This window comes from Sanguibacteroides sp. AM78-02pH3A (assembly GCF_027666085.1).
GTDB classification, from domain to species: Bacteria; Bacteroidota; Bacteroidia; order Bacteroidales; family Marinifilaceae; genus Gabonibacter; species Gabonibacter massiliensis.
Map to the genome: position 1 here is coordinate 1 of NZ_JAQEHX010000008.1, position 84105 is coordinate 84105.

General features: G+C 42.0%; 73 protein-coding genes, 2 tRNA genes and 1 pseudogene. 30 read left to right on the forward strand and 46 right to left on the reverse strand.

Annotation, left to right across the window (positions count from 1 at the left end; genetic code table 11):
* Nucleotides 1-46 precede the first annotated feature (46 nt).
* From PGR74_RS11260 to sufB, 8 genes are all read right to left on the reverse strand, one after another.
* A complete protein-coding gene (locus tag PGR74_RS11260) occupies nucleotides 47-250 on the reverse strand; it encodes a hypothetical protein (RefSeq protein ID WP_146216431.1) in 204 nt (67 codons plus the stop codon).
* A gap of 262 nt (nucleotides 251-512) precedes the next feature.
* Complete coding sequence (queG, locus tag PGR74_RS11265; RefSeq protein WP_041502235.1) at nucleotides 513-1439, reverse strand: tRNA epoxyqueuosine(34) reductase QueG; 927 nt, start codon at nucleotides 1437-1439, stop codon at nucleotides 513-515.
* Nucleotides 1440-1501: 62 nt separating this feature from the next.
* A complete protein-coding gene (locus PGR74_RS11270) occupies nucleotides 1502-1816 on the reverse strand; it encodes a metal-sulfur cluster assembly factor (RefSeq protein ID WP_041502236.1) in 315 nt (104 codons plus the stop codon).
* 12 nt (nucleotides 1817-1828) lie between these two features.
* Entirely contained in the window at nucleotides 1829-2245 is a 417-nt protein-coding gene (locus PGR74_RS11275; RefSeq protein WP_041502237.1) for a SufE family protein, read from the reverse strand.
* Between the two features lie 63 nt (nucleotides 2246-2308).
* Nucleotides 2309-3529: an aminotransferase class V-fold PLP-dependent enzyme gene (locus PGR74_RS11280; protein ID WP_041502238.1), complete on the reverse strand. Its 1221-nt coding sequence runs from the start codon at nucleotides 3527-3529 to the stop codon at nucleotides 2309-2311.
* 7 nt (nucleotides 3530-3536) lie between these two features.
* Nucleotides 3537-4898, reverse strand: a complete 1362-nt coding sequence (gene sufD / locus PGR74_RS11285) for a Fe-S cluster assembly protein SufD (RefSeq protein WP_041502239.1) — start codon at nucleotides 4896-4898, stop codon at nucleotides 3537-3539.
* Nucleotides 4899-4954: 56 nt separating this feature from the next.
* Nucleotides 4955-5722, reverse strand: a complete 768-nt coding sequence (sufC, locus tag PGR74_RS11290) for a Fe-S cluster assembly ATPase SufC (protein WP_041502240.1) — start codon at nucleotides 5720-5722, stop codon at nucleotides 4955-4957.
* 92 nt (nucleotides 5723-5814) lie between these two features.
* Nucleotides 5815-7260: a Fe-S cluster assembly protein SufB gene (gene sufB / locus PGR74_RS11295; RefSeq protein WP_041502241.1), complete on the reverse strand. Its 1446-nt coding sequence runs from the start codon at nucleotides 7258-7260 to the stop codon at nucleotides 5815-5817.
* Nucleotides 7261-7475: 215 nt separating this feature from the next.
* Between sufB and thiL the strand changes: the two genes are divergently transcribed.
* Together thiL and PGR74_RS11305 are read left to right on the forward strand one after the other, a co-directional pair.
* Nucleotides 7476-8525: a thiamine-phosphate kinase gene (thiL, locus tag PGR74_RS11300; RefSeq protein WP_041502242.1), complete on the forward strand. Its 1050-nt coding sequence runs from the start codon at nucleotides 7476-7478 to the stop codon at nucleotides 8523-8525.
* Nucleotides 8526-8535: 10 nt separating this feature from the next.
* Nucleotides 8536-9144 carry a hypothetical protein gene (locus PGR74_RS11305; protein WP_041504834.1) on the forward strand — a complete coding sequence of 203 codons (609 nt, stop codon included), beginning with the start codon at nucleotides 8536-8538 and terminating at the stop codon, nucleotides 9142-9144.
* 36 nt (nucleotides 9145-9180) lie between these two features.
* On the opposite strand, the gene PGR74_RS11310 is transcribed toward PGR74_RS11305, so the two are convergent.
* On the reverse strand, nucleotides 9181-9477 hold the full coding sequence (locus PGR74_RS11310) for an RNA recognition motif domain-containing protein (RefSeq protein ID WP_110688678.1): 297 nt from the start codon (nucleotides 9475-9477) through the stop codon (nucleotides 9181-9183).
* A 236-nt stretch (nucleotides 9478-9713) separates the two neighbouring features.
* Between PGR74_RS11310 and PGR74_RS11315 the strand changes: the two genes are divergently transcribed.
* The 5 genes from PGR74_RS11315 (at nucleotide 9714) to PGR74_RS11335 (ending at nucleotide 13715) form a co-directional block, all read left to right on the forward strand.
* Nucleotides 9714-9786, forward strand: a tRNA-Phe gene (locus PGR74_RS11315).
* A gap of 1030 nt (nucleotides 9787-10816) precedes the next feature.
* Complete coding sequence (locus tag PGR74_RS11320; RefSeq protein WP_160289613.1) at nucleotides 10817-11200, forward strand: helix-turn-helix transcriptional regulator; 384 nt, start codon at nucleotides 10817-10819, stop codon at nucleotides 11198-11200.
* Complete coding sequence (locus PGR74_RS11325; protein ID WP_270517185.1) at nucleotides 11200-12231, forward strand: AAA family ATPase; 1032 nt, start codon at nucleotides 11200-11202, stop codon at nucleotides 12229-12231. The genes PGR74_RS11320 and PGR74_RS11325 overlap by 1 nt, the downstream gene beginning before the upstream one ends.
* Nucleotides 12232-12645: 414 nt before the next feature.
* Nucleotides 12646-13041 (forward strand): plasmid mobilization protein, encoded by a 396-nt coding sequence (locus PGR74_RS11330; protein WP_041504831.1) that lies wholly within the window; start codon nucleotides 12646-12648, stop codon nucleotides 13039-13041.
* Entirely contained in the window at nucleotides 13038-13715 is a 678-nt protein-coding gene (locus PGR74_RS11335; RefSeq protein WP_110688681.1) for a relaxase/mobilization nuclease domain-containing protein, read from the forward strand. The genes PGR74_RS11330 and PGR74_RS11335 overlap by 4 nt, the downstream gene beginning before the upstream one ends.
* A gap of 268 nt (nucleotides 13716-13983) precedes the next feature.
* Here the strand turns inward: PGR74_RS11335 and PGR74_RS11340 are convergent, their stop codons facing one another.
* The 6 genes from PGR74_RS11340 to PGR74_RS11365 all read right to left on the reverse strand — a co-directional run bounded on the left by PGR74_RS11340 (nucleotide 13984) and on the right by PGR74_RS11365 (nucleotide 19001).
* Entirely contained in the window at nucleotides 13984-14163 is a 180-nt protein-coding gene (locus tag PGR74_RS11340; protein ID WP_146216432.1) for a hypothetical protein, read from the reverse strand.
* Between the two features lie 469 nt (nucleotides 14164-14632).
* Nucleotides 14633-15274: a hypothetical protein gene (locus PGR74_RS11345; protein WP_041504829.1), complete on the reverse strand. Its 642-nt coding sequence runs from the start codon at nucleotides 15272-15274 to the stop codon at nucleotides 14633-14635.
* Between the two features lie 489 nt (nucleotides 15275-15763).
* Nucleotides 15764-16117 carry an STM3941 family protein gene (locus tag PGR74_RS11350; RefSeq protein WP_146216433.1) on the reverse strand — a complete coding sequence of 118 codons (354 nt, stop codon included), beginning with the start codon at nucleotides 16115-16117 and terminating at the stop codon, nucleotides 15764-15766.
* A gap of 230 nt (nucleotides 16118-16347) precedes the next feature.
* The gene (locus PGR74_RS11355) at nucleotides 16348-17382 is read right to left on the reverse strand and encodes a DUF2971 domain-containing protein (protein ID WP_160289612.1); all 1035 of its coding nucleotides are present in this window, start codon (nucleotides 17380-17382) and stop codon (nucleotides 16348-16350) included.
* A gap of 10 nt (nucleotides 17383-17392) precedes the next feature.
* On the reverse strand, nucleotides 17393-18403 hold the full coding sequence (locus PGR74_RS11360; RefSeq protein WP_041504825.1) for a nucleotidyl transferase AbiEii/AbiGii toxin family protein: 1011 nt from the start codon (nucleotides 18401-18403) through the stop codon (nucleotides 17393-17395).
* Entirely contained in the window at nucleotides 18396-19001 is a 606-nt protein-coding gene (locus PGR74_RS11365; RefSeq protein WP_041504824.1) for a DUF6088 family protein, read from the reverse strand. Before PGR74_RS11365 ends, PGR74_RS11360 begins: the two co-directional genes overlap by 8 nt.
* A 205-nt stretch (nucleotides 19002-19206) precedes the next feature.
* Here PGR74_RS11365 and PGR74_RS11370 point away from each other — a divergent pair, with 205 nt between their 5' ends.
* Nucleotides 19207-19395: a helix-turn-helix domain-containing protein gene (locus tag PGR74_RS11370; RefSeq protein WP_082027454.1), complete on the forward strand. Its 189-nt coding sequence runs from the start codon at nucleotides 19207-19209 to the stop codon at nucleotides 19393-19395.
* Here PGR74_RS11370 and PGR74_RS11375 read toward each other — a convergent pair.
* Together PGR74_RS11375 and PGR74_RS11380 are read right to left on the reverse strand one after the other, a co-directional pair.
* The gene (locus tag PGR74_RS11375; RefSeq protein ID WP_041504823.1) at nucleotides 19365-21581 is read right to left on the reverse strand and encodes a tetratricopeptide repeat protein; all 2217 of its coding nucleotides are present in this window, start codon (nucleotides 21579-21581) and stop codon (nucleotides 19365-19367) included. The genes PGR74_RS11370 and PGR74_RS11375 overlap by 31 nt on opposite strands.
* A 205-nt stretch (nucleotides 21582-21786) precedes the next feature.
* Complete coding sequence (locus PGR74_RS11380; RefSeq protein ID WP_041502253.1) at nucleotides 21787-22335, reverse strand: DJ-1 family glyoxalase III; 549 nt, start codon at nucleotides 22333-22335, stop codon at nucleotides 21787-21789.
* 290 nt (nucleotides 22336-22625) lie between these two features.
* On the opposite strand from PGR74_RS11380, the gene PGR74_RS11385 reads away from it, so the two are divergent.
* From PGR74_RS11385 to PGR74_RS11405, 5 genes are all read left to right on the forward strand, one after another.
* Entirely contained in the window at nucleotides 22626-23501 is an 876-nt protein-coding gene (locus tag PGR74_RS11385) for a Cbp1 family collagen-binding glycoprotein adhesin (protein WP_041502254.1), read from the forward strand.
* Between the two features lie 229 nt (nucleotides 23502-23730).
* The gene (gene map / locus PGR74_RS11390) at nucleotides 23731-24555 is read left to right on the forward strand and encodes a type I methionyl aminopeptidase (RefSeq protein ID WP_041502481.1); all 825 of its coding nucleotides are present in this window, start codon (nucleotides 23731-23733) and stop codon (nucleotides 24553-24555) included.
* 244 nt (nucleotides 24556-24799) lie between these two features.
* Nucleotides 24800-25672 carry a helix-turn-helix domain-containing protein gene (locus PGR74_RS11395; RefSeq protein ID WP_041502255.1) on the forward strand — a complete coding sequence of 291 codons (873 nt, stop codon included), beginning with the start codon at nucleotides 24800-24802 and terminating at the stop codon, nucleotides 25670-25672.
* Nucleotides 25673-25918: 246 nt separating this feature from the next.
* On the forward strand, nucleotides 25919-27838 hold the full coding sequence (locus PGR74_RS11400) for an AAA domain-containing protein (protein ID WP_041502256.1): 1920 nt from the start codon (nucleotides 25919-25921) through the stop codon (nucleotides 27836-27838).
* A 372-nt stretch (nucleotides 27839-28210) separates the two neighbouring features.
* Nucleotides 28211-28720 carry a bacterioferritin gene (locus tag PGR74_RS11405; RefSeq protein ID WP_041502257.1) on the forward strand — a complete coding sequence of 170 codons (510 nt, stop codon included), beginning with the start codon at nucleotides 28211-28213 and terminating at the stop codon, nucleotides 28718-28720.
* A gap of 55 nt (nucleotides 28721-28775) precedes the next feature.
* Here PGR74_RS11405 and PGR74_RS11410 read toward each other — a convergent pair whose 3' ends face one another.
* Together PGR74_RS11410 and PGR74_RS11415 are read right to left on the reverse strand one after the other, a co-directional pair.
* On the reverse strand, nucleotides 28776-30074 hold the full coding sequence (locus PGR74_RS11410) for an NAD(P)/FAD-dependent oxidoreductase (protein WP_059025502.1): 1299 nt from the start codon (nucleotides 30072-30074) through the stop codon (nucleotides 28776-28778).
* A 287-nt stretch (nucleotides 30075-30361) separates the two neighbouring features.
* A complete protein-coding gene (locus PGR74_RS11415; RefSeq protein ID WP_110688684.1) occupies nucleotides 30362-31747 on the reverse strand; it encodes an OmpP1/FadL family transporter in 1386 nt (461 codons plus the stop codon).
* Nucleotides 31748-31932: 185 nt separating this feature from the next.
* On the opposite strand from PGR74_RS11415, the gene PGR74_RS11420 reads away from it, so the two are divergent.
* Entirely contained in the window at nucleotides 31933-32139 is a 207-nt protein-coding gene (locus PGR74_RS11420) for an RNA-binding S4 domain-containing protein (protein ID WP_041502260.1), read from the forward strand.
* Nucleotides 32140-32571: 432 nt separating this feature from the next.
* Here PGR74_RS11420 and PGR74_RS11425 read toward each other — a convergent pair whose 3' ends face one another.
* From PGR74_RS11425 to PGR74_RS11450, 6 genes are all read right to left on the reverse strand, one after another.
* Nucleotides 32572-33006: an OsmC family protein gene (locus tag PGR74_RS11425; RefSeq protein WP_041502261.1), complete on the reverse strand. Its 435-nt coding sequence runs from the start codon at nucleotides 33004-33006 to the stop codon at nucleotides 32572-32574.
* A gap of 448 nt (nucleotides 33007-33454) precedes the next feature.
* Nucleotides 33455-33530, reverse strand: a tRNA-Lys gene (locus PGR74_RS11430).
* Between the two features lie 117 nt (nucleotides 33531-33647).
* Nucleotides 33648-34253: an IMPACT family protein gene (locus PGR74_RS11435; protein WP_041502262.1), complete on the reverse strand. Its 606-nt coding sequence runs from the start codon at nucleotides 34251-34253 to the stop codon at nucleotides 33648-33650.
* Between the two features lie 28 nt (nucleotides 34254-34281).
* Nucleotides 34282-35709, reverse strand: coding sequence for a chromosomal replication initiator protein DnaA (gene dnaA / locus PGR74_RS11440; protein WP_041502263.1), 1428 nt, complete (start codon nucleotides 35707-35709; stop codon nucleotides 34282-34284).
* A 368-nt stretch (nucleotides 35710-36077) separates the two neighbouring features.
* Nucleotides 36078-37265, reverse strand: coding sequence for an MlaD family protein (locus tag PGR74_RS11445; RefSeq protein ID WP_110688754.1), 1188 nt, complete (start codon nucleotides 37263-37265; stop codon nucleotides 36078-36080).
* Between the two features lie 10 nt (nucleotides 37266-37275).
* Nucleotides 37276-38364 carry an N-acetylmuramoyl-L-alanine amidase gene (locus PGR74_RS11450; RefSeq protein WP_041502264.1) on the reverse strand — a complete coding sequence of 363 codons (1089 nt, stop codon included), beginning with the start codon at nucleotides 38362-38364 and terminating at the stop codon, nucleotides 37276-37278.
* Between the two features lie 166 nt (nucleotides 38365-38530).
* Here PGR74_RS11450 and PGR74_RS11455 point away from each other — a divergent pair, with 166 nt between their 5' ends.
* Complete coding sequence (locus PGR74_RS11455; protein WP_041502265.1) at nucleotides 38531-41095, forward strand: putative LPS assembly protein LptD; 2565 nt, start codon at nucleotides 38531-38533, stop codon at nucleotides 41093-41095.
* Between the two features lie 33 nt (nucleotides 41096-41128).
* Here the strand turns inward: PGR74_RS11455 and rlmB are convergent, their stop codons facing one another.
* Nucleotides 41129-41872 (reverse strand): 23S rRNA (guanosine(2251)-2'-O)-methyltransferase RlmB, encoded by a 744-nt coding sequence (rlmB, locus tag PGR74_RS11460; RefSeq protein WP_041502266.1) that lies wholly within the window; start codon nucleotides 41870-41872, stop codon nucleotides 41129-41131.
* Nucleotides 41873-41882: 10 nt separating this feature from the next.
* On the reverse strand, nucleotides 41883-43841 hold the full coding sequence (locus tag PGR74_RS11465) for an ABC-F family ATP-binding cassette domain-containing protein (RefSeq protein WP_041502267.1): 1959 nt from the start codon (nucleotides 43839-43841) through the stop codon (nucleotides 41883-41885).
* Nucleotides 43842-44135: 294 nt separating this feature from the next.
* Between PGR74_RS11465 and pruA the strand changes: the two genes are divergently transcribed.
* A complete protein-coding gene (gene pruA / locus PGR74_RS11470) occupies nucleotides 44136-45767 on the forward strand; it encodes an L-glutamate gamma-semialdehyde dehydrogenase (RefSeq protein WP_270517200.1) in 1632 nt (543 codons plus the stop codon).
* A 150-nt stretch (nucleotides 45768-45917) separates the two neighbouring features.
* On the opposite strand, the gene PGR74_RS11475 is transcribed toward pruA, so the two are convergent.
* On the reverse strand, nucleotides 45918-46526 hold the full coding sequence (locus tag PGR74_RS11475) for a recombinase family protein (RefSeq protein WP_041504819.1): 609 nt from the start codon (nucleotides 46524-46526) through the stop codon (nucleotides 45918-45920).
* Nucleotides 46527-46867: 341 nt separating this feature from the next.
* Between PGR74_RS11475 and PGR74_RS11480 the strand changes: the two genes are divergently transcribed.
* Nucleotides 46868-47161 carry an HU family DNA-binding protein gene (locus tag PGR74_RS11480; protein WP_041502270.1) on the forward strand — a complete coding sequence of 98 codons (294 nt, stop codon included), beginning with the start codon at nucleotides 46868-46870 and terminating at the stop codon, nucleotides 47159-47161.
* A gap of 103 nt (nucleotides 47162-47264) precedes the next feature.
* On the opposite strand, the gene pyrI is transcribed toward PGR74_RS11480, so the two are convergent.
* The 5 genes from pyrI to PGR74_RS11505 all read right to left on the reverse strand — a co-directional run bounded on the left by pyrI (nucleotide 47265) and on the right by PGR74_RS11505 (nucleotide 51423).
* A complete protein-coding gene (gene pyrI / locus PGR74_RS11485) occupies nucleotides 47265-47723 on the reverse strand; it encodes an aspartate carbamoyltransferase regulatory subunit (RefSeq protein ID WP_041502483.1) in 459 nt (152 codons plus the stop codon).
* A gap of 14 nt (nucleotides 47724-47737) precedes the next feature.
* The gene (pyrB, locus tag PGR74_RS11490; RefSeq protein ID WP_041502271.1) at nucleotides 47738-48649 is read right to left on the reverse strand and encodes an aspartate carbamoyltransferase; all 912 of its coding nucleotides are present in this window, start codon (nucleotides 48647-48649) and stop codon (nucleotides 47738-47740) included.
* A gap of 228 nt (nucleotides 48650-48877) precedes the next feature.
* Nucleotides 48878-50074, reverse strand: coding sequence for a bifunctional phosphopantothenoylcysteine decarboxylase/phosphopantothenate--cysteine ligase CoaBC (gene coaBC / locus PGR74_RS11495; RefSeq protein ID WP_041504848.1), 1197 nt, complete (start codon nucleotides 50072-50074; stop codon nucleotides 48878-48880).
* Nucleotides 50075-50173: 99 nt separating this feature from the next.
* Nucleotides 50174-50530, reverse strand: coding sequence for a DNA-directed RNA polymerase subunit omega (locus tag PGR74_RS11500; protein ID WP_041502272.1), 357 nt, complete (start codon nucleotides 50528-50530; stop codon nucleotides 50174-50176).
* Between the two features lie 17 nt (nucleotides 50531-50547).
* Entirely contained in the window at nucleotides 50548-51423 is an 876-nt protein-coding gene (locus tag PGR74_RS11505) for an outer membrane protein assembly factor BamD (RefSeq protein WP_052634406.1), read from the reverse strand.
* Nucleotides 51424-51618: 195 nt separating this feature from the next.
* On the opposite strand from PGR74_RS11505, the gene PGR74_RS11510 reads away from it, so the two are divergent.
* The gene (locus tag PGR74_RS11510; protein WP_041502273.1) at nucleotides 51619-52869 is read left to right on the forward strand and encodes an aminotransferase class I/II-fold pyridoxal phosphate-dependent enzyme; all 1251 of its coding nucleotides are present in this window, start codon (nucleotides 51619-51621) and stop codon (nucleotides 52867-52869) included.
* A gap of 35 nt (nucleotides 52870-52904) precedes the next feature.
* Here PGR74_RS11510 and PGR74_RS11515 read toward each other — a convergent pair whose 3' ends face one another.
* The 3 genes from PGR74_RS11515 to PGR74_RS11525 all read right to left on the reverse strand — a co-directional run bounded on the left by PGR74_RS11515 (nucleotide 52905) and on the right by PGR74_RS11525 (nucleotide 58713).
* Entirely contained in the window at nucleotides 52905-54299 is a 1395-nt protein-coding gene (locus PGR74_RS11515; RefSeq protein ID WP_041502274.1) for a DUF5723 family protein, read from the reverse strand.
* Between the two features lie 18 nt (nucleotides 54300-54317).
* Nucleotides 54318-55898, reverse strand: coding sequence for a hypothetical protein (locus tag PGR74_RS11520; protein WP_041504817.1), 1581 nt, complete (start codon nucleotides 55896-55898; stop codon nucleotides 54318-54320).
* A gap of 85 nt (nucleotides 55899-55983) precedes the next feature.
* Nucleotides 55984-58713 carry a WD40 repeat domain-containing protein gene (locus tag PGR74_RS11525; RefSeq protein ID WP_270517202.1) on the reverse strand — a complete coding sequence of 910 codons (2730 nt, stop codon included), beginning with the start codon at nucleotides 58711-58713 and terminating at the stop codon, nucleotides 55984-55986.
* Nucleotides 58714-58804: 91 nt separating this feature from the next.
* Between PGR74_RS11525 and hydE the strand changes: the two genes are divergently transcribed.
* Nucleotides 58805-59857: a [FeFe] hydrogenase H-cluster radical SAM maturase HydE gene (gene hydE / locus PGR74_RS11530; RefSeq protein ID WP_041502486.1), complete on the forward strand. Its 1053-nt coding sequence runs from the start codon at nucleotides 58805-58807 to the stop codon at nucleotides 59855-59857.
* 8 nt (nucleotides 59858-59865) lie between these two features.
* Here the strand turns inward: hydE and PGR74_RS11535 are convergent, their stop codons facing one another.
* The 4 genes from PGR74_RS11535 to recF all read right to left on the reverse strand — a co-directional run bounded on the left by PGR74_RS11535 (nucleotide 59866) and on the right by recF (nucleotide 63853).
* Nucleotides 59866-60525 (reverse strand): LysE family translocator, encoded by a 660-nt coding sequence (locus PGR74_RS11535; RefSeq protein ID WP_041502277.1) that lies wholly within the window; start codon nucleotides 60523-60525, stop codon nucleotides 59866-59868.
* Nucleotides 60526-60538: 13 nt separating this feature from the next.
* The gene (locus PGR74_RS11540) at nucleotides 60539-62335 is read right to left on the reverse strand and encodes a lysophospholipid acyltransferase family protein (RefSeq protein ID WP_041504815.1); all 1797 of its coding nucleotides are present in this window, start codon (nucleotides 62333-62335) and stop codon (nucleotides 60539-60541) included.
* Nucleotides 62336-62357: 22 nt separating this feature from the next.
* On the reverse strand, nucleotides 62358-62648 hold the full coding sequence (locus PGR74_RS11545) for a DUF721 domain-containing protein (RefSeq protein WP_236684935.1): 291 nt from the start codon (nucleotides 62646-62648) through the stop codon (nucleotides 62358-62360).
* A gap of 98 nt (nucleotides 62649-62746) precedes the next feature.
* Nucleotides 62747-63853 (reverse strand): DNA replication/repair protein RecF, encoded by a 1107-nt coding sequence (gene recF, locus PGR74_RS11550; RefSeq protein ID WP_041504814.1) that lies wholly within the window; start codon nucleotides 63851-63853, stop codon nucleotides 62747-62749.
* Nucleotides 63854-64044: 191 nt separating this feature from the next.
* On the opposite strand from recF, the gene PGR74_RS11555 reads away from it, so the two are divergent.
* Nucleotides 64045-64731 (forward strand): tetratricopeptide repeat protein, encoded by a 687-nt coding sequence (locus tag PGR74_RS11555; RefSeq protein ID WP_041502281.1) that lies wholly within the window; start codon nucleotides 64045-64047, stop codon nucleotides 64729-64731.
* Between the two features lie 69 nt (nucleotides 64732-64800).
* On the opposite strand, the gene pyk is transcribed toward PGR74_RS11555, so the two are convergent.
* Complete coding sequence (pyk, locus tag PGR74_RS11560; protein ID WP_041504813.1) at nucleotides 64801-66201, reverse strand: pyruvate kinase; 1401 nt, start codon at nucleotides 66199-66201, stop codon at nucleotides 64801-64803.
* Nucleotides 66202-66314: 113 nt separating this feature from the next.
* Nucleotides 66315-66728, reverse strand: a complete 414-nt coding sequence (aroQ, locus tag PGR74_RS11565) for a type II 3-dehydroquinate dehydratase (protein WP_041502283.1) — start codon at nucleotides 66726-66728, stop codon at nucleotides 66315-66317.
* Between the two features lie 262 nt (nucleotides 66729-66990).
* Here aroQ and xerD point away from each other — a divergent pair, with 262 nt between their 5' ends.
* Nucleotides 66991-67905 carry a site-specific tyrosine recombinase XerD gene (gene xerD, locus PGR74_RS11570; RefSeq protein WP_041504847.1) on the forward strand — a complete coding sequence of 305 codons (915 nt, stop codon included), beginning with the start codon at nucleotides 66991-66993 and terminating at the stop codon, nucleotides 67903-67905.
* 61 nt (nucleotides 67906-67966) lie between these two features.
* On the forward strand, nucleotides 67967-68530 hold the full coding sequence (locus PGR74_RS11575) for a hypothetical protein (protein ID WP_041502284.1): 564 nt from the start codon (nucleotides 67967-67969) through the stop codon (nucleotides 68528-68530).
* Here PGR74_RS11575 and miaA read toward each other — a convergent pair whose 3' ends face one another.
* On the reverse strand, nucleotides 68531-69448 hold the full coding sequence (gene miaA, locus PGR74_RS11580; RefSeq protein WP_041502285.1) for a tRNA (adenosine(37)-N6)-dimethylallyltransferase MiaA: 918 nt from the start codon (nucleotides 69446-69448) through the stop codon (nucleotides 68531-68533).
* A gap of 167 nt (nucleotides 69449-69615) precedes the next feature.
* On the opposite strand from miaA, the gene PGR74_RS11585 reads away from it, so the two are divergent.
* Together PGR74_RS11585 and PGR74_RS11590 are read left to right on the forward strand one after the other, a co-directional pair.
* On the forward strand, nucleotides 69616-70137 hold the full coding sequence (locus tag PGR74_RS11585; protein WP_041502286.1) for a GNAT family N-acetyltransferase: 522 nt from the start codon (nucleotides 69616-69618) through the stop codon (nucleotides 70135-70137).
* A 107-nt stretch (nucleotides 70138-70244) separates the two neighbouring features.
* Nucleotides 70245-72218 (forward strand): hypothetical protein, encoded by a 1974-nt coding sequence (locus PGR74_RS11590; RefSeq protein ID WP_235375030.1) that lies wholly within the window; start codon nucleotides 70245-70247, stop codon nucleotides 72216-72218.
* Between the two features lie 32 nt (nucleotides 72219-72250).
* Here PGR74_RS11590 and PGR74_RS11595 read toward each other — a convergent pair whose 3' ends face one another.
* The 3 genes and pseudogenes from PGR74_RS11595 to ligA form a co-directional block, all read right to left on the reverse strand.
* Complete coding sequence (locus PGR74_RS11595) at nucleotides 72251-74752, reverse strand: ATP-dependent Clp protease ATP-binding subunit (RefSeq protein WP_041502288.1); 2502 nt, start codon at nucleotides 74750-74752, stop codon at nucleotides 72251-72253.
* A 78-nt stretch (nucleotides 74753-74830) separates the two neighbouring features.
* Nucleotides 74831-75643: a helix-hairpin-helix domain-containing protein gene (locus PGR74_RS14150; RefSeq protein ID WP_438829967.1), complete on the reverse strand. Its 813-nt coding sequence runs from the start codon at nucleotides 75641-75643 to the stop codon at nucleotides 74831-74833.
* Nucleotides 75629-77353, reverse strand: a pseudogene (ligA, locus tag PGR74_RS11600) (NAD-dependent DNA ligase LigA); the annotation flags it as partial. The pseudogene ligA and the gene PGR74_RS14150, both read right to left, overlap by 15 nt.
* Before the next feature lie 206 nt (nucleotides 77354-77559).
* Between ligA and PGR74_RS11605 the strand changes: the two are divergent.
* The 6 genes from PGR74_RS11605 to PGR74_RS11630 all read left to right on the forward strand — a co-directional run bounded on the left by PGR74_RS11605 (nucleotide 77560) and on the right by PGR74_RS11630 (nucleotide 83848).
* Nucleotides 77560-80559: a hypothetical protein gene (locus tag PGR74_RS11605; protein ID WP_041504812.1), complete on the forward strand. Its 3000-nt coding sequence runs from the start codon at nucleotides 77560-77562 to the stop codon at nucleotides 80557-80559.
* Nucleotides 80560-80639: 80 nt separating this feature from the next.
* Complete coding sequence (locus tag PGR74_RS11610; RefSeq protein WP_041502290.1) at nucleotides 80640-80984, forward strand: DRTGG domain-containing protein; 345 nt, start codon at nucleotides 80640-80642, stop codon at nucleotides 80982-80984.
* Between the two features lie 9 nt (nucleotides 80985-80993).
* A complete protein-coding gene (locus tag PGR74_RS11615) occupies nucleotides 80994-81410 on the forward strand; it encodes an ATP-binding protein (protein WP_041502291.1) in 417 nt (138 codons plus the stop codon).
* Nucleotides 81411-81431: 21 nt separating this feature from the next.
* On the forward strand, nucleotides 81432-82775 hold the full coding sequence (locus PGR74_RS11620; RefSeq protein WP_041504811.1) for a [Fe-Fe] hydrogenase large subunit C-terminal domain-containing protein: 1344 nt from the start codon (nucleotides 81432-81434) through the stop codon (nucleotides 82773-82775).
* An 18-nt stretch (nucleotides 82776-82793) separates the two neighbouring features.
* Nucleotides 82794-83129 carry a DRTGG domain-containing protein gene (locus PGR74_RS11625; protein WP_041502293.1) on the forward strand — a complete coding sequence of 112 codons (336 nt, stop codon included), beginning with the start codon at nucleotides 82794-82796 and terminating at the stop codon, nucleotides 83127-83129.
* Between the two features lie 5 nt (nucleotides 83130-83134).
* Nucleotides 83135-83848 carry a PHP domain-containing protein gene (locus PGR74_RS11630; RefSeq protein WP_041502294.1) on the forward strand — a complete coding sequence of 238 codons (714 nt, stop codon included), beginning with the start codon at nucleotides 83135-83137 and terminating at the stop codon, nucleotides 83846-83848.
* The last annotated feature ends 257 nt before the right edge of the window (nucleotides 83849-84105 follow it).

The following is an 84105-nucleotide window of genomic DNA, read 5'->3' on the forward strand; positions in this document are numbered from 1 at the left end:
GCTCGCTTTTTGTCACTTCAATATCTTTAAGAACTCGTCTGTCTATCTATCGGCTCCCGCCTTTTTTAGTGGCGAAAGCGGATGCAAAGATAACACCTTTTACCCATTCCCTCCAAATCTTTTTCCACTTTTTTTCAAACTTTTTTCCGGCTTTCCCGTTATATCTCTCTTCACCCGGTGTCAATCCATTTTCCTCTGAAAACGGCGACAAAGATATAATTTCATCCTCTTTTTTTCCAAATTTTTTCACCCCAATTTTTAATAAAAATTCACCTCCCAACGCATCGACCTGCTTTTCAATCGTTTGGAAATAAAAAATGGCCTTCCCCCACCTGACACGGGATATGGCAATGGTATCGCCCTGTTCTCCCTCCCCGGAAACATCTGAAATTTCAGACTGTAAATTAGAAGTATTCTATGATTTAGTGATTTATTGATTACGTGATTAAGAGATTGGGGAAAATTTACAATTCGGACTCTATACTTACGATTTAAAGGGACAAGCTCAAAACTCAGTCGTAAAATGACGTATCCACAAGGTTATCCCGCAACTTATTTAATCCCGCACGAGCTAAAGGCGAATCTTTAAATCGCGTTTCGAATGTTTTCTCATCCAATTGAAGCCATTGCTCCTTTGTCCATTCCATGATCTCTTTTCCGGGTTGAAACTCAGAAACCTCATTAAATATCCCTTTCCGGTTCCAAGGACAAACCTCCTGGCAAATGTCACACCCGAACACCCGCATCCCCATTCTTTGCCGAACGACATCCGGAATATTCCCTTTATTCTCTATGGTATTATAAGAAATACATCGTCGCGCATCCAAGGAATAGGCCGTTAATGCTCCCGTAGGACAAGCCTCCACGCAACGATTGCAATTCCCACAAAAACGACTTTCGAAAGAGGAAGAATAGGTATCAAACTCCAGATTCGAAATAATTACGCCGATAAAACAAAAAGAGCCCCACTTCCGGTGAATAAGCAAGGTATTCTTACCGATCCAACCTAACCCGGCCCTCCTGGCCCATTCATGTTCGAATACCGGAGCGGAATCGACAAACACGCGTCCATTCACGGACCTATTCGCCTCTTCTTTTAATAAAGCAAACAACCGATGCAATCGTTCCTTCAAAACAAAATGATAGTCTTTACCATAGGCATAACGGGCAAAGACCGGAGTCCCTTCAGCCTGTCGACGGCACGGATAATAATTGGTCAGCGTGACAATTACCGAACGGGCTCCTTCAACCAACAACCGCGGATCACCTCTCTTTTCAATATTATTTGCCATGTAGGACATCCCGCCATGCTTTCCTTCTCCAAGCCATTCAAGTAAACGTTCCTTTTCCCGCGGCAAGGCCCCTGCCAGAGCTACACCGCAAGCATCGAAACCGGTCTCTTTCGCGTATTTCTCCAATGTCGAAGAAGATAAAACCATATTACTACTTATTAAAACAAAGAGAGTGTTTAACCACCCTCTTTCCATATCTTTCGAATAAATCAGATTCCGAATCCCAACTCCAATTTAGCCACCTCACTCATTTTCTCCGGTCCCCAAGGCGGGTCGAATACCAAATTAACGGTAACCTCTTCTATACCGTCTATCGTCATAACGACATCATGTACCTCCTGAACGATTTGATCGGCAATAGGGCATCCCGGGGCCGTTAAAGTCATAGTTACGATCACTTCATCTTTTTTCGGAAATTCAATACCGTATACTAACCCTAACTCCCAAATATTTACCGGGACTTCCGGATCATATACGGTCATCAACTTCTCTATCACCAAATCTTCCATTAAACTTTTTCCCATAATCCCCCGATTTTACGCCTTCGAATAAGCTAAAGCATAATACTTAATCTGTTTGATCATAGACAACAATCCATTCGAACGGGTCGGTGAAAGATGCTGTGTCAAACCGATTTGATCGATAAAACTCAAGTCCGCATCCACAATATCCTTCGGACGCTGCCCGGAAAAAACCCGCACCAACAAACCTGCAATCCCCTTGGTTATGATCGCATCGCTATCGGCCACAAAGTAAAGCTTGTCCTCCTTCATTTCCGCGTGAAACCATACCCTCGATTGGCATCCCTTAATCAGGTTATCATCTGTTTTACAAGCCTCATTCATAGACTCCATTCCCGTGCCGATCTCAATCAGATAAGCATACTTATCCATCCAATCATCGTACATGGAAAACTCTTCTACGATCTGATGCTCTATCTCTTCTATTGTCATTTGATCCTCTTATTTACCTATTCTCTGTTTACATTACAAATGTATTAAAAAACGGAAAATATACTACATCCGGAAAAGTTTTTCCACCTTTTTCACTCCCTCGCACAGCCTATCGATCTCTTCCCTCGTATTATACATTCCGATAGAAGCCCTTACCATCCCGGTAACATCATAATGCTGCATCACCGGCTCGGCACATAGCTGTCCCGTCCGCACAGCAATTCCCATCTTATCTAACAAGGTTCCCATATCAAAATGATGAATCCCCTCGATTCCAAAAGAAATGACAGAAGATTTTTCAGGTGCTTCCCCGTATAATCTGATATTCGGAATTTCCCGCATACGCTCCATGGCATATCGCAATAATTCATGTTCATAAGGGGCAATCTGGGCCAAACCCACGGAATCCACATATTTAATAGCCTCTCCCAATCCTATTATTCCTATAAAATCAGGAGTTCCCGCCTCAAATTTAAAAGGAAGATCATTGTAGGTCGTTTTTTCAAAACGCACCTCCTTGATCATCTCTCCTCCCCCTTGCCAAGGTGGTAGTACTTCCAACAGATTCTTTTTCCCGTACAAAACACCGACTCCGGTCGGCCCGTATATCTTATGACCGGAAAATACAAAGAAATCGCAATCCAAGTCCTGCACATCAACCGGAATATGTTGTACGGCCTGTGCTCCGTCGATCAGCACGTAAGCACCGAAACCGCGAGCCGCTTCTATTATCCGCCGTACCGGATTTACCGTACCCAATACGTTTGAAACATAGGCTACCGCTACCAACTTCACCCGTTCACTCAACAGGGCCGAAAAAGCCTGCATATCCAGCTCTCCGTTATCCTTGAAAGGAACGACCTTCAACACGGCCTTTTTCCGGTCACACAACATCTGCCAAGGTACGATATTGGCATGATGCTCCATTTCCGTAACCAGTATCTCGTCACCTTCATGAATAAAAGCTTCTCCGAAAGAGTGAGCCACCAGATTAATACTCTCCGTTGTTCCCCGGGTAAAAATCACCTCTTCCACAAAAGCCGCATGGATAAACTCCCGAACGATCTCCCGCGCTTCCTCATTCGCATCCGTACATTTATTACTTAAAAAATGTACTCCCCGATGCACGTTCGAATTATAACGGAGATAGTACTCGGTCATCTTTTCCACGACACTACGAGGTCGCTGCGAAGTCGCACCGTTGTCTAAGTAGACCAGAGGTTTACCGTAAACTTTCTCTTCGAGTATCGGAAAGTCTTCTCTTATTTTACAGACATCCAACATAATCCCCCTATTTTTTACAATGCATCACGCAATTGTGACATTTTGTTAACTCTCCTCTTAATCTCTTTTCAACCAATTCATCTATCTTTTCTCTCAAAGGCTCCAGCTTCACTCGTCTTACAATCTCGTGAGCAAAACCGAACATCATCATCATGCGTGCCTCAGCCGCACCGATTCCCCGCGAGCGTAAATAAAACATAGCCTCTTCATCAATCTGCCCCACCGTAGCACCATGACTGCATTTCACATCGTCGGCATCAATTACCAACTGAGGTTTCGTATTTACTTGTGCCGTATCCGTCAACAACAGATTGTTATTAGCCTGGTAAGCTTCTGTTTGCTGCGCGTCGGGACGAACCGTAATTCTTCCCGCGAAATTAGCCACGGCAGCATCATCCAATACTCCTTTAAAATGCTCATTACTCGTACAACGAGGAGCCATATGATCAATCGACGTGAAATTATCCACATGCTGCTTTTTATCCGAAAGATACATCCCGTACAGATTACATTCACATCCCTCTTCGGTTAAAGCTGCAAACAAATTATTCCGGATAAAACCTCCGTATAAAGAAATAACATTTGCATCATAGCGGGAATTACGTTTTTGCGAAACAAAAACGCTATTGATCTGAGATGCTTCTATATGCTGATTCTGAACATGATAATACTCGAAAGCGGCGTTTTCCCCCACAACGACCTCGGTCGTATTATTGGAAAGAAAAGAATCATCCGACAAAGTATGATCGCAAACCAAAACCGTTGCCTTAGCCTCCTTACCGATGATCACCAAATTACGCTGGAACGACATCAGATCCGCATTAGCCCGCATCAGATTAACCACCTGCAAAGGCTTATCCATTATTACCCGATCCGGAACATAAACAAAGATTCCGTCCTGCGCGAAAGCCGTGTTCAACGAAATCAAACTATCGTTTTCGCCCGGTTTCGCGTATTGATTATAATGGGTTTCAAACAACTCTTTATACTTCCGACTCGCTTCCGCCAGACTGCAAACAACAACTCCTTCCGGTAGCTCCAGCTTACCGTTACCATCGAAGAACCAACCATTTATAGTCAAGACCAGATTCGTATTCAAGTCTGGAACATTACATTGAAAAATCTCTCCGAGATCCACTCCCTGCTTTATATTTTTCAACACGACTTTATAATCCCGGTCAAAAACAGGAAGCAAGTTCGAATAAAGGTAATCTTCTGTCTTATACGGAATCCCTCCGATGGTTTCGAAACGACGAAAAGCCTCTTCCCGGTACCGATTTATAATCTCTCCGCACCCTTCCCTCAACAAATTCCGTCCCTCCTGAAAAAGAGCCTTAAAATCATTATTTATTTTCTCTATTTTTTCCATTCCCAGTAATTTGCATTTATTTTAGTCCCCATTCCGGAAGACGTCGTGTCCCACGTCTATTTAGACTCTTCAATCTCTTTCTTTATCCAATCGTAACCGTGTTTTTCCAATTCCGCAACCAATTCCTTTCCGGCCGTTTTTACAATACGGCCGTCATACAACACGTGTACTACATCCGGTATGATATAATCCAATAAACGTTGATAATGTGTAATCACAATAGTCGAATTATCCGGTCGTTTCAATTTATTCACTCCGTTGGCTACAATTCTCAAGGCATCGATATCCAACCCGGAATCCGTCTCATCCAAAATCGCCAATTTGGGTTCTAAAACCGCCATTTGAAAAATCTCGTTTTTTTTCTTTTCGCCTCCCGAAAAACCTTCATTCAAAGAACGATTCAATAACTTACTATCAATTCCCACCAACGCCATCTTCTCTCGAATCATCTTTAAAAAATCCCCGGCAGGGTAAGGCGGAAGCCCTTCGTACTTGCGATGCTCGTTCACAGCTGTCTTCAAGAAATTCACCGTACTCACTCCAGGGATTTCCACCGGGTATTGAAAACTTAAAAATATACCTTCACGAGCCCGGTCCTCCGCCGGCAACTCCAACAAATTTTTCCCGTTGAACCAAACCTCTCCCTTGGTAACCTCGAAACACTCCCGTCCGGTCAACACGGCCGACAAGGTACTCTTTCCCGCCCCGTTAGGTCCCATGATAGCATGCACCTCTCCCTTCTTAACGTCCAAGTTGATTCCCTTCAATATCTCTTTTCCGTCTATAACGGCATGTAAATCTCTTATCTTTAATAATTCTTCCATAATCTTAGCTTTTTATCGATCCCGTAATTCCCGTTTTTAAATCTCTCAATCACTTAATCTCTCAATCACTTAATCTCTCAATTATTATATTCTTATCCGACGCTACCGGCTAAACTGATCTGCAACAACTTTTGTGCTTCCACCGCAAATTCCATGGGCATCTTGTTGATAACATCCCCCGCGTACCCCTTAATAATCAACCCGATCGCATCCTCGGTAGATATGCCGCGCTGATTACAGTAAAATATCTGATCTTCACCTATCTTGGATGTCGTCGCTTCATGTTCCACTTGCGCTGTCGGATTAGCGACCTCCAGGTACGGGAATGTATGTGCCCCGCACTTATCGCCCAACAACAAGGAATCGCATTGAGAAAAATTCCGGGCATTCTGACAACTCTTTACCACCTTCACCTTTCCCCGGTATGAATTAGAACTATACCCCGCGGATATACCTTTCGACACGATACGACTACGGGTATTATTTCCGATATGAATCATTTTAGTTCCGGTGTCTGCCTGTTGGTAATTATTGGTTACGGCCACGGAATAGAATTCACTCACGGAACCGTCCCCTTTCAGTATGGTACTCGGATATTTCCAGGTAATAGCCGATCCGGTTTCCACCTGCGCCCAAATCAACTTGGAATTATCACCCTTACAAATCCCCCGTTTCGTCACGAAATTATAAATTCCCCCTTTGCCGTTCTTGTCACCCGGATACCAGTTCTGCACCGTACTGTACTTTACCTCGGCATTCTTCTCCACAACAATCTCGACGATAGCGGCATGCAACTGATTCTCATCTCGTTGTGGCGCCGTACATCCCTCCAAATAACTCACGTAACTCTCTTCCTCCGCCACAATCAACGTACGTTCGAACTGTCCGGTTTTTGCCGCGTTGATCCGGAAGTAGGTAGATAACTCCATCGGACAACGTACCCCCTTGGGAATATAAACAAACGAACCGTCGCTAAAAACCGCCGAATTCAAAGCCGCAAAAAAATTGTCATTGTAAGGCACAACCGACCCCAAATAACGTTTGATCAGATCCGGATGATCTTTCACCGCTTCAGAAAACGAACTAAAGATCACCCCCCGTTCGGCCAACGCTTCCTTAAACGTCGTTTTGACGGAAACACTGTCCATAACGGCATCCACCGCTACTCCCGAAAGCGTTTTTTGTTCGTCCAACGGAATACCCAACTTGTCAAAAGTGGCTTTCAACTCCGGATCCACATCATCCCATGATTTCTTCTCCTCTTTCTTAGGAGCCGCGTAATAAACAATATCCTGATAATTTATAGAAGGTATATCCAATTTTGCCCAGGTCGGCATCTTCATTGTCAACCAATGGCGATAAGCTTTCAATCGGAATTCAAGTAACCAGTCCGGCTCCCCCTTCTTTTCCGATATCAACCGAATGACCTCCTCATTCAACCCTTTCCCGATCATTTCGGTTTCCACATCAGAAACAAAACCATATTTATATTCACCCTCGGTTACCTCATTCAATATCTCGTCTTGTTCTTTAGCCATAACTTTACATAATATGAAAAAATAAAAATGGAGAATTGAAAATCATCCACTTCACCAATCCGTGCAAAAGTACAAAAAAATCTCACCCGCCCAACCGGATCGGAGTAGATAATATCTATTACGTGATAAATGTATATTATGGTTCAAAATCGACTCTTTTGTTTATTGCGTCATTCATCATTTTAAACTACTTTTGTTGAAACAAAATTTATAACATGAGCGAGAAAAAGCCACTGACTCAGCTCTCCACTTTAGGGGAATTCGGGTTGATCCGACACTTGACAAAAGATATAAAATTAAACAATCCGTCTACTATAAAGGGAGTAGGAGACGATGCCGCTGTCTTAGATTACAAAGACAAAAAAGTTTTAGTGAGTACCGATATGCTGATCGAAGGTGTACACTTCGACCTCACCTATACCCCGCTCAAGCATCTGGGGTACAAATCAGTAGCAACGAACGCCAGCGACATATTCGCCATGAACGGTACTCCCCGACAAATCACGGTCTCACTGGCCCTTTCCAATCGTTTTTCTTTGGAAGCGGTCGAAGAGTTATACGCCGGTATATATTTAGCCTGTGAACATTACGGGATAGATTTGGTAGGTGGAGATACGACCTCCTCCAAGACAGGCATGTGCATCAGCATCACCGTCATCGGAGAGGCTGAAGAGAACGATATCGTTTACCGGAACACGGCCAAAGAAAACGATCTGATTTGCGTCAGCGGTGATTTAGGAGCAGCTTACATGGGACTCCAGTTATTGGAACGGGAAAAAACCGTATACAACGGGAATCCGGAAGCACAGCCCGATTTTACCGGTTACGAATACATACTGGAAAGACAGCTGAAGCCGGAAGCCAGAGGAGATATCATTCGCCTGCTAAAAGAAAAGAATATCAGACCTACCGCCATGATGGATATTTCCGACGGGCTCTCGTCGGAGATATTACATATCTGTCATGACTCAGGTGTCGGCTGCCGGATATACGAAGAGAAAATTCCCATCGACTACCAAACTTATAAAATGGCGGAAGAGTTAAATATGAATGCCACGGTCTGCGCCCTTTCCGGAGGAGAAGACTACGAACTCCTATTTACCGTACCGCTGAAATACCTGGACACATTAACCACGCTCGAAGACATCAGTATTATCGGGCACACTTGTAAAACCGAAGAGGGATATACCCTTGTCACCCGGGACAGGAACGAATTCGAGTTAAAGGCGCAAGGATGGACCAATTTCAATACAACAGAAAAATAATTGAATCGACATGTCCGAATTAAAAGATATTTTAAGCGAAATAGAGCAACACAGTAGAAACGGAAACCGGAAAGAGTTATCCGCTTTATTGAAAAGAAGCATTCCGGACAGACTGAATTACTACCATGAAAGCCAGAAGATCGCCCGTCAGGAAGCATTTGCGGACATGCTGTACAAAACGCTTCTGCTCGAACTGGACGAGGAAGAAGACGAGAGCATTGAGATGGCCGAATTGGCCTATTTAGGGATGAGCGAAGGCATCAGCGGTTTGCCGGAGTGTACTTACGAAAGCGTCAAAAAACGTATTATCCTTTTACACTATTTCGCCGACTATTTTACCGATAGCCTGATCGAACTTTTTTTAAAAAAATACAGAAAAGATAATCTTTTGATGGCCAGGAATCTGGCATTAGAGTCCATCGCCCGCATGCAACTCTCCGATCTGTTCTACATAGAACAACATTTCGGGGAGCGAATTGACAGAGATGAACAGTTAAACGATGTTTTCAATGCCATTGAAATCGCACCGAATCTTTCCGAAGAAGAATTAAAGGAAGCTGATCTGATGCACAAGGTCCTGTATGCCTATTTGAAAGTAAAATATAAAAAACAGAGTTAAAAAAAGCGCCGTTCGGGTTGAACAGCGCTTCATTCATCAATCTAATCTTCTTTCCCTGTGATATCTCTGGCCTCTTGAATCGCCTCCCTCTTCTTTGGGTCTGGCTTTTTTTACAACAATTTTTCTTCCTTTAAATTCTGTTTCATTGAGGGCATTGATAGCGTTGAAACCTTCCGTCTCATCCTCCATTTCAACAAATCCAAAACATTTAGAATTTCCAGTTTCTCGATCCGTAATTACTTTGGCTGAAGAAACAGTTCCGTGCTCTGAAAAAAGAGCTTGCAAGTCCTCTCCGGTGGTAGTGGAACTTAGCTTTGCAACAAAAATATTCACAATAAAAAAATTAAAATTAATAATACATGTAGAAGGTTACGTAGAGATATATCTTTGGTTTCAACGATACAAAACTATTTTCTTCTATCGGGACAAATATAACTAATTTATTAATAATCAAAAAGAATATTATATTTTGTTGCCTTATAAAAAAATATTTTTCCCGCTTTTTCCTTTTTTTCCACAAAACACTTGCAGATTCACGAATTTCCATTACTTTTGCACCCGTTAATGATGGTGCCATAGCTCAGTCGGTAGAGCAAAGGACTGAAAATCCTTGTGTCCCCGGTTCGATTCCTGGTGGCACCACTTTCAAAATCGCTAATAATCTAATTTACAGATTGTTAGCGTTTTTTTATTTAACCGAATTTCGCCGAGTTTCCTATAAAGTTACCTATGACCGCATTATTTTATGCGTACTGAATGACGCTGAACCCAACTCAATAAATCGAAATTAAATCTTTTAACATTCTTTAGTCAAATTACATCTTGCACCATCACATATTGCTTTCAAACGAAAGTGGAAAGGTAAGGAACACCACTACCACTCCCTCAATAAACTCCCCAATAAAGGCATTTATTTTGTGTATGATTAAATAAATCCCTATTTTTGCATTAGCTTCTAAAAGGCTGCAATCTATCTTTGTTCTTTTAGTGGGTTTTGATCTGCTACCTCCCTGGGCGAAATTAGTATCACTGCTGATTTCGATTAAAGACGTTATTTTAAACGTGGGTAAACAATTTATTAACTTCAAAAATAACAGGATGCATATGAAAACAAAAATAAGTCAATCTAAGGCTAACGCTAGAGGGGTGTGGAACACGGTGGGGTAATGGATTAAAACGGACACACCTTATAGAACAAGAGAACCTGAAATATGGAGCAGTTGTGTTCCACACCCCCACCACCAAATATATTTACATCTATATATAAGCCGAGTATTTAGCTCGGCTTTTTTCTTTAACGCAAATCTAATCTGAAAGTAACGCATAGTAGCGCAATCGTTACGCAGGGTAACGCAATCTTCAGTAAGTCAAAATCTATCGACCAATTAACGATGTTTCAATTACGAATTTTGTTCAACAAGAAAAATATTGTCGGGCAATCTTGGGAAACATTTCGGCAATGTTGGGAAACCGCTGACAATGTGTAATCTTGACATTGAGAATTATTGTTTTTCAATTGAATCAAACCTACGGATGGTATATTCCGACAATGTAAGCCTGACGGCTGAACCAACTCACTATAGGCAACCGCACCAATGCTTGAGGCGAATGGGAACCGCCATAGAGCCACCGGAGCCAGATGCGCAATGTGCGCCCAATCCCATCGGAAATATTGAAAGAAGTTGTCTCTGTGCAAAAGTTGCCAGCACAGGATAATATCAACAATCCGGCAACACCCCTGATTATTATGGTAGATATACTATCATTGATTAAAAGCGGTGCTACTGGTCTCACATTGAACCTCAGCATCGAAGACCTCTTGACATTTGCGAAAGGGCTTATTGAAGACACAAAAGCGCAGCTCCTCCCCCTTATGGTAAGCGCTGCGCAGGAAACGCTCCTCTCCAAGAAGGAGGTGATGGCGAAATTCGACGTGTGCGACACCACCCTCTGGAACTGGCAACGCAAGAAGTATCTCATTCCGGTGAAAATCGGACGCAAGGTACACTACCGCCAGAACGACATCGAGCGTCTTGTCATTGAACGGGGCAAATGATGGAGGCGACCGAACTTAACAGACTGTGGAAAACACACCAGCTCAAAATCACTGACGAGATTGCGAAAGCCCCGGAAGTTCTCTTCTGCAACGGTTCGGTAATAGGCACACTCGACAATTTCTCGGCATCGACCGGAAAGGCAAAGAGCAAAAAGACTTTCAACGTGAGTGCTATACTTGCCGCTGCACTTACCAACGGCGAGGTGCTCCGCTACATAGCCGAGTTTCCGGATGACAAACGCAACATCCTCTATTTCGACACCGAGCAAAGCCCACACCATTGCCAGCATGTGATGAAACGTACCTCGCAACTTGCCGGACTGTTTCTTGACAGCCACCCCGACAACCTCTTCTTTGCCCAGCTCCGGGCATTGACACCGGATGTGAGGCTTGAACTTATCGACAACGCCATTGCCACGACCCCGAATGTCGGGTTGGTAATCATTGACGGAATCAGAGACCTGATGTTCGACATCAACAACGCCATAGAATCATCAAGGCTCATCAACAAGCTGATGGAATGGACTGACAGATACCAAATCCATATCCACACGGTTCTCCATCTGAACAAGAGTGACGACAATGTGTGCGGTCATGTCAGTACGGAGCTTAACAACAAGGCTGAGACGGTGCTTCAGGTCAGCAAAAGTACGACAGACAGCGAGGTTTCCGAAGTATCGGCATCCTGCATACGCTCTATGGACTTCCCGCCATTTGCTTTCAGCGTCGATGAGTACGGTTTGCCGGAGGTAGCCGCCGACTACACCTTTGCCCGACAGCAGAAGATTCAGACATTCTCCTATACGGAGCTTACACCGGAACAGCACCGTCAGGCTCTTGAGATAGCGTTTGCCGACGGTGATATAAAAGGCTGTCAGAACTGCGAGGACAAAATCAAGGAGGCGTATGCCGCCTGTGGCTTTCCATACGGCGACGGCAAGGTGACTAAACTCAAGTCATTTCTAATGAACAAGCGCATGGTAGTGAGATCAAACGGTGCATATTCCTACAACCCCGATTTCTACTTCTGATTCCGGTTCGGTTCAGTCCGGGGTGTATATATGTGAGTTGAACCCGAACTGAAAAATCCGACATCAAAAAATTGGTGTTGCCTTCTCTCTGTCGGACGCTAAGTCTGGCGCAAACTCCGATTGCTTGATTGCAACTGCATACATTCACATATTCATTCATGTGTGTATTCACAAGTTAATTCAAATGTTTATACAAATATTCATTCAAATGACAAAACACATCGTCATACATATGAATCCTGCATGGATGATATCATTTTTAGCTGTTAAGGTTCTGTAGTTTTGCGCATCTCGAAACTATCTAAAGGATTCGGAATTGTAGGGAGCGAGTTTATGTTTTCGTATTACAAGTAATCCTCAAACGACTCGCTCCCCCTCCGCTCCCGATGGTCACAAATCTCAAACACACAAATCATGAAGAAAATCAACTCAAGACCCTCGAAGGGTCGCCCCAAACTTCCGGCTGATGAACGCAAGTCCATCATGGTGCCGGTAAAATTTGACATAGACCAATATCAGATTTTGGTGGATAAGGCATTTGTCGCAGGCCTTAACCGTTCGGAATATATACGTCAGTCAGCCTTGCACTGCAAGATTGTGGAAAGGCTTAAGCCCAATGATGTAAAAGTAATCCGCAATCTTCAGGGCATAGCCGAAAACCTCAACCGTAACGCTAAATTTGTAGCTGCTCTTATCCAGAGAGGCTCAACGGAAGAACAGTTTGTCCGTGCCTACCAAGAGTTGATCCTGTACAAGGATTTCGTTCTTTCGCTGATAAAAATCTACCGGAATACTCCCGACAGCGTATGATGGGCAAGATTACAAAAGGCAGCAGTTTCGGTGGATGTATTGATTATGTTACCCGTAAAAAGAAGGATAGACCGGACGGCTCTCCCTGTGACGAATGGCGTCTTATTGATTGTAAAGATGTTTCTATTATTGAGGGGCGTGAAGGAATTATCGAATCTTTCGAGGACAATCTCGAGCTTAATCCGGTTCTGAAAAATCCGGTCGGACACATTTCCCTGAACTTTCATGCCAACGACAAAGATAAAGTAGATGACAATACTATGATTGAGATTGCCTGGAAATATATGGAAAAAATGGGTATAGTAGATACGCCTTACATCGTAGTTCGCCATCTTGACAAAGATTATCCTCACTGCCATATTGTGTTCAGTCGCATAGACAATCACGCCGAAACCATCTCCGACAATAATGATTTTGACCGTAACAGGTCTGTATGCCTTGACCTGACGAAAGAATATGGACTTCATATTTCCGAGGGCAAGCGACAGACCAATGTCAACAAATTGCGAGGAACCGAGAAGATACGTTATGAGATTTTCAATGCCGTTGACGCAGTATGGAACGACAAATCAGTTTATACTTTCGAGCAGTATGTGGCTCAGTTAAAAGCTGCGGGCGTTGGCATCGAATACAAATATCGGCATGGCAGCAACGAGGTGCAGGGGCTTTGGTAAACAAGAAAAGGAAAACGATTTGCGGCATCGAAGATTGACCGTCGGTTCAGTTTTGGTAATATCAAGAATCATCTTGCCCAAAGCAAAACGCTGCATCCGCAGTCCCGATGGCTCTTTGCCGACGGCACGATTGTACCCTTCTACACATATCAAGGTGTGAAATTGTCTGCGTCGCAAATCCGAGATTACACTTCCGGCAAAACAATCCGTATTGACGGGTGTAAGGGTGAATATCCGACAATATTCGTCAAGTTCAATCTCCAAGAACTCAAACCGGAGTCGTTTTCTTCAAATCCCGACGCTCCAGCACAGTCGCACGAATACAACAATTTTGGACTTTATGGTGGAATATCCCAAGCTCCAACAGAAGAAGGTCCATGCACAGTATCGGGAGGCGACAGCGAAACGTGGCCGGAATTCCGTCGCCGGCATCCTGAAATGTCACCATCAGAAGCTCTCGCCGCTTTCAAAGCCAAGAAACGAGGCAAGAACCTTAACGGTGGCTTTTCAATGGGCGGATTACACTAATTTGTTGAAATCCCTGTGTCTATTTCTCAGACATGGGGATTTCGCTTTTACATCTAATTTTGGATTTATATCTAATGAAAATCACAACGAAATATATCAATAATCCGATTGAGTGGATACCGTTCAATATAAGGAGATAGAGCCACCATGTAAATCCGGCTCCGCCGTGACTATTGAAAATAAGGTTATACCCAAAGATGGCATTGTATACGAGCATCACCAAAAGATTGTCAAACGCTGTCTTTAGCCTGATTCGATGGCAAAGCCATGTTGATAGCAGCGACAACGCATAGGCAATGGCAAGAATTACCGTATCTTCATTCCAACTGCAACAAGCTATGACAATCACCATCAGCATCGACAATACTGCCCATGCTATCCAAAATCGTTTATCTGTCAGCTTCATCGTTGTTGAGGAGTTTACGGGTTGATGTTATGATAAGTTTTAATGAATCAATTTCTTGTCTGTGTTCATCAAATACCTTTTCATCAAGTGGGAGTATGTCGATTAAATATTCTGAATCATTGTCTTCTATTTTGAACGATTCTCCATATAATACCATCGCTCCCAAATCGGACAAGACTTTGCAGGAATCAACCGTGAAAAAACTGTCAAACTTAAAATCGTATCGCTCCAGTGTGCCATCTTTAATCCATAGCGCACAGTTCGGATAGTCAATCCACCCATAATAGCCCTGCCGAATTATATAATTGTCATCCTCATAATATTTTTTGTGCGGGATATAGATTTCTTCCAATAGCCCAGTCCATACACCTAAAGTCACCGGAATAGGTAAAACGATGGCAGCGAGCCAACCGAGGCTATATATCTTGGCTAAAATATTGAGCCATTTCTTACCGGTGCAGACAAAAAATATCGCAAACGCACTCAAGGTCGTAAACCAGACAATCAGATACCCCAATCCCCACCTCAAATGGTCATAATATCTGAAGCCGACAAGCAACCCGATGCAAAGAATCAACCCAATGCAATGCGCAATAACCAATATTTTCTGCCATTTTAAGTTCATCGCAATTCAACAAATCTTTTTATAAAATATATTCCCAAGAGTAATGGCAAGATGCTGAGAACCCACGATATACATGAAATCATGAAGTAATAAAGTCCTGTAAAGCCGTCATGTATCCTGATTCCAGCCCAGATGAAAGACAAAATGACAAGAAACGGACATGTTAACCCCCAACATATAAAGACACTGCGAGTCCAGCTATTATTCTGCGATTTACGATATGAAAGGAATCCTCCTAATAGGTAGGTTATTTCCCATATCAAAAATATTTCCAAATTTTTGTAATAAAATAATTCATACACAGGATCTACGCCAATTAGAAGCAATGCAGCGAAAACGCTCATCATAACCGGCATAAGTGCGACAATAACGCACCATATCCAAAATCGTTTATCTTTCAGCCGCATATTCATCCAATCTTTGATTTAACATATCGCACACTTCGCTCTTGTTTGCAATAAGACTGCTATTTAGCGATTTATCGGGATTCTACGCATTATCCAAGAAATGCACTTGAATAATTTTTACTCCGCCTACTTTTGCTTCCGTGAAAATTTCTACATCGCAAAAATATATGGCTTGCCACCCTTTGCTTAATGTGTAATTTTCTACTCGGTCTTTGTGGATTCTTATTATCGGTTTTCTCATCAAGGCTAAGCCTAAGACATATATACCCACGCCGACACCGATAATAAATGCCAATCCGCATATTCCTCCAAACATCATCCTATAGCTGTCCGCATTTATAAGCAAGACACATCCCGTAAGGACAAATGCAGAACAACCCAACGCCAACAACAGACTTTTGGGAATATTGGGATAAATATTTATTTGGCTGTCCATATGCAAAATTACAACAAAATCTCGTAACTTGGTGATAATCGGAAAAGAAAAATCCGTATCTTCATGGAATACCACGAAAATGCGGATGATATGGCTCAATCATATATTTTCCTCAGCTCTCATAGTTAGGTTTAGTTTGTCGGGCATATATATTGCCCGACAAACTAAACCTAACTATATATAGGGCAACGAAAAGATAAAAACGACCTATATTCCCCAAATACTGATATTTATTGAAAAACTGCTGGTTTTACTATCATCTGGTAATGATCCGAAGCATTGTCAATGCTCATATCAAATTCTGCGAGATTTCTATCAACAGCTATGCTATGAAGGAGCGCTTTATTTTCCTTAGAAATCCGAGTGCCATAATAAATCTCACTTGGGTGAATTGTTATTGGCGTTACTTTAGGTGATGAGCGTTCTTGTTGGGGAGCTGTGCAAATCAACCTCCATTCATTTTCATAACTCCAATCGGTAGATTTGTTGAGTCCGACTTTAATAGTCGCAAGCTTATCTGGTTCAATTATTTGCCATCCGAAAACATTGTATATCGCCCATGCAAACAAAGAACTTCCGTTGTACCGAGATTCAGAATAAATTACGGGAAATAATCCACATTTGAGCATATTCATCTGCTTAAAAGACAGTTCATCTTTAGAATACCCTAAAGCATAACCTTCATGGTAATTGGTATAATGGCTCCACATCGTAATTGAATCCACTCTCTCACTGAAACAAGCATATGTTACGGCATTCCTTATTTGCGTTTCTACCAATGGTGCAATGGCATTTATTAAAGCTATAATTCCAAAAGCCATATTTCCCAAACGATTATTTATTTCTTTTGAATTTGATAAATCTGTCTTACATAAGTTTTCTTTTACAACATTGAATTCACCATTGGGAAAATAGCGATTGATCTCAGAAATAAAACTATCTGTCTTTTGGAACATATCCTGCATTATACGCACAAATTCTACATTTGCCGTATTCCTTATTAAGCTTTCAATTTGATTAATATCATATTGGAATAATGAATCGTATGGATCATTAAACATATCGGCCGTGACGGTATATACATCGTCAGATTTTAACGAATTAATGTTGTTCTCATTTACAGTCCTGTATCTGAATAGTTTGTCAGGCTTAAGCTCTGTTATAGCCTTATTGATTGGAGCTAACAAGACTGGCAATGAAGCAATAGACGTATCGCCTGGAATAATGATTGAACTTAGGATATTTGAAAATTCAGCTCTATTCATAGTCATCAAGTCAATGTTCTCTGAAATTGCTTTCTATTTTTGCTACGCCTTCGAGGATGTCGGTAAAGGAAGGAATCCTATCCTCGTAAATCATATGAGAAACCATCGTTTCATAGTCGTTCTTCCATTCTTCGAGGACTTCTTCCGGTGGTACAAGACAAATGCGTTTACGAATGTCAGGGGTATAATCCACATCGCGCACTAATGTGAAAATCTCACGATGATGACGTATGGTTTCCCAAAGCTCATCATTGGCAACCGCTTTATCTGATATTCCAGCCTCTATCAACTTGCACAAGTCATACAAATGACGTGACTTACGGTTTGCATTGCGGCATCCATCGGTAGTGAAGAGTTCATGTAAAAGAAAAGCTTTTTCAAGGAATGTCTTTTCAGCGATAGCCGCTACCATTTGAACCTCGGCATCTCTTGATGTCAAGTGAGGAAATTCGGTTGCGACGAATGAATCAACCGAAGCTTTTGCCGTAGGCTCGAATAGGGAACGAGCGCCTACCTCCAGCAAAACTTCATCGCGCAAATATGTTTTAACCTCCGGTGGCAAAACAGAAGTATAGAAGATGTGGATCTGCCGAGGTTCGGGGTATGTCGCATCTCCTTCACCATCGCGGTCTGCTACCACTGTAACAAATTTGTTCAATCCGGCATTTTCTACCGCTGTCACCAAATCAGATGCAAGTGTGTCTCTCACAAACACTGAAGACGCTTTACGCAACTTCTTCAATTGTTTCTTGGTGACATCTCCCTCTATCCCGAACATACTTCGGTCTATTGCGATGTCTATATCTTCGGAAAAACGCTGTATTACACCCCATACCTTACTGAGCGATGTGCCGCCCTTGAACACCATTTTATCAGCGTAAGGCAACGAGAAAAGAATATTGAGTATCTCTGTCACCCAAAAATCTTTCTCGATGGCGGCTGCCGGCAAGTGAATCCTTGTCGCAGTTTCCATAAATACAGTCCGGTGCTGTGCTTCGCTAAGAGACAAAAATTTATTCATAGGCGGTGAGTATTATTTTCCGGATCCATGCGGGGATAAGCGGGAAATCCCTTTTAATGGATTCAAACGGTACGTTTTTTAATAGTTTTCGTATATGTGCAAGTTGGTTTTCCGTCAGCCTGTCCTCCCCGATTTCACGCAGGGCAAAGGTCAAGAGCATGGCAAAATCATTCTGAAATGCCAGATTCTTTTTTGCCGTGTGCTTGAATTGTATCCCCCTCTCCCCATGCAGCTTCACCTTACGGGGAGAACCATCGGTAAGATATACTACATTCATCGGCACTTGGGTTGACAGTCCCAGTTTATTCAATGCATATATTCCGGTGGGGACAATCCTTGCTTTATCCCTTCGGGCAATGGCAGCGGCGATTTCCTCAAAAGTCGGATGCAGTACCCCCAGCCCTAAAACTTTCTCAATCTTCGGATAGCAGTAGATCCCACGCGCGACCCTTATGAGTTTTTCAGCAATAGTCAACCGCTCAAAGGCTTTTTGGACTGCCTTTGAGTTTCCATAACTAGCATAGTCAAGGGGTGAAATTATTGCCCCCCTTCCGCGTTTGGCGATACTCGTAAGTATCCTATCTTCAATTGAATGCATCTGATTTACAAAGTTCTTTTGTCGCAAATTTACGATATTTTTGCGACAAAACCAAATTGATTTATCACATCAATAGGTGAATTTCATCATGTGGTTGCCTCCCCACCACCACAGCAAAGAGAGTCACAAAAGTGATTCTCTTTTTTTATTAACGATTGTAGATCAGGAATGAAAGTTTTTAATTTGCAATTTAACTTTATAATGATTGGAATTCGGTAAATGGGATGTTTTATGGCTGCTTGATAGCACTTTAACCCCGTCCCCAAGTGTTACCCAAAATTTATTTCTGCAGAAAGGCTACCTGAAAACCTCTACGCAGGAAATTGCAAAAAGGGCCGATGCCGGTTTGGGTGATATATACAACTATTTTTCCAATACCTTGCCTGCCCGGTAAAGATTCATGACATAAACAATCAAAGGATTATCCGAGTATTGCTGAGCTTCACGCAAAGCAAGGGACAAAAGAGCTTTCCCTTCCCGTTCCTCACCCGTCTTGATTTGATAGACACCATAATAAATATCCGAAACGATCCGATAAGGGACATAAATGGAAGAACGGATAACGCTATATTCCGAAGCCAGACGACGAGCTTCTTGCAGGTAAAAGAGAGACTCCGTCAAACGGCTCTCCGAGAAAACGAGCGAACTCAGATTCATTAAAACGGTGATTTTATAAGATGCATAACCAACGGAATCCACCAGAAACAATCGCTCGTAAATTTGTAACGCTTCTTTATAACACCTTTCAGCATCCTTCTTATCATTCATCTCTAAATTAACCGTTGCCAAATTTGCCCATATTTCGGCATGAACGGATTCATCCTCCGAACCATATTTTCTTTCTAAAATCTTTCCATTCAAAGCCGTTTCTAAATAATCCTTTGCCGTTTTCCACTCTTTCTTATACATATATATCCCTCCCAGCCGGGAAAGAATCCGCATATAATCTTCCGTTTTTAACGAAACATCCTCTCCTTGAAGCAAACACAGGTCTCCGGCCTCTTTATAATAAACAAGAGCATTCTCCGCATCTCCCATGACCAATGCCACCTCTGCTCCTAAAAAACAGACATCGGACAGAAGCGAAGTATAGCTCAACATATCAGACCCATACAATAATTTTCCATGCTGCAACAACTCCGGTATAATCTCTTGAACACCCTCCACATCCTTTTCTTTATATAAAAAAGACGCAAGATCCCGCTCACACGCAACAAGCACCCCGAAATAGCTTTCTTTACCGCATACCAACAACTTTTTCAAAACCTCTCCGATTTTCCGGTAATACTCGTCCGATTTGAGCCAATCGTTTTTCCCCGCGTACAACCTACCCATAAAACAAAGACTCTCCACGTAAAAGGCGGAATAACCGGAAGGATTTTTTTCATAAAGATTCCGGGCCACAATCTCCCATTGTTGAAATAAGGGTAAAGCTTTATCCCATTGACGGGATAAAGTGAACCACCGGATAGTATAGTCCATCGCTTTCCGTAAAGGTTCGTATCCGGATTCATCTTCTTCAGCCATCTTTCCCCGGATATTAATCAACTTATACACGTAGGAATTCATCTCCTCGTATGCTTTTTCCCGGATCAAGAGAGACATCAACATTTCATACAAATTTGACAATCCGGTTCGATAACATCCGGAAGTAAATTCCGGCAACTCCTCACCTATTCTGATCTCTTCCCGATACATTTGTACTCTTTCATCGTTCCCCCTCCCTTTTAAAAACATCTGGATATCAACAAGATCAGCCAATGCAGACGATTTCTCCGCATCATCCCGGATACGATACAAATCCCGTATCAACTTTTTCCGCAAAACAGCAGCTCTCTTTTTTTTCCCTACACTCTCATTCAAAAACATCTGTAATGCATATAATTTAACCGTTTCAACAGGTGTCCGAGCTAATTTCGATGCACGCTTAGCTTCCGCAAAAGCCTCTTCCATATTTTTTTGTTCAGCCAGGGCATAGGCATATTGAAAAGCATTCTCGTAACTTTTCTTATCGGAAAAAGCCAATATTCGGTAAATTGCTAAAGCCTTATCCCTATACTTTTTTTCTCCCGTAAAAAGACAGAGCATTGCATAACGATGTAATATTTTCACGTCCGAAAGTGCAAATTTTCCTTTTACCTCCTCGATTTTTTTTATAACCGGTTCTTTTTCATAAACACGAAGAGCATTCGGTATATCCCCTTTTATGAAAAGATCGTAGGCCTCCCGTTCTGTATCACTTAACTCTTTTATTTCCCGAGAAGCCCAAAAAGAAGAATACCTGCTCAATAAAAACCGACAACTTTCCATTTCACGCCCCAAAGCTATCAACCTTAACTGTCTCTCCTCTTCCGTGATCCGATGCAAAAGCGCCAAAGAATCAATTTTTCCTTTTTCTTCGGAATATCTCTTACTATTATACAGACTACCTACCCGATACAGTTTTTCTTTTAACAAAATGGCTTGCTCGGCCGGCACCACGTTACCTTCCAAGGTATCGGTAAAAATACCATTCTCCCCACACTCCCCTTCTTGAACACTTACGAATAATAACAACAAAAACAAAAAAAAGCTTCTCATAGCAATATTAAAGATACTGTAATATAACCGGTTATAATTATACCTTCACGAACCTTCCCATGATACAATAAATAGCCATTTCCACCGTAAATTTTAAGACACGATCTCAGGACCCTCCACTCCTACTGGAAAATCCAAACATGGAAAATGCAGGACGTTAACCATCCGTCCTGCAAACCAATCCACTATCGTTAAACTTAAAAAATCATCTTAACATACCCCGAGCAACCTCGTCAGCAGCCTTTTGAGACACGATTTCCCGCAACACCGTCAACCCGAAATCCAAGGCAAAAGCCGGTCCTTTACCTGTTACGATACGTCCGTCAACGACAACCCCGTCCGCAACAACATCCGCGTTGACCAGGTATTTTTCGAATCCCGGATAGGTCGTCATCCTATATTTTCTATCGGTTTTCAGCTTACTCAAAACCAAAGCCGGCGCTGCACAGATAGCCGCAACACGTCCGCCCCGGTCGAAATGATCTTGCAATAATTGAATCAACCGAGGGGAATCCGATAAGTTTTGCGCCCCGGGAAGACCTCCGGGAAAGATCAGGCATGCCGCATCTTCTTCCGCCACTTGACGCAATACGACATCCGCTTCCATCGACACGCCATGAGCACCTCTCACGTTCAATTGATCCGAGACGGATACAATCTTTATATCGACACCTCCTCGACGCAACACGTCGACAATTGCAATCGCTTCCATCTCCTCAAAACCTTCCGCCAAAAAAAGAAATGATCTTTTCATAATTCTCTTGTATTATAGTTCAACTTTTCAAATTTACAAAAAAAAGATGACTTTAATAGCATATTCCGTTTTTATACCGAATTTAATCTTTCGTCCTTCACTCCCCAACCAACGTGTAGAGAAATTCCACAGTGTGGAACGAGTATTCCTCACTTTTTTAATTATACGTACCAATACAAAAATATATAACAATATGTATATCAATATCATAATAAAAATATAGTATTTTGGCACACCCCTTGTGCTAAGAAAAACAGCACGAATAAATGTAAACTTAAAAATTAACAATCATGAAAAAGATTTTTTTATCAATCGGAATATTCTCTCTGTTATTCCTCGGCAGTTGTGTTGAGAGCTCGCAAAAATACAAAACCCTGGTCGCCAAATACGACTCGTTAAACACAGTTAACACGAATCAGAATGCAGAGATGGAGAATATACTCTCCGGCTTAAACGAGATCACGGCAGGAATGCAATCTATTCGCGAAGCAGAACATCTTTTGGCATTGGAATCGGCTAAAGACCAAAAAACAAACACGACCAAAGAGCAAATAACCAAATTAAAAGACGATATCAACGCTCTCTCTGGAGCAATCAGTACCTACAAGGATCAGATTGCCAAGTTGGAAAAACAAAATAAAAGTCAATCGGCCCAATTCAAGAAGCTAATTGCCGGCTTGAACGAAGAACTGGATCAAAGTAAAACTAAAGTACAGGAAATGACTCGTTTATTGGCAGAAAAAGAAAAGGAACTGGGCATAAAGAATCAACAAATTGCAGAGTTAAACCAAAATGTTTCCAATCTACAGGAAGAGTCTACCTCTCAAAAAGAAACCATTTCAAAACAAGATGCCGATATTCACACGGGACATTACCTGATAGGCAGCAGAAAAAACTTGAAAGCAGCTAACGTTATTTCACGTCAGGGAATCTTCTGTCCGCCGATCGTTTCCACTCAGGCTCAGAATGCAAGATTTGAGAACATCGACATCCGTGAAACGAAATCAATCGCACTGAACTCTAAAAAAGCAAAAATATTATCCGCTCATCCGGCCAAATCATACACTTTAGAAGCCGATGAAAACGGGATGCAAAAATTAAACATCAACGACGAAAACGCTTTCTGGAAACAAACGAAATATCTGGTTGTAATGATTTCAGAATAACACTTCACACATAATCAACACACACGACGGTAGATGTCCGGAAAATTTTTCCGGACATCTTTTTATTCTATTTTACCATTCAACACGGAATAATCTCTAACAAAAATCCGTACCTTAGCGACAAACTTTTAAGTAATCTCATTTTTGCCTCCAGAGTCTTTTTTTTCTCCGGGACAATTATTAAAACATTGCAAATATGATATTCAAAAAAAGCAACGGTTTACAACCTATGAAAGATTTCAAAAGCCTTTCATTCGAAGAAAAATTACAGGTATACAGACGTTTAGGTTGTACTGTTCCTCCCCGGAAAATCATAAAAAACGCGGAACAGATTCAAGGTATAAAAAAGAGTGCCGAAATAAATACGGCGGTATTGGATCATGTGTCACAACATATCAGAGCGGGAATTTCCACGGAAGAGATAAATTCCATGGTACACGATTTTACAGTTGCTCATGGAGCAGTTCCGGCACCCTTGAATTACGAGGGATTCCCCAAAAGTGTCTGTACCTCCATTAACGATGAAGTGTGTCACGGAATTCCCGATAAAGATATCATCTTGCAAGAGGGAGATATTATCAACGTAGATGTCTCCACTATCTTAAACGGTTATTTTTCGGATGCCTCCCGCATGTTCATGATCGGAAAGGTCGATAAGAAATTACAACGATTGGTAAAGGTGACCAAAGAGTGTTTGGAAATAGGCATAGCCGCTGCCAAGCCCTGGGGATTTTTAGGAGATATAGGAGCCGCCATTCAGGCACATGCCGAAGGCAACGGTTATTCCGTAGTTCGCGATTTTTGCGGACACGGGGTAGGTTTACAGTTTCATGAAAAACCGGAAGTGGAACATATCGGTAAACCCGGAACGGGCATGGTATTGGTTCCCGGAATGATATTTACCATCGAACCGATGATCAATATGGGTTCCCATGAAATCTTTATCGATGAAGACAACGGATGGACGGCTTTGACGGAAGACGGTTTAGCGTCAGCCCAATGGGAAAACACGATCCTAATAACAGAAACAGGAGTTGAAATTCTTACTTGGTAAGTAAAAATAACCGAATCCCCCACCGTTTCTATTTATTATTCGCACCGGACTCCTGAAGAGTTTCGGGAAAAGTTAAAGTATAGAATTTATTTAAATATAACTAATTAATAATAAGCAACATAAAAACAACTTTTTATTTCACTTATCACATTGAGCTTATTATGAGATCATTTGACCTCTTTTCATACATTTAAAACACTCAAAGCTGATACTTTTGTATAAATCAAAAGGTGCAAAATCGGTTATGAATACAAACCTATGTAATCAAAAGGATTGTTCATATTACAATTCTCAAATCGTTAATGGATTTGAATTATACAAAATTCCGGCTAATCAAACTATTCTCCGTAAAGGCAATCAGAACTCACATTCACTTTTTTTTATATTATCCGGAAATGTTTCTCTTTCGTTAAGTACCCATCCGACCCTCATTTTCGAAAAAGGAAATCTACAATTAATCCCCAAGGGATATTCCGTTACTTTCCAAACCGGAAACGAAGAGTGTGAAATTCTTATTCATCGCTTTACCGGTCTCGAAATATATTGCAAACAGATTAATCTGGCTTCAATAAATCAAAACAATCGTTTTGATTATAGGTTCCAACCTTTTCCGATAGAATCCCATCTGTTAAAATTCCTCGAATACATCCGCTATTCTTTGGACTCAGACGCCTTTTGTCAATTGGTGAATGAATCATCCAGAAAAGTTTTGATCTCCATATTCATCCAACATTATTCTAAAGAAGCTATTTATCAAATTTTCTATCCTATCATGGGAAGAAATGAAAATTTCAGGTCTTTAGTCATTCAAAACTATCACAAGGTAAATAGCATTCCTGACTTCGCCAAAGAAACAGGTTGCAGTTTATCTACTTTTAAACGAAAGTTCAAAACCACTTTCGGAGAATCTGCTTACAAATGGTTACAAACCCAAAGAGCCAAAGAGGTGGAGGCCTATTTACAAGATATAAGAATTGATTTCGCAGATATTATTGAAGAATTTCGATTTACTTCACACAAAGCATTATATCATTTTTGCAGGATGTATTTAGATGCGAGTCCCTCGGAGATCCGTAAAAAAGCTACGTCATTTTCGAAACAGGAACAAGTGAAATAGATCCTTTTGAAGAGACATTAAAAGTAAGCCAATCAGGGGTTGATTTATATTATTTTTAATGTAATCAGGTGTTGGGGTCGCAAGCAATTACCAGTAATGTTGCACCCCACGCCTGTTCAAAATAGAGATCCTCTTACGATCGATTTTTTTGAAAAAAATCTCCTCGATAACCATTCATTTACCTGATCTGCCATTCAGGTATGAGAATTATATATACTTTTGTGATTGAAATACTCCACAAAACGTATGAGGCCCGAAACCACTATTTCTCCTTTAGTCGACCTGTTACAACAATACAAATTATTGCAACAGGAATACGAGTACGAGAAAGAGCTATTTTTTCAACATACTCAGCATGCCGGAATAATAAAAAAAATCCGGCAAGGAGTGTGCTGGCATCCTGTAACTATCTGCAAAAGTCATTACAATCCACTGAATCAATTTATTATAGAAATCAAGCGAAAAGAGGGAGATGTGACCGAACACACTTTTGAATACGGTCGCCCCGTTTGTTTCTTTAAATCGGATCCCGTGACGGGACGACTTCATTACTTCGGCTTTACGGGAATCATCAGTTATGTGCAAGAAAACACCATGTCGGTCGTTATGCCTCATTCCAACGTACTTCTTGATCTGCAAGGCGACCATACGTTAGGGGTACAACTCTGCTTTGACGGGACTTCATATAAAACCATGTTCTCCGCCTTAAAGGAGGTTATGGAAGCTAAAAACAATCGCTTAGCTCACCTGAGAGAAGTCATTTTAGGAAATATTCCCTCTCAATACAAAGAGATAGCGGACACCCATTTTTTTTGGTTAAACCGATCTCAGGAAAAAGCTGTCAACCGGGTCATCCGCGCGAAAGAGATCGCGATCGTACACGGACCTCCCGGAACAGGAAAAACAACGACCTTGGTAGAAGCTATTTATGAAACGTTACGACGGGAAAATCAAGTTCTTGTATGTGCTCAAAGCAACACGGCAGTAGACTGGATATCCGAAAAATTATTGGACCGGGGAGTAAATGTCATGCGTATAGGGAATCCGACACGGGTAAACGAAAAGATGCTTTCCTTCACCTATGAACGGAGATTCGCATCACATCCTGCCTATCCTGCCCTGTATAATACACGAAAAAACATCCGGGATATCATTACACAAATAAAGAAGACCAAAGGGGATAAAAGAGGGACACTTCTATCCCGTCTACGCCAGTTAAAGGAAAAAGCCATTGAATTGGAGATTCGCATAGAAAAACAACTTTTCGGAGAAGCACGTGTCATAGCCTGTACTCTTGTAGGATCGGCCAATAAAACATTAAACGGAAAAAGATTCTCAACCCTCTTCATTGATGAGGCCGGTCAAGCATTAGAAGCCGCTTGCTGGATCGCCATCGCTAAAGCCGAAAGGGTCATTTTAGCGGGGGACCACTACCAACTTCCCCCCACGATAAAATGTTATGAAGCAGCTTGTCAAGGACTAAACAGAACTCTTCTACAAAAAATCATCCAACGAAAACCAGAGACCATCTCCATGTTGGAAATTCAATACCGTATGCACGAAGAGATCATGCGCTTTCCCTCTTTCTGGTTTTATCATAACCGTTTAAAAGCGGCTCCCGAGGTTTCACAACGAAATATCCTCGCGTGGGATACTCCTATCGTCTGGTACAATACGGCATCTTGTGCATTTACGGAAACTCCGGTCTCGGAGACTTTCGGACGCATCAATAAACCGGAAGCGGAACTATTGGTCAAAATACTTCAAAAGTACATAGAAGAGATCGGTATCGAACGGGTCATTGACGAACGTATCGATTTCGGACTTATATCACCCTACCGGGTACAAGTCCAATACCTGAGGCAACTTATCAAAAAAAATCGTTTTTTTATACCGATCCGAAAATTATTGACCATCCATACCGTGGACGGCTTCCAGGGACAAGAGAGAGATGTCATCCTGATTAGTCTCGTCCGAGCCAACGAAAGAGGTGAGATCGGATTCTTAAACGATCTCCGTCGAATGAATGTCGCCATCACGCGTGCCAGAATGAAGCTAATGATCATAGGAGACTCCTCCACCTTAACCTGTCATCCGTTTTACAAGGCGCTGTACAAATATATTGCAGAAACCGGAAAGGTAACCGAGATTTTGAAGCCGGAATAGCATTTTTCCTTTTCTGTTGAAAGAAACGATCACATTGCTGGCAAATAGCATATTCCAATAAAGTTCCGAGAATACCCCCCCTATTCCATCTCGGTCTTCATGACATTCAACCAAGACTCAATCCGCTGGTCCCGATTCCCCTTTTGTTCGTTCTCCTCAATACCTGTTCAATGCCGCAGGACAAAAATAAGAGACAAGGATGTTCCCGCAACTCCCCATCGGCAGTAAAAAACCGACTCTCCCCACGAATGGCGAACAGTTGTAAAAATAGATCCGTGAATACTCTTAAAATGCGGTAAGATTTTATGTTTATTTACTTTTTTTTTCTATCTTGCATCACAATAGATTGTATAACCACTTATTCAAAAAATTATGAGCAAAAAGGAAAAAAGCATTGAATTATTAAACAAAGCCGTTGCAGATGAATTAGTTGCCGTTCATCAATACATGTATTTTCATTTCCGTTGTGACGACATGGGGTATGATTTACTATCCGGCCTATTCAAACGCACGGCCATTCAAGAGATGATGCACGTAGAGCAATTAGCTGAACGTATTCTTTTTCTAAAAGGAGAAGTTGAAATGAAACCCGCCTCGGACATCAAGCATATTCACGATCCGAAAGAGATGTTGGAAACGGCAACGATGATGGAAGAAGGCAGCGTGAATGACTACAATAAATGGGCGAACGAATGTGCTGCCAACGCGGACTCCGTATCTAAAAAATTATTTGAAGCCTTGGTTGCGGAAGAAGAAGTACACCAGGATCAATACGAAACGGAATTAGATAATCTCGGTAAATTCGGGGCAAATTATCTGGCACTACAATCCATTGAACGCAGCAAGAGCGTAGCAACCGGAGCTCAACCTGCCGGAGAATAAAAACAGAAGACTTGGAGCACTGCCTGAACACAAAATTGGACAGTGCTTTTTGTTTTCAAGAAACTTTTTTTTGTTTTTCTTCCGGTCGAATCCATAAACGCAAGGCTTGATCATAGGTAACATAGCTCCACATCCAATTGATAAAAATAAACAAACGATTCTTCACGCCTACGATACTCATCAAATGAACGAACAACCATAACATCCAGGCCATTGCTCCGCTAAAACGTATTTTATTCAATTCCACCACGGCAGAATTACGCCCGATCGTTGCCATTGCCCCTTTATTCCTATACTTGAACTCCTGTAAAGGACGTCCGGCGAGAATACGATACAGGTTCTTAGCCAATAAACGGGCTTGTTGTATTGCCGGTTGAACAACCTGAGGATGTCCGTGGGGGTTGCCTGAAGTAATCATTATAGCCGTGTCTCCTATTGCAAAAATATCTCCCATTCCCTTTACCCGACTAAATTCGTCCACGATCAAACGATAGCCCTTTCCATACGTATCAGGGGAAAAACCTTTTAATCCGTTCGCTTTCACTCCGGCTACCCAAAATACATTGCACGTTTCAATCGCCTCCCCATTTACAAAAGTCAATGCCTTACCGTCATACTCCTTCACCAAAGCATTTAAACGTATTTCAACTCCCTTATCCTTCAAATACCGTTCCGCATAATCGGATGACCCGGGGGTAAAAGCTCCCAACAGGCGATCCGCCCCGTCAACTAAAATAATCCGCATCCTATTTACATCCAAATCCGGATAATCCGAAGGAAAAACGAACCTCTTCATTTCGGCCAAAGCTCCGGCCAACTCTACCCCGGTAGCTCCCCCTCCGACAATGACGAAAGTCAATAAACGCCCTTGTTCTCTCTCATCCTCACTATTCAAAGCCCTTTCAAAACTCTCAATGATTTTATTCCGATCGAACAATGCTTCGGAAGTATTTTTCAATTGCATGGTAAGATCTCCCAATTCCTGGTTTCCGAAAAAATTAGTCCGGCTCCCGGTAGCAATGACTAAATAATCGTAATCGATAAAACCGATCGAAGTCAATAAGCGATTTTCATCCGGAAGAACCTCCTCTGCCCGACATACTCGAATATGAAAATTTTTCCGGCGTTTAAAAATCCGGCGAAAAGGAAAAGAGATTTCACTCGGCTCAATAGCCGACGTGGCTACCTGATACAAAAGAGGTTGAAACAAATGGTAATTGTTTTGATCAATCAATATGATTTGAAATTTTTCATCATCCAACTCCCTGGCTAATTTCAAACCGCCGAACCCGCCACCGACAATCACCACTCTTTTTTTTGTTCCCTTTTCCGGAATATGACTCATTTTCTCCATACTTATCATTTTTATACAATATACGTATCGGAATAAAAAAAGTCACGGGTGCCCAAATATTTATTCTCTTCTCTTACAATCTCTTCTTCCCAAACGGGACATTACCACATGCCAGACTCATGAACAGAGATTGTTTCATACTTTCAAGTACAGCCGGAAGCGACAGGAAACATGTCATTCCATAAACAAAACGCCTGTAAGGTCGGATAATCCTTACAGGCGTTAACTATAATTATTAATTTCACTTATCGCACGACGAAAGAAATTTATACTTTCCGGTATTTTTATTAAAATCGGTACGCAATTCCCAAAGAAGGAGAGAACGCGGTGGATTTATACTTTCCGGAGAATACATCTTTCTGCCCGGGAATAACCACATTCTGAGAAGTATAATTTCCATGGCGGCAGAATCCCTGAATGTACAAAAAGGCAAAATCGATTTCCAGGTTTTTGTAAGGAGAAAAAGTCAATCCGGCAGAGAGGCCCAACTTATTCATTCCCGGAGTCTCCGGATTGTAGTGATTTTTCCGTATCGGGCTTTGATCGTAATAAATTCCGGCACGCAAATCCAAACGATCCGTTGTTTTATACTTAGCTCCTATCCGGTATATCATCGTGTTCTTGTAATTCTTTTGTGCTTTAATGGGTTTAATTCCCAGCTCCGCTTCGTTGAAATAGACATTCAGGGAGTCATAGGCCTGCCATCCCACATATTGTAAATCCAATGCCAACTCCCAACGATCGGTAGGACGATAGCTAACGCCTAAGGTCGTGTTGGAAGGCAAGGGAAGCTCGGCATGAAAAGTACCTTGATCGTATTTAGGAATAGACAGGTCCGGAACAATAGCTCCCAATTGTCCTAATAGATTTTCAATATTCTGGTTTGCATAAGTTAATTCGGCCTCACCCTCCTTTACTCTCATTTCAATTTTCGAGCGATAGGAGAACCCTATCGTCACTTTTTCACAAGGCTCATACATCACCCCTACATTAAAACCAACCCGCACATGAGCTTTTCCGTCCAAACGAGCATAAGCCGGCGGAACTTTAGTTCCCTTTATCAACTGTACAATCGTCTCTTTCTGTTCATCGGGAATAGGGAGAGGAGCACTCTCTATCATCTTTCCGACGGTCTGAAATTCATTAACACTCAATAAAGCACGCGAAAGATTTACCTCGCCAAAAGCTAACTGCAAGCCAAAACCCACACTTAAACCATCCATAATTTTATAAGACAAAGTAGGTTGAATTACATAAGCTTTTAAACTTATATCCTGAATCAAATTGGCACCTAACCAGTTTTTAGGCCACTTCAAAGAGTTTCCGTAAGGAGTATTGAAAGCGATACCCGCAGCTAAATTATCATAAATCCGGAATCCGGCATAAGCATATATCGGGGTACTGACAGGATTATCCGTTTTAACAGAATACCCATCCGATGAATATTTCGCTTGCGCCATGACAGCCGACATTCCAATCGATAGATCTACGGCCTGATTCATAAAAACCAACCCTGCCGGATTAAAATGCATACTTTCAGCCCCTAACTTCATCGCCACCCCCACGTGCCCCATTCCCGTCTGCTTAGTGCTTAACAAATTGACCTGAAAGCCTTCAGCAAAAGAAGACAAACTACATATACATACGAATACGAATACAAAAAAATTTTTCATGCTAATCTATTTTACATTAAAACTAACCGAAGGTCTCTTTCAACCTTCTCCCCCTTGAAAAGGAAAACATGTAAATCCTTTATCATTTTTAAGAGATCGCAAAAATAACAAGTCGAACTTCAAGTTGTTTCTACTTTACGGTATGCTGCAAAAAATAGTTACCTTTGCAATAAATTTGCAACATCATGATAACGTTCGAACTTACAACAGCATACATCGAGTTAATCAAATTACTAAAAATCACCCGTATCGCGGAAAGCGGCGGTATGGCAAAAGTATTAGTAGAAAATGGAGAAGTGCGCCGAAACGGAGAAATAGAAACACGAAAAAGAGCCAAAATAACCAAAGGAGAAACCATTACAGTATTAGGGAAAACCATCCAAATCGTCTGATCAGTCTACCCTAAAAACAGAAAGAGACCCGAAGGTCTCTCCGTTTTAGTTGGTAAACTAAGTGGTGTTAACAGGACAAATATAAAAAAAATCTTGTCAGAAAAAAATATACATTTAAGACATTTTTATGTCCGCTCCCTTATCCCGGTTCAACCTCAAGCCATTACAAAATAAAAAAATACTGATATTTAAATATTTCCGTAATTTTAACACTATCTCTTCAAGAGAACGATACCGGAACGAACAGATCCTCCTCTTTTCCTCGTCGGGTTCTTACCCCTCGGTCTGACCGCAAGAGCCGATGAACCGCACTCTTCCCCCCGCTTCTCGTCCCAACGATCGGGTTAATAAACGAGATCACCCGAAATCCGCACACGCGAGACCGAAAGCAACGTCAGGAATACAAGGTGTCTTGTAATAAGGCTCCTTGTATTATTTCAAAAGAATATCCACCGGGGTAATATGACTGATCGTATCACTCACCGGGCAACGTTCCTTAACCGTTTTTATCCACCTTTCCAATGTATCCGAATCGGCGTCCGTATCGGCTTTTATCACCACTTCTATTTGTTTGTAGCCGGCCCTGTCCTCACTCTTTTTTCCAAACAACTTATCCGGGTTCAGGCTACCTGACAACTTAATCTCGAGCTTTCTGAGCTCAAAGTTCATCTCTTGGGCCACCATGTGACACACGACATTTAAACAACCGGATAAAGCCGCCAGTAAGTATTCCACGGGATTAGCTCCCGCATTCGTCCCTCCCAATTCGGCGGGCTCATCAACCACTATCTCAAAATTCCGTACTTTCACGAAAGTCTTCGTGGGATTCTCGCTATGCGCTCTCGCACGAAAAGTCAAATCTGCCATAACTACTACATTTAAAAAAGTAAGATCTTTCCCATTTTCATCGTTTACAGTAATAAAATCTTCGCCTTATCATTCGACGGATATCTTACACGAAACAAATCTTTATTTCGTTTTAACGATATATAAAATAAAAGGTTTACGGTTTCCTTACCCTTCGCTACATCCGTATGGCCATGCAAGCAACTTTGTTGCCTCCCCGCCATGCTAAAAATCCGACTTTTCGCGGTAATAGATACGACAAAATGTATATATTTGGAAAAACAAACGGAATAACATTATAATGCCGGTATTCACGAGACGTCTTTCCCGTCATACGGATAAAAGAACTTACTAAAAACAATACTGACTTTTGAGGACACGATCAACGCTATAAATTACAATGGGAAAATTCGAAGATAAAAAGCAATGAAAAAACCCAAATCGTCTTCGTGTTGATTTGGGTTTCATTTGGTGATCCAGCTGGGATTCGAACCCAGGACCCCAACATTAAAAGTGTTGTGCTCTACCGGCTGAGCTACTGAATCGTCAATTGTTTTTTACAATTGCGGTGCAAAGATAGTGATTCCTATTGATTCTACAAGAATTTAGGCGGAAATTTTCAAAAAAGTTTGTCATAAAAGAGCGTCCGTACCGCATAAAAGTCAGGCTTCGGCTATTTCTATATGCAGGGATTCGATTTTCAATAAACGTTCCTGAAGGCGGGCAGCATCTTTTTTTCTAATACTCAACAACATATCGCAATCCATCTCAAAAGTTCGCTCCAAGACCTCCGCTTCTTCCTCTTTCAATACTTTCATTACATCATTCATCACCAAATAGCTGAATCTGATATGAAATATTTCATTCACGGTCTTTTCAATAATTACGGCATGGGCAATCGCGTCGGAGGCAGCTTCCCTATAGGCCTGAATCAACCCGGAAACCCCTAATTTTGTCCCTCCAAAATACCGGATCACGACAATCAGTACATTCGTCAGCTCGTGCGCATGAATCTGTCCAAGAATCGGTTTCCCGGCTGTGGAAGAAGGTTCTCCATCATCGTTAGCCCGAAATCTCAACTTGTCTGCCCCCAAGCAATAAGCATAGCAATGATGGCGGGCATCATAGTATCGGGTTTTTACTCCGGCTATAATTTCTTTGATCTCGTCCTCATCGGATACCGGATAAACATAAGAAATAAAACGACTGCCTTTCTCCTTATACAGGCCTTCGGCAATCGCTTCTATTGTCTTATAGGTATCTTCCATAAACAATTACAACATGCTATTGTTCAGGTTAATTATTACAATACAATTTTTTCTGCAACTCTTCCACTCGAGAACGGAATGCACGATCCGTTTCCATCTGGTCGGAAACGGCCTTACAAGCGTAAAGAACAGTCGTATGATCTTTTTTTCCGATCTGGTTACCGATATAGGAAAGGGAAGCATTGGTAAAATTTTTACTGAAATACATGGCTAACTGTCGAGCCTGCACCACTTCCCGCTTCCGGGTTTTCTCCTGCAAAAGTTGAGCCGGCATGTTGAAATACTCGCATACCACTTCCCGAATACGCTCTACGGTAAGCTCCGCCATTTGTCGTTTCACCATCTTACCCAATATCTCTTTCACGACTTCGACCGTCAGATCCTTTCGGTTAAAAGTGGACTGAGCCAACAGAGAGATCATAGCACCTTCCAATTCGCGCACGTTATTATTCACGTACTTACAAATGTATTCCAATATCTCATCCGAAAAGTCAATTCCGTCCTTCTTAGCTTTAAAACGGGCAATCTCCATACGAGTTTCGAAATCCGGCGCTTTGATCTCCGCGGACAAGCCCCATCTGAAACGAGAAAGCAAACGTTCTTCCAAACCACTCAACTCTGCCGGAGCTCGATCGGAAGTTAAGATCAATTGCTTACCGGATTGGTGAAGATGATTGAAAATATGGAAAAAAGTATTTTGAGTTGCGGTTTTTCCAGCCAACTCATGAATATCATCCAGTATCAAAACGTCTATCAGTTGATAAAAATGCAAGAAATCATTGATCTCGTTTTTACGAACGGCCTCGGTAAACTGCGTTTGAAAAACATTCGTCGTGACATACAGCACCACCTTTTCCGGAAAATTCTGTTTTACCTCCAATCCGACAGCCTGAGCCAAATGCGTTTTCCCCAAACCGGACCCCCCATAAATCAATAAAGGATTAAAAGCGGTTCCCCCGGGACTTTGAGCGATGGCGACACCTGCAGATTTCGCCAAACGGTTACAACTTCCCTCTATATAGCTTTCCAGCGTATAAGAAGGATTCAACTGAGAATCGATTTGCAAACGATTATTACAACGTTCAAACGGATTTTTCAAGGCTGTTCCGTTTGCCGTTTTATCGTAATAGGCGGTATTAGGTTCAATTTTTTTCGTATGGTTAGATGACATTTTTACCGATAAAGGTTCCGTACGACGACTCTCCTCGACGACAACAGAATATTCCAACTTCGCAGTCGGACCGATTACCGAACGAATGGCATTTCTCAATATCTCCACGAAATGCTCCTCCAAGCACTCGTAGACATATAAACTCGGAACTTGAATAATCAACACATCTTGCTGAAAACTCAAAGCATGTATCGGCTCAAACCACGTCTTAAAGGTCTTTGGCGGTACCTGCTCCCGGATCAAACTTAAACATTCTGCCCAAATACTATTACAATCCATTCTCATTTGTATATCTTTTAAATTTCACCTTATCGTGAAATGGAATGCTAAATTCGAAAAAAAAAATCAGAAAAAAAATGTCGGTTTTGTTTGTTTTTTATCAATTCCAGCTTACAAATTATATATCAGCCGTTTAGACACAATCACCTATCAACAAGAATGTTACACGAAAAACTTAACATAAAATCCTCTCTCCATTAATTCAATCCACTTAACATAATTGTAACACAATCGAAGGAGATTCAAAAAAGGTAAAGCTTTAAAACATAGAGAAGAGAAACAATTTATTTTATCTTCAAGATACAAAATAATACACATAATTATGTTAAGTAAACGAAATCCCCATTTTTATTATTTAGAACAATTCTATTTTGTCAAATGAAGTCGATTTTAACAATATACGCGTTATTATATCGTTTCATAACATTATCCAACTGACGTTGCGCTGACTTCAATTTTTTATACGTATTCCAAATGTATAAATACTTCCCTTTATATCTAACTTCCTTTAAATTAGGGTTTTGCTTATATATCTCAGCATCAGGCGATAAACGATCTTCCGATTCGTAAATCACAATACCATACTCCATATTATCTTTTTTACCGGAGGAAAAATCTATTAACGAAAGGTTAATAAACTTCTTGGGATTATACCTGAACTCGACTAAAAGCCTATTCAGATTCTCTGAAACCTGATTCAGATTGTAATAAAATTCATCATTATTAACAAATGCGCCTAAGGTACCTCTACCCTCATTCATTTTAATCAAGATGGAATCGACCTCAGACAAAGCATTTTGCAAAACGAGCAAGGTTTGCTTCAAATTTGCCTGCCGAATGGAATCGCTAATCGCGGCAAAATTGGATAAAGTCCTTGAAATCTCGCCGTTATTCTGTTCCAAATTGGCCGTTATGCTATTTATATGTTCCAATATCTGGCTGATACGCCCGGCCTCCCCTTCGATCAAGGTATCCAGATTCCCCGAAGCTCCTTCCAAATGATGTAGTGTCCGATCAATACTACGAAAACTATTAGCCAAATTTTGCTTCGTATCTTCATTAAATAGTCCTTGTACAATGGATAGAACAGAATCCAAAGATGAAAAAAGATGCTCGGCTTTCTGTTTTAAAGGTAACATCTGGTTGCTCACCTGCTCCATCAACCCCTGTTCCAACTGAGTTCTTAAGGTATCCCCGTTAACCGCCAATTGTTGAGCATTTCCCGGAATCAAATTAATGATCTTCGATCCCATTAAATCCGCACTTTGAATATAGGCGGAAGTATTCCGCGCCAATTCCAATCCCTTCTTGACTGAAAATTCCACTAACACCTTATCAAAACGTTCTCCGGTAAAAGAGATCGAGAGAACTTGTCCCACCTGATATCCCCGGTAAACCACACCGCTTGAAACCTTCAACCCGTCAACCCTATCATAAAGTCCGTAAAAGACATTTCTGGACTCAAACAAAGAACTTCCTTTCAGAAAATTTATTCCCCAAATCAAAATAATTACCGCCAACAATGCCGTTATCGCTAATTTAACCTCCCTTTTTATCTTCATAAGCTGCATTTTATTTCTTTTCCCATTTTTTCACTTCGGACAACGGTACGACCCGACCGTTCGATATCGCGATCACAAAACAGTCTTTTACGCTTTTACGCAGTCGCTTTTGTACTTTCTGAACCTCTTCATAAGAAGAAAATTTACCCACATAATATTTATACCGACCGTCACTCCGTATCTCCTCGATCTTATCTTTCAAACGTAAACGTTTCAGATCCGTAACCCTGGTAGCAGAAGAGAGCACTTGTACGGCGTAGAACCATTCTCTATCGGACGATACGGCTTTAGGCTCTTCCTTCAATACGATACTCTTCTTCTCCATCTTATTTTTGTATTCTCTAAATGCACTAAAAATCGCCTGAGCCATTTTTTGTTGTCCCGATTCACTTGTCAGGTATTGCAAATCTTTCGCGTTGGAAATAAAACCGGTTTCGACCAGTATGGCAGGCATGCCGACATCCATCAGCACGATAAAACCGGCTTGCCTTACTTCCCGATTGACCGATCCTAAACTTTTCACCAACTCCTGTTGAACCGGAGTAGCTAATTCCATGCTGTTGATCAGGTAGCTGTTCTTCATAAAATTGAACATGATATACGACTCTGTCTTTTGCGGATCAAATCCGTCGTATTTCACCGTATAATCCTCCTCGTAATGAATGGCTTCATTTTCCTTCATGGCAACCTGCAAGCTGGCCTCCGATTTATGCAACCCGAGCACGTATGTTTCCACCCCCCGGACCGTCGGATTCTTAAATTTATTCACATGGATCGAGATAAACAGCTGGGCTTTTTCCTTGTTGGCAATCTTTCCCCGTTCCCTCAAATCAACGGCCACATCTTTCTTGCGGGTATACACTATTTTCATATCAGGATAATTCTTGTGAATCAAATTCCCTAATTTCAGGGCAATAGCCAAAGTAATATCCTTCTCTTTTACCTTTCCATTTATCGCTCCCGGATCCTTTCCGCCATGCCCTGCATCTATACAAATACAGGAGATTTTTCCCAATTGATCCTGTGCCGACAGAGGGCCGAAAAAACCAAACAAGCAACAAATAAACATTAAAACAATAATCCCGTACCGATTTATCATGTTATTTAAAACTTTTTAAAAAGAAACATGAGTATTAACATCAATATTTTTTACTTTTGCAAAGCGAAAAGCTGTATCACGTCAGTAATATTAGTCACAAAAATAATATATTAAATTGCAAATTAGATTATATACAGGGCTTTTTATTAAGAAATGCATCATTTTTATGGCTATTGCCCTGCCTATTATACTCTCGTCGAATAGTTTTGCTGCCGAATATTTATTCGGGGGATCGCTATGGAATATGACGGCTGATACGACTGGACAACCGGGAGACAGTCTTCGGATCGTATATGATTCTATCGGAAACCCTGTCGACACCATCCGGAGAGACAGCACCCCGGAGGCAGAACCATTATTTGACGACCTAATAACTTACGAATCAGCCGATTCTGTCAGATTTTCCATTGCCGACAAAAAAGTTTTCTTTTACAAGGATGCTCTCATTAAATACATTAGAACGGAATTAAAAGCCGATTATATCGACTTGGACATGGAAAAAAAATTGGCTTTTGCTTCCGGAGTACCCGACACGGCAGGAACCCTGATCGGTAAACCGCACTTCAAAGACGGGGGACAGGAGTTTGACAGTAAAGAGTTACGGTATAATTTTGAAACCCGTAAAGGTTTCGTGAAAGAGATCATCACCCAAGAAGGAGAAGGATACCTGCAGGGAAAATTAACTAAAAAGCAAAGCGACTCGGTCTATTGCGTAAAAAACGGATGGTACACGACTTGCGACGAGCACGACCATCCTCATTTCTATTTCCGTATGAGCAAGGCCAAGATGATCAAGGACAAAAAAGTTTTCGCCGGTTTCACCAACTTGGTTTTGGAAGACGTACCTCTTCCGCTCTTTCTTCCATTCGCTTATTTTCCGATCACCAAAAAAGGAACATCCGGTATCATTATACCTACTTACGGAGAAGAAAGGATGAGAGGGTTTAACTTACGCAACGGGGGGTACTATTTCGCAATAAGCGATTACATGGATCTTACCATCACCGGAGACATATACACAAATGGCTCCTGGGGCGTGAGATTAGGGTCCACCTACAGAAAACGTTACAAATTCAACGGTAATTTCGATTTTTCGACGAGTAAAAACTACGTCAGCGAAAAAGGGATGCCCGATTATCAAGAGTCAAGCGATTGGTCCGTACGTTGGACCCACTCTCAGGATGGAAAAGCAAATCCTTATAGTACATTTTCCGCTTCCGTGGATATGTCTTCTGCCAACCAAAACTATTTTAACTCTACCAACATCAACGAAATAGCCAATCAGCGAAAGCAATCCAGTATCTCATGGAGCAAGAAATGGCCTGAAAAACCGTTTAGCTTAAGCGGTTCGTTCAATCATAATCAGAACAGTCAGGATTCATCCATATCCGTTACCCTGCCCAATCTGAGTTTCCGTATGAGCCAGATCTATCCTTTTCGCAAAAAAGGGAAAGTAGGAGAGATGAAATGGTATGACAATATCGGTATTTCTTATTCGGCCGATTTAAAGAATAACATTCAAACCAAAGAGGACAAGCTGTTCAAATCCTCCTTTACCAGAGACTGGAATAACGGATTCAGACACAATATTCCCCTCAGCCTGTCTTTTAAATTGGCAAAAGACATCACGCTCACACCTTCACTCAATTATAACGGCTATTTGAACCTGAAAACAATTGAAAGAGTATGGGTTCCGGACACCACTTCAAGCGGCGGACATTTCGTTCAGCGAGATATCCCGGGCGTCAACTATTCTCATGATTATTCCGCAAGTGCCTCCATCGGCTATACGCCGACCATATACGGTATGTTCCAGTTTAAACCGGGTTCTAAGGTCTATGCCATACGGCACGTGATACGTCCTTCACTCTCAGCGTCCTATACGCCACCGATCAGTCCGCTGGGGAACTACACGAAAACCTATACCGACGGGGTTACCGTTACGGAATATTCCATATACGAGGGTATGATTTACCGTCCTTCCACTCAAACCAGTAAACAGGCGGGAAGTGTCAGTTTCAGTTTGGACAACAACCTCGAGATGAAAGTGAGGAACGATCAGGATACGACCGGCGAGGAACAATTCCGGAAGATCAAATTATTAGAAAGTTTTAGGATACAAGTCAGTTACAATCCATTCGCCGAAAAATTCAAATTCAGTACTATCGGTTTAAGTGCCCGGACAAAATTATTCAATAGCAGAATCGACCTTAATTTCACGGGGACCATAGATCCTTATGCATTGGATGAAAAGGGTAATAAATTGAATAAATACCATGGAGGAATCGGGCGACTCACAAACGCATCTCTCAGCACCGGTATCAACTTTTCCGCAGACAACGGTAAAAACAAAGAGGAAAAAAACGAAATGGTCGGAGGGTACTACGAGCAATACTTAGACTTTGATGTTCCCTGGTCCATCAATATCGATTATACATTCAGCTACAGTAAACCCGCTTTCAAATCCACGGTAACACAAATGATGGGCATCAACGGAGACTTCTCCTTAACGCCTAAATGGAAAATCAGTTTCACCAGCGGTTATAACTTCGCCACCAAAGAAATTTCAGCAAGTAGTTTCCAGATCACACGCGATCTGCATTGTTGGGAAATGAGTTTCAACTGTATCCCGTTCGGTCAACACCAGTCTTATAATTTCCAGATCAACGTACGCTCCAGCATGCTAAAAGATTTAAAGTTAACCAAGAGAGCTTCCTGGTATGACCTATAAAAAAGCATCCCGCAAGGGGGGATGCCTTTTTTCTTATCCTCTTTGTCTGACGGCTTCATACAAAACGACGGCAGCAGCAGCAGACACGTTTAACGATTCAATATCTCCCTTCTGCGGTATTTTTATCTGCTCATGGGCATGTCTCAATAACTCTTCGTCGATCCCGGTATCCTCCGAACCCATAATGATAACGCACCCCTCTTTCATATCCACCTCCGTGTAATACTTCTCCCCTTTTTCACTGGCAGCATACACCATCATCCCCCGACGTTTCAACTCTTTGATCACCTTCTTCAAATTTTGCTCCCGGCATACCGGCAAATGATAGAGAGCACCCGCCGAAGTTTTAATGGCATCCGACGATATCTTCGCCGAATTCTTAGTCGGAATGACAAGAGCATGCACGCCGGCACATTCTGCCGTACGGGCGATTCCACCCAGGTTACGCACATCCGTGATGCGATCCAGTATCAGGATCAAGGGCATCTCTCCGGCCGCGAGCACCCGATCCACCACCTCATCGATATCCCGATAAGTGATAGGAGAAACTTCCGCCAATACCCCCTGATGATTTCGTCCTTCAAAAGGTTTGAATACCTCTTCGGGTACATACTGAAAAGGGATCCCCTTATCTCTCACCATAATGAACAGTTTCTGAAAGAGTTCTCCTTCCCTCAACCCCTTTTTAAACATCACCTTATCGATCTCCTTTTCCTGTTGAATAGCCTCGATCACGGCACGAAGTCCGAATATACACTCTTGTTTATATTTTGCCATACCTATTATTTTACGATTTATAATTATCAATTGTAGCCTTCAAATGCTCTAAATTTTCGTTCTCCTCGCTCCATTCACTCATAGCCTGATCCAATCTCGACTTTTTCTCCTCATACATTTTAAGCAGCTCTTCATTTACAACCCCTTCGGACATCTTCCCTTCGATATCCGCAATTTTCTGTTCCAAAGTCGCAATCTCCTCTTCCAACTTCCCGACCCGGACTTCAACACGCTTTATCTCCTTATTGAACTGCTTCCGTTCCAAAAATGCCTGCTTATTTTCCGAAACACTCTCCTCGTTTTCTTCTACGCTTACAACCTTGCCGCATCCCGGATGCATTCGCTCGTATTCCCGGAAACACTCCATTTTTTTTGTTTCCAGAAAACGAGTAACCCCACCCAGATGTTCCTTTATTTTTTTATCTGCAAATTCATATACCTTACCGGCCAGACCGGTCAGAAAATCCCGATCGTGCGAGACGACAATTACGGTTCCTTCAAATTTTTTCAACGCTTCCTTCAAGATATCCTTCGTGCGCATATCCAGATGATTGGTCGGCTCATCAAGGATCAACACGTTATAAGGCTCCAGTAACAGACGAACCATAGCCAAACGCGTCCGTTCTCCCCCGGAAAGCACCCTTACTTTTTTTTCCACCTCCTCCCCGGAGAAGAGGAATGCACCCAAGATGTCCCGGATTTTTTTCCTGATCTCACCGACTGCCACTTGATCCACCGTATCCAAAACACTCAAGGAGGAATCCAACAAGTCGGCTTGATTTTGCGCGAAATAACCGATATTCACGTTATGACCGATTTTCAGCGTTCCTTCATATGGAATCTGGTCCATAATCATCCGTACCAACGTCGTTTTCCCCTCTCCATTACGTCCCACGAAAGCCACTTTCTCTCCCCGCAATATATCGATATCAACATCTTTCAACACCAAATGATCTCCGTAAGCCTTAACCAAATCCCGGCCGTGAACGACCACGTCCCCGGAACGAACTGCAGGCTGGAAACGCACGCAGATCCGGGCCTTGTCCTCCGGCTCCACCTCTATCCGCTCTATCTTATCCAACTGTTTGATCCTGGATTGGACTTGCACCGATTTGGTCGCTTTATAACGAAAACGTTCAATAAAATCTTCCGTATCCTTGATCTGCTTCTGTTGGTTCTCGTAAGCTCTCATCTGCTGTTCAATACGCTCCTTTCTCAACTCCGTGAACCTCGTATAAGAGACCTTATAATCGTATATCTTCCCCAAAGAAATTTCTATTGTACGCGTCGTAATATTATCTAAAAACGCCCTATCATGCGATACCAACACAACAGCCCCCGGATAGCTTTGAAGAAAAGACTCCAACCAGGAAATAGATTCTATATCCAAATGATTGGTCGGCTCATCCAATAGAAAAACGTCAGGGCGTCCCAACAATATCTTGGCCAGCTCTATACGCATGCGCCATCCCCCGCTGAACTCTTCGCATCGACGATCCAAATCCTCCTGTCGAAACCCAAGGCCTTTCAAAACGACCTCGACCTCCCCATTCACATTCTCTCCGCCACGCATCCTTAATTGTTCGTCTTTCACATTCAATCTATCGATCAACTTCATATAATCGTCCGACTCGTAATCCGTCCGTTCGGCCAACTCCAGGTGCAAGCGTTCGATCTCCCCCCGCAAAGCCAACAGATCGTCAAATGCCGACTCCGCCTCTTTTCTGACGGTTTTTCCTTCGGCATACACTTTTGTTTGAGGTAAATACCCGATTTTCAAATCAGAAGGCATGGCAACATTTCCTTCCGAAGGCTCCTGTACGCCGGCCAGAATCTTTAATAAGGTAGATTTACCCGCTCCATTGCGCCCCGTCAAACCAATTCGATCTCTTTTGTTGACCAAAAAAGAAACAGATTCCAACAGCGAGAAACCTCCAAATAAAACGCTAACATTGTTGACAGATATCATATCCCTTCAAAAAATTAAATAAGATGCAAATATACGAAACTTATTTTATTGAATCACGCGAACAAGAGGTATCCCTTTAATTTGTCCGTAAATAGTCCATCTCCTAAATAAATGCAATCGTAAAAACAAGGCAGATTGCCTTAACAACGGATTCATTTTTATTTAACCCTATTTCAAAAACTGACATTTGTCTTGTTTTATACGTCAAATATTTTTTATATTTGAAAAATTCATCCTAAAACAAGGGGTACAAAATTGTAGAAACATAATATTAACTGCTAAAATTGATATAAAATGCCTAAAGGAGTTTACAGACTACCGAACATTACCAATGAGCCGATCAAAAGCTATGCTCCTGGTTCACCGGAAAGAAAAGAGTTAAAAGCACAAATTAGTGAAGTAAAAGCAACAACCGTAGACCTTCCCATGATTATCGGGGGGAAAGAGGTACGTACGGGAAAATTGGCTGACATTCGTCCTCCCCACGACCACAAGCATCTGTTAGGACATTATCATCAAGGCGATGCATCTCATGTACAAATGGCTATCGAGGCGGCATTAAAAGCCAAACCGGCATGGGAAAAAATGGGATGGGAAAGCCGGGCTGCCATTTTTTTAAAGGCCGCAGACCTGCTTACAGGTCCTTATCGCCAAAAAATGAACGCGGTCACCATGTTGGGACAATCCAAAAATGCTTTTCAGGCAGAGATCGATTGCGTGTGCGAGCTGGCGGATTTCTTTCGCTATAATGTAAAAAATATGTACGAGATCTACCATATGCAACCCAATTCCGCCCCCGGAATTTGGAACCGTACCGTATGGCGTCCGTTAGAAGGTTTTATTTTTGCCCTTACTCCATTCAACTTTACCTCCATCGCCGGAAACTTACCGGGAGCTCCCGCACTAATGGGAAACGTTTGCGTATGGAAACCGTCTAAAACCGCCGTGTATTCGGCACACCTGATCATGGAGATATTGAAAGAAGCCGGTCTTCCGGATGGAGTCATCAACCTGGTATATTGTTCCGGACCCACCGCTGCCGATGTTATTTTCAAACATAAAGATTTTGCCGGAGTACATTTTACCGGTTCGACAGCCGTCTTTAACGATATTTGGGCTAATATAATAAATAACATAGACAAGTACCGCTCTTACCCTCGAATCGTAGGAGAAACCGGAGGCAAGGATTACATATTTGCCGATCCTACCGCTTCAGCAAAAGAAGTTGCGACGGCAATCGTAAGGGGGGCCTTTGAATATCAAGGACAAAAATGTTCCGCGGCTTCCAGAGCATACATCCCTTCTAATCTATGGCCGGAGATCGAAACATTGGTAAAAAAAGATCTGGCCGAAATTAAAGTCGGAGGAATAGAAGACTTCAGAAACTTTGTCAATGCGGTAATCGACGAAACCTCGTTCAACAAACTATCCGCGACCATCGACGCAGCCAAGACTTCCAAAGATGCAGAAATTGTGGCCGGCGGTACTTATGACAAATCCGTCGGATATTTTATACAACCCACGGTTATCCGTGCTCTAAAACCGGATTACATCACCATGCAAGAAGAATTATTCGGCCCGATCATTACCATTTACGTGTACGAGCCGGATAAGGTAGAAGAGACGTTGGATATACTCGACAAAGGTTCTGCTTACGCCCTTACGGGAGCCATTTTCTCCAATGATCGCAACCGTATAGAAAAACTAACAGAACGTTTGACACACACGGCAGGTAATTTCTATATCAACGATAAACCGACCGGTGCCGTTGTGGATCAACAACCATTCGGCGGAGGACGGGCTTCCGGAACCAATGACAAAGCAGGAACCGTATTCAATCTCTTAAGATGGGTATCGCCTCAGGCAATTAAAGAAACGTTCGTTCCCGCAACCAATTACATGTATCCGAATTTTCTGGAAGAATAAATCAACAGGTAAACGCAGATTTCGGTTTGTCGATCTTCAACCAGAGAATTTTCGCTTACAATCATGAAATGAAGTGAATTATAAGTATTTTATTAAAATATTTAGAACAAAATCACAAAAATAGAATAAAGGTGCTGCTCTTCAGCACCTTTATTTATTCTGTTCTATAAGATTGTAATTGCGATTGGCCGTATAAAATGTTTCTCTGGAAACCTTATAATGACGACAAATATAAGAAATCGACTTACCTGCCTGATACATTTTCTCGATCTCCTTTCGACGTTCAAGCAAGAAATCTTGTTTGGTGGTACCTCTCGGACGTCCTAATTTAACACCCTCCGCTTTTCTTACGGCCAAAGCTTCCCTGGTTCTCATCGATATCAGATTGTGTTCTATTTCCGCAACTAATGCAAAAGCAAACGCCAAAACTTTGCTGTTGATACTGTTGTCAAAAGCATAGCCGTCTTTGGTACTGTAAATAATAATCTCTTTTTCAAGACACCGATTCAGAATAGACATAATATCCAACAGCGTCCGACTCAAACGGGAGAGTTCGGTGACAATCAACACGTCACCTTTCTGCAACCCACCCATCAATTTCCCCAGTTTCCTCTCTTTCTCTTTCTTTTTTCCACTTACGATTTCTGTTACCCAACGTTCGATTTTTAAACCTTTTCGTGAAGCATACTTCACAATTTCTTCCCTTTGATTAGTTAAATGTTGTTTTCCCGTACTAACCCTCAAATAAGCGATTACCATAATTATCATATTAAAGTTCACAACACCTATACAAAGAATTGCAAACTTTCCCATATGTAAAGAGTTAAATATCAGTGACGAAAAAATAAGATAATTTGTCTTATAAAACGTTCGCTTTTTCGGACAGGAATTATGTAGTTTTTATAGATGGAATTTATACTCTCTTCATCTGATTAAGTTCTTTATATAGAATATTTTTAAATCGTGTTTTTTCTTTATTTTGAAATTTATTATATTTGTCCATCACAAGGAACGATTATTATGACAGAAGTGTGCAAGAAACAATCATAAATTATCTTAATAGAATCATATATAACGTTAATCATTATTTTTGGACCGTCATGAATAAAAAAGAACTTACCAAAAAAGTTGCCTTAAAAAGTGGGTTGACACAAACATTAACTGCCAACATCGTAAATACGGTCATTGAAACAATCCGAGAATCTCTTGCAACAGGAGAAAGCGTCACTATTCACGATTTTGGGACTTTAGCCGTAAAAAAACAAAAGCCGCGGGGACGTTTCAATCTGAGCACCCATGAAGTAGAAGATGCCGTGCCTAGGGAATTCATTAAGTTCATTACCAGCAAGTCCCTCAAACTACAACAAAAAAACAAAGCACAGGTTTCGAATTAGAAGATAATAGTCACGGAGTTCTAAAAAATAAGGGCAAGATTTTAATGTCTTGCCCTTGTAAGTCAAAACCGCCAACGCCGTTTTTTTTCTACTTATCCGTTAATTAAATAATCACGATATGCTCCTGATCCGTCAATTTTTCACAGTAATGACATTTTAACACGATAGGTTCGCTTCCCACCACAACGAATTTTGTCCGAACATGCTGATTATTCGTGATACATTTCGGATTCACGCATTTCACAATACCTTCCACGCGTTCCGGAACACTAACCGTCTTTTTTTCCGCCACTTCAAAATCTTTAATAATATTGATTTTTGCAGAAGGTGCTACCAAGGCCAACTTATTAATTTCATCGTCTCTCAAAAATTTATCGGAGATTTTAATAATCGCCTTTTTACCGAATTTGCTACTTGACAAATTATACCCGAAAGTAACGGTATTCTCCGTGTGCTCAATACCTAAAATATTAATCACATCAAACAATTTATCAGCAGGGATGTGGTCAATCACCGTACCGTTTTCCACGGCACTTACCTGTAACTCTTTTTTTGCTGCCATATCTTTTTTCTTTATTACCATTTCAAATCTAATGCCTTAAATATAATTGCCTGACGGGTATAAACACCATTCAATGCTTGTTGGAAATAGTAAGCCTTTTCGTTCTCATCCACATCTTCATCGATTTCGTTTACCCGGGGTAGCGGATGTAAAATACGCATATTCGGTTTCGTTCCGCTCAGCATGGCATTCTTTAAAATATAGACGTTCTTCACTTTTTCGTACTCTAACGGATCGGCAAATCTTTCTCGTTGCACCCGGGTCATATAAAGGATATCCGCCTCATTAATTACCTCATCCAATTCCGTATGTTCATAGTAGGGAATATGCAATTCATCCAGGAACAATTTATAAGCAGCCGGCATTTCCAACTCTTTGGGCGAGATAAAATGGAATGTCGGATTAAAATGACTCATAGCTTGCAATAAAGAATGTACCGTTCTCCCGTATTTTAAGTCTCCCACCATAAAAATATTCAGGTTCTCCAAAGTTCCCTGTGTCTTATAGATCGAATAAAGATCGAGCATTGTTTGGGTCGGATGCTGATTGGCCCCGTCCCCAGCATTAATTACAGGTACGGAAGCAACCTCACTTGCAAAACGGGCAGCTCCCTCCAAAGGATGGCGCATTACGATCAAATCGCAGTAATTATCCACCATTTTCGTCGTATCTTTCAAAGATTCTCCTTTTGTTGTACTGGAAGAAGAAGCATCGGAAAATCCCACAATCCTTCCCCCCATGCGACTAATTGCAGTCTCGAAACTCAACCTGGTACGTGTTGAAGGTTCGAAAAACAAGGAAGCAACTACCTTACCGGCCAATAAATTGCGGTTCGGATTTTTTTCAAATTCTGAAGCGATTTTCAAAACTTCCAGAATCTCCTCTTTCGAGTAATCGGTAATGGATACTAAACTACGTTTGTTCATATTGTTTATATATTAAAGATGTTTGCTTAAACGTTTATCCACAAAAAAAAACCAACAATGCTATCGAAACAATGTTGGTTTTTAATATCTTATCAAAACGGCTTCCCCTTTTCTGCCTAAACTGGAGGCAAGAATAAAACGTATGCCGAATATTTTGATGTTCAATCTTCATATCGGAATACAAATATAGATATATTTCTATCCCGAACAAACTATTTTCGCAATTTATTAAAAAAATTCCGCTATCCGATCCGCAATATCAATAGCCACTTCCGATTTTGTTTTCAAATCGTAAATCAATTTATTTTCCTCCTTATCGATCAATGTCACCTTATTGGTATCTCCCCCGAAACCGGCCCCTTCATCCCGCAAGCTATTCAACACGATTAAATCCAAATTTTTCCTCTTCATTTTCGAAACAGCATTATTCTCCTCGTCGTTAGATTCCAACGCGAACCCGATCAACCACTGCCCCGCTCTCTTCTTTCGCCCCAACTCAGCCGCGATATCTCTTGTCGGAGCCAACTCCAACTTCAAATCATCTTCTCCCCGTTTCAATTTTACAACAGCCCGTTCCATAGGGGTAAAATCCGCCACGGCAGCACTCAAAACAGCAATATCGCTCTCCGGAAACACCTCGATAGCCGCCTGATACATTTCGGACGCAGACTCCACATCTATTCTCCGGATCCGTTTATTGGATAATTTCAGATTTACCGGACCGGCAATAAGCGTAACTTCAGCCCCCCGGGCAGCCATCTCTTCGGCTATGGCAAATCCCATTTTCCCGGAAGAGTAGTTGCCGATAAAACGTACGGGATCTATTTTTTCATAGGTAGGTCCTGCCGTAACCAACACTTTTTTACCAACATAACGCTCGTCTGCAGCAAAAAAACGGCTCATAAAAGACACGATCTGATCGGGCTCCTCCATTCTTCCCTTCCCGATTAATCCGCTTGCCAGCTCTCCGTTTTCAGGTTCGATAATCAAATTCCCGTAAGATTTCAATATTCGTAGATTCCGTTGAGTCGCCGGATGAAGATACATATCCAGGTCCATGGCAGGAGCCACTACAACCGGACACTTAGCAGACAAATAGGTTGTCAACAACAAATTATCCGCTATGCCGGCGGCCATCTTACCGATTGTATTAGCGGTTGCCGGAGCGATCAGATAGGCATCCGCCCACAACCCCAAATCCACATGCGAATTCCAATCTCCATTTTCGGGATCATAAAAATCCACCAGAATAGGATTCTTCGACAACGTGGCTAAAGTCAAAGGGGTGATGAATTCCTTTGCCAAAGGCGTCATTATTACCTTAACGTTAGCCCCTTCTTTCACTAAACCTCGTATTAACGGAGCTGCCTTGTAGGCCGCAATACTTCCCGTTACTCCCAATATGATATTTTTTCCCTGTAACATAATTCTTTTTTTAATCACCTGAAAAAAAGAGGCTGTCCGAAAATTCATCCGACAGCCCTTTTATCTTCTCTGATAATCCTCCCGGTTATCCGTCTTACTCTATTCTTCCTCTTCCTCCGACTTTACCCCTCCTTTTTCCTTTGCCGGATTACGAAAATAAAGTTCGCCATCCTCAAACTCCTGAGTAGCGATCAACACCGGTTTAGGAATACGCTCGTAATACTTGGAAATCTCGATCTGTTCGCGATTTTCAAATATCTCCTCCAAATTATCCGCGTACGAGGCAAACTCTTGAAGTTTCCTGCTCAACTCTTCTTTCATTTCAACCGAAATCTGATTGGCACGTTTTCCAATGACAGCAACAGCTTCATAAATATTATCCGCCTTACCGGCTAACGCAGCCGTATTCCTTGTAATGGTATTATTCGGTGCCTTTACTTTCTTAAAATCTACCATGGTTAATTTGAATATAATTATTTATTCTGATTATTCTGACCTTCTTGATGCGCGGAATCCGTTTGACTGTTCAGCTCATCCTCCTTGTATTCGTCCGGATCGTCGTATTGTTTCAGGAAATCGTTCAATACTTCGTATTTCTTGGCCATCTCCTTCGCGTACACACTATTGGGATACTCATCCACGAAATAGTAATACTCTTCTTTCGCTGCCGTGTAACGTTCGTATTTTTTATCCTCCACGCTATTCACAGCCATCTCGTATTTGGAATTAAACAACATCCACATGATTCTCTCCCGGTATTTCGTTCCGGGGAAATCTTTCAGACAATTCTCCAGGCTGACGACAGCGGCCTTGTAATGTTCCCGCAAATAATAGTTTTCCGCTCCCAAATAAGCTTTGTAAGAGAGTTTATCTCTCATGTCATCCATGTATTTATTTATTAACTCCTTACGCGTAGAATTAGGATAACGACTCAGGTACAGTTGGAAATTACTCATGGCCTTTTCCGTTGTCGTCTGATCCAAACGCACTCTCGGCGAAGCCAAATAATTACAATACCCCATCATATACAGACACTCTTCCATGTAGGAACTTTCCGGAAACATCGCCACAAACTGCTTAAACAGTTCGGCCGCGTTTTCGTAATCTTTCTGGTTATAGGTACAAAAAGCCCGGTAGTATGCTATGGTTTGGGCTCTTGCGGTTCCCGCGAAGACAGTCCGAATACCGTCAAACAAATTCAAAGCCCTTGTATAATCTCCTTTATTATAATATTCCACCGCCTTTTTATACATAAGAGAATAATCCCCACTCTTCAAAAGTTTTTGGTACTCCCCACAGGAACTCATTAGTACGATAACAAGCAGAAAACCTAAAAAATTCTTCATCATAAGCGCTGTTTTTGCATCACGCAAAGATAATCTATAAATATCAATATGCAATAAGTTCATCCACATTTCTTTTTGGAAAAACAGAGTAAAAGACAAAAACAACTTTTCAAAAAGAAATCCTCCATTATAAGAATTTTTAGTTACCTTTGCTTCGTATTTGTATCAAAAATTTAAGAATTTCAAAATATTATCGACGTGGACATTTTTGAAAGAGTAAAAAATCAGAAAGGAAATATCGGACAATATGCCAAGCAAGCTCATGGCTATTTTTCATTTCCGAAATTAGAAGGAGAAATCGGTCCCAGGATGAAATTCCGCGGGAAAGAAATGTTAAACTGGAGTTTAAATAATTATATCGGTCTCGCTAACGATCCTGAAGTAAGAAAAGCGGATGCCGAAGCTGCGGCAAAATACGGCATGGCTTATCCTATGGGAGCCCGCATGATGAGTGGACAAACTTCCCGTCATGAATATTTGGAATCCCAATTAGCCGACTTCGTAGGTAAACCGGATGCATTTTTATTGAATTTCGGGTATCAGGGTATGGTCTCTATTATCGACGCTATGACTTGCCGTCATGACTGTATCGTTTACGATGCCGAAGACCATGCCTGCATTATGGACGGCCTGCGTTTATCTCCGGCAAAACGTTATGTATACCAACATAACGATATGGAGAGTCTGCGTAAACAACTCGAACGGGCTACCAAATGGGTAGAAGGAACCGGAGGGGGTATTCTCGTCATAACGGAAGGTCTTTTCGGAATGGCCGGAGACTTGGGAAAATTAGACGAGATCGTGGCCATGAAAAAAGATTTCAATTTCCGGCTGTTGGTCGATGACGCACACGGTTTCGGGACGATGGGACCGAACGGCGCGGGAACCGGAGATCATTTCGGGGTAATGGACCAAATAGACCTCTACTTTGCGACCTTCGCCAAAGCGATGGCAGGCATCGGGGCTTTTATTGCCTGTGAAGAAGATATATGCATGTACCTGAGATACAATATGCGTTCCCAAACGTTTGCCAAATCCTTACCCATGCCTATGGTGGAAGGAGCCATCAAAAGGCTGGAGTTGCTGAGAAGCAAGCCGGAATTAAGAGAAAAATTGTGGACGATCGTCCGGGCTTTACAGAGCGGATTGAAAGCAGACGGTTTAAACATCGGCAAAACGAACTCTCCGGTTACTCCCGTTTATCTATCCGGTAGTGTTGCCGAAGGAACTCAAGTAGCCATGGATTTAAGAGAAAATTACAATCTTTTCTGTTCTATCGTGGTTTATCCGGTGATTCCCAAAGGACAATTGCTGCTTCGCCTGATTCCAACTGCCATGCATACGATGGAGGATGTGGAATATACGGTACAAGCCTTTAAAGCCGTGGCCAAAAAATTAGCCAACGGAGAATACAATAAAGAGACGGTGGTCGATGCCAACGCTCTATAAAAAAAGCCCGCCTGTTTGGCGGGCTTTTTTTTATTTCATCTTCTCTGGTAATGTCCGAAAAGCAGATTAAAGCCGAATCGCGCACTCGCCGTCCGAGTACTCGTATAATTGGCCGCCAAGACATTATCCGTCACCACGAAAAACTGGAACGGACCGAATTTAGCCGTTAATGCCGCTCCCACATTAGCAAAATCTCCATTTATCATAGAATAAGATACCGAAGCGCCGATATTCCGAATCGGGCGTAAATTAGCGGACAAGGTTATCGCGGGAAAGAAACGTCCATCCATGACCGAGGCTTTTAAGAGACCACCGAAATTAACCCACTCTTTCAACTGATAAGTTGCACCCGCGTATATTTTCGCGTTCAGCATCGTAGTATAGGCCGCCTGCTTATCCGTTAACCGGAAACGATTTTCCAATGAATCGGTCATCTCCTCAAAGGCATCGCCGAAATCCTTATAATTCGGATCATCCTTATTAAGACTATTGGAAAGATCGGCCCCTGTCCAATCAAAACTTGTGTTTTGTTTGAAATTATAAGTATTCTCTTCCCAACGGATAAAACCTAAATCCAACACACTCGCATACAGGGTCAGCTTGTCCAGCAATTTATACTGAGCACCCAAATCCACGCCAAATCCCAGATTACCTGTTCCGATAAGAAATTTGGCATCGACGGCATCCTCATCAAACTCAATATTATCCCACTCCACGTACTCCCCGTCTTTCGTGTACTTTATCGGAGCCGAGACGCGAATATTCTGACGGGAAGAGAGTCGGACCGTATCTCCGTCCGGCGAAGAGTAAACCCCCATCTTCGAATCGGTCATATCGGCATTGGCAATTCCGAATAAAACCTTAAAACGTCCTCCGACGGTCAACCGGTCATTTACTCTCTTGGATAATCCGAAACCTATTTCATTGTATGCCGTTACTTTTAACCCCAAACCACCCCAGTCAAACGTCTGACCAAGATAATTCGCATTACCTTCCTTGAAGAAAGTGATAATATCTTTATTAAAACTAAAGACAATATCATTCTTTTGGGTGATATCGAAAGTTGCATACCAGGAATTAATTCGAAAACCGATGGCTAAAATAGGTACTTCCGTGTTCAAAACGAGGGAATTCTTCTCCCGCAAAGCCTTATGCAAACGGTTCACGTCGTAGATTACGGAATCCGCCTTGTCTCCCGTTCCCCATCTTAACAGGTCGTCAACCTTAAAGGCATTGCTGAAATTCAAAGAAATACCGCTTAGTCCGGGTATTCCCACGTAAGTTTTATACTCCGGTTGATAAGCCGGGTTCAATTTCACCCGTTGAGGAGAATTGGATAAAAAATAAAGCGTATTGTTCCCGTCCTGAGCCATCACGAAACAAGGAAAGAGGACAAGAAAAAAAGATATAATAGTAATTATTTTTTTCATTTTGGATACATTTTAATCTTACTTGATACCGAGTTTGACCTTCACTAACACTTTCAATTCAAGTTTGGCGTCCGCTTTCACTTCTACCGGAATTTGTCCGTCACCGGCTGTCATCATGCTGGCGATCAATATCAGATGTTTCGTTCGTTCCAAATTATCTATATTGGTCTCGGACAGCTCCACGATATGTTCCCCCTCCTTTACGGCAATGACATTACCGTCGGCATCGATCTCCGGCACATCGATCAATTCATCCGCATTGATCCGGTCTACCTCCTGAAAATTCTCATCCACCATCAAGAACTCCTTTACCCCGATTTTCAAAGGAGTACCGTTCTTGGCCCTTAAAATCAAGGCCATCTTTTTAATCTGGTCCGGATTATCCAAATCTATATCTTTAATGGTATCCCGGAAAGTAAGATTCTCGGCGCTAAAGTAAAGCGGAATCTCCACTTTCACATCGGCCGATAGTTCCGCGTTTTCCTCAATGACACACGCTGTTTGTACCCCTCCTTCATTAATTATTATATTACCGCTATACGCAACGGAATCTTTAGGCGGTAGGGAAAGTAATTCGTCCACATTGGAATTATCCTTCGTATACCCCTTTTCGTTTACCGTTTCGCCCGTCTCATCAAACGTATCGAAGAGAAGCGGTCCTCCCGTGAAGTGTCTTGTTTCTCCTTCTTTATAAGCTATAAAAGCAGGATCCAGTTTAATCGGGATATCAATTCCCCGGCTCTTCAAAATCAATTTCAACGAGGGATCCGCAAAATAAAAATCACCCGTTATATCATTCCAAAAATCGATATTCATTTCAAAACATCCCGGATCAATAGGGATCATCGGAGGATTTATCTGCCCGATAACCTTATGGAACACGACGTCAGATAATAAAAATTCCAACTTCAAGGACTCCCCGGCCGCTATTTCAACCTCTTGATCTTTCGGAATAAAAAAGTCGATCCGATAACGAATCCGGTCGCTCTCCTCACTCATATCGAACTCCAACTCCCGATCTTCGAAAAAGATACCCGCTTGATTCGTGTTTACAACCCGTTCCATCCTAAAAGGATTACCTGCCTCATCTTTCACGTCGGGCAGGGTCAACGTTACGACATAACTAAAGGAACAAGCCGGAAGCTCCCCGGAAAACCTTACCTTGGCCGAAAGAAAGGAGAGTTTTCCGATTTCTCCGAAATCAAAATGGGCCTCACCCCCCTGACCGGGGATATGAATATCCCCGGGTAAATTCCCGGTAATTGGAGTTAAAGATAAAATAAGATTTGTGTTCAACGAAATTTGTTGTTCCGGCATATCCCAGAAATCTTTCGCTTCCAAACGCACGATCTCTTTTTCTTCGTAATTAATGATAATCCGGTTATCACGTTCGATCATCGACTCTTCCGGATCATAAGGATTCAATAAATCCCACATGGTATAATTCCCATGTCCTACCGGCAGTATAAAATCAGGCTCCCATCCGATAGATTCGGTCATTTTGTCCGAGTTAAAAAGCTCCGAATCGCCACAAGAAATAATACACATACCCAATAATCCGATTATCAGGTAGTGTTTCCACACACACACTTTTGTCATAAATTACAGTTATTATTATACTTATACTTCTTAGAAAACAAATATAAGTATAAAATCAAAAGAAATATCAAAGATGTTAAAAATATTATCTTATAAATCGGTATTTTAATAAACTATCTTTCTCGCTTCCTACATAGAGGTAAAAACCTACCTTTCCGGTATTTTGAAATACGATAGAAAAAGCAGACGTCCCGGTAATCGGAAAACCGTTCGACGGACTCCCTTTGTCCAACAAATACAATTCTGAATGAGATTCATCCAATGTTCCCACACGCGTATCACGGGCTGAAAAACGATACACGTAAGGAAAGCCCAACCGTCCCTCTTTCACTCCTGTTTCCCATAACACCTTACCGTTCCGGTCATACACGTATACATGCTCTCCGTTCGAAAATATGAAATCATCATTTCCGTCTCCATCCGTATCGGCTACATTAAACAAATAGCCGGCCGTAATTTTATCCGGTTTCAACGACCGGGATGCTCCATTAAAATCAACAAACTGCAATTCGCCTCCGGCACTTCCAAAAACCAAAGATTCATTCTGCTCCTTTCCCGTCAAGTAAATCACCGTTCCCTGAAGCAGATCGTATAAAGTTTGCACCTTTACCCGTTCCCGTCCTCTTCGATCCAAAATATAGATTCTATATCGATCGGCAAACACGATATAATCTTTATCCGCAACTCTGAAATAGTATACTTTAGAAACCGGATCGTTATCACTTTGAGGCTGACTCCACCCCTCAACGAGATCTCCGGATAACTCATACAAATATATTTTCCGGTCTGCACAGGGAGCGAACACCCGATAATTTCGGTCGTTATCGTAATCATAAACCGTTATACCGGAAGGGCATGAACTCTTAAATGCCAGAGGATAACGAGGTAAATAATTTCCATTCCGATCGATCAGGTAAAGTTTTTCGGAGGTAGAGAAAAGATATTGCAATTTCCCGTTTTTATAAAAATCAACTTGATACACCTCACTATTAATCTTTCCGTCTATCGGCAGTTTCCATAGAATCCTTCCCATATCGTTAATCAAATAGACGGTACGGGAGTCATCTTGTACAAACAATTCCCTCTCCCCATTATTATGATTAACGACAACCACAGGTTTCATCGTGAGTTTAGCGTCTAATTTCGTTTGCCAAACGACTTGTGCCGGCGGCTGCTCGACTTTTTCCGTATTCAGGAAAACGCTTTGATACAACATCTCGTCTTCACTGATCCACTGTAAACCGAACGAAGAAAACACATCTAAACGTTCTTTATTTTGAGTCAGAAAATCTTTCAAGCCATCATTCGCCATATCCCGATAGAAAGGATACATACTTCCCGTTTCCGCCAGATACATCCAGTTGTATTTGGCAGACATCTTCACCCGGGTCTTTTTGTACCAATCCATATCCTGAACATTCAGACGTCGCATATAGTTCTCTGCAAAGCGTCGTATGACCGATTCGGAAGAAGCCAATATCAAATAATTATCCTGAATCATGGCAAAGCGAGAAGGTACACCATCCCATATATATCCCCACAATACCCCGGCAAAATCCGTCACGGGCATTTTATAATACGCTACTTTTTTCTCCTGATCCAAAGCGGTCGTTCTCTCGAGAGAAGCTTCATTTATATTAACCTTAACGGCATAGTTCCCAAGCATATTTTTCAATAAAGCCCGTCCCAAACTGCCGGACTTCAAATATACCATCACGAAGCCTTCTTCTTCCTTGTTTTCCGGATCATAGGAAAATACGCCTTTGGCAAACTCTCCCTGTAGCAATTCCCTCCAACTCGCCTCCACTTCCTCTCCGAACAGCCGGGTGAACTCCGATTTTCTTTTCCTCGCGTGTTCAATAATACCTGCCTTGTGACGAAACGTTTCCAATGCCGTCAGATAAGCTCTCGTATCGCTTAAGTTCAAGACCGTAACGGCATTCACGCCGGAAGGAATAACTCCTTCGATACGGGAAGCCATCGGTTGTTGCCCCTTAAAAACATTCAGGAACGTGGCTTTCATTCCGCCATAATACATGAAACCATTAAAACCGATCCCGTCAGATTGAATTTCTCCGTCCAAAGCTCCCCATTTGAACCATTTGGTTAGATCCAAACGAGGAGAAACAACATTCCGGCTCATGTACAGGGGCCATACATCCGAAAAACAAGAAGTATTTAAAAAAATATTCATCCCTGCCGTTTCCGAGAAATAACGGGTTATATTTTTATATACAGGTATACTCTCCGGATCGTTTTTTTTATCCTCACCAATCTGTTTCAACGCGTCTTCCAAATATAATTCGGAATCCGACAATAAAACCATGCCGCCCACCACGGCAAAATAAACTTCCGTCTCCTTATCTCTTAAAGAGTAAATCTTAAATTTATCGTATGAACGTTCTTTAAGCCCCGATTTCGCGTAGTAATCCGCCAAAAAACGAATCACCTCGCTTCGCGAAGCCGCCGGAACCCGATTCAAAATATACAAAAAACGGACACTTTTCTTTCCTTCCCGCCTTAACGCCAAAACCCACGACGTGTTTTCCGTCAATTTCAACTTTTGCAAGGTATCGATGCTCCTGTAAAATATACTTTTCTGATAGTTAGCCCATTCAGTCTCAAACGCTTCTTTCAATCGAGGCGATAAGCTCACATTGGCGCGAACATTCAACACCACGGCCGAATTATTGGGAATAAATGCCTCTTTCGGAACATCCGAACCTTGTTCCCGTTCATTTACCCTCCACAGGATCCAAACGATACATCCCATCAATAAAACTCCCAAAAGGATCAGTACGATTTTCTTGGCCATATCCGAAAAACTTTACGAGAACAAATTTAGCAAAATATTTTATATCCCGGCTTTTTCTTACCTTCGCGATATCGAACAAAAACAAAGCACGGTGGAAAAATACGCTATTTCTGATTTGGTATACAGACTCTCCTGCTCGGGCAAGGAAGAAGAAAATCTTTACGACGAAGCCGAAAAAATAAGAACAACATATATCGGGAACGGGGTTTACTTGCGCGGCCTGATAGAGATATCCAACATCTGCATCAAAGACTGCTTTTATTGCGGGATCAGAAAATCGAACACCGGAACAGCCCGTTATACACTTACCGATCAGGAGATATTGGAAGCCGCTGATTTCGCGTATACTCACCGATTCGGTTCCATCGTGCTACAGGGCGGAGAACGCAATGATTCCTCGTTCGTCCGACGCGTTGAACATTTGCTGAAAGAGATTAAACAGAGAAGTAACAACGAATTGGGTATTACGCTATCATTGGGAGAACAGAGTCGGGAAACCTATCAGCGTTGGTTCGACGCCGGAGCTCATCGCTATCTACTCCGATTCGAGACCTCGAATCCAAACCTTTATTCCAAAATTCATCCGAATAACGCACTGCACTCACACGCCACAAGACTAAAATGCATCGAATATTTGCAGCAATGCGGTTACCAAACAGGTACGGGAGTCATGATCGGACTACCTTTTCAGACCTTGGAAGATCTCGCGAACGATTTGCTTCTTCTCCAGTCCATGGATATCGATATGGTAGGCATGGGACCTTACCTGGAACACCGGGAAACACCCCTTTATGCTCATCGCCACGGATTGTTGTCCTTACCGGAACGTTTAAGGCTGTCCTTACATATGATTGCCTTATTGCGCATTCTCATGCCCGATATTAATATAGCGGCGACCACGGCTTTACAGGCCATCGCACCGGAAGGCAGGGAAAAAGCCATGCAAATCGGAGCGAACGTGGTCATGCCCAATATTACCCCGACGTCCAACCGAACACTTTACAAATTATACGAGAATAAACCCGGTACCCATGAAGGAGCCGATGAGTCCATGAGAAATCTCGAAGCCAGTATACGTCGAAGCGGTTGCCAGGTCATGTACGGTGCATGGGGAGATTCACGTCATTTTTACAAACGGAAATAAGCAAGCGATCACATCGGCAACATCGATTTAAAAGGCTGAAAAGCAGCCAGAATAACCAAAGCTCCCAAAATGGCAATAATTAAACCCGAAACCCGGTTGATTGTCACCAATACCCGTAAACGGAATTTCTTTCTGAAAATATTCACTAAGGTCGAAAGCGTATACCACCAAACACCGCCTCCCAACAACACCCCGACCACAACCAACAATTCACCTAAAACAGAGGCAGACTCCCCGAACACCGACATTCCGGCAAATACAGCCATAAACACGACAATGGTGATCGGATTGGAAACCGTCAGAAAAAAAAGAGAAATATAATCTCCCAATAAGCCTTTCTTACTCACCCGTCCGTTACGCTTTTGCTTGATCTGACGGATCGGGTTATCGAAATAAATCTTCAACCCGATAACGATTAAAAATATTCCCCCGATAATCTGCAATAACAATTCATGAGTTTGTACCGTACTAATCACATAACCTAATCCGAAAGCAGCTACCGAAGCATAAAAAAAGTCTGCCGAAGCGGCTCCCATTCCAGCTATAAAACCGGACAAAGCCCCTTTATGCAGCGTTTTCTGAATAATCAACACCCCCATCGGTCCCAAGGGGATCGACACCATCAACCCTACTAACATACCTTTAAAAAGATAGATTATATCGTACATGCCTTCTTTTATTTCAAATATCTACATTATCTGACGAGAAACGCGTCAGAATAGTTTCATCGTTAATTTCCTTCGATAAAGATTCGATCGTTTTCATTGGAACGTCAAAAATATCTAAAATTAACAAACCGTCCAAACACATATTAAATTTCGGATCAATATTAAATCCTATAATTTTCGCATTCAACGAGATATATTTTTTCAGTAACACAGGTAATTTGTCACTCGAAGGCTCTATATCTCCGATCATCTTGTCCAACACGCCAATATCCTTGTGAGCCACATCAAGCATAACCTGAATTCCGGGTTCATTCGTACCCACCAAGTATTTGGAACGCGGCAGCACGTAACGCGCCAAATCGTAATTATAATGATTAGCCATGATAAATTTCATGATCAGCTCTTTAGATACTTCCGTGTATTTCCCGCTAATAGTTACCGGACCTATCAGATAACGATATTCCGGATTTTTCAACAAAAAGTAAAGGATGCCTTTCCATAACATAAATAGAGGAAGAGGCTTACGTTGATATGCTTCCGTGATAAACGAGCGTCCCAACTCGATAGACTCGTACAGAACAGGCAACATCTCTTTTCTCATTTTAAACAAAGAGTTGATATAGAAACCTTTCATCCCGTAACGATCGACGATCTCTTTCCCCTTACCGACCCGGTACGCACCCACGATTTTTTCTTCCTCTTTATCCCAAATAAACAGGTGATAGTAATACAAATCATACTCGTCCAAATCAATACTACGATTTGTCCCTTCACCTACAGCCCGGAACGTCACTTCCCTCAAACGACCGATCTCATTCAAAACATTAGGAATCTTTACCGACGGGGAACAATAAATGTCATAGTTCTTCATCGTAAACAAAAGATAATCCTCTGCAATGTCGGCTATCTCTTTTTTCAATACATTATTTTCAATTTCCGCTGCGATCGGTTCTGCTTTTGGCATAGCTTTTTGCGATTTTATAAAAAATTTCTTTACCTCCAACGAAGATCCTAATAAATAGGTCTTTGCTCTCAGAAACTTACCGTATTGCACTATATCGTGAAACGAATTCTGACTTTCTACCGATATAGGATTCCCGATACGCAATTTCACTACCCGATTTTTTTTATTCAATAATTCAGAGGGCAATTTCACGTTACGCAGCATCGGATGGATCAACCCCAGCAGGTAAAATAACAAGCTATTGGAACCTTTGAAATAGATCGGCACAACGGGAACCTTTGCCATTTTAATCAGCTTTAACGCGGGCAAATTCCATTCCGGATCCTCCACGTGATTGGAATCCGGTTGATAAGAAGAAACATCCCCGGCAGGGAAAACTCCTAAAGGCTTGCCCGACAGTACATGGCGCATAGCCTCTTTCAGTCCTCCCGATTTAACATTCATACGTTGCTCTTCCCGAGGTTCCATTCCCAAAAAATATTCCTGTATCGGGACGATCTTTTTTAACAAAAAATTGGCCAATACTTTATAATCGGGGCGAATTTTACTCAATATTTTTACCAAGATAATCCCGTCCAATCCGCCGAAAGGATGGTTTGACACCGTTACAAAAGGACCCGCCTCCGGAATCTTCTGCAAATCCTCATCGCTGATCTCAACCGTGACTCCCAATGTATCAATTAAACTATCAAGAAAAACTTCAGGATTATCATCGTATACTTTCGAACAGAGTTTATTCAATTTATTCAATCGCAAAATATACATGACCAATCTTGCCATCAAACTATTACCGAAAGGATTAAATCCGCGCATAGGCAATAAATCTCCCGAATTAATTAATTTCATTTATACTTCTTTTAACTCCTTTTCAGGACACAATCAACTCTTTTACAACACCTTCACCTACCCGGTCATTCAAAGCTTTTAACAGCCCTTCTTTAACCAACAGGATTTCATTCTTTACGACAGACGAGGAGAAGCTAACAAAAAGCTTGCCATCGACCATCCGCAAATTTTTTGTTTTCGAGGCTATCATTCCCCCTACCACCTCCGGCCAAAGTTGACATACTTCTCTCTCTTTGAAACGTTGAGTTAATCCCATCTGTTTCAAATAAAGTCTCATCAACTCATCCATCTTCAATGTTTTGCCTTGCTTCACGACGTATTTTTAATTATAAGCCGAAGGGATTACACGGATGCAAATACCCAAGACTTTCTAACTTGCAAAAATACCATTTTATTCGATAAAACAAAGAATCACACACCCACCTCTTTTATAACACCCTCATCTACTACAAAAATCTTAAAAGACGAGGCGTGCTGTTTTATGATTTCATCTATATGCAACCGGTTCGTATCCGTAATAAACACTTGTCCAAACGTTTTTTCCGAAACAATCCCCACGATTCGACTTACCCTTAAGGTATCCAATTTATCAAATATATCATCTAACAAGAGTAAAGGCTTTATTCCGTTTCGTGCCGATAAATAAACGAACTGAGCAAATTTCAAAGCCACCAAAAAACTCTTTTTTTGTCCCTGCGATCCCATTTTCTTTACGGGATATCCTCCCAATTCAAGTCCCAGATCATCCCGGTGTATTCCGACCGTCGTATAAGTCAATATTCTATCCCGCTCAAAATTCTCTTTCAGGGAAGCAAGCAGATCGTCATGTTTGATCGTTGTCGCGTACGTTAACGAAACTTGCTCTTTTCCTGAAGCAAGCAGATCGTAGTAATGTTGAAAAACAGTACTCATTTCGTAAACGAAATCGCGGCGTTTTTTTAAAATAAACATTCCGCTTTCGGCCAACTGCTCATCCCAAACCGCCAGCATATCCATATCCATTCCCCGCCCGGCATATTCTTTCAGCATCGTATTTCTTTGCACTAAAATCCGGTTATAACGAATCAAATGCGCTAAATACTCTTTGTCTTGCTGGCTAATCACCCCATCGATAAAACGGCGTCTCTCCTCACTTCCCCCATCTATTAAAACCGTATCCGCAGGAGAAACCATTACCAACGGCAACAACCCGATATGATCGGACAGACGATCGTACGCTTTCTTGTTTTTCTTAAACACTTTTTTTTGACCCCGTTTCACCCCACAATACGCCTCTATCCTCTCGCCTTGCCGTTCATAATTGCCTTGCAATACGAAAAAAGGCTCTCCATGACGAATATTTTGTACATCCGGTAAGTTGAAATAACTTTTACACATGGATAATTGATAAATAGCGTCCAGCACATTCGTTTTCCCGGCCCCGTTGTTTCCTACAAAACAATTAAAACCGGAACAGCATTCGATTTGAGCCTCCGATATATTTTTATAATTAACAATATCCAAATTTTTTATTTCCATCTTGATATTTTATAGATTAGAGCCTCACGCCCCCTCCCTACTTTTCCCCAAAAGTAAGGAAAAGTAAAATAGATTTTATCGAAAGCAGAATTTTTTGCACAAAATTTCACGGAGGCTCTCGGCATATGAAAAAAAAAACTATTTTTGCAGGTCGATGAATGATGTGTAATATATAACAAAAACATATAACGATGTCAAAAGAGAAACAAAAACACGGAGATGGCTTCGAACAAATTGAAGAAGTTACGATATCAACGGAACAATTCATTGAGAAGAATCAGAATTTATTAATCAAAATCATCATTGCGATTATCGTTGTAATCGGTGTTGTATTGGGATACCATAAGTTCTACAAGCAACCTCTCGCCAAAGAGGCAATGAATCAAATGTTCATGGCTGAAAATTTCTTTGCAAAGGATTCATTCAACTTAGCTCTTAACGGAGAGGGGGATGTTCTTGGTTTTCTCGATATTATTGAAAAATACGGTTCCACGCCCAGTGGTAATTTAGCGAACTATTATGCCGGACTATGCTACCTCTATAACGGAGATTACAATAATGCCATCAAATATTTGGAAAAATTCTCATCCGATGATCTTGTATTCAATTCGTTAGCAAAATCAAATATCGGGGATGCTTACATGCAGTTAGGCGATTACAAGAAAGCGGCCGATTACTATAAAAAAGCGGCCAACGAAGATACGAACGAATTGACTGCTCCCATCATTTTGATGAAGGCAGGACTCGCTTTTGAAAAAGCAAACGATTACAAGTCGGCTTTAACCATGTACGAGAGAATCGAAAAAGAATTCACCTCTTCCATGGAGTTCCGCGATATCGAAAAATACATCACGCGAACCAAAGAGAAGATAAAATAATATCTTTTGATTCGATATAAAAAAATCCCCGGGATTTCCGGGGATTTTTTTATTACAAACCCTAAATTATCAATGTATCTCTCCGATTTTACATACTTCAATAAAAGAAGCCCCCTTGCCATGCCCGAAACTTCCGCCCACGACAACAACATAATCGTCCGCACGAATCCCTCTCTTCATCAACATAGCCGGTAAATCATTCATGAATTCATCACGAGACATCGGTTTTTCGGTAAAATAAGGATAGATGCCGAAGGAGAGCGAAAGCTCCCGCATCACTTGATCGTTATAACAACGGGCAAACACGGGCAAATCCCCCCGGAAAGCCGCAAGATAGCGCGCAGTACGCCCCGACAAGGTATCCACGACAATAGCTTTCACGGGCAAAATGGTGGCTGTCTTAACCGCGGCACGAGCCAACGCCGCCGTGATCTCATTATTAATCCGAACCAGACTCCGGCTTGCATCCGGAGCCACCGAACATTCGTTCTCCTCCGCCACGTTCCGCATTACGGTAACAGCCTCTACCGGATAAGCCCCGTAAGCGGTCTCCCCACTCAACATGATCGCATCCGTTCCCATATAAATGGCATTTGCGATATCGCTAATTTCAGCCCGGGTAGGTCTCGGATGCTCTATCATCGTATGGAGCATCTGCGTGGCTATTATCACGGGTTTCTTACTTTCAATACATTTATTGACAATATAACGCTGAATACGAGGTATCTTCTCCGCCTCTATTTCAATTCCCAGATCCCCCCGGGCAACCATCACCCCATAAGCATAATCCAAAATCTCGTCGATATTATCAACTCCTTCTTGATTTTCAATTTTAGCGATGATCTTTATCTTACTCTGTCGGGCATCCAATAGCTGTTGCACCGCAATCACGTCCTCCTTATTACGTACAAAGGAATGAGCAATAAAATCCACATTATTATCTATCGCAAAATTGATAAACAACTTGTCCTTATCGCTTAAGGATTGCAATTTCAAATTAGCCCCGGGAACATTCACACTTTTCCGATCTTTTATCATGGCCTCGTTGGTCGCCATTACCTCCAAATAATGTGCATACTTTTCCACAACGACCAATTCTACATCCCCGTCGTCGATCAAGATACGATCTCCTGTCTTAATATCATCCGCAAAATAAGGATAAGAGACGTGGATTAATTTTCCTTCCATCTTTAAATCCATATCTCCGGTAAGAAAGAGACACTCTCCCTTCTCCACGTGAAACGGATTCTCTATTAACGTAGTTCTCACTTCCGGCCCCTTGGTATCGACTAAAATAGCGATATCCCCGGAAACGGTACGCACGTTGTCTATCACTTTTTTAGCCTGCTCTATATTCTGATGTGCCGTATTCAAACGAACCACGTTCATTCCCGCACGATACAGATTTTGTAAAAAATCCACATCGCATCTCTTATCCGATATGGTTGCTACAATCTTTGTTTTTTTCATATAAACCGATTACTAAACGACATTAATTCTTATCGAAACTTCTCTTTATTTTCAGTTTCTCCTGTAAAATATCTACGAAAAGAAACAAAAAAAGATTGGAAAAGTTTTCTTTTTTAAAGAAACGCCCGCAAGGCCAGCTCGTAGGATTTCAATCCGAACCCGGTTATCACCCCTCGACAAACCGCAGTCAAATAAGACTTATGTCTGAATTCTTCCCGTTTGGCCGTATTGGAAATATGCACCTCGATTACAGGCGTCTCGATCGCGGCAATCGCATCCGCTATGGCAATAGAAGTATGTGTATAGGCCCCGGCGTTCAATATAATCCCGTCATAAGAAAAACCTGCTTCATGCAATTTATCGATCAATTCCCCCTCTATATTGGATTGAAAATAACCGATCGCCACGTCCGGATACTCTCTCCTTAATGCTTCCATATAAGCGTCAAAAGAGGTCTCCCCGTAAATCGATTTTTCTCTGACACCCAAAAGATTCAGATTGGGACCATTTATAATTAATAGTTTCATACTTTTCGTTTTTATTCTTCTGCAAAATTAACAAAAAACGATCGTAAACAGGCCATTTATCTCTCAGAATATTAATTTTTTATTATGACATTTATCTGAACCTTTTCTTTGTTAAACTTACCAAATGGTGTCGGTCGCATATAAAAATCACTTATCTTTAGCCATCGAATTTCCCATGTTTATCCCTCTGTGTTACCTTCATTGAATTGAAGGTAGGGATATATAGGGTATATAAACTGATAATACTTAATTCACAAACATGATGACCTGGAATGAAGCGATAGATAATTTTAAAACGTACTTAACTTTAGAAAAATCTCTTTCAAGCAATTCTGTAGAAGCTTACCTGAACGATATAAAAAAGTTAGCCGCATTCAGTTTACAATCAGAACCGCAACTTCAACCCGAAGAGATCACATATGCTATCCTTAACAACCATTTATCCCGATTAAAAGATTCCGGTATCACAGCCAGAAGTCAAGCCAGAAGTATTTCCAGCATAAAATCCTTTTTTAAATTTATGGTTTACGATGAAGTGATTACCGTTAACCCCGCAGCCTCTTTAGATACTCCGAAAATAGGGAAAGCATTACCGTCGGTATTGAGCGTAGAGGAGATCGAGGCCATGATTGATGCGGTAAACCTGAAGAAGCCGGAAGGACAACGCAATAAAGCTATCATAGAGACGCTGTACTCTTGCGGACTACGCGTATCGGAACTGGTAAACCTGAAACTTTCCAATATCAATTTCAGAGTGGGCTACATTAAAATTGAAGGAAAAGGCAATAAAGAACGTTTAGTGCCTTTAAACAATAAAGCGAAAGACGAAATACGAATATACACGAAAACGCACAGGGCCGCCATTCCTAAAGCCAAAGGGTATGAAGACGTCCTTTTCCTAAATAAAAAAGGAAAAGCTCTTTCGAGAGTAATGGTATTCAATATCATAAAGGAATTAGCCTTAAAAGCAGGTATCAATAAAACCGTCTCTCCGCATACCCTCCGACACTCGTTTGCCTCACATCTTGTAAACGGAGGAGCCGACATACGGGCCGTTCAGGATATGCTGGGACACGAATCTATTCTTACCACGGAAATTTATACCCACCTGGACAATACTTTTTTAAGGGATACCATCATAAATTTCCATCCGAGGGCAAAAAATTCCCGCAAATGATCACTATCTTTGCCTATTCTTCATTTTCACATAAAAGAAGAAGTTTTAATTCAACAAGACCATGGAAAACAAACAAGATATTCTCAAGAAATTAGGGAGTAATGATATCGACTTAGTAACGGAAGCGATAGAACAGATCAAAACGGAAGGAGATCTGTCCATCGTTCCGGAACTATTGGACATTTTACTGCAATGCAAAGAGCCTGTCATTATCACCCATATCACTTCTCTCCTCTCCGATATTAAAGATTCGGGATTCAAAACCATCCTGATGGAAAAACTGATTCAGGCTGCAAATAATTCCGAAAAACCGAATCTACTACGCATATGCTGGGAATCGGCCATTGACTTTTCTGAATACATGGATATATTTTTGGATATTCTTTTGAAAGATGACTTTATTTCAGCCCTGGAAGCATCAACCGTCATCGAAAATCTATCGGACAACCTATCCGAAGTAAAAATAAAAGAAGCTATCGAACGGATAAAAGCATTACCGGCAGACGACGACAAAGCTTTTCTGTTAGAGGGTGTACTTCTCCATTTGGAAGAGATGCTTGATTCCTCGAAAGAGGACGATGACGAAGAGGAACATCATCATTGCGGATGCGACGGACATGATTGATCACGTCTCCTTAAGCCAGGATTTTACCTGATCTACTTTTTCATCCAACGGCATATCTCCGTTCAACCACTTGATATCAAAGCCGTCTCGTTCCATTTTCCGAAACCAGGTCATTTGTCTCTTGGCAAATTGGTGAATGGCTATATTCAACTTTTCGACCATTTCATCGTATTTCAAACATCCTGTCAAATACAGAGTTATATATTTGTATTCCAAACCATAATAGATCAAATCCTCCGGATTAATTCCTCCATCTAACAATCCTTTCACCTCCTCTACCATCCCGCTTTTCAAACGAGCCTGTAACCGTTCGGTTATTCGTTGTCTCCGTTTCTCCCGATCAAACAAAATTCCTACAATCAAAGATCGTATTTCAGGGAATGCCCCCTCTTCCGGTTCATGCGTAAGGTAATATTCGGCAATCTCGATACCCCGAATCGCCCGTTTTACCGTATCCGTATCCGTCGTGTTATGCAATGTTTTATAAGAAGCTAATATTTCCGCCAATTCAGCCAACGACTTAGAAGCTAAGCGAGCCCTTAATTCCGTATTTTCGGGCACCGGAGTCATCCGATAAGCTTTCAATATGGACTCCACATACAATCCGCTCCCTCCACATAATACAGGAAATACTTCCCTTCTTTTGCAATCTTCCCATACTTTCAAAAAATCCTGCTGGTATTCAAAAAGGTTATACCGGTAACCCGCATCTGCAATATCCATTAAATGATAGGGTACGGGGTGTCCCTCGTATTCGTATTCGGACAAATCCTTACCCGTACCGATATCCATACCCCGGTATATCTGCCGCGAATCGGCCGAAATAATCTCTCCGTTCAACTCTGCGGCCAGCCTGACGGCTAACGCGGTCTTTCCCGTTGCGGTTGCCCCGATGACACTCAGTAAATTATAATCCATAGTTCCTACAGCATTCCAAAATCTATTCAATGGGTTTTCAAATTTAATTTATTTTTTTGAATCCCTTAGATTAATTTCAAAATTAACATAGAGGAAAGGAGGAAAATAGTATATTTGGATGCTGATAGAAAAGATAGATTAAAATAAATTTATAAAATCATCAACTTATGATCAATGACGAAACAATTCGACTAAGGCCATTGGAACCAGAAGATTTGGAATGCCTTTATAAATGGGAGAACGATATGGACTTGTGGGAAGTAAGCGACACGTTAACCCCTTTTTCTCTATTTACGCTAAAAAAATACATCGAAAGTTCTCATCTGGACATTTACACGACCAAGCAACTCCGTCTCATGGTTGAACTTATAGATCCGGCAACCCCAGTGGGATTAATCGACCTATACGATTTTGATCCTTATCATCAACGGGCTGGAATCGGAGTAATGATTCACAACAGCGAATACCGGAAAAAAGGTTACGCGACATCGGCCATCCGTTTAATGCTCGATTACTGCTTTGAAACATTAGGCCTCAATCAGGTGTACAGCAGTGTTCCCAGCGGCAACGTTGGTAGCCGGAAGCTTTTTGAAAAATTAGGTTTCGTACAAACGGGATATCGCAAAGACTGGCTTCGCAGAGGTAACGAATGGGAAGATGTCGTTTATTTCCAATTACTTAATCGATAACAATTAAAAAAACAGGAAGCTGTTCGGACTCGACAGCTTCCTATTTTTATTTTTACACGTCATATCTTTACACCATGAACAAAAAAATCCTTAAGCATTCATTATTTATGGTATGTTTATTCGTCGGTTTAACAACTCGTGCTTCCATACCGGAAGAAACCATTCAGACAACCGTCACGGCCATACAAGCAAAGGGAGGTACGGATAAACAACTCGTAGAAGCAGGAGTAAGACAAGTAGCTCGCCTATGGCAATCAGATGACGGAAATACTAACGATTTCCAATCTTTTTGTATCAAAAATTACCTTACGGATCCCGTAACGAAACAACGGGTTTTTGAAAAGATCAGTAATTATTTTGAAGCTTTGTGGGGACATTTCAATGAAATAACGCTACAATTACAATTGAATCTTCATCAAGATAACGGACCTTTAGACGAAATAGATCCCCTGTTCGGTGCTTATAGTCCCGGCTCTCACTTGATCAATGATTTTTACGCGAATAAAATCGGGTTTATCATCGCGTTGAATTTTCCGGAAGTTCCTTTAAAAGTGAAAGAGACAATCGGGACAGATCGACAGGCTTGGGCCTACGCTCGTTTAGGAGATATTTTCACCTCCAGGGTGCCTTCCGAATTAATCCAAGCCCAAGTAAAATCGGAGAGCGATGCAGACGTTTACATATCCGATTATAACATATACATGGGACACGTGTCGAACGCCAAAGGGAAAAAACTATTTCCGGATGATAAGATTCTACTCTCACACTGGAACCTTCGGGATGAAATTAAAGCAAACTATAACAAAGGAAAAGAGGGATTGGATAAACAACGTACCGTATACGAAGTCATGAAGAGAATCATTACGCAAGAGATTCCGACACAAGTCATCAACTCCGGAGCGTACGATTGGAATCCTTATTCCAATACCATCTCTTCAAAGGGGGAGCCAGTCTCCGTAATCCCCGAGGCCACGGAACGCTACCGGCGTATGCTAAATAATTTTCATGCCGTAAAAGCCATAGATCCCTACACGGGCAAAAATTTCATAGAACGAAAATTCTCCGGGGAGATGGAGATCTCTCTTAACGATGTTAAAACTCTGTTTACCCAGTTTCTAACCGCACCGGAATTAAAGGCCGTAGGAAAAATCATATCCAAACGCCTCGGACGCAAATTAGAGGCTTATGACATCTGGTACGACGGATTTAAGGCAAGAAGCAGCCTGGATGAGACCAAATTAGACGCCCAAACCCGACAACTTTACCCGGATGCCGCGGCATTTAAGACCGGACTACCCGATATCCTCGTCCAATTGGGATTCACTCCCGAAAGGGCTAACTATATTTGCGATAAAATAGCTGTCGATGCAGCGAGAGGTTCCGGTCATGCCTGGGGAGCAGCCATGAAAGGACAACGATCACACCTCCGCACCCGTATTCCGGCAAAAGGAATGGATTACAAAGGATATAACATTGCCGTCCACGAATTCGGACACAACGTGGAACAAACGATCTCCATGTACGACGTAGACAACTTCATGATGAGCGGTGTTCCCAATACCGCCTTCACAGAAGCCCTTGCCTTCATTTTTCAAAAACGGGATCTTCAATTATTAGGAATCGAAGACAATAACCCGGAAAAAGAAGAGATGGACGTTTTGGACAAATTCTGGAGCTTGTACGAGATCATGGGAGTTTCGATGTTGGATATCGCAACTTGGGAATGGATGTACGCTCATCCGGACGCTACGGCATCCGAATTGAGAGATGCCGTTATCTCTCTATCAAAAGAGATATGGAACACTTATTACGCTCCGGTATTCGGAAAGAAAGACGAAACGATCTTAGCCATCTATTCTCATATGATCAGCTACCCCCTCTACTTATCGGCATACGCTTTCGGACAAATCATAGAATTCCAGTTAGAGGATTACCTGAACGGAAAAACCTTTTCCCAGGAAGTAGACCGTATTTTCAGACTCGGGCGCCTCACACCCAACGAATGGATGTTACAAGCTACCGGTCACGATTTAAGTGTAGAGCCCATGGTAAAAGCCGTACAGAAAATACTAAAAAAATAAACATTAAACCGTCCAATGAAAAAGAGGCTTTTTCAAGCCTCTTTTTCATTTATAATAATTTTATCATTTTCCTTATCGTAATCCACCTGAAGTTCGCTCCCTTCCGGAATTCCTTTAATAATGACTTCCGCCAACTCATCTTCCAAATACTTTTGTATCGCCCGTTTCAACGGCCGTGCCCCGTATTGCGGATCAAAACCTTTCTCAGTAATAAAATCTTTCGCTTCATTAGAAATGGAAATCTTCAAACCGAGATCGCCCACCCGCTTGAACAAGCCTTTCAGTTCGATATCTATTATTTTATAGATATCTTCTTTCGACAAGGAGTTAAACATGATTATATCATCGATACGATTTAAAAATTCCGGAGAGAAAGCATTCTTCAAAGCCTTTTGCACTACCCCCCTCGCGTAATCGCTATCCCCGGTCCGATCCTGCGATCCGAAACCGATGCCGCGACCAAAATCTTTCAATTGGCGACTACCTATATTGGAGGTCATAATTACGATCGTATTCTTAAAATCGACCTTACGTCCCAAACTATCGGTCAACTGCCCGTCATCCAACAATTGCAATAGGATATTGAACACGTCAGGATGAGCTTTTTCAATCTCATCCAACAACACGACAGAATAAGGCTTGCGACGTACTTTCTCCGTTAACTGTCCGCCTTCCTCGTAGCCGACATAACCCGGAGGAGCCCCGACAAGACGAGATACGGCAAATTTCTCCATGTACTCACTCATATCGATACGAATCAACGCGTCTTCCGAGTCAAACAGATAGCGGGCAAGTACTTTAGCCAACTGCGTTTTACCCACTCCGGTTGGACCTAAAAAGATAAACGAACCTATCGGACGATTCGGATCTTTCAATCCGGCCCGATTCCGATGAATCGCTTTCACGATCTTCTCAATAGCCTCCCGTTGCCCCACAACACTCTCGCATAATTCGTCATGCATCTGCAGTAATTTCATGCCCTCCGTCTTGGCTATCCGTTTCACGGGTACCCCCGTCATCATAGCCACAACCTCGGCCACATCCTCTTCCGTTACCGTAATCCGGTTTTCATCCAATTCCTGCTGCCATTTATTTTTTTCATCCTCCAACAACTTCAACAACTGTCTCTCCTTATCCCGGAAAGCAGCGGCAACTTCGAAATTCTGTTGTTTTACCGCCTCTTTTTTCTTCTCCTTCACCTCTTCAATCGAGGTCTCCAACTCTTCTATAATCGGCGGAACATTAATATTGGCAATATGTACCCTCGATCCAGCCTCGTCCATAGCATCTATCGCTTTATCCGGCAATGCCCGATCGGATATGTAACGGGTCGTCAATTTCACGCAAGCCTTTATCGCTTCATCCGTGTAACGAACATTATGATGATCCTCGTAACGGGATTTTATATTATTCAAAATCTCCACGGTTTCATCAAATGAAGTCGCCTCGACCAATACCTTCTGGAAACGACGTTCCAAAGCCCCGTCTTTCTCGATATTCTGTCGGTATTCATCTAACGTCGTAGCTCCTATACATTGGATCTCTCCTCTGGCTAACGCCGGTTTCAACATATTGGCTGCATCCAAATTTCCTCCAGAACCTCCGGCCCCCACTATGGTATGAATCTCATCAATAAACAGAATAATATTTCTATTTTTGGCTAACTCCGCCAATATGGCTTTCATCCGTTCCTCGAACTGTCCGCGGTATTTCGTACCGGCGACAATCGAAGCGATGTCCAAGGCGATCACTCTCTTGTCAAACAATACCCGGGAGACCTTCCGTTGTACGATCCGAATAGCCAAACCTTCCGCGATAGCCGATTTTCCGACCCCCGGATCTCCGATTAACACGGGGTTATTTTTCTTCCGGCGACTCAATATCTGGGCCAAACGTTCGATCTCCCGATCACGTCCCACGATCGGGTCCAACGTTCCCTCTTCCGCCGCCTTGGTAATATCGATTCCGAAATTATCCAGCACAGGAGTATCCGATTTCACGGATGCCGTCCCTCCTTGACGATAGGGATTATACATGGAAGAATCATCTTCGGAATCTTCCGAATCATCCCCCTCTTCGTTATAATCTGATTGCATGCGCATTTTCTCTTTTAAGACAGCTTCCTTAAAAATGTCATAATCAATATCCATGCTCTTGAACAATTTGGTCACAAATCCCGCTTGATTCCTTAAAATGGCCAATACCACATGCTCGGATTCCAACTCTTCGTCACCCAAATCCCACGCCTCTTCCACAACCCGCTTCAATACGCTATTAGCCGCAAGTGTAAAATCAATATCGGTTACATTTTCCGATTTATAACGTTTTCCCCCGAGCCGTTGTTCTATCTTATCCTTCACCTCGTAAAAATCCAACCCCAAAGATATTAATATATCAATCGCCCGACCACTTCTCAACCTCAACAAACCTAAAAACAAGTGCTCCGGGTAAATCTTCGAGTTGCCCAATCGTCTTGCTTCTTCTCCTGCAGAGGTCATTATCTGTTTCAATCGTCTTGTTTCTTCTCTTCCCATAATTCTTGTCGTTTCCCGACTTTTTTTAATCTAACGTAAAGATAATACTTTTATACCAGAAATATCATGCATCTCTCATTATTCACTTTTTATTATCTTATTAAACTCTTCTTCAGACAAAATGGTTACATTTAATTTCTCCGCTTTTTTCAATTTGCTTCCGGCATTCTCTCCGGCCAAGAGATAAGTGGTCTTCGAAGATACTGAATCACTTACTTTTCCACCCGCCTTTAAGATCAAAGCCTTGAAATGTTCCCTTGGTAAAGAAAGAGTACCCGTGATCACAAAAGTCATTCCGGCAAAGACATCGCTCTCGCCCTCTTCTTCACGCATCTCTCCCCGTATGCCCCGTTGAAGGAAACGGGCCATCATCTCCCTATTTCCCGGTTTTTCGAAATAACGTTGCACGCTCCGGGCCATCTGTTCCCCGATATCCTCGACCTCTATCAACTGCTCGTAAGAGGCATCCATGATCGCCTGCAATGATTTAAAATGACGAGCCAAATTCCGGGAAGCACTTTCACCTATATAACGAATCCCCAATGCATTAATAAAATCAGGCAAATCCGCCTCTTTCGATTTCTCAATCCCGGCAATCAAATTATCCACCGATTTCTCCTGCAAGCGATAAACTCTTAAAGTATTCAATTTACGAATGAATTTTTCTTTCCCCCGCAGGAACAAATATATCCGTAAAGCCTCCTCCTCACTTATTCCCTCTACCGTCGCAATCTCCTTCTCCGAAGCTACCGCCAAACGATAGAGATAATCAAATTCGACAGCCAGCCAGTCTGCCTTGTGACGATCGACACCCGGAATACCCAAGGCATAAATCACCTGATTCAAAGGAATCATGTCCACCTCTCCCGCCTCTTTCAATCGCTCTAACATTTCGTTAAAAGGCAAACGAAAATAATCCACGATCTTATTTACGTTCTTTCTCCGATCGCCGGTAAACTGCAATTTCTCAATCGCCAGTAATTCTTCTCCGGATGCTTCGCTATATGCCTTTAAGCTACCGAAATGCTCCGCCAAAGCCTCCGCGTTTTTTACCGATATGTTTTTTATTCCTATTTCAAATGCATAAATAACCTTGGATAAAGGAATACTATTCATCACATAGCTTTCAGGATAAATGATTTTTTCCATTCCGATCAACTCTTGCCGGTGAGCCGGCAACTCATAGATGTCCGAAACGTCCCTAATCCATCCCTTACTCAATAGCAGATCGATGGTCTCTCCCCCCATTCCCTCGATATCCATCGCTTTACGACTCACAAAATGCTCAATTTTTCCAGCTATTTGAGGAGGACAATGATCTTCGTTCGGACAGTAGTGATTGGCTTCCCCCTCGTGTCTTATTAACTCCGTACCGCATTCCGGACAACGAGTAATAAATTGAATAACAGGAGCATCCACCTCTCGTTTGGCCTTATCCACCCCCACTATTTTAGGTATGATCTCTCCTCCTTTTTCCACGTAAACCCAATCATGAAGGTGCAGATCCAGTTCCCGTATAATATCCTCGTTATGCAAAGAAGCCCTCTTTACCGTCGTTCCGGCAATATGTACCGGGGCCAAATTAGCTACCGGCGTAATGGAACCGGTACGCCCCACCTGGTATACTACATCTATTAACCGGGTTTCTACACGCTCCGCCTTGTATTTGAAAGCAATGGCCCAACGAGGAGACTTTGCCGTATATCCCAGTTGCAACTGCTGACGAATACTATTTACTTTTATCACGATTCCGTCTATAGGTACCGGTAAGGTTTTACGCCCCTCGTCCCATCTCCTGATAAAACCCAAAATCTCGTCCACATCCCGACAAATCTCTATATTCGCGGGAATTTTAAATCCCCATTCTTTGGCCTTCTGCAAATTACCATAATGCGTCGGAGCGGGCGTATCGTCCCCGGGTATATAGTACAGATAACAATCCAATTGACGTTTCGCCACGATGGAAGAATTTTGTAATTTCAAAGTTCCGGCAGCCGCATTTCGCGGGTTGGCAAATAAGGCCTCCCCCGCCTCCGCCCGCTCTTCGTTCAAACGGTTGAAAACAGTAAACGGCATCAATATCTCCCCCCGTATCTCAAACTCTTCCGGGTAATCATCTCCCTGCAAACGTAACGGAATCGTACGAATCGTACGCACATTCGCCGTTACATCATCTCCTTTCTCCCCGTCCCCGCGTGTAACGGCAACCTTCAAATTCCCGTCTTCATAGCGCAAGCTGATGGAAGTACCATCGTATTTCAACTCACACACGTACTCCACCTCTTCATTTCCAAGTCCTTTACGAACTCTCTCGTCAAAATCCCGTATCTCTTGTTCACTATAGGTATTGGCAAGAGACATCATACCGTATCTATGCGATACTTGCACAAACTCATTCGTGGAATCGTTTCCCACGCGTTGGGTCGGAGAATTCGGATCGTACCATTCCGGATGCTTATCCTCCAAAGCCTCCAATTCGTGCATATATTTATCGAATTCCATGTCTGAAATCCGAGGAGCATTTTTTACATAATAGAGATAATTATAATACTCCAACAGTTTCCTCAACTCTGCTATTCTTTCTTTTTCTATATTCTCCATAATTCCTCCGTTACCATCCATTCTACGAAACAACCAACCTTGATTCTCATTTTATCAATTTATCCTCCCCCAATGCCCCGAACCCTACAAACCTATTGTACGTAAGTTCGTTCACAAAGATAATTTATATAGATGTAGAAAATATTAAAATAAAAATATATTTTAGCGCATCTGTATCGTTTACAAACCGGTTGAAATTTACAAACATGAGATATCATCTTGATTTTAAGCCCCTATTTATTCGTATCGCAGTACTTCTGCTTTCCACTTTACCCCTGTCGACGGTCAAAGCCCAATTTGTCGATTTAGGGCAAGATCCCTGTTTCACCCGCTGGCGTCAAATTAAAACGGATGAGTTTCAAATTATATATCCCGATTTTTTCGAAGAACAAGCTCAATATATAGCCAATATATATGCCAAACTATACGCACACGGTAACTCGTTAGGTATAAAAGCCAAAAAAATATCCATGATCGTACGGGCCAACGGAGGTATATCAAACGGAAACGCGGGATGGGCTCCCAAAAAGAGCGAACTGTACACAACTCCCCCGCAAAGTTCCGACGACACCTGGTTGGAACATCTTTGCGTACATGAATTTCGTCACGTCATACAATACGATAAGGTAAATCAAGGTTTCAGCAAAGTACTCTATTATATTTTCGGGGAACAAATGACAATGGCCATCATCGGACTTTATATCCCGATGTGGTACCTCGAAGGAGACGCTACCGATTTCGAGACCTCCATCGGAACGAACGGAAGAGGACGCTCCCCGGAATTTTTAAATGAAATGAAAGCACAGATCGTAGAAAAGGGACTTTACTCTTATGATAAAGCCGTATTGGGTTCATTGCGGGATTTCGTTCCGGATCGTTACACTATGGGATACTTTATGGCCGGAAACAGTCGGGTACATTACGGAAACGCCATCTGGCAAGATGCTCTCGCGAGAGTCGGGAAACGTCCGTATGGAATTACCCCGTTTGCCAGAAGTTTGAAAATAACGCTAAAACAGAAGAGGGACTCTCTATGGGCTCTTCCCCGTTTCCGTTCTTTCTTCGTCGACCCGGACAGTGTAAAGCAGGCAAATACCCATTGCGATGCCAAACGTACCCTTTACCGGGATAATTTCAGCGAATTGCAACAGCTATGGAAGCGAGAAGCCGATAGCACACAGAATCACTTCGATACGCTTGCCACCCGGAATCCGGTTTATGCCAACTATCACTATCCTACCCCCGCGGGACAAGGGGAAATCATCGCCTACAAACAAGGGTTGAATCAAGCAGGAGCTTTCGTTCGATTGAAGTCAGGAGAAGAATCGATTCTCATACGTCCGGGAGTACTGTATGATTGCAAATTCGCCTACAATCAACATAAATTGGTATGGTCGGAATATAAACCCAATCTTCGCTGGCAACACGGAGGAAAAATGGTCTTAGCCAGTTTCGACATGCAAAAACGGAAATACACGAGACATCCGGCATCTTTCAACCGGTTCGCACCTTTTGCCGTCGGCAAAAACTGGGGATTCGTGGAAGTAAATAAGGAAAACCAGGCTTCGATTGTTATCACGGACCATACATTTAAAAAAGAGCTTTTCCGTCTGAAAGGCAAAGAACATGAACTTTTCGTTCATCCCTCCTTCGACGGCAAGAAGTATATCTTAACGGTTGTCGTTTCCCCTTCCGGAAAGAGGTTAGAACGGATTGACCTGAAAAACGGAAAGAGAGAATCCGTCACACCGGAAACGAATTACGAGTTAGACAACCCGATCGACCTGAAAGGAGAGACCCTCTACCGGGCAGCATTTAACGGTAATAACTCCTTCTACCGACAAAAAGATTCTTTGCACTTTGGAGGAAACATCTTAAACGGTCGTTTCGGAATCCGTTACCCCGCCCTTTCCCCACAAAAAGACACGCTTTACTTTTCGTTTTATACGGCAGACGGATACAAGCCCGGAAAAATAGCTTTACAACAGCTCGAGGAGACGGATATCCGCTCCAAATGTTTTCCATTAGCCGAAGAGTTAACCCGTCTGGAAAACTGGAAATTCAAATTCACTCAAGACTCCGTTTACAAAAGCAAAAAATACAACAAAGCTCTCCATTTGTTCAATTTTCATAGCTGGGGACCTATTTTCCCGGATAAAGACGACATGGATATCGATTTCGGCATTGCTGTAAGTTCCCAGAATAAATTAAGCACACTATTTCTTACGGCAGGCTACGTGCGAGGAAGGGACTATCCCCACGGCAACTGGCAAATCAAAGCTACTTATAAAGGGTTTTGGCCCGTTTTTCAGGTTGAATTCAAAAGCGGAAGACAAGACGATTATATGACGAACATAGATTACAACGCCACGAACCTGATCACCCACAAACAAGACACCGTTCTCATATACAATACCAACCGATACACACAACTAAATACGGTCATACAATTTCCATTTACGTTGAATATCAAAAACGTTCTCAGGACACTAACCCCTTACGTGAAATACGAATTAAAAACCCTGCATCAAAACAAAATAAAAGAATTCGGATCCGTATACGACTTCAAAAAAAATCTCTGGCAAATCGCCCATCCCAACGATTATCAATTTAAGAACCCAGATAGGACATTGCAAATCATGCAATACGGTATCATATTCTACAATCAGACCCGAATGAATGCACGCGATATAAATCCGCGATGGGGGCAACGGTTAGAAGCCGGTTTCGCTCACACTCCTTTTGAAAATTTAGATTACGGAAATACCTGGTGGGGAGAAGGCAGGTTCTATTTTCCGGGATTTGTTCCGCATCACTCATTTTACGCTTATTTAGGGCATCAGGAGAAATCAAACACAAATAATTACTTCAGCAACGAAATCCTCTCTCCAAGGGGCATGACACTCAGAGGCCATCGATTATCCACTCTTCATTCCGGTTACAAAATGCCCGTTTGTTATCCGGATGCGCATGTAGGCCCGGTCTTATACATGAAACGCCTGACCGCAGGAGTATTCTTCGACGCGGGAAAAGAAAAAAACAGGTTACGTTCTAAATTTTTCTATTCCTACGGAATCGAAGCGACTGTAGATTCCCATTTTTTCCGTCTGCCATTCCCGGTTAATTTAGGTTTCAGAACGGGTTACGAGACCAAAAAACAATCCATGTTTTTCGACTTTCTGTTTTCCGTGGCATTGACCATTTGAATAATTTCCCCCAAGCTCTGATTCGGGTGCTTGTTTTTCTAAAATATTCTCACTATTTTAGGAACGTATAAAAAAAGCCCATGACCCTAAAAGAGATTGCTATTTTATTGCAAGCCGAGGTGATATATGAAAATCATCACCTCGATAAAATGATTAAGCATGCTTTCGCTGCTGATCTCATGAGTGATGTTCTGCGTCTGGATACCAGTGAAATGATCCTTATTACGGGATTGGCGAATCTTCAGGTCATACGGACGGCAGAGATGTCAGATATCTGTTTTATCCTTTTTGTCCGGGGTAAGCAGGTTACTCCAGAAATGGTCGAATTAGCCAAGGAGAGTAACATCGCTTTGCTCCAATGCAAACAGAGTATGTTTAAAGTATGCGGCGAATTATATGTTGCCGGTTTAGAACCTATCTATTAATCCGAAAAAATGGAGTTTAATTATAATATCGAAGGAGGAAATTTTTCCAAAGCGGGGCAAGCTTCGAGTGAAGTAAAAAAGATTCTCAAACAACTAAACATAGATGCGATGCTGATCAAACGCATTGTTGTCGCACTGTACGAAGCAGAAGTGAATGTAGTGGCTCATGCCTACGAGGGAGTGATGAAAGTAGCCGTTAATCCTGAATACATCGAGGTAATCATCAGTGACAAAGGACCGGGTATCCCCGATATATCCTTAGCCATGCAAGAAGGCTATTCGACAGCTTCCCCGAAAGTGCGAGAGATGGGATTCGGAGCAGGAATGGGTTTGCCTAACATGAAAAAAAACTGCGATAAACTGGAGATTGAATCTAACGTAAACGAAGGAACAAAAGTAACAATGACCACGTATTTCTCAAACTAAAACAGAACTTCCGAATTGAATATGGAACCTTTCTACCATGCCTTAAAAGTTGCGTCACAAGCGTGCATCGGCTGTACTCACTGCATGAGTCTGTGCCCGACGCAAGCGATACGCATCAGGCATGGGAAAGCAAGTATACACGAAGCAGCTTGCGTAGATTGTGGCATGTGTCTGAAATCCTGTCCTCAACACGCGATTATCGTGGAACAGGATGATTTCAGTCAAATTTTCAACTTTAAACACCGGGTCATACTACTTCCCACCGTCTTATTCGGACAATTTTCAGAAGATATCACTGAAGAACAGATTTTCTCGGAATTACATGACATGGGTTTTACTTATGTCCTTGAAGTGGCACAAACGTCCGGGATTCTGACGGAGGCGACCCGGGATTACATGAAAAACAACAGCCACCAGAGACCGTTCATATCCAGTTTCTGTCCGGCAGTCGTCCGGTTGATTCAGGTCAGGTTTCCTTCGCTAATAGGACACATCGTCCGTTTAAAACAAGCCATGGATTTGGCGGCGATCTATGCCCGTCAGAAACTAATCGATCAAGGTATTCCTAACGAGGAGATCGGAATTTTTTACGTTACCCCCTGTGCCGCCAAAATAGCTGCCGTAAAATCTCCCGTGGGAGAAGAGGGATCCGCCGTAAACGGAGTTATCAATATCGACTTTATATACAATAAGATACAATTAGGCATTACTCAACACAAAAATCAACCGCTTGTTCCCGTTCCGGAACAAACGTATTTATCACCGGAAGCCATCGCCTGGACGCTCACGGAAGGTGAAGCCTCCCGTTTCGACGGACGTTGCCTCGCTATCGACGAGATACACAACGTCATCGATATTCTCGAGAAATTAGAGAACGACGAAATCACGGACATCGATTTTCTTGAATTACGGGCTTGCGACCACTCTTGCGCGGGAGGGGCTCTCGTCATAAACAATCGTTTCTTAACGATAGAACGTCTACGTAAACGAATGAGATCAAGCGAGATGCAAAACCGGACCACTCCTGACGATGTACAGCAATACGGATCTTTTTTATACAAACTCATGTCTCTCACGGGTAAAATCCCCCCCCGTTCCATAGAAAAGCTGGACGAAAATAGGCTTGTCGCCATGGAGAAAATGGAAAAGATCAACCGAATCATGGAGTTTATTCCTAAAATAGATTGTGGAGCTTGCGGAGCTCCCTCCTGCCAAACCCTCGCCCGCGATGTCGTTCAGGGAAAGGCCAAATTGAACCAATGCGTGTTTATGCAAAAGATTCTTTGTAAAGAAGATTTAATGACCCCGGAAGAATCCCTCGACATTTCAGAAAAAACCTGGGGAAAGAAAAGATTTGAATCATAATCAATCGTATATATAATCATGACCGTACAAGAACTTATATCAAAATTAAACCTTACTCTTTGCAGTGGAGCTTCCGGTACAAAACGCGAAATCAAAGGAGGATATACATCCGATCTGTTAAGCGACGTCATGGGCAACGCCCGGGAAGGAGACATATGGGTTACCCTTCAAACTCATAAAAACATTATGGCTATCGCCTCTTTAAAAGAGATTGCCGCCATTATTCTCGTAAAAGGACGTACCCCCGAGAAAGATACTGCCGCAGAAAGCGATGCCGAGGGAATCCCGATCCTGTCCACATCTTTGGAAACCTTTGAAATCACGGGAGAACTTTACAAAACCATTAAAGGCTGAAACCCATGTTATTCCGGGCCGATTTACATATACACACCGTACTATCCCCTTGCGGGGATCTGGATATGAGTCCCCGGAATATTATTGCCATGGCCAAGCAAAAAAAATTGGACATCATCGGTATTACCGATCACAATTCTACCAGACAGGCCATCATCATCCAGGAAAAGGCCCAAAAGGAGGGAATATTCGTTCTCGCGGGAGTTGAAATCTCAACCCGGGAAGAGGCACACTGTTTAGCTTTTTTCCCAAACCGGGAACGACTGGACGAATTTCAACTCTTTTTGGACCGGCATCTCCCCTCTATTCAAAACAACCCGGAAAAATTCGGCTATCAGGTGGTCGTCGATTGGGACGACCAAATTTTATACGAAGAAAAACGTTTGCTCATTTCCGCCCTTGATCTGCCGATCGAAAATATCGAACATGAAGTACATCGGTTAGAAGGTATCTTTATTCCCGCTCACATCGATAAAAGCTGTTTCAGTATCCTTTCTCAATTGGGATTCGTTCCTCCCGACCTACGGGTAGAAGCCTTAGAACTCAGTCCTTACACGACGAAAGAGGCTTTCTTAAAAGGTAACAATTACCTTCAAAATTATGCTTTCATTCGTTCTTCCGATGCCCATTACGTTAATGATATCGGTAAGGTATACACGGAACTATCCCTTTCATATCCTTCATTTGAATCTATTAATCAGGCTATTAGATCACTTTAAATCCTCCTTGAATGTTTTTTTAGAAAAATTATAAAACAAGGAATAGAATAAAAGGAAATAATATATTTTATATATAATTTCCACAGAATCAATCCGATCTATCTATCAATAAACGAACGTTTTATGATTTTGAGTATTTAGAAAGGGACAAAACAGGCTCTAAGGCGCTTTACTATTGATTCATAATTTTTTAAAATAGGCCAATATAGCATATTTTTCGAATAAAATCTGTATATTTACGCCATCATAAAACGTTC

Excerpts from the sequence above, each read along its gene's own strand:
- aroQ (WP_041502283.1), bottom strand. The coding sequence starts at position 66,728 with ATGAAACTATTAATTATAAATGGTCCCAATCTGAATCTTTTGGGTGTC.
- PGR74_RS11405 (WP_041502257.1), top strand. The coding sequence starts at position 28,211 with ATGAGCAAAAAGGAAAAAAGCATTGAATTATTAAACAAAGCCGTTGCA.
- pruA (WP_270517200.1), top strand. The coding sequence starts at position 44,136 with ATGCCTAAAGGAGTTTACAGACTACCGAACATTACCAATGAGCCGATC.
- PGR74_RS11410 (WP_059025502.1), bottom strand. The coding sequence starts at position 30,074 with ATGGAGAAAATGAGTCATATTCCGGAAAAGGGAACAAAAAAAAGAGTG.
- PGR74_RS11475 (WP_041504819.1), bottom strand. The coding sequence starts at position 46,526 with ATGGTAATCGCTTATTTGAGGGTTAGTACGGGAAAACAACATTTAACT.
- sufD (WP_041502239.1), bottom strand. The coding sequence starts at position 4,898 with ATGGAAAAAATAGAGAAAATAAATAATGATTTTAAGGCTCTTTTTCAG.
- PGR74_RS11305 (WP_041504834.1), top strand. The coding sequence starts at position 8,536 with ATGTCCGAATTAAAAGATATTTTAAGCGAAATAGAGCAACACAGTAGA.
- PGR74_RS11450 (WP_041502264.1), bottom strand. The coding sequence starts at position 38,364 with ATGATAAATCGGTACGGGATTATTGTTTTAATGTTTATTTGTTGCTTG.
- sufC (WP_041502240.1), bottom strand. The coding sequence starts at position 5,722 with ATGGAAGAATTATTAAAGATAAGAGATTTACATGCCGTTATAGACGGA.
- PGR74_RS11520 (WP_041504817.1), bottom strand. The coding sequence starts at position 55,898 with ATGACAAAAGTGTGTGTGTGGAAACACTACCTGATAATCGGATTATTG.
- PGR74_RS11625 (WP_041502293.1), top strand. The coding sequence starts at position 82,794 with ATGACCGTACAAGAACTTATATCAAAATTAAACCTTACTCTTTGCAGT.
- miaA (WP_041502285.1), bottom strand. The coding sequence starts at position 69,448 with ATGGATTATAATTTACTGAGTGTCATCGGGGCAACCGCAACGGGAAAG.
- PGR74_RS11330 (WP_041504831.1), top strand. The coding sequence starts at position 12,646 with ATGAAGAAAATCAACTCAAGACCCTCGAAGGGTCGCCCCAAACTTCCG.
- PGR74_RS11340 (WP_146216432.1), bottom strand. The coding sequence starts at position 14,163 with ATGGTGACATTTCAGGATGCCGGCGACGGAATTCCGGCCACGTTTCGC.
- map (WP_041502481.1), top strand. The coding sequence starts at position 23,731 with ATGAAAGATTTCAAAAGCCTTTCATTCGAAGAAAAATTACAGGTATAC.
- PGR74_RS11325 (WP_270517185.1), top strand. The coding sequence starts at position 11,200 with ATGGAGGCGACCGAACTTAACAGACTGTGGAAAACACACCAGCTCAAA.
- PGR74_RS11380 (WP_041502253.1), bottom strand. The coding sequence starts at position 22,335 with ATGAAAAGATCATTTCTTTTTTTGGCGGAAGGTTTTGAGGAGATGGAA.
- PGR74_RS11345 (WP_041504829.1), bottom strand. The coding sequence starts at position 15,274 with ATGAACTTAAAATGGCAGAAAATATTGGTTATTGCGCATTGCATTGGG.
- PGR74_RS11555 (WP_041502281.1), top strand. The coding sequence starts at position 64,045 with ATGTCAAAAGAGAAACAAAAACACGGAGATGGCTTCGAACAAATTGAA.
- PGR74_RS11515 (WP_041502274.1), bottom strand. The coding sequence starts at position 54,299 with ATGAAAAAAATAATTACTATTATATCTTTTTTTCTTGTCCTCTTTCCT.
- PGR74_RS11420 (WP_041502260.1), top strand. The coding sequence starts at position 31,933 with ATGATAACGTTCGAACTTACAACAGCATACATCGAGTTAATCAAATTA.
- PGR74_RS11355 (WP_160289612.1), bottom strand. The coding sequence starts at position 17,382 with ATGAATAGAGCTGAATTTTCAAATATCCTAAGTTCAATCATTATTCCA.
- dnaA (WP_041502263.1), bottom strand. The coding sequence starts at position 35,709 with ATGAGAATGGATTGTAATAGTATTTGGGCAGAATGTTTAAGTTTGATC.
- sufB (WP_041502241.1), bottom strand. The coding sequence starts at position 7,260 with ATGGCTAAAGAACAAGACGAGATATTGAATGAGGTAACCGAGGGTGAA.
- xerD (WP_041504847.1), top strand. The coding sequence starts at position 66,991 with ATGACCTGGAATGAAGCGATAGATAATTTTAAAACGTACTTAACTTTA.
- PGR74_RS11365 (WP_041504824.1), bottom strand. The coding sequence starts at position 19,001 with ATGCATTCAATTGAAGATAGGATACTTACGAGTATCGCCAAACGCGGA.
- PGR74_RS11590 (WP_235375030.1), top strand. The coding sequence starts at position 70,245 with ATGGTATGTTTATTCGTCGGTTTAACAACTCGTGCTTCCATACCGGAA.
- PGR74_RS11385 (WP_041502254.1), top strand. The coding sequence starts at position 22,626 with ATGAAAAAGATTTTTTTATCAATCGGAATATTCTCTCTGTTATTCCTC.
- PGR74_RS11350 (WP_146216433.1), bottom strand. The coding sequence starts at position 16,117 with ATGGACAGCCAAATAAATATTTATCCCAATATTCCCAAAAGTCTGTTG.
- PGR74_RS11435 (WP_041502262.1), bottom strand. The coding sequence starts at position 34,253 with ATGGAAGATACCTATAAGACAATAGAAGCGATTGCCGAAGGCCTGTAT.
- PGR74_RS11400 (WP_041502256.1), top strand. The coding sequence starts at position 25,919 with ATGAGGCCCGAAACCACTATTTCTCCTTTAGTCGACCTGTTACAACAA.
- PGR74_RS11500 (WP_041502272.1), bottom strand. The coding sequence starts at position 50,530 with ATGGTAGATTTTAAGAAAGTAAAGGCACCGAATAATACCATTACAAGG.
- queG (WP_041502235.1), bottom strand. The coding sequence starts at position 1,439 with ATGGTTTTATCTTCTTCGACATTGGAGAAATACGCGAAAGAGACCGGT.
- PGR74_RS11585 (WP_041502286.1), top strand. The coding sequence starts at position 69,616 with ATGATCAATGACGAAACAATTCGACTAAGGCCATTGGAACCAGAAGAT.
- PGR74_RS11480 (WP_041502270.1), top strand. The coding sequence starts at position 46,868 with ATGAATAAAAAAGAACTTACCAAAAAAGTTGCCTTAAAAAGTGGGTTG.
- pyrB (WP_041502271.1), bottom strand. The coding sequence starts at position 48,649 with ATGAACAAACGTAGTTTAGTATCCATTACCGATTACTCGAAAGAGGAG.
- coaBC (WP_041504848.1), bottom strand. The coding sequence starts at position 50,074 with ATGTTACAGGGAAAAAATATCATATTGGGAGTAACGGGAAGTATTGCG.
- PGR74_RS11615 (WP_041502291.1), top strand. The coding sequence starts at position 80,994 with ATGGAGTTTAATTATAATATCGAAGGAGGAAATTTTTCCAAAGCGGGG.
- PGR74_RS11605 (WP_041504812.1), top strand. The coding sequence starts at position 77,560 with ATGAGATATCATCTTGATTTTAAGCCCCTATTTATTCGTATCGCAGTA.
- PGR74_RS11280 (WP_041502238.1), bottom strand. The coding sequence starts at position 3,529 with ATGTTGGATGTCTGTAAAATAAGAGAAGACTTTCCGATACTCGAAGAG.
- rlmB (WP_041502266.1), bottom strand. The coding sequence starts at position 41,872 with ATGGCAAAATATAAACAAGAGTGTATATTCGGACTTCGTGCCGTGATC.
- PGR74_RS11395 (WP_041502255.1), top strand. The coding sequence starts at position 24,800 with ATGAATACAAACCTATGTAATCAAAAGGATTGTTCATATTACAATTCT.
- PGR74_RS11535 (WP_041502277.1), bottom strand. The coding sequence starts at position 60,525 with ATGTACGATATAATCTATCTTTTTAAAGGTATGTTAGTAGGGTTGATG.
- thiL (WP_041502242.1), top strand. The coding sequence starts at position 7,476 with ATGAGCGAGAAAAAGCCACTGACTCAGCTCTCCACTTTAGGGGAATTC.
- PGR74_RS11425 (WP_041502261.1), bottom strand. The coding sequence starts at position 33,006 with ATGGCAGATTTGACTTTTCGTGCGAGAGCGCATAGCGAGAATCCCACG.
- PGR74_RS11540 (WP_041504815.1), bottom strand. The coding sequence starts at position 62,335 with ATGAAATTAATTAATTCGGGAGATTTATTGCCTATGCGCGGATTTAAT.
- PGR74_RS11630 (WP_041502294.1), top strand. The coding sequence starts at position 83,135 with ATGTTATTCCGGGCCGATTTACATATACACACCGTACTATCCCCTTGC.
- PGR74_RS11360 (WP_041504825.1), bottom strand. The coding sequence starts at position 18,403 with ATGAATAAATTTTTGTCTCTTAGCGAAGCACAGCACCGGACTGTATTT.
- PGR74_RS11465 (WP_041502267.1), bottom strand. The coding sequence starts at position 43,841 with ATGATATCTGTCAACAATGTTAGCGTTTTATTTGGAGGTTTCTCGCTG.
- PGR74_RS11375 (WP_041504823.1), bottom strand. The coding sequence starts at position 21,581 with ATGAGAAGCTTTTTTTTGTTTTTGTTGTTATTATTCGTAAGTGTTCAA.
- PGR74_RS11575 (WP_041502284.1), top strand. The coding sequence starts at position 67,967 with ATGGAAAACAAACAAGATATTCTCAAGAAATTAGGGAGTAATGATATC.
- PGR74_RS11270 (WP_041502236.1), bottom strand. The coding sequence starts at position 1,816 with ATGGGAAAAAGTTTAATGGAAGATTTGGTGATAGAGAAGTTGATGACC.
- PGR74_RS11335 (WP_110688681.1), top strand. The coding sequence starts at position 13,038 with ATGATGGGCAAGATTACAAAAGGCAGCAGTTTCGGTGGATGTATTGAT.
- PGR74_RS11455 (WP_041502265.1), top strand. The coding sequence starts at position 38,531 with ATGGCTATTGCCCTGCCTATTATACTCTCGTCGAATAGTTTTGCTGCC.
- PGR74_RS11620 (WP_041504811.1), top strand. The coding sequence starts at position 81,432 with ATGGAACCTTTCTACCATGCCTTAAAAGTTGCGTCACAAGCGTGCATC.
- pyk (WP_041504813.1), bottom strand. The coding sequence starts at position 66,201 with ATGAAAAAAACAAAGATTGTAGCAACCATATCGGATAAGAGATGCGAT.
- PGR74_RS11445 (WP_110688754.1), bottom strand. The coding sequence starts at position 37,265 with ATGAAGATAAAAAGGGAGGTTAAATTAGCGATAACGGCATTGTTGGCG.
- pyrI (WP_041502483.1), bottom strand. The coding sequence starts at position 47,723 with ATGGCAGCAAAAAAAGAGTTACAGGTAAGTGCCGTGGAAAACGGTACG.
- PGR74_RS11275 (WP_041502237.1), bottom strand. The coding sequence starts at position 2,245 with ATGACAATAGAAGAGATAGAGCATCAGATCGTAGAAGAGTTTTCCATG.
- PGR74_RS11525 (WP_270517202.1), bottom strand. The coding sequence starts at position 58,713 with ATGGCCAAGAAAATCGTACTGATCCTTTTGGGAGTTTTATTGATGGGA.
- recF (WP_041504814.1), bottom strand. The coding sequence starts at position 63,853 with ATGGAAATAAAAAATTTGGATATTGTTAATTATAAAAATATATCGGAG.
- PGR74_RS11505 (WP_052634406.1), bottom strand. The coding sequence starts at position 51,423 with ATGATGAAGAATTTTTTAGGTTTTCTGCTTGTTATCGTACTAATGAGT.
- PGR74_RS11595 (WP_041502288.1), bottom strand. The coding sequence starts at position 74,752 with ATGGGAAGAGAAGAAACAAGACGATTGAAACAGATAATGACCTCTGCA.
- PGR74_RS14150 (WP_438829967.1), bottom strand. The coding sequence starts at position 75,643 with ATGTTAGAGCGATTGAAAGAGGCGGGAGAGGTGGACATGATTCCTTTG.
- PGR74_RS11415 (WP_110688684.1), bottom strand. The coding sequence starts at position 31,747 with ATGAAAAATTTTTTTGTATTCGTATTCGTATGTATATGTAGTTTGTCT.
- PGR74_RS11610 (WP_041502290.1), top strand. The coding sequence starts at position 80,640 with ATGACCCTAAAAGAGATTGCTATTTTATTGCAAGCCGAGGTGATATAT.